The organism is Mucilaginibacter sp. SMC90, assembly GCF_022811725.1.
Classification (GTDB): domain Bacteria; phylum Bacteroidota; class Bacteroidia; order Sphingobacteriales; family Sphingobacteriaceae; genus Mucilaginibacter.
On record NZ_CP094527.1, the window covers coordinates 5,071,115 to 5,186,457 of the forward strand.

Genomic DNA, 115,343 nt, shown 5'->3' on the forward strand with positions numbered 1-115,343 from the left:
CGAAGCACCAGGTAAGCGCAGTACAATAAAAATGCAATGGCCGCACTGTTTTGTTTAGGGTCACCGCTCCAAAACTCGCCCCAGGTATATTTTGCCCATAGCATGCCAGTTAACAGCCCTAAGCTGTAAAACAGCAATCCGGTATTAACACATTCAACAGAGGCAAGGTCGTGCTCCTCTTTACCGGTTTGCAGGTATTTAATACTGAAATAAACCGATACAACAAAAACCGTGAGCATCCCCATCCACATAGGTACGTGGAAATACAAATTACGGATGGTTTCGTGAATAATTGGCAGCCTCGGCGCTTTGAAAACCAGGCCTGTGTAAAAGGTAGATAATACCAGCAAAACAGCTGCTACCTTCCACCATGTTTGATAAATAAACTTCATATGATTTATGGCGGTAAAGGTAATTAATTATTTGCTCATTGATTCGAAAGTAAGTTTAGACAAACATAAAGTATTACACATTTCAGTGAATCTCTCTTACAATGGGGGCCGCCTTAATATTGGTTTGACTGGCATGCTTTATGATTTTTACAGTCCCACCCACATACAATGTTGTCAACAATTTATTATTCGAAACATCTAATCGCGACACAGCCGTTGAAAGCACATTAAGGTAGGATAAGGCAGAATTTGAACTAATATCAATAGTTTTTAATTCTTTATTACCTATCAACTCTAATGCACTAAGATTAGCCAAGTTTTTGAATTTGATATTTTCAAATGCGTTGGCCTGCAGATAAAGCTGTTTGATATTGTCAGTACCACTTAATTCGATTGAATCAAGGTTATTTTGCGCAACAGCTAAAATGTTTAGATTTTTAACGTTCTTTAGTATTAACTTTTTTCCGAGAGCGTTTTTTCCAATATAAATTTCCTCAATAGTATTATTGTCAAAAAACACATCCAGGTTTGCAATCTGGTTAGACATTGCGTAGATCTTTTTTAAGCTTTTAAAATATTTCAAGTCATCTAACCATTTAATATTATTTCCGGCTACGTTTAATTTTGTCACAGTATCAATTTCGGAAACTGCTATTTCATGATCTTTGTTAAAATCATACCCATTTTTTAGCAGGGCCGATTTTAAATTTTGATCTTTAAATACTATTTGCTGTGCGCAAACTCTCTGCGTAATAAAAACAATGATTAATATTAAAAAGCTTGTATACTTCATAAAGGATGTAGCAGGGATTATACCCGCAACAGTTGCGGCAAATATAATTTGAAATTAGCAAAGTCCTCTTGAAATTAATCAATCCCCAGGCTCATAGTCAATCGGCAGCAGGTCACCAAGCTTTGCTTTTGACCATGAGCCCTCATAAAGCGGACTCGGGCTCGATACCACAATACCATTCATATCAAAAGCTATGTAGCCCGAATATTTGGTCATGATGCTGGTTTCATAATTGGGCATATCCAGCGGATGATAAACATCCTTAAACTCTGTAGTCTCCTCGCGTTTGGTATATACAACGTATAAAAAGTGCGGAAAAGTAAGTGCATAGATGCCATCCTGTGGTGTTTTACGCAGGATCTCAAATTCCTGGTAAGGCAGCTTCGCGAGGTTTTCACGATACCACTTAGTCATTTTCGACAGGTTATAATAACGCATTGCCGAATCGCGCGGGCCCTCCCGGTATTTTTTCATCTTCTGCATCAGCACTGCTTCTTCAGGTCGTTCGGGGTTAATTTGCCTTGTAAAATCATGCGCCTCAAACCCTTCTTCTTTCAGTTTTCCTTTATAAAGCGAACGGTAAAAATGCTGGGCCGATCCATAATAAGCCTGCTCACGTTTTTGTTTCCAAAGCTTCTTTTGCGCAGCACTGCCGGGCAGATTTTCAAACAAAGCACTTCCCGAATAGGAGATAGTATGCTCGATAGCATCGTACAAAAAGTTTTTCAGCAAAAATTTGGTACGATAGCCCAGCGCCAGGTTCTCTACCACCAAAAACTCATCACCAGAGGCTTCCAGTTGTTGCTTGCCCCTGTGATAAATAATATTCAAAATATGCGGATTGGTAACCTTACACTCCTTGCCGTTTTCGGTATCGCCAACAAATTCCTTGCGGAACAATTCGTAGTTCTTTTTCCAGTCGGCACTGCTGCTGATCACTACTTCGCGCAGCATCAGCACCTTCTGATTAACCTCGATACTCAATTTTGCCGGTTCGCGGCCAACCAGTACAGTTGTAGAATATTCTTCAATACTAACACCGGTAACCACCAACTGGTATTGGCCAGGCTTTACACCAGCCAAAGTGAAAGTTCCATCCTCGGCTGTAGACGTGCCGTAAGTGGCATTGTTTAAAAATACGCTGGCATTGGCTACAGGACTTTTAGTATCAGCCCGAACTACCTTACCTGTAATAGTACCGGTTTGCGCCGAAACCATGAGCGGGCATATAAACGCGATAAGCAAAAACCAATAAAAACGCATTAAATAAAATTAGGATTTTTTTTCAATCTACTAAAAAACACATTTTTTATGAACGGTTAATGAATTGTTGACGTATAATTTTTGTTGCGGTAGCTTTGCTGACGAGCGCGAGTTGAAACAAACAAAAACTATGTCATTGCGAGCGCAGCGCGGCAATCTCGTAGCCAATGCATATCCGTCCGGTGTAGCATGCGATTGCCACGTCGCGCCCCGGCTCATTCCTTTGCCGCTCCTCCACAATGATATAGATTTTTATAGGGTAACAAATAAAAAGCGGCATAAATTACTTCACGCCGCTTCAAAATATCATCAGGAAAGATACGAACTACAAACTCTGCAAAAAGCTGAGCATTGCATCCCGGTCAACTTTTGATAAGGTACTAAAGAATACTTTTGACGATTCAGCCTCGCCGCCATGCCACATAATAGCTTCAGGAATGCTTCGGGCACGGCCGTCATGCAGGTAATAACCCGGATAATTGACCTTTTCAAACAAGCCCAAACCCCAAAGCGGAGCAGTACGCCACTCCTGTCCACCGGCTAAAAAGTCGGGACGGTTATCAGCAAGGCCTGGCCCCATATCATGTACCAGCATATCTGTATAAGGATGGATCACCTGGTTTGAAACCGATTTGAAAGCTACGTTTATACCTGTTGTAAGGGTTTGGCGGTGACAGCTTTCACATTTTCCTTGTTTAAATAATAATTCGCCCCTTTTGTTGGTAGCATCGGTAACATCACGGCGGGCCGGAACAGCAAGTGTAGCCGCATAAAACCTTACGGCATTTAATGTACTATCGGCCAGTTCCGGATCATCTTTCAAACCATCGTATTGCGATTGGCCAAAAGAGTTTTCAACCGGGAATATCTTATTGGTAATACCGATATCCTGGTTGTAAGCAGCAGCAACCTGGGTAAGCAACGATGCAGTGTTGGCTTTCCAGCCAAAACGACCCAGTTTGCGCGACTGTGTTGCTACATCCCAAACGTAGTTGGCATGTCCCTTTATGCCGTCGCCGTTTGAATCATTAGGGTCGGCCATAGCAACGATAGTACTTTCAGGTATGGCTTCCAACAATCCTAAACCATACATTGGCGGTGCCAGGCGCGGCGACAACATGTATCCTGCCGACAGAGCAGTATACAGATTACTTAGTGTATAAGTAGGCTTGCGCAAGGCATAGCTTTCACCGTCCGGAAAGTTGTAAACTACCTCATTATAAGTAATATTAATCTTGCATTCAGGCGTTTTTCCAAAAACGGCTTTGTCCTGCAATTGCAAACCATAACCGGGTGCAGCAAGCGGGCCGCCATGCTCATCGGTACCTGGAATGCTGATCCTCACCAGGAGCGACGAATTTGATTCGCCGGCTGTTGGCAAGCCTATCCCATCGTTATGATGACACGAAATGCAGGAGTTGTTATTGAAGATAGTTCCCAAACCCGGATTAATAGGCGCAGGCGCAGTAACAAATATCTTGCTGAATGCTGCATCGCCTAAGCCATGAACCTCTGCATCATAGCCCGAAAGTCCGGGAAACATATTGCCAAACGAGTGCGAGGTAATATCAAACACAGTGGCATCACCTCCCGATAAACGCTCGTCATATTTATCTGCAGGGAACTGGGCTGCTTTCTGGCATTTTGCGAGCAGCAGCACCAAAAGCACCAACGCGCCTATTACGCTTAACTTCTTCACTTTTAAACTTAGTCCTTAATATTGGTTTGTATAAATGTCATCAAATCGCCTTCAAGCGTGGCCTGTAGTGTTGCAAGGGCCGTTTGGCTGTTTGATATTTTATCGCGGTTATCATAAATAGCTTTTTCAAAAGTTGGGGTTATCAAAGCCATTGCCGATAAAGCAGTTTGTATCTGTGTTTTGATCTTGGTATCTAATGATGCGTTTTTTGAAGCAACCAAAGCGCTTAAGCTGGTGGTGCCCCTGGCGTTATTGTAAGTAGCTGTGTAAACGTTAAGTACACCCTGTATGTTATTGATGAAATCGGTAGTGGTGTTGTGAGAATATGACGACTCGTCTTTTGTCGAATCCCTTTCTGTGAAAGGTTCGGCCATTTTACCGGTACCTACTTCTTCGCAAATGCCTCCCATTTGTGTAACAATGGTAGTAAACAATTCTTTGCGTGTTTTAAAAGCTGTACTTCCATTGCCAGCGGTAGTGATTTTTAATGCATAATTGCCACCCGAAGCCGCCCAGCTATTCATAAGTGCAGTAGTTGTGTTTAATAAACTTTGTGAAGCATACTTCAGATAATCTTTTTGGCGGGCTGTGATATCAGTAGCTTTCCTTGTACCGCCAGGGCCAAATATAATGTATTCGATACCGTGAAAACCTTTTGAAAAACCGTCAAGAGCATCAACAGAAGCCAGGGTAATAGCATCAGAACTTGAAATCAAAGCGTCAACATCTACCCGGTTCAATGGCCAACTGTCCATAGTTGGGTCATAGTTATCGTCTTCAACCGGGCCAAACAAAAAGCCTTCAGCCTGTTCCCAGGGCTGGCGGGTATTTTTCCATGCTACGCGGGCAGCAGCCAGGTTAGCGTCAGTTGGCGTTGCTAAAAATGTAGTTATTGAAGTGTTTAGTACAGTTGCCTTTGCCTGAATATCAATGTAATTTGGATTGCCTACAACGCTAACAAATTGGGTTATAACTTCCTGCTCATCAACTGCAGTATTTTGAGTTCCGCCTGGGTTGTTATCTTTTCCACAGCTGCTTAATCCGAGGATGGCAGCACATGACAGACCAAGTAAGGTATTTTTCATGGTAAAAATTTAAGTTAAATGAATTATGATTTGATTGGATATTAATTCTGTAGCGTATTTCTTTAGTGGCCGTTCGGCCGGGCCTGCAGTTACCTGGCCTTCGTTGTTAAACGTGCTGCCATGCAAATCGCATTTGTAACCGTTATTACCAACAGGGGTGAGTTGGTTATCGGCATGTGTACATTTTAACAGTAATGCGGTGTACGTGCCGTTAGCCTCTTTTTTTAAACCGATATTGTAATACTGGTTTTTAGGCTGGATCAACTGAAAATTAGTTGATCCGAAAATGGTTTCCGGAACGGTTACTGTATTGTTGGCCACAGCCGCCTTATAGACGGGCAGGGTAGCACAGCCCGCTAACGAGCCAACCAGCATGCCCGCACCCGCTGCAAGGCATAGCGAACAAGACTGCTTTACAAATTCTCTTCTATCCATGTTGTTTAAGTTTAAAATGAATACCCAATACCCAGGTTTATCAAAGTATTACTGGTTTGGTAAGGCAATGCAACCGGGCTTGGGTTAATGATCAGCGCCGGGTTTTGTACACCGGTATGGGCCAGCCTTACATCGCCTTTAACCACCACGTTTCGTAAAGGCAGGTAAGTTAACCCTGCTACCACAAAGTTTTGATTAAGCGTTTGATCAGTAAAACCATTTGATGGGATACTGGCATTAAGATCGAGTTTCTCATCGCGCACAAAAACAATCAGCTGCGGAGCATTTAATTTTCCGTAGTTATTGCGGTAAAGCAGATCATAACCTATTTCGGCATAAGCACCGTAAGCCGTTTTAGGGGTATTGCTACCGTATGCCCTGTTGATTTTGTCAGCGTCTTTAATAGAAAGGATAGTACCCAATACTTTTACCGAAAAACCTTGTCCGTTATACTGGATATCGCCCTCGCCCATAGCAACCGGTGTACCAAATACACCCGAGTTTAAACCAAGGCTATCGGCTTCTGTTTTGCGGATGCCGACCGTACCACCGTAATAACCAGATAGCTGGGCTTTAAAGCCACTTTGATAGTATTGAAGCGCGCCGGTAACAGCAAGGTTGGTACCTGTTGCGTTACGGCCTTCAAATCGCCCGTCAATAATGCCGGTGCCGTGGGTAAAACCACCAGCACTTAAACCGTTCATCAAACCAATCGAATAGTTAATAGGGAAATTATTTAAACGGCCATAAAAGCCAACACCTAATTCGCGCCAGGTGGCCGGAATAATCAGCGTTTCTACATAGTTACGTTCGTTACCATTAAAGGTAGTTGGCAGGTGGTTTTCATTCAGGATGCCTATCCTCGGCAAAAACAAACCTGCTACTATGTATTGGTTAGGGTTAAGGTTAAATTTCAGGTAAGCCTGTTCAATGGTGATCTCGCCCCCCGGTTCGCCGCCGTTTACTTTGGCGTCTTCCAGCTCAGTTTCAGAAAAGAAAGAGATCTTATCGCTGAACTTGTGGCCCACAAATAGCACAAAGCGCTCTAAATCAACCTTGGCCGTACGGTGATTGTTATTATACTGGTAAAAAGCATTACCATAACCGCCTATGGTAGTATTTGTTAATAGCGAGCTTCTGCCAGAATTGTTATTAAGCGAATCTTCGGCAGTTGAGGTATTTGGCTGCTGCGCCAGTACCGTACCCGAAACAAAAAAAGAAAGTACAACTAAAGTAAGGGTTTTAGCATGCATTGTTGTTTGGTTAAGTCGGCAGCAAAAGTAATTACTAATTTAGACTTAATCCAAATTAAAAACAAATTAGAAGAAAATGTGAAAAACAAGGCAAAAATTTGCCGTTTTGAGGCAACGCATAGCAAATCATGCTAAAAAGTATTAGTCTGCACCTGATCAGGAAATTAAAATGAATGATTAAAGGGTGCTATGACCAGATCAGTCACGCCACAGATAAGGGAAAAGCAATAGTGCTGTAGCTATAACAATAGCATTGATAGCACACAAAACACCAATATTGCCATAAAAAAAACTGTGGTCTACCCCATCCATCGCACTTTTACTCAATTTAATAAGCACCAGTATTACCGGTATAATTACCGGAAAACTCAATATGGCCATCAATGTGCCATTATTACCCGCCTTTGAAGCAATAGCCGAAATCATGGTGAATACAGTTGAAAAGCTAATGCTGCCAAGCAGCACCGCCAGGAAATAGTAAAGCAAATCGCCAATGGTGTTGGGGAAAAATACTTTATATATCACTAACGCCAGTATGCTTAACAAAGACATTAGCAAAATATTATAGATTGTTTTTGAAAGGATGATAGCTTGCGGACTGGCGATGGAATAGTAATAAAGCAACCGGCTTTTACTTTCCTGCAAAAAGCTTTTGGCAATGGCATTTACCGATGCAAATAGCATAATGATCCAGAACAATACGTTCCAAACTATAGGATAACCGGTGCTATTTGAAAAACCGGGATTTAAATTAAGCGAAATATAGCACACAAAAACTGTAGAAACCACGTAAAGCAAAACGCCATTAAAAGCATATTTGGACCGCCACTCGAGCAAAATTTCCTTTTTTAGCAGGTACCAGGTTTCGTTAGTAAGTTTCATGACCGCAAATGTAATAATTACCTGCGAGTGAGAACAAGCATTTGACAGGCTAAAAAAATTAGCTTAATTTTGAATATAACATACCATTTGCCCATGCCCATAGCTTATTTCCGCACACCGGTTGGCATAGCCCGCATTACCGAAGAAGAAGGCTTTATAGCATCCGTATCCATACGGGACGAGGAATATGAAATTGAACCTGCTCCCACTCAGTTATTGCAAACGGCTATTGACCAGTTAAACGAATATTTTGCAGGCACAAGGAAAGATTTTACTTTTCCGATAAAGCAACAAGGCAGTGAATTTCAACAACAGGTTTGGGACGAGTTATTGCGCATTCCGTATGGAACAACCATTACCTACGCCCAGCAATCTAACCAAATGAGTAATCCCTTAGCTATACGCGCGATAGCTTCCGCTAATGGCCGAAACCACCTATGGGTTGTAGTACCATGCCACCGGGTAATAGGTTCGGACGGTAGCCTTACCGGCTACGCCGGCGGCGTATGGCGCAAAAAGTGGCTGCTTGAGCACGAAGCTAAAGTATCAGGTGTTGGACAAACCAGGCTGGAGTTTTAAGCATCCACCCTCAACAACCTTGCAATTTTTTCATGCAGCTGATAAGGCAAAAATGGCTTTGAAAGCACATCATTCATCCCTGCAGATAAAGCCTCTTGTTGCTCATGATCATAACTTGCTGCCGATAATGATATGATAGGAATACTCCGCTTAGGTTCCTCAAAATCAACCCGGATGGTTTTGGCCGCCTGGTAGCCGTTCATTTCGGGCATATGGGTATCCATTAAAATAATATCGTACTCTTTATTAGTAAGCTTCTCTATAACCTTACGGCCATTATCAACCATTTCCACGTCTACGTTCCAATCCTTTAAAATTTTGGAAAGCATGAACTGGTTCACCATGTTATCTTCAGCTACCAATACCCGTACATTATTAAACGGCGGCAGGATTTTATCAGTTTTGGGGGTTAATTTGTCCTTTGGTTTTAAACTTATGGTATACCAGTTCACAAAGTTAAAAGTACTGCCCCTGCCTACCTGACTGCTTACTGTAAGTTCGCCGCCTTTTAATTCGGCAAGCTTTTTAACTATGGTAAGCCCTAAGCCGGTGCCACCATATTTGCTTACAGTGTCTTCATCGGCCTGTTCAAATGATTCAAAGATTCGGTTAAGCCTATCGGCCGGGATCCCTATACCGGTATCCTCAACGCTGAACTTTAGTTTTACCTTGTCATTATGCTTTTGAAGTACAGCTATCTTAAGCTTTACATATCCCCTTTCGGTAAACTTAAGGGCATTGCTTAGCAGGTTCATCAGTATCTGGTTCAGCCGTAACGAATCAAGCATAAGATATTGCGGCACTTCCTCTTCTATATCGAGCAAAAATTCTATATTATTTTCGTCGGCCTTGAACTTGAGGAGATTAAAAACCGAATTCACAATGTCGTAAACATTATTGGCCGTACGGACGATACTGAATTTGCCTGCCTCTATTTTTGAAATATCAAGTACATCATTTATTACCCCAAGCAATGATTTTGATGAAGTGTCAAGCAAATCGAGCATTCCTTTTTGCTGATCGGTAAGGTTTGTTTTACGCAAAAGCGTGGTAATACCGATAATGCCATTAACCGGAGTACGTAATTCATGACTCATATTGGCCAAAAACGTCTCCTTCACTTTTTTACTGTACTCGGCATTTTCCTTTGATTTGATCAGTTGCTCCTGGTAACTCTTTTGCGGAGAAATATCACTGATGTTCAAAAAGATGATCTTGTTTCGGTAAGATGCACGGCATTCAACCCAAATTATCCTTTTATCAAAAGTTTCAAACTTAAATTCGAAAATGGCATAGCTCAGGTTGTCCTTAATGATCTCGCCCAGCTTTTTCCGAAACATGGCCCTGTGGTCATCAATGGCGAGGTCAACAATACTTTTACCGATGAGTTCGGCAGGCATAAAGCCCATTATTTTTTCGACCGTTGGGTTTATGTTTACAATGCGCAGACTTTGTGCATCTACGGAAGTAATTATATCGGCCGAGTTTTTAACCACCACGGCATAATCTTGTAATTCGTCGTTTTTTTGTTTTATTTCGGCCTGCGTACGGGCCAGTTGTACAAATGAGTCGACCTTAGCCGATGTTATGTAAGGATCAAGCGGCTTATACAGATAATCTACCGCGCCGGTGCCAAGGCCTTTTACAGCATACTTGGCCTCTTTTGAAATAGCAGTAACAAATATAACCAGGATATCTTTGGTACGCGGATTAGATTTGAGCATTTCTACCAATTCAAAACCATCCATTTCGGGCATTTGCACATCAACAAGCGCAATAGCGATGTTGGTTTCCCAGGCTATCCTGAGGGCTTCATTTGGGGATGTGGTAGAAAATATTTTGATATCATCGCGCTCAAGCAATGCTTCAAGAGCTATGATATTCTCTTCTCTGTCATCAACTATAAGAATATTAACAGGGGTCATTTAATATTAATTAGGGGTTGGTGATTGTTACGATAGTAAAAGCTTAAAAATCTCATCCTGTGTTAAAACATAATCGGCCGCACCCAGGTTAATCGCTGACCGTGGCATTTCGGGCATTTCGGCATCCGCAGGATCCTGCGCTATAGTAAGGGCACCTGTTTCATGCAATTTCAGCATACCTCCTGCTCCATCCTGATTAGCTCCTGAAAGCAAAATGACCGCACATTTATTGCCATAAACCTCGGCTGCGCTTTCAAAGGTAACATCTATTGATGGCTTTGAATACCAAACCGGTTCTGAAACATCCAGACTAAAATATCCCCCGTCTTCTATCAAAGTATGATAATTTGCCGGGGCGATATACACAGTATTCGTTTTAAGAATATCCTTATCTTCAATTTCGCGCATGTACATACGGCTGTTTTCAGCAAATAGTTTTTCTATTTCGCTGAAAAAATTTTTTTTTCGGTGAATGATAAGGATTACGGTTTTCCCCAATTTTTCGGGAAGATCTTTAATGATCCGGAACAAAATTTTAAACGAGCCCGCCGAGCCACCAAATAAAACTATTTGGGCATCGTGCCATCTCTCCAGTAATTTTTTATCAGGTCCCAACTTTTTGATAAATATTTTCTTTCTGGTTGATCACCTTAAATTTGCTCTTAAACGAATCGGACCGGATAGTTTCCTTACTGCCAAGGCATAAATACCCCAGCGGGCAAAGGCTATTATAAAACAGGTCAAGGATCCGCTCCTGCAGAAATGTTTCAAAGTAAATAAAAACATTCCGGCAACTTATCATCTGAAACTCATTAAATACAGTATCAGATATTAAGTTATGTACCGAAAACAACGTATTTTGCTTTAATTCATTGTGTATGGATGCAGCATCGTACAAAATGGTAAAATGATCGGTAATTGAACCTTTTAAGCCAGTGTACTGATAGTTTTCGGCGTAGCTTTTTATATTACGCAAGCTATAAATGCCTTTTCGCGCCTCTCGTAAAACCTCGGTATTGATATCTGTGCCATAAATAAACGATTTTTTACCCAAGCCAGCCTCGTTAAGCAATATAGCCATAGAGTAAACCTCTTCGCCTGTTGAACATCCGGCGCTCCAGATTTTGGCATGTTGATAGGTTGAAAGATATGGAATGACCTGCGTATTAACTGCACGATAAAACGAAGGGTCGCGGAACATCTCAGTTACGTTAACCGTTATTTCTTCCAAAAAACCCTGAAAAAAATCGGTATCATTAATAAGTACATGCTTAAGATCGTAAAACTCAAACTTATTGAGCAGCATGATACGAGTTAGCCTCCGCTTTAATGATGCTTTGGTGTAACCCGAAAAATCAAATCCATGAACTTTTCTTACAATATCAATAAGCTCATGAACCTGTGCATGTGATATAATTCCCTGCGCTGTATCCATAATTAACTCTCAAGCCAAAGCTGCATCAGCGAAATCAGCCTGTCCATATCAACCGGTTTTGTGATATAGTCATTAGCGCCGGCCGCTATACATTTTTCGCGGTCGTCTTTCATTGCTTTTGCAGTTAATGCTATTACAGGCAATTTAGCCCATTTGTTTTGCTTACGAATATGCCTTGTGGCTTCATAGCCATCCATTTTAGGCATCATGATATCCATAAGCACAATATCAATATCTTTAATTTCTTCTAATTTAACAATAGCTTCTTCCCCGTCGTTGGCTATCTCTACATTAAGATCGTAGCTTTGCAGGGCACTGCTCAACGCAAAGATATTACGCATATCATCATCAACAATGAGTACTTTTTTGCCTTTTATGGCATCCTTGCTCTTGGTTATTGTTTTAGGTTTAGCAGGAACTCCCGGCGACACTGGCTGCGGTTGCGCATTTGAGCTTTCGCTGATCTTGTTCAGGAACAGGTTAACCTCGTCAATCAACCTGTCGGATGATTTGTTGGTTTTTACAACCATGGCATTTGCGTAGTGCATCAACCTGTTAACTGATGTTTTATCAAGCTCCATGGCGGTGTTGATGATAACCGGCAACGAAGCAAAGCGATCAACTTCTTTGATCTTATCTAACAGATCAAGGCCTGAAATATCGGGTAGGTTTAGATCCAGGATCACGCATTGGTATTCATTTTCATGAAGCAACCTGAATGCTGATTCGCCGTCAAAAGCCTGATCGACAGTAATGCCCTGGCCCTGCATTAAATCTTTCAGCGCCTGGCTTTGGGCTTTATGATCTTCAACCAGCAGGATCTGCTTAAACCTGGTGCCGTTTTGTACCATTATATCTGCAAAAAGCTTATCCAAAGTTTCGGTATTGATCGGCTTCTTCATAAAGTTGATGGCACCTTCCCTGCGCACGCGATTTGCTGCAGCGTCTCCCGCCGACATCAGGTGAACCGGAATATGCATCGTATCTTCGTCGTTTTTCAACTCCTTCAATATCTGCCAGCCATCTTTTCCCGGCAGCATAATATCCAGTATTACGGCATCCGGTTTGGCTTCCTTAACAATTTCAACCGCGCGGGTACCTTCATAAACCATTACTGATTTATAACCATGATCGCGGGCATAGTCCTGTAATATGTTGGCGAAGTTTTTATCATCTTCAACAATTACCACCAAAGGCTCTCTGCCGGGTTCGCGTGGCGCGGCTTTAGCCGGTGCTAAAAATTCGGCGGTTGCTTTAAAAGTTTCGGCAGTTGGCAGTATCACATCTTCTACCGTTGCCACCAGTTTAGCCTGATAAGGCACCGTAAGTACAAATTCGCTGCCTACGCCCGGCTCGCTGCTCAGGGATATACTGCCACCTAACAGATAAGCAAGCTCACGGCTTATAGACAACCCTAAACCTGTACCGCCATATTTACGGCTTGTTGAGCCATCAGCCTGTTGAAATGCCTCAAATATAACTTTCTGTTTATCGGCTGGAATTCCGATACCTGAATCTTTTATAGCAAAGCTTATAGTTTTGTCATTAACGCCCGGCCTAACGTTTATTGAGATCAAACCGTTTTCTGTCGTAAACTTAAACGCGTTGCTTAACAGGTTCTTGATCACCTGCTCAATGCGTACTTTATCGGTAAAGATGGTTTGCGGCAGATTGTTATTTATACTGGTAGTATAGGTGATTTTTTTATTGCTGGCTACTTCGGCAAACAGCATTTCCATATCGCCAACAATATCGCTTACTTTAATGTCCTCATTCTGCATATCCAGTTTACCCGATTCAATTTTTGAAAGGTCGAGGATATCGTTAATCAATGTTAACAAATCGTTGCCGGCATTGAAGATAACGCTGGCATATTTTATCTGATCTTCAGACAGGTTGGCCGGCTTATTATCTTTAAGGATACGTGCCAATACCAGGATACTGTTAAGCGGTGTACGTAACTCATGGCTCATATTGGCCAAAAATTCCGATTTATATTTACCTGTAGTTTCCAGTTCATCAACTTTGAGGTTGATGGCCTGGCGGGCTTCTTCAATAGCCTGATTTTTTTCTTCCAGCAAACTTGCTTTTTCTTCAAGTTCGGCATTGGTGGTGCGCAATTCTTCCTGCTGTACCCGAAGCTCTTCTTCCGAGGCCTGTAACTCTTCTGTTTTTTGAACAAGCTCCTCGTTGGTAACACGCAATTCTTCCTGCTGTGCTTCCAGCTCTTCGGCCTGTTGCTGCGTTTCCTCGTACAAGTCGTGCATAATGGTACGTGCCTGCGAGGTGTTAACCGCAATACCAATATCATTGGCTATCGCTAACAGGTATTCAGATTTATTTTTTGAAATACATTCATTAAAAGCAACCTCCATTACACCTTTAAGCTTTTTGTCAAAAAAGAAAGGTATAATAAATGATTCGGCCAGTTCTGTTTTTAATACCGACGACGAAAGTTCAAGTTTATCATTCAGTTTGCCTTTTACAACAGCTGCTTTACCGTCTTTGGCTATCTGGCCAACCCAGCCCTCGCCCAATTGTACCGATCTTTTAACAAAATCCGGATTATGGAACGCGTATGACGCATAAAGCTCGAGCTTATCATTTGCTTCGTTGTAAAGGTAAAATGTACCGGCTGCGGCATTGGTATATGCAGATACCTCCGATAAAATATTATTTGATAACTCCTTTTCAACCTGCTGGCCCTGCATTTTTTCATTCAGCTGGCCGGTACCGGTGAGCAGCCAGTTTTTGGCTTCATTATCGGCAAGTACTTTACCAAGCTCAATATTGGCAACCCTGATCTCTTCCTCAATTTTCTTTTGCTGATCAAATGTTTTTTGAATATAGAAGAACAATATCAGAACGATCAATAAAAATACGGCTGAACCAACTACTATTACAAAAACTGCCGTGTAAGAGGCTGTTTCTGAACTTTTTTTCCGGTCTTGCAGAAACTGATTTTCAGATTTAATGATACCTGCAATAATGGATCGGATCGTATCCATATTTTGCTTGCCATTTAAAAACATATTGTTCTGCACCATAAAGTCCAAACCTTTGGCATCATGGGTGTCAATATCTTCTTTAAGAATAATTCGCTGGGAGGCAACAAGTGAAGTCAGTGAATCGATCCGCGCTTGCTGAATAAGATTATCTCTGGTAAGATCACGCAACTCCTGCAGATCAACACCAAGGCGGGGAAGGGCCTCGTTGTAGGGATCAAGAAATATCTTTTTATTGGTTGCCCCGTAGCCGCGCATACCGGTTTCTGCATCAATTAAATGCTGCAACAGGTTATTTGACGAGCGAATAACACTCTGAGTATGATCAACCCAAACATTGTCTTCCTCAAACTGGCGGATACTGGTGTAAGATAAAACACCAACCACTAATACAAGGATGATGGAAACAACAAAACCCGCTAAAACCTGCTGGCGAAAAGAGAACTTTAACATTAGGTATTCGTATTAATCTGAATTACAAATATGTTCAAAAAAAAGCTGTAATGTTAACATTACAGCTAATAAAACATATCAGGAATATTAATTTGCTACTGTAGTATCAGCAGCGGCAGGTATAAATACCTTTGGCTTGCTGCTTAATGCGCTAATTAAAGCCAATATTGGCCCGGCAAACATCACGTACCAACCCCATTGCAACTTAAGCTGACTGGTTAAAAACTTGTTAATGCCTTTAAAAGGAATAAAGCTAAAAGCCGAATTTACTTTCATTATGGCGGCAGCCAACAGCAATACCACAAGCGCTACTGACAACCAGGCTGCAACTCGCATGATCTTAGCCTGGTTTAAAAATGATACAATGATTCCAATAACCGATACCAATAAAAGTACCAGGCCGTAAGGCTGGTTAAGTTTATAAATATTCCAGCTGGTTACGTGAAATACCCGCAACAGCGGACAATAGGTTGCAGCAAACAGCAGGGCGAAGCCTACAAATGCTAAAATTGAGCTAAGGCGCATATTTAGGTTATTATTTTTGAGTGATCTCCATTTTATCGGCAAAGTGGGCACAGTAGTCGCGCAAATCTTCAACGATATTCTTTTCGCCGGTTGCACGTAAAAAGCTGTCGCCCATGGTTTGCAGGGTTTCGTAGAAAAAGCGTTTCATTTCATCAACAGGCATATCCTTTGTCCAAAGGTCAATACGCAAGGTGTTTTTATAGCTTTGATCCCACAGGGCAAGCATCATTGACTTTACAGGCAAAGCTTCTTTGTTGTTTGAATCAGTTGATTCCCAAAGAATATGTTCGGGAACGTTATTATCATCAAGTGTAACGGTAAGCTTTATTTCAGCGGTTTTCATTTTAAATTTTATTTAACAAGTAAGAATATAATTATAACCAGGACGATGAAAAATGTCTCCACCATCCATATTTTTTTGGTTTCGATAAAAAAATTGCGGAACATGATGTCAATCACAAAAACCACAAAGGCAAATAATAAAAAGATCCAGCCGATAGTTCCACCCCAGTGTTCAAGCGGTCGCCCGGCTATACCGGCACCGTAAATAAAAACATAGGCTGCCACCGCTACCAAAAATGCGGTAAAAAGGTTTAAAGGGGTAAATCTGAATTTCATTGATTGGGCTTAGTGTCTTTTTTTGCTTTTGGATGATCGGCCGGTACCCTGCCTTGCTGCCTTTGAGCCGTATTTGGCTTTATCTTTATTGGCATCAAACTTTTTGCGCTGGTTAAGCGATTTCTTTTCGTGGAAAGCGCCTTTAAAGTCAGGATCCTCCTTGCGCTTTTGCAGATCGATCTCTTTGGCCTGCTCCTGGCGTTCTTCGTAAGGTGTTTCCTCTATAAATACATCGTCGGGAATCTTTTCAACCGGGATGGTTTGTTTAATGAGCTTTTCTATTTTGCCAACATAGTATTCTTCAGACGGGGTGCAAAAAGTAATTGCCTCGCCTGATTGCAACGCACGCCCTGTACGACCGATCCTGTGTACATAATCTTCAAAAACTACAGGCACATCAAAATTGATCACATGGCTTACATCGCTTACATCAATACCGCGCGATGCCACATCTGTAGCTACCAATATTTTCACCTCATCGTTTTTAAACGAATTGATTGAGTTGATCCGAGTGTTTTGCCCCTTGTTAGCATGTAATACTTTCACTTCTTGTTCCCCGTACTTGCGGGTCAGGAATTTATAAACATCTTCGGCCACTGCACGGGTTTTACAAAACACGATCAACTTGGTAATGTCGCCTTCAATATCAAGCAGCTTTTTGAGCAGGTTTATTTTGGTTTTGATATTGGGCACGTGGTACAAATGCTGATTAACCGTTTGTGCCGGCGTAGCCTGTGGTGTAACCTCGATAACAGTAGGAAACTCCAGGAAATTGGCCGAAAGCTGGTGAACCTTTTCACTCATTGTTGCCGAAAAAAGCAGATTTTGCCTTTTCACAGGCACTACTTCCAGTATCCGGTTTATCTGGGGCATAAAGCCCATATCCATCATTTTATCGGCCTCATCCAAAACCAATACCTGCAGTGTTTTGGTAACAATATGGCCTGCAAGATAGATATCCATAAAGCGCCCGGGAGAGGCTACAATGATATCAACCCCTTTATTGATCTGCTCAATTTGTGTTTTGGGGCCTAAACCACCATAAAGCACAACTACGCGCAGATCGGTATTGGCGGCGAAAATTTTTACGTTCTCTTCAATTTGCATTGCAAGTTCGCGGGTAGGCGAAATGATAAGTGCGCGGGCATGATCGCCCTGGGCATACTTGAGCTTCATGATAATAGGCAATACATAGGCTGCCGTTTTACCGGTGCCGGTTTGCGCTATACCCATCACATCCTGCCCATTCAATATTGGCGGAATAGCCTTTTGCTGGATAGGCGTAGCTTCGGTATAACCGGCATCGGCTATCGCGTTCAAAATTTGCCGGTTAAATTTAAAATCTTCAAAGGTTACTGCCATGCCGCAAAGATAGGCTTTTTGTTGAAGTAGGCACAATTGCCCATAACATGGCGGTGTCAGGAAATAGATAGAAGCAGGAAGTCAAGAGTCAGGAGACAAGATAATGAAGAAACAGAGGGGTAAAAAATCAGGAGTCAAGAAACAAGAAAAAATAAAAACTATGTCATTGCGAGCGTAGCGCGGCAATCGCATACTATACAGAGCGAATATGCTTCCGTGCGGTTGCTTCGTCGTTCCTCCTCGCAATGACATTTTTAATATTCCCTTGTTGAGTTATTTAAGGCAAAAGCCATTTTACGCATTATACACAACCGCAAACTCCTTAGCAAAATCCTGCAAACTAACTTTGCCGGATGTAGCAGGTTTATGTTTGTCATAATCCTCCCATATTTTTGCGCTCCGTACAGCGGTGCCCATCTCTACAAAATTACGGGTCATTTCGGGCGGAACTCCTGCCTGCTGCAAACCTTCCGCAAGCTGCTCGTCGGTAAATTCAATCCATGGCAAGCCCGGGTTACCAATAGCCTCGCCTAAAATAGCAGCAACCTCACCTGTTGTCGAGTCATCACTTACAATATAGCGAACACTTTTGCCGCTAAAATCCTGCTGCAATTCTTCGGCAACTGCAGCTGCGATATCTGTAGGATGTACCATGATCAGTCTCGCATCTGCCGGATAGTTTGATCCAATAATGCCCTGGTGTTTGATAAGCGGTATGTTGCTATAAAAATTGATGTAAAAGAACGGCGCGCGGATAAATTTGATAGATACCCCATCCAATTCACTCAAAATACCTTCAACATCATGGATCCCTTTTATCGGGCCTACCCCGCTATCCAGATGCGCACCGATGCTGCTTAAGGCAACTACTTTTTTTATTCCCGAACGCCTGATAGCCTCTGCATAACTTTTACCGGTTTCATTTTGGTATACCCGTAAACTTTCGGCACTAAAACTTGGCGGTACCATGGCATAGAGCGCATCGGCACCGGTAAAAGTTTCGGTCAAAAAATCAGCGTCGGCCAATGAACCAATTGCCGCTTTAGCTCCCAGCGCTTCAATATCTGTTACTTTATCTGCACTGCTGCTGATTACTGTTACGCTATTGCCCGCAGCAACCAAAGTTTGTGTTAAGGGTTTGCTTATATTACCTGTTGAGCCTGTTACTATAATTTTCATGATTACTTGTTTTTTGTTGATGACAAAGGTATTTTTACACTTACTTTTTTACAAGTACTTACCCTAAAGTATGTATCATCATGACTGCAATAAAAGAAAGCTCAACCATACAGGAAAACAAGCAAGCCGCTTTTAATGAATGCCCGGTGACTTATGTAATGGAACGCATAGGCGGATACTGGAAGCCCATTATTTTATTTCACCTGCTAACAGGCAGCAAACGTTACAGCGAACTAAGAAAATCCATCCCAGCCATTACCGAAAAAATGCTGATCCAGCACCTGAAACAATTGGAAGCAGATGGCATTATCATCAGGGAATCAAAACCAGTTGTGCCGCCTTATGTAAGCTACCGGCTCAGTGATACAGGCATGGGATTACGGCCGGTGATGTACGCCATGTCTAAATGGGCAGTAGAGGATAGCGAAGCAAATGGCAAAGCCATTTACAGAAGCCTTGGAGAATTCCCTTCTGAAGAAACTTTTGCTGAAATGTAATTCCGCTTCCGGGTCAAAACTTACGATGTTTTAAAAACTTCGTAAGTTTGACATATAATAACTACTATAAATAAATCCGAAATCGAACATCCCAAATCCGAAATCAAACCTATGTCTACAATTTTAATAAAAGCAGCCACTATAGTAAATGAACATAAACAATACGTTGCCGATGTATTGATCAAGGATGGTTTGATAGATCGTATTGACTCAACAATTGATCAGCAAGCTGACGAAATTATCAACGCAGAAGGACTTCATTTACTTCCCGGTTGTATTGACGACCAGGTACATTTTCGTGAACCGGGGTTGACTTATAAGGCCGATATTTATACCGAATCAAGAGCTGCTGTAGCCGGTGGTATCACCTCATTTATGGAGATGCCGAACACTGTTCCAAACACCCTAACCCAGGAACTTTTGGAGGATAAATACCAGATCGCCTCACGTAATTCGCTGGCTAATTATTCGTTTTTTATGGGCGCATCAAATAACAATCTTGATGAGGTTTTGCGCACCGATATCAACAATGTTTGCGGTATAAAAGTATTCATGGGATCGTCTACCGGGAACATGCTGGTTGATGATCCGAACACGCTCGAAAAACTATTTGCGCAAGCCCCCACGCTCATCGCTACTCACTGCGAAGACGAGGCTACGATCAAGAGCAATCTTGCCCACTATAAACAACTGCTTGGTGAAAATATCCCGGTGCGTTTACATCCTAAAATCAGGAGTGCAGAGGCTTGTTATTTGTCGTCATCAATGGCAATTGAACTCGCAAAAAAACACAATACCCGCCTGCATATTTTACATATCTCAACCGAACGCGAAACGCATCTTTTTGACAACACGATACCGTTAAAAGATAAACGTATTACTGCCGAGGCCTGCATCCATCACCTATGGTTTACCGATGCAGATTATGAAACAAAAGGAAACTATATTAAGTGGAACCCTGCTGTAAAAACCGAAGCCGACCGCGATGGAATTTTGAAAGCAGTATTGGATGGCCGCATTGATGTTATTGCTACCGATCATGCACCTCACACCATTGAAGAAAAAGAGCAACCTTATCTGCAAGCGCCTTCAGGTGGCCCTTTAGTTCAACATGCTTTACCAGCTATGCTTGAGCTTTACCACCATGGCAAGATCAGCCTTGAACAAATAGTAGAAAAAACGGCGCATAACGTAGCCGTACTTTTCCAAATAGAAAAACGCGGTTTTATTCGTGAAGGTTACTGGGCCGATTTGGTGTTGGTTAACTTAAACAAACCCTGGAATGTAAACAAAAGCAATATCCTGTATAAATGTAACTGGAGCCCATTTGAAGGCAACACCTTTCGCTCAAAAGTAGCTTATACATTGATATCAGGCAATTTAGCTTATGCTAACGGAAAGCTTATTGAAGGTAAAGCCGGCAAGCGCTTGACTTTTAGCCGGTAATCAAGATCAGAACTCACAGAATTTTAGGGTTTACAGAATTTTCTGGAAGGGAAAAAGCTTTTGCTTCTTCCCTTTTTTTATTTACGACTTCTTCTCGACCTGCTAATCGGGGATTGCTTCGTGCCTCGCAATGACGCGGTTATAATATCATCCATTCACCCCAACAAAAACCTCAACTTCGGCATCTGCAGGATTTTGTGACCTGTCACCATACACATCAAAATCAGCTATGTATCTCCTGTCGATATCACTTGTCCAGATCTGGTGCCAGGTTTCTCCTACCGACTGCGGCAGCGCACCCTTAGCCACATAGCGGTTATAATTTCCGGGAGGTATGGTTATGCAGATCAACCCTTCAGGGATATTATCTTTAGTAGCTACCCTGCACCCAAGTACCGTTGTATAACAGCCATCCTTATCGCTCTCATAATCGGTATAAACACAATAAATATCATCACTAAGGCGATTTACTACCTGCTGCAAAACATGCTCGCTCATAAACCAGTTCCACAGCCCGGAAATGTCTTTCATCGCCTGCCCGTTCTGATTTGTGGTACGTACCGAAATCCCGACTAAAAAGAAGCCTTTTATTGTTACTTTGTCCATAAATGGAGTTATTACTATTTGTTATATCAATTTATAATTAATTTTTAGTCAAATAATTATAGTAATTATATAAACAATCAGTTCACAAATAATTACTCAATCAATTTTCTCAATTCTTCAAAAAGCCCTGTCCAGTTTTGCTCTGAATGTGCTTTGGCTTCCTCGTTTTTAACATTATCCTGGGTAACGGTAAGTTCTGTTTCACCATTATTTTCGGTTAAATTATAGGTGATGTTGGCATAGTTTTCGGGCTTATCTTCGGTGCCGCTCATGCTGCTCCAGTAGCTGTATTTTACAAATGTTCCCGGATCAATATCGAGTATAATTCCGTGGTCTTCGTACTTATGCCCGTTCCATTCTCCACTGAATTTAATGGGCTCCCCTACCCTCCAGCTCGACTCGAGATCGGTACCAAAAAAGTATTCCTTTACCATTGTAGGATCGGTAAGGCCCTGCCAAACTTTTGCAATCGGTGCTTTAAATTTTACCTGCACATTTACTGTTAATTTTTCCATAATGTAGCTTTATTTAGTAGTGGTTTACCTTCTATTATCATCTGCTCTTTTATCTTTTCAAAATCAGTGCCGGGAACTTCAAAAAAACCAAACCTGAAGTTGTAACCCCATGCCTTTTTATTGGTGATAAAATTGAGATCTTCAATCATCGGGGCTATCGGCGCTTCGGCACATTCATAGTAATTTACATTGCGGCGATAAGGCGTAAAATCAATAGCCATTTGTTTTTGATAGATATCTTCATCCCTTACCTGGCCAATGGCAGTAAAGGCCTGCAAAGGCTCATCGCCGTTCATTTTTTGCTTAGGAGAATATACCGCTACCCAATCGCCAACCGCCATACGTTTAAGCGGAGCAAGCTTACCATGGTTGGCCTGAATAAAGCCCCCGGAGATACCCCGGCTAATGTGATCTTTTGATACTACTATTATCCAATGTTTCATAAGTGTATGGTTTAAATTACCCGCAAAAACATGACCAATAAAAGCCCCGTCCTTGCTATGATGAAACAAAGTAACAATGCGCTGGTGACAACCTTATGTCAGCAGGAAAAAAGTGAATGAAAATTAATTTATTTTTTGGCTGATAGTTGCCGTGATCTCTCGCACACGCTGTAACAGGGTATCAGGTTTGATGATCTCGGCACGATCGCCAAAGGTCATATACCAGCGGGCAAAACCTTCTAAAGAAATGGTAAGAAAAGTCATTTCAATTTTGTTGCCGGCGGCTTTCTCAGATACGAAACCGCTATAGTATTTTTGATGATCAAGGTAGTTATGGATCTCCTTATCCACTTTGATCACCACCTGCTCAAGCTGCTTTTCGCAGGCCATTTTATCAATATAATCTTTTAGCGTTGGGTGTTTGCTGTTAACATAACTTTTATCCGTTACCAAAAGCTTTTTGATACGGTCCAACCTGAAATCTCGGTAGTCATTACGGAGGCGGCAGTAAGCGATCAGGTGCCAGAAACTATCCAGGAAAAAAACACCAACCGGCTCTACTTCGCGTTTGGTATTTTCCTGCGAGTGGGCGGCAAAGTAGTCAATACACATGATCTTTTTACATACTATACAATCCAATATGGCCTGGATATGATCGGTACTTCCGGCTCTTTTCTGGCTGTGACTTTTCAGTACTCCAATGCTGCCGTCAAGATTTTCCAAAGCATCCTTTTCGGATGATTTCAAGATAGCCCGCACCTTATACATGGCCGATTGATACTGCGCCATGGTTGAAGTATCTGTAAGCTTTTCAACAAATTTTTCGGCAGTTAAAAAAGCTGTTGCTTCTTCGCGGGTAAACATAACCGGGGGCAGGCGGTAACCGTCCATAATGGAATACCCAACACCGGCCTCACCTATCAATGGGATCCCTGCCTCTTCAAGCGTTTTGATATCACGGTAAACGGTACGCAGACTGATATTGAACCTATCGGCAATATCGCCTGCCTTTACCACTCTGCGTGATTGTAGTTGGATCAAAATAGCTGATATTCGGTCGATGCGGTTCATGGCGTCCAAATTAAATAAAAAACATTTTACCTTTGATCAATATTTATCTACAATATGGCTGCTGAACCCGAAGAAAAGATCATAACATTTGAAACTTATTACGATGTGATGCTTGCGCATATCATTCGTACCAAATTAGAGGGCTATGGTATTCCCTGCTTTATTGCCGATGAAAATACAATTGCATCTAACCCGCTTTATAACCAGGCGGTAGGTGGCATTAAACTTAAAATATTTGAACGCGACCTGGAGCGCTGCCGCGAAATTTTAGCCGCCGAGGGCGACTTGCATGACCAGGACCACATAGAAATTGACGACGAAACACTTAACGCTGTAATTTGTCCATACTGCGGCTCAACCAACGTAAGATATGGTTCGGCGACAGAAAAAAGGGTTCACTGGTTTACAGCCATCGTTTCATTTTTATTGATGATATTCCCTTTTTACAGCCGCAAAGCATGGCACTGTTTTAACTGCCAGCGCGATTTTGAATAGCGTTTTTCGAAGTCGTAAGTCTTAAGTCGCGAGTCAAAAGTCTTCATTTTTATAACCTAATCAAATTTTGACTTCGAACGCAAGACTCAAGACTTAGAACTTACGACTTAATACTGTTTTTTATATATTAGCGCTATGTACAACCGCCGTAAGTTCATCAAATTATCTGCCGCAGGTGCTTCACTTGCAGCGCTTTCTAAATCTGCCATAGCAAAAACCGTCATTTCAAAACCCGGGGGCGGTTATCCTATTGTTATCTCTACCTGGGACTTTGGCATTATTGCCAACAAAGGCGCCTGGAAGGTATTATCAGCCGGGGGGCGTGCGCTTGATGCTATTGAGACCGGAGCCCGTATCCCGGAAGCCGAAGATATTACTAACCATACTGTAGGCCGCACCGGTTTGCCTGATCGTGATGGCCATGTAACCCTCGATTCATGCATTATGGACGAGTTTGGCAATTGCGGTTCGGTAGCTGCCATGGAGGATATAGCCCACCCCATTTCGGTAGCCCGTTTAGTAATGGAAAAAACGCCTCACGTTATGCTGGTTGGCGAAGGCGCAACCCAATTTGCTGTTGAGCAGGGCATGAAAAAAGAAAAACTGTTAACTCCCGAAACTGAAAAGATTTGGAAAGAATGGCTAAAAAAAGCCCAATATAGCCCCGTTATGAATATCGAAAACGGCGGCAAACCAGGTAATAAATACAATCACGACACCATTGGCATGCTTGCTATTGACGCAAAGGGAAATATCTCTGGCGGATGCACTACCAGCGGAATGGCCTTTAAATTACATGGCCGTGTTGGCGACAGCCCAATCATTGGGGCAGGGTTATATGTAGACAATGAAGTGGGCGGTGCTACATCAACCGGTGTTGGTGAAGAGGTGATCCGTAATGTAGGCAGCTTTTTAGTGGTGGAGCTGATGCGCCAGGGCTTATCACCCGAGGATGCCTGCAAGGAAGCGGTAAACCGCATTATCAGGAAAAAACCCGAGATAGCTAAAAACATTCAGGTTGGTTTCCTGGCCATCAACAAAAAGGGTGAATATGGTGCTTATGCTATACAAAGCGGCTTTTCATATGCTGTTTGTAATGCACAGCAGCAGGACTTGTTAATACCAGGAAAGAGTTATTATAAATAGAAATTATTGGGTTTAGTCATGTGATCATGGTTCATTGTTGATAGTTCATAGCCGAAATAATAATATGATTTTTTGCTATGAACCATGATCTATGAACTATTCCATGAACTAAAAAACATAAAAGAAAAATGTATCAACCCGTATCGCTCGAAGTTTGTGCAAATTCGGTAACATCGGCCCTGGCGGCCCAGGAGGGCGGCGCAGTACGTGTTGAACTTTGCGAAAATTTAAAGGAAGGGGGCACCACCCCATCGCACGGCACCATATTAATGGCCCGCAGCCTGCTCCATATTAAACTTTACGTATTGATCCGCCCTCGCGGAGGAGATTTTCTGTACAATAACATGGAATATCAGCTTATGCTGGCCGATATCAGGTATTGTATTGATGCCGGATGTGATGGGGTTGTTATTGGTATTTTAAAAGAAGATGGCACCATAGATATAGAGCGTTGTACCGAAATGGTGCGCCTCGCCAGGCAATGGGGATTGGGTGTAACCTTCCATCGCGCTTTTGATATGTGCGCAGATCAGCACCAGGCCCTTGAAGAAATTATTGAAATGGGTTGCGAACGAATCCTTACCTCTGGAGGCAAAAGTACTGCTATTGAAGGTGCCAGCAACTTAAACCGCCTTGTTGAACAAGCGGCAGACCGCATCAGCATTATGCCCGGAAGTGGTGTAAGTGAAGCCAACGTGGCCGATTTGATCCATTTTACAGGAGTAAAAGAAGTTCACTCATCAGCAAGGATCAAGGTTGCGAGTAAAATGAAGTTCCATAACGAAAGTATCATGATGAGCGCCGAAGCCGGCGACGAATACAGCATTGATGTTACCGGCGTTGACCGGGTTAGGGAACTGATCAGGCTGGCAAATAGTTGAAGCGTATTTAAAACGACGCAATATAAAAAGTCGTCATTGCGAGGAACGAAGCAATCCCCGATTGGCAGATCCACCCTGTATAGTTCGCGATTGCTTCGTTCCTCGCAATGACGGTTCTTTTTAGGCTACTTCTAAAAAAACGTCACCGGCAAAACCAGTTCTATCCTGTTACGTCCTGTTCCTCCAAAAAAATCTTCATCCAGCAACCTGCCGTACCTGATGCCGAATGTGATGCTGTTCTGATTAAAGAATTTAGTATCAAAATACAGGGTACCTCCTGCCGATCTGAAATTTTGTTTAAAACTGCTGCCATCGGTAAAAAAGTTGGAGGCGTTGGCATGGGTATAATCAAAAAACAATGCCCCGCGCAGGCGCAACAGGTAAAACAGGTTACCAAAACCTGCGTCGGGATACGCTATTGGTAAATGATATGTTAAACCTACTTTGTTCATGTTATCCAGGTTTTCGGCGGTATAACCTTTGGAAAAAGGAAAATCGTTAGAGAAACTGATCACATTATCCTTGCCTTTTTGCTGGTGCGCCAGGCTGATAACAAAATTGTGGTTCACGAATAAACCTGGAAAATAAAAACTTCCTGTGGCTAAAAACTGCGTTGCCCCGGAACCCGAAACAGCAGATTTGTAGTTAAGCCCTACGCTCTGTGCAAACCGCGGATAAATATTTTTCTGCGCCTGCTGAGTTTGGTTGCTAAAGCTGATATAGTTATTCAGGTAACTATATGAACGGTCGGCAAAACTGCTTTTGTAAGCCTGCTGAAAATTAATGCTGTTAAAATACAAATCGCTTCCAAACGTAAGAGAGGTTAAACGTTTACCCTCGCTAAAGTTTAGTGGCACACGCAAACCACCATGCACGGCGGTTTCGTTCCAATAAACGTACTGTCCTTTATAAAAACTCCTCCTGTCAAGTGTGTAATCAGCACCTGCCGAAATGTAGGGGAACAAAGCGCCGTATATGGCATCAAAGCCAAATTGCTTATATCCCTCATTGGTGTTGTAATCAAAAGACACTTCAGATTGAAATGTATTCAGCACATTTTCGCCCGTAATAGCAAACGAATAATTAGGATCGCTGATGTTAGGGATGATACTGTGAAAGTTAAATAAGCCGTGCGTTTTTGAATAATTGGTAACCGGCAAAGGTTTGTTAGCAATCCCGGCAACCAAATTTGATGCCGAATCATTTTTGAGCGCTGTAATACCAAAATCGGGCAGATAGCGTGCATAACCGTCACCGGCAGCTATCCATTTCAAGTCTTTTTTATTGGCCTGGTTTATTTGATAACCATCGGCAGTAAAGCCAACCCAGGCTAATTTATTGTCGTTTACTGCCGGTTGATAATAACCTAAACCGGTATAATTACCTGTGGGCAGCATTTCAAAAACGCTTTTATTGCCTGGCATCATTACAAACAGGCGGTCGTTTTTCCCGTCGGTTTGGGTAAAGTATAATGTATCTTTTTTTAGGGCGATAAAACCTATAGGGCGGAAACTCGGCGGCGTTAAATAAGCTGTTTTACCGGTAGCAATTTCTGTAAGGCCGATACCCATTTTCCCTTCCTTATCACGAGTCGCCGAAATCAGCTTATCTTCGCCATAAAATTTCGGATAAGTATAAAACAGGCCTTGCGGGTTGGGGATTTCCCGCTGCACTTTCCCGGCAGTATCTAAAATATGCAGCTGGCTTGTGCCTGACGGGCCAACCTGTACAGCAACAATACGTTTACCATCAGTGCTAAAAGCAGGTGAAAAGTATTTTGTTGTTGAAGTAATGCGGTGTTCCTGCCCTGTTTTTGTGTCAAGCATCATCAATTCGCTGTAGTTACGATACCCCCAGCGTAAGTCGGGGCGATAAGCCGCATAAACTATTTTACCGTTGTTATAATCAAAGTAGCTATCTAATGAGTAAGAACGGGTGCTCAACTTGGTCTCCCTGCTACCCGTTTTGACGATGAAAGCAGGTAAATGATCATAGGTATTTTCGGCGTAAATAAGGGTGCTGTCATTCACAAAGGCGGGGTATTGCCTGTTGGCATCAAAGTGCCTTTTGCGTTCGGCAAGTGGTTGATCATCATCTTCGGCAAATTGCTGTTTAAAATAGCTGAAGCCATTATTTGAGAAGCTTTTAAAACTTTCGCCGGTATATTTCTTAACAGCCCCCTGAAAAGGATAAAAACCACCTCTGTAAGCGGCGGCGTCATGTGTTACGTTTTTCCATAATTCACTGCCATATTTTTCACGGCCATAAGCCACCATCATATAACCCAGCGGATAATGATCAGGCACATAATCGCGGTATGAGCCGTTGCGAAGTTTCATATAGCTGTAGTTTTTATCTGAAGCCCATAATGCCCTGTATCCCATAAAAAAATAAGGCAACCTGCCCCTGCCCTGTTCGCTTACCAGGGTTTCGTTAAATACGGCATCGCCTTCAAAAAACCAGTTAGGTACTGCGAGGTCGTTACCCAGCGCCTGCCCACCCTCGCCAAAAATTATACGGAGCAAACGCGAAAGCCCTACATTAAAATTATTGTACTGCTGCACATGCCTGAACTCATGAATAGCCAGTTGCTGAGGCCAGGGCAAGCTGCCTATTTCGAAACTATTTTGGTCGGGGGTTAAATAAAATTCGCTCCTGAATGGTGCCAACCCCACATAGCCATTAGCAACAGTGGTTTGGTTTTGCAATACAATACTGATCTGTTTTTGCTTAAAACCAATTGTCGGCCGCACAAAACCGTTCATTTGCTGAACAATATTGGCCACTCTCAAACCCGCCGAATCCAAACCGGCCGGAAATATTACCCTGGCCGATGAGGTATTTACCTGCTTCCACTTTATTGATGGCGGGTTACCACCAAAAACCTGTGCTTTTGATAATGTAGCAGAAAATAATAGTGCCGGAAGTATTAATTTTTGAAACGTTTTGTAACCGGTAAGCAGATGATTCATTGAGGCGTGAAAGTAAATACAAATTGCAATTTAAACAACAAAGCCGCCTACAGAACGCTTTTTAATTTGAACTGGTATAAACAAAAAACACCCGCCTAACGGGCGGGTGCTTACAAGGTTAAGGTTTAGGTTTTAAATATGTTTCAATATAGAAAGGCAACGTTAGCAGCCTGTTAAAGATAATGGCATCTTTGTATGAATGCATTTTAACCAACGCCTAAATCTCGGTATTAAAAAACGCTGCCGCAATCCGTTAAAACACGGTATTTTACATAGGTATAAAAACGGTAAAACCCATCACCTGTTTACCGTTCTTATTTTAATCACCTTATTATTTTTTCTTTCGGGCGTTTTAAATGAATCGGGCTTTGGAATATGCTTAACAATATAGATCAGCGTGTGGGCTATAGCGCCGGCTGCTTTAATACCAAAATGTACAAAAGGCCTCATCACTTCCCAGGCATTGCTATCCTGATACTGAACTTGCGGGTTTTTACCTATTTTTTTCATATTGTTAGTTGCCATAATTTTAGTTTTAGATACGCCCAATAGTGCATAAAAACCTTGCCATAAATAACAACCAACTTTTTTGAGGTTATGCAACCTTTTTCTTTAATTCAATAACCGTAACCTCGGGCCAAATACCCAACCTGCCCGAAAATGCCAGGAAGCCGAAACCGCGGTTCACATACAAATACCGATCTTTTTCGTTAGCAAGACCAGCCCAATCAAGGTAACGGTATTTTACCGGGCTCCATCTAAAACCAGGGATCTCGACACCAAACTGAGCACCATGAGTGTGGCCGGACAAAGTTAGATGAATGGTAGTTGGGTTATAACGTACCTGCTCTTCCCAATGAGTAGGATCATGCGAAAGCAGTATTTTAAACGCATCTTTTGGCACCCCCTGAAGCGCTTTTTTCAGATCGCCTATTTGTATAAATCCCCTTCCCCAGTTTTGTATACCTATGAGGGAGATAGTTTGACCGCCTTTTTCAATAGTAACATTTTCGTCAAGCAGGAGGCGATAACCTAAATCTTTATGATGTTGTTTGAGTTTATTAAGGTTAGCCGCCTTTTCGTGGTCGCTATCCCAATGGATATAATCACCGTAATCGTGATTTCCTAAAATAGAAAACTGGCCATATGGAGCTTTGATTTGTCCAAACCTGTCAATGTATGGTTCGATCTCTGATGCTGCGTTATTCACCAGGTCGCCGGTAAAAACAAACAGATCGCTTTTTTGAGCCTTGGCCAGGTCGATACCGCGCTGCATAGCCCCGGTATTGTCAAAACTACCCGAATGGATATCCGAAAGCTGGGTTATTGTAAATCCATCAAAGGCATCCGGCAGGTCCTCAAAATAAAGCGTGGTTTTATGCAGCTTATAATCATACTTACCTTTAAACATGGCATAAAAAAACGATGTAAAAGGTACAGCAGCTACCAGCACTGCTATTTCGCTGATAAACTTACGTCTGCCGGGAAATACAGGTTGCACATTTGTACTACCCGAACGGCTGATGATATTAAATAAACCGACAAAGAACCGTCCCAGGTCGCCAAGGGAGAGTACAATTACAAAAACCAGCTTGGTAACAAAAAATGTCAGGAACAAACTCAGCATCCACTCGTGAAACGGACGCATGCCGCTTGCCGTGCTAAAAGCGCCAAAACCTAATAAAAACAAGACAGTTACACCTATAGATATTATTAAGTATGCCCATAAAATAATGCTTCTCCACAAGTTTGATTGCCAATCGGCGGTTAAGGTTTTGAGGCCGGAGTGTATGTACCAATCAAACAATAAACTAACAAACGCGATGACCGCTAACACTTTCAAAAAACCACTGCTGTGCATATAAATACGTATAAGACTGCAATTTAAAAAAGTAAAGGTAATTGGAGGGTAATATTCTAAAAGGAAACAATAGGCTTAGATTTATAACTTGTTATGTTGAATGTTTAAATCCGGTAGGCTTTGAAGGTGAAATGACATCTCCTGGCCTTCATGAGAAATTACTTCATGCAAAAATACAGACCAATAAGCAATAAAATTTGAATACAAATTGCCGCTGAAAGTCTTTTAAAGCCGTTTATTTTCAATGGGGCATATCTGTATGCCACCCATGACAGCAAAAATATAGCAAGCGCCAGGCCCGCAACTATTAAGACATTTGGGCCTTCAGGGTCATTGAAAAAAAAGAATTGCATTCTGGAGCAAATGATGGCCGTTACCGCCAGCATCATCAGTGAAATTTTTTTCGACCTGAAATATAAACCCGCAACGTTATTACGCATGGCCCCAAAACAAGTATTTGAACAAATATAGTAAGGTCAATTGAGATTCCCTATGCTGTTTATCTGTCACTGTGTGCTTCAATTTTCAACTGAAATAGTGTAAAAATATGATCTCAATTGATAAATACTAAATTCGTATCTTCCAATTTATATACTTTTAAATAATAATATCACATCATCATAAAATGAAACTAAAACATCTGCTGCTACCGGCGGCACTTTTAACTGCATCGCAGGTATTTGCACAAAAGCAGCCTAAAACTGATACCGTTTTCTTTGAAGACTTTAGCAAACCAGGCCTAAACAGAAGCAAATGGAATGTTGAAGTTACGGGCAATACGGTTAATGATGAGCAGCAGGCTTACGTTGATTCGGCAGCAACTATTTATATGATCGACGGAAAAGACGAAGGGGCTACTAACGGTGCCTTAGTGCTAAAGGCTTTATATGCACCGGGCTTCACAAGTAAAGAGCAACATAAATACGATTTTATTTCGGGCCGTATCAATACCCGTGCTAAAATGGAATTCACATATGGCACAGCCTCCTGCCGAATGAAAATGGCCTCGGGTGCCGGTTTGTGGCCTGCGTTTTGGGCGTTAGGTAACGGTAAATGGCCCGATTGCGGCGAAATTGATATCATGGAAACCGTGGGTGACTCAAGCTGGGTAAGCCATGCTTTACACGGGCCCGGTTATTTTGGTGATACACCGCTTGTGAAACGCGTATCATTTCCTGCCGGCATTGATGTAACTCAATGGCATATATATTCGGTTGATTGGTCGCCGAAGAGCCTTGTTTTTAAGGTTGACGGCAAGGTTACTTATACCGTAACTAAAACCATGGTTGAAAAATATGGCCGCTGGGCTTTTGATAACAAAAAATTCATCATCCTTAATTTTGCGTTAGGCGGTGGTTATCCGGGCGGCGTTAATAAGATCACAAAACCGTATCATGGGTTATCAGAAAATACTGTTAACAAAATAAAAGCCGGGGATGCCAAAACAATTGTTGACTGGGTACTTGTAACTAAAACCGACAATTAATATTGTTGACACATTTGTAAAATAAAGGTTATTTAAATTTTACTTTCGTAAAACATAAGGTAAATTTTATTGCCATATTTTTGAATTATCAAAAATCAACATCATCTACCATGGCAATATTAACCGTTCAAATACCCGACTCAGAGATCCTCACACTATCAAGCATAGTTGAACAGATATCAGGAAGTATCATTAAGGTTACTTCTGAAGAAGACATCAATCACAGCGATTGCATTTTGCATAAAGACGACCTTTTTATTAAAAACAAACTGGAAAATAATCTTTACCACAAGCACCTTTGGAACGATTGATCTTTTAATAAAAAAAACGGTTTTAATCGCCATAAACAAAACAGGCCATGCGATATGCATGGCCTGTTTTGTTGTATTTACTTGTGTTTAGTTATGTATAACTACACGTTCGTGTACCCGAACCCTTTCATCGTGGCGATGCCTGCGGCGTTCCCGGTATTCGGCCGAACAGCTTGTAAAACCCATTGCTGCTAATATTAACAATGCAATTGAGCGTGAAACAGTGGTTTTCATAGCAAATGATTTATAGTTTTAAATAGATATAATTTATATCTATTCACTTATCATGCCATTAGGACAAAATTATAACTGTGGTAAAAGGAATGTTACAGTAAGTAATATCAGACTAAGAAACAATCAGGGTCGACGCTTAACTGCGATCCGGTTGAGCCAAACAAATAAAAAGCCTATGAGCAGAAAGGCGATAAGCATCAGCAATGAATTAACGGCAACCTTAGATACTCCCAAATTATCTACATTAAGAAAAGGATAAGGATACAAATGGCTGATACTTCCACGAATAAATACATACACCGAATAAATAAACGGGAACCAAAGCCAGCTTAATGCCTGCATCCATTTTAAATTTGCCTTCGGCGCGTATAACACCCAGTACAACACGAACAAAGCCGGATTTACAGAATGTAACAACTCATCCGCAAGCCTGAATAAACCTTCGGGATGCCATAAGCCACGCAATATCAGGTTATAAACCAATCCTACTATCGTAATATATAAAGCGATGGCACTTAAAACAATGGGTTGAAAAAAGTACTTTCCTAAACGGCTATTAATATTAAATAATGCGGTGAGGCATATGGCGGCAAGCAAGTTAACAAGTATTGTAAAATAACTAAATAACTGTACCAACGTCCCCCCAGGGGTTCGTCCTTTTTGTAAGTAATCTGGTATAGCTATAGCTATCTGCAAAATTAAACCGAACCATAAAACACTAACAGTAGCTATGTGCAACCATTTACCGCTTTTGCCCGTATAATTGTTATATAGTTTATTTTGTTCCATAGCTGCTTTACAGAGTTTAAATTTATCACTACTCCCCTGTAAATTAAGAACAAATAATTATTTACCCCAAAACTTACAATAAAACGGCTTTACTGTAACCTAAAGTCCATTTTATACGTATTATGTTTTTATGGAGGATTTTATTCCAAAAAAGACTAATCATAGCTTTTTTGGATAATATTAGATAAACACCTTCATAAGTTGAACGACCTGATAACTAATCGCAAAAAGATTTAATTAAACGCCAGATGAAGTATGAGGGGTTATATAAATATACCAGGGTCGGTTAATTGTAACTGCTGTAAAATTTGCGGTGCAAGACCAATAATTGTGCTGATTAAAGATATTGGATACGTGGTTAAATGTCCTGTTGATGACAACCATTATAAAACCCATGCGGGGCTTATTGATATCAATGACTGGAATATCCACAACACCGACTGTATTAATCATGAAGAAGAAAAATTGATATTCAGTTTTCATTAATTGTGTTTGTGTAATTTATTTGTGTATTACTTTAACCATAATACTAAACCTATATCTTTAGGCACTTAAATTACCAATCCTAAATATGAACTCTTTATCAATATTCATTAAAACAGCCAAAATCACGGCGCTGTTACTGGCTGCAACTGTATTTTTACCAATAGCATGCAAAGCCCAAAGCGGTACCGATATCTCGCCCGTGGTTGGCCACATTGCTATTACTACTAGTAACTTAAAAAAAAGCACCGAATTTTACACCAAAGTTTTACACCTCAAAAAAGTGAACAATCCGTTTGCCGATACCGTACACCAATGGTATAGCCTTGGCAACAATGTAAAACTCCATGTTATACAAGCCGAACGTAACGAAAAACAAGTTAAAGGTGTACATCTTTGCTTTACAGTTTCTTCGGTAACAGAGTTTGCGAAAACACTTGAACAGATGAATATCCCCTATTCAAACTGGAAAGGCGATAGTAAGGAGCCAACTTTCCGTGGCGATGGTGTATTGCAGCTATACTTCCAGGATCCGGATGGCTACTGGATTGAAATAAACAGCCCGGCAAAAAAATAAGCCGGGCTATCAAACAGTCAATAATTAAAATTCACGTAGCTTATTCAATATTCGAGTTCCTGGCAGTGGATGCCGGCCTTTTGCAACAGCGATTCGATATAGCGTGGCGAAACGTCTTTGGCCTCCACGCGTAAAATATTATCGCAGTCTTCAAGATCGAAGTTCCATTGGGCTACGGCGGGTATTTTGGTTAATAAATTTTGTACCCGGCTTACCTGCCGGCGTTGCCGTACGCTTGTTGCAAATACCAATACATCCATTGTAATTTATTTTTAGGTAGATAAATTTAAAACGATAGTGAAAGGGTGAGCCTATGGCTTATTCAGCTTTCTTCTCTTCGTTAACCGTAGTGTTAAAATCATCCCAGTCACGGCCAAACCTGCCTGGCCCGCGGCCTTTCCATCCACACATGCGGTCTTCCCATTGGGCGCGGAACTTGTCTCTGTCTTCGGGGCTCATATTTTTAAAACGTTCGGCCATGCGCCCACGCATCCACGGTGCGCCACCACCGCCTTTAGGGCCGCCTTTGCCAAAGCCAAATAGTATTTTACACAGTACAAATATGCCCATGGCTTGCCAGTAAGTAATAGCAGTTACGTGTAAAATATCAGGCAATAAGTTGTTCCACAACTGCATCACAACAAAGCTGATCACAGCCAGGCAGGCGATCACCCCAAGGGGGATGAAAAAAAATCGCCTTTTATAAAAAAATGGTTTCATGTTATATAATGTCTTAATTTTTAATATTCAGAAATTTCCTTGTAAAGCTGGGCAAGTCGCTTACGTAAATGTACTACTGCATAACGTTTCCTTGACACCAGTGTGTTGGTATTTAGCCCGGTACGTTTGGCAATTTCCTCAAAGGGGATATCTTCAAGCTCATGCCAAACAAATACCTGTTTTTGTTCTTCGGGCAATTCATCCAGCGCAAAAAATAACTGCTCCCAAAAAAGGTTGCGCAAATACTCGGTTTCGGGAGTGGTAGCTTCTGTAAGGAGTATGGCTTTAAAGTCCGGTGCCTCATCGTCATAATCTTCACCATCGGCCAGCATATCATCAAGCAGGGTTTCCGTCTTTTTTTTATGCTTGTCAGTTATTTTATTCCGGGCCACCCGGTATAGCCAGGCGCTGGTTTGTTCAATCGGTTCAGAATTAATAACAGCGCTAAACTGGTACCAAACGTCCTGCAGTATATCTTCGGCGTCGGCATCGTTTTTTACCCTCCGGCGAATAAATCCCAACAGGCTTTTACCATACGACGCAATTGTTTGTATGATATGGCTGTTTTTGTCCTGGGGCATTATCGCTGTTGTCAATTTCTTTTCCTTTTAAAGATAAAGACGATTGTGATTTAAAAACATTTTAAAAAATTAAAAAAAACTTCTAAAAGCCTCATTTTATTAAGAGCAAGCAATTTCAGCCGCCTTAAAGCAGGGTAGACTAAATGATGTTTAAACATAAAAAACACATAATTGTAGAATTAAATTCATTTTAATTAAAAATATTTGAATTTTATTCTATTTATACTCAATTTTACTGTATGACAATCGAACAAGAGATTTTCTTAGATAAAACCGACTTGCATATCCTCCGATTAATGCAGGAAAATGCCCGCATCTCCAATGCCGACCTTGCCCGTGAGCTTGGTATGGCCCCTTCCGGAGTATTGGAGCGTGTAAAAAAGCTTGAACAAAAAAATGTAATACAACAATATACAGCCCGAATTAACCCTTTGGCTTTGCAACAAAAAATGGTGGCCTTTATTTTTATGAAAGCAGCCGATGGGCCCGGAAGCGAAGCAACATCGCGGGAGCTGGCCAAAATTCCCGAGGTACAGGAGGTACATTGTATAGCCGGCGATGATTGTTACCTTGTTAAGGTACGCACTTATGATTCGGCATCGCTCATGAGCCTGATACGTACCTATTTCAGCAAAATTCCTAAAATTTTAAGCACCCGGACCACCATAGTGCTCGAAACAGTAAAAGAACAACAACAATTGGTTATACCCGAAAAATAAATATGCCATGACACCTGCAACCACAAAACCTGCATCACCTGTATTAGTTGTTATAGCCTTTGCTATAGTTTACATTGTATGGGGCTCTACTTACTTTTTTATAAAAATGGCAGTTGCCGGCTTTCCGCCATTATTGCTGGGAGCATTGCGCTTTTTTACAGCAGGCCTATTGTTAATGGTGTGGTGTGCAATTAAGGGCGAAAAGATTTTTGTAAAACAAAATATATTGCATGCGGCGGTAAGTGGTTTTCTATTGCTTGTGATAGGCAATGGTGCAGTAATATGGGCCGAACAAACTTTGCCAAGTGCTATGGTAGCCATAATGGTAACATCGCCGCCAATTTGGTTTGTATTGCTCGATAAACCAAACTGGGGCACTAATTTCAAGAGTAAAAGTACTATTACCGGGCTTATAATAGGTTTTATTGGGGTGCTACTCCTATTTCGCGACCAGATTGAGGATGTGTTTGAATCAGCAGGCGGGGCATCTAAACTGCCCGGAATGCTATTGCTTTTATTCGGTACACTGGGTTGGGCTTCGGGCTCTTTATATTCAAAACATTACAATACAAAAGGCTCGGTATCTGTAAATACAGCCTGGCAAATGCTTGCCGCCGGCATAGTCTTCATCCCCTCAAGTTTTTTAAACAACGAAGTTGAAAGAGTTCAATGGAATGCTATACCCGCGCAAAGCTGGTATGCTTTAGCCTACCTTATCGTATTTGGATCTATAGCCGCATTTAGTGCCTATGTATGGCTTTTACAGGTGAAGCCAGCAACACAAGTTGGCACGTATGCTTATGTTAACCCAGTAATAGCAGTATTGCTTGGAGTAATTTTTGCCGGCGAGCATGTAACGTTGATACAAGTTACAGGATTGATTGTGATATTAAGCAGTGTATTGCTGATCAATTTATCAAAGTATAGAAAAGTAAAAAACGAAGAATTGGCCGTAGCGAAGTGAGCGGATTAGGTCTCAACTCTCCCACTTTCCAAACTCAAAATACTTACCGATGCTAATACCCACCTTACTGCCAACCGGGTATTTGCGCCTGTCGTAATTGAGCACCCTTAAAGTTATACCCTCTTTTTCAACAATAAGCTCCTCAAAAAAGCCTTTGAACAATACCATTTTCACCAGCCACTTACTGCCAAGGCTGCTTACTTTAATATGTTCGGCGTAAACTACCACAATACTACGCTTACTTTTTATACCGCACACTTTTGCATGAGCTGATGTAAGGCGGGTACAACTGGCCAATATTTGAGCAGTGTACAATAACTTTGGCGAATGGTATAGTTGTTCGGGGCTGCCATTCTCCACTATCTCGCCTTCTTTAAGCACAATCAATTCATCGGCCATAGAGAGGATCTCGGCGGGGTCATGCGATACCAGTACTACAGTAACTCCCCATTCTTTTACTATATATCTTATATCGTGTTGCAGCCCTTCGCGGTATGTGGCGTCAACCTGGTTAAAAGGCTCATCAAGCAACAAAACTTCGGGCCTGCTTATTAGCGCCCGGGCAATTGTAACCCGTTGCTTTTCTCCGCCGCTTAATTTACCGAAAGGCATCTCCCTAAGGGGATAGATATTTAAAAGGTTCAACGCCTCGGTAACACGATGTATAGCATGGCTTTGATCTTCGGCCGGTAGCCCCTCACTTATAGTGTCCCATACCGAAATGCGCGGATCAAGATCATTATCATGCTGTGCTACCATACGCATAGCCTTATGAGCATGCTGAATTCCTCTTTGTCTGCTTAGCACCTGCTCTTCTTTAAAAAACACCTCGCCATGGTCGGGCTCCAGCGTACCATACAACAGGTTGAGCAAAGTAGTTTTTCCGCTGCCGCTTTCACCAACTATAGCCGTTACCTTCCCTTTAGGAATAAAAATGGTAACGTTATTAACCCCCGAAGATTTATCTCCAAAAAAGTTTTTGGTAACCGATATGGTTTCCAGTATAAAATCATCTTGCATCTACGGTAACTAATTTTCAGGCTGTTAGCAAAAGGTTCAACTCGCGGTACAAAGTTCCGGGTTCTGGCTTCTAATCTAAAAAAAAGTTGGACGCAAAAAAACTATATATACATTCCCGGTTAACAGGCGCAAAACAAATAGGCATAAAATGTTATTCCATTAAATAACAAATCATAAAATCATGAATAAAACCATAGGGATTTTGCTCATCATTGCAGGTGCAGCCATGCTCATCTGGACAGGCTTTACTTATACCAAGAAAGAAAAGATCATTGACGCGGGACCTATACAGGTATCGGCCGACCGGGAAAAAACGGTTAACTGGCCGCCCTACCTTGGCGGGTTATTTGTTATTGGCGGCGTTGTTATAATAGCGGTTTCAAAAAAATAAATGATCTATTTGTTATCAACCGCTTTAAGAATGCTGATGTCTTTACCTGCAAGCAACTGATCATAATTAATGAGCTGGAACTTTTTGCCGTTCATTGCTGCAAACTCGGGCGAAAGCAAAGCATTAAGCTCAGTTTGGCGATGTATACTGGTTAACGGCTTACCATCTTTTGAATTCATCATGTTACTGTTCATATCAACCAGTACATCCATTTCGGGGCTTGGTGTAGCCGTATGTAGTACCATCATGTTTGGTTTGCCGGGATTTAGATTGCCCACATAAGCTAAAAATGCTTCCTTTTTTGTGGCAATGGGTTCGCCCCACATTTCTTTATAAGTTTCGCCAAAATAGGTTACACTACTTAAGGTTGATATGGCCAGTTTATATTTATGTGCCAGCTTTTCGGTAAGCGCACGCAATTCGGGCGTTGAAAGCATTATGCCCATATGCGGATCAATGTAAGTTATTTTTAATCCTGATGCTTGCGCCCGTTCAATTTGTGCAGACAATTCTTTTTCAATTTCGCTAAGCTTATGCCCGTTTTTGGCAAATGCCCTTGTTGATTGCGGAAAATACCCATTTGCATCAACCAGGCTCGGGACAGCAGTACGCCCCGACACCGGCCCCCAGCGGTAGTTTTTCCACTCGGATGTAAGTGTTAGGTGCACTCCTACCGTAACATTTGGATATTGCTTTAATATTTCAACCGCCTCCTGGTACCATGGGCACGCAAATTGCACAGAAGCCGATAAAGGCATGCCTGTTTGTGCAGCCTTGAGCATAGCCATATTTACTGAATGGTTCATGCCAATATCATCCAGCCGTATAAGTAAACGAGGAAGCTTATTGCCGGTTTGCTGAGCCGATGCATTTTCAATAAAAGCACTACCAATAAGAATAAAAACCAATATGAGTATCCTTTTCATAATTTTACACGATCAAAAAAACATTAAATGTCAGGCAAACAGATGAGCCACAAACAATTCAACACCATAAATATCTCATTATGAGTATTCATAGCAAGAATTTAATTAAATATACATTACATTGTTACATAACCACCCAAAAGCGCGTACAACCTGTATGTTTATTTAATATCTTAGTAAACTGACATCCCCCTATACCCTATGCCTGATTTTTTCCCCTACACTATCTCTGCATTGTACTTTGCGCACTTTATTCGGCAACAAAATAACAGATCGTTCAACATCAGTGTAATAATAAAAAACTGATGAATATCTGGCAGGTATACAAAACTACCATAATTAAAAACTGCTCGGGTAATTCGGCTCAACTGCACGGCCTTCCCTATTGGAGTAACAGGTTATTTGCCACCATGATGCTTTACTTGTTTCCACTGTTTCTTTTTGCATTGGTGCCGGGTGTTTACATGAGCATAGCGACCAATTTGTACAACCTTGCTTTTTTTGATGTATTTATAGTTATCAGTATTGCTGCGTCTGCATTGCTACCTGGCTTAAGCATAAGGGTGCGTAAAGCATGGTTTATCGGGTTATTATATACACTGGCAATAGGCTTGCTTTACTATCTTGGCTGGTATGGCCCCGGCTTGGTTTACCTTTTGGCCATTACCCTATTCTGTTTGCTGATTTTCCATGGCGAATATCCGTTTTTTACCGTTTATGTTAACACTGCTATTTGCATTTCGGTGGGCATTTGTATCCATTTTCACTTATTAAAAAATGGCATCAGCCTGCAATATACTTTAGGATCATGGGTGGCTGTATCCGTGAACCTCGTGATATTATGTGCCGTAATGGCTATACTGCTCCCGATGTTGTTTAACGGGCTGCAGCAAAGCAATAACAGGTATGAAACAGTTGCGCGTGCCACTACCGATACCATATGGGACTGGGATATAGCTAATGATGCTATTCTGTACAATTACGGCATGCGCGAAATTTTTGGACACCAGTTAAATGAGGTCAAGAACGTTAGCAAATGGTTCAAGGATAAACTTCATCCCACCGACCTTGACTTAATTATCAAACAAATAAACAAAGCGTTAAAAAACGGCGACACGCTCCTGCAATTAAGCTATCGATTTTTATGTGCCAACGGGCAATACAAACATGTGTTTGACAGGGCTTTTATTGTCAGGGCCCCTGCTACTGGTACACCTATAAGAGTTATAGGGGCTATGCAGGATATTACCCGCCAAAAAGAGGAAGAACAATGGCTCAGGATCACAGAATCGGCACTGCGATATGCTACCGATGCAGTAGTAATAGTTGAGGCCGAGCCCAATAGTATGCAGCAGCGAAAAATTGTATACGTAAACGAGGCCTTTACCTATATTACAGGGTACAGTCAACAGGAAGTTACCGAAACCTTTATCGATATTTTGTGGGGCGCTAATAATCCATTGCCGGATACTGGTGAACTAATTGACACCTTTGAACGTAACGGGCCTTTTGAAGTTGAAGTTGTTAATTACAAAAAGAATGGCGAACGATACTGGAGCAGTAAATCAGTGTCGCCGGTTAGAGATAATACTGGTAAAACAACCCATTGGATCTCAATTGAACGGGATGTGACCCAATTAAAGGAACACATAAGCGCTGTTGAAAAGCAAAACATTCAGTTAAAAGAAATTGCGTGGACCCAGGCCCATATTGTGCGTGCTCCCGTTGCCCGCATCATGGGCCTTGCCGACCTGTTGGGAGATCTCCTTAATCACGATCCCGATGCTACCGAACTGGTAAAATTCATCACCGTTTCGGCCCTTGAACTTGACAATATAGTAAGAGAGATCATCAAAAAATCGGAATAGGTGAAAGGTGAAAGGTGAAAGGTGAAAGGTGAAAGGTGAAAGGTGAAAGGTGAAAGGTGAAAGGTGAAAACTTACAAAGTTTTTCAAACTTCGTAAGTTTTCATTGCAGCAGCATTCTTAAGCCGAAACCAGGTCGGGGTTATGGTTTACCTGGCTTATAGTAAGGGCCTGCTGAATATTAAGCCCGGCACCTTGCTGATCCGACATCCATTTTTGGATAAGCGCATTTAACGTGTTTAGTTGGCTGGCATAAGCATCGGGGTTTACTCCTTTCAATTTTGCTAAATAACCCACAGCATCAGCTATCTTTTGCTGATCTGTTTTGCCATCTTCCTGTACAGCCCAATTCAAATCGGTGACTACTTTAGGCAGCCACAATTTAATACCATTCACAATCACTCCCGATGCCGGCACCAGGGTTTCAAGTGTTGATTCCAAAAACTGGCCGGCCTGGCTTTCTTCAAGGTTTTTGATACCATTAGCAACTTTGTCGGCTGCGGTAATAATTTCATGTACAACGTCCGAAGCGCCGTGGAACAGGGATTTCACATGGTCCCAAAGGTTTGATAAAAAAGACATAGGTTGTAATTTAAGGTTTATATAATTTGATGTTGATTCGTTTGCATAGATATTCTGAAAAAAAGCCTGTCTATTGGCATAGGAAAACCACAAATCGATCTCGCTGGTTAGTTGTCTTTAATTAGAGAAGATAAAATTGAGGATAAAAATCCCCCCTTTATATAGTGATTATACGCTTTGGCAATGCGGTTTTTACGCTATTTACTACTGAAAGAGCCTCAATGAATGCATTTTACCAGGTTGATAATCTGTATCTTAAACTTAACCCACCCAAAATATAACATTTACCAATTTGAGGATTTAGTAAAATCCAACACCCCTAAAATATCGTAATTGGATATAATTTATATTAAAAAGAAATATGACAAAAATCACCATACCTCGTGCAGATATCAGGATCAAGCTCAGGTTAATAACAGATAACATCCGAAAACTAAGGGAAAACAGCAATTATTCTCAAGAGTATATGGCTGGTAAGCTTTGTATTTCTCAAAACACTTACAGCAAACTTGAATTGGGATATACCGCTCTTACGCTTGAGCGACTTATTTTAATTGCGGGAATTTTAAATACCGACATTTTGAGCCTGGTAAACATTTTTAGCGATGCTGGCAGGCAAAATGGGGATAATGTTTTTCGGCAGGCCCCGCTTTAATCACAGGGCCCACCCGCTTAAAGTTTTAAACAGTTAGGAACGGTTAACAGGCTTCAGCATCCGCCTTTGTTCAGCCCTTTTGCTTAACCAGCATTTTACAAATGAGTTGATCATAATGCCCATGATACAGCAGGCAACCAATACGTAAATAATTAGGATGTGTTTTGGCATTTCAGTTTATAATTTTCCTAAATGTAACAGGTTTGCTACAAGTACTGCAAGTGTTTTGAAAAATAAAGTTTCGACTAACTTGGTACAAAAGTCAAGAAAATGTCAATTTTGATTTCGTATTTCGGATGTTCGATTTCGGAGTTATCCTGGGTTAAGAGGTTTGCTTTTCGATAAAATCTGCTGGTACAAAGTCAGTAAGCCATACCTTATTCTCCGATAGGTAAAACTTGTGTCCCAACCGGTGCATCTCCCCTGCCGCAACAGCTAACACTACTGGTTTACCATGGCGCTGGCCAACCTTTACTGCTGTATCCAGGTCACTGCTCAGGTGTACATGTTGCCGGCTCCGTTTTTCGAGCCCCGTTTGTAAAATAACTTCAACCGATTGGCTTCCCGTACCGTGATATAACACATCAGGAGGCGTCTGTGCTTCATAACCAAGCTCCACTTCAACAGAATGGCCCTGGCTGGCACGGACCTTTTGCCGGGTATCATCAAACGCAAAACGCTTTTTCGCGTTGGTTTCAACTATATGGTTTAATGCTTCGGGCGTTATGATGTTACCATTTACACCTGCTTTCTGCAGCAATTCATCAACAGCAACCCATCCATGTTCATCAAGCTTAATGCCTATCAATTCGGGTTGGTGGCGTAATACCAGGCTTAAAAACTTACTTAGCCTGGTGGTTTCTTTTTCAGTTAACATAATGGTATTAATATAAATAATTAATCCTTATTAAATTGCCAATAGCAACTTTTTTAAACTCCCATCTTGAGAGGGGGCGCGGATGAAAGGCGCGGTGGCGGGCTGTTTTATACGGATAACTTAACAAAGCAGAAAAGCCCCCGTCCCTCTCAAGAGGGGAATCGCACAAGCCCGTGCTTTTCTTCGGCTTAAGTTGAGCGATTTCTCAAGAGTTCAACAAACTACTTAAATTCCTCCCCTGCGGGATAGGACTATCACCCGAATAGTGCTCCAATGATTTCCGGTACAGGTCTTTCATTTGCTTAACCAATATCCGAGGGCCAAGCACTTTCATTTTAGGCCCAAAGCCAAGCAGCTCGCGTTCAAGTTCAAAATTCATGACCACTTTTATACTGAATATCGTCCCGTCTGCTGTAACCTTTAATATTTTTTGCGTGTGATGCAAAGGTTTTGTAATAACATACGGGGCGTTTTTATCGTCTACCCAAAAAGTTACCTCAACATCGCGCTGCCCTGCCGACTTAGTTACGCCCAACACATCATTGTAATAGGTAGCGAGGTTAACCTGTGTATTTTCAATATACACATCAGCGTCTACTTCAACAGTCTGGATCCTGTCCAGCGCCAGTGTAAGCAATTGTTTATTCCCTAAATTCTTTACTCCAAGCACAAACCATCGGTTCCGGTACTCCTTCAGTAAATAAGCGCTGAAGCAAAACGTACTGGCCTCCCTTGCCTTAAATGACTGGTATTTAATGCAAAGCGTATTCTTAGCTACAATTGCCTTGCGGATGACCTCGATCCATTCCAAACCTTTCAGGTTATCGTTCTTTTCAAAATCAACCACAGGCGTGCTGTGTGTTTTTTGGCTATAGATCTTATCTTCCAGTTTGGTTACCATTTCATTAAGATCGGCAAAATGGCCCAGGCCTTTAAACTGGCCCAGCAAACCAGCCACCTCGCTCAGCACCTGCATATCCTGGTTATTAAGCGGGATATTGCTGATAGTGTAATTTTTATCCGAATAGGTATAGTATTTTTTGTCGACCACCACAATGGGCGCTTCATATCCCAGTTTGTTACTGCGCATCATCTCTATATCGGCTTGCACAGTACGGCGGCTAACCCCACTGTCGATACCCTGGTACTCGTACAAAGCTTCGGAGCAGGCCTCGATCAGGTCGTCAAGTGTCCATTGTTTGCGGCGGTTTTGCAGGCAACTATCAATGGTTCGGTAGCGGATAAGGGCGTTGCGGTTTACGGGCATATTTTGATTTCGGATTTGGGATGTTCGATCTCGGATTTATTTATTTTTTAATTTCCATGCGGCGACTACTCACCATGTCTGCGCTTCGCTGGGCATCCCTCTCTTCGCCTTCGGCGGAAAGAGGGAGTTTTGTTTCCCAATATTTTTCTTTACCCTCTTTGCGGCGAAGCCGGAGAGAGGGTCGACAAGCGCAGCGATGTCGGGGTGAGTCGATACACAGGCATATCCATTTTTTTATAATATTATTAAATTATTTTTCACTACGCAAATACATTGCGCAGTTGCAATTTTACTTTGTATCATTAAATAACAAAAGCAGCTAATCAAGAAACCCCTCCGCCAATTGACGGAGGTTCAGAAGCGCTATGGAAAAGATAAAAATAAGCAACAACGAACTCACCGCATTAGGTATTAACGACGTAAAAATATTAGAGAACTTTAGCCGTGTGGCCAACGGCCTGTTAAAACATGGCGTAATGGATAAAGCCCAGATCCTGGCTAATTTGGAAGCCCTTATTGACGACCCGATGCCTTACGCCCTTAAAAAAGGCGGTAAGTTTAAGAACCTGGCCGAAGCTGTGATCGACCTGAGAAAAGAAGGTAAATTCATGAAACAGCCACGAACTACCTTTGCCCTGAAACAGGAGATTGCTGATTTCCCGGTTTACGGTCTTGAGCATATTGAGGTGGGCGCGCTTGCACAGATGAAAACCGCGATTAAATTACCCATAGCCGTTGCAGGAGCTTTAATGCCCGATGCGCACCAGGGCTACGGATTGCCGATTGGCGGCGTGCTGGCAACAACAGCCAATACCATTATTCCGTTTGCGGTTGGGGTGGATATTGCCTGCCGAATGTGTTTGAGCATTTTTGATTTGCCTGCCGGTGTGGTTGATACCGAAACTGATATGCTTAAAGGTTTTTTGCTTAACCATACCAACTTCGGTATCGGCGGGGTTACCAAAACGCATTTTGATACTTCGTTGTTTGACAAACCGACATGGAGCGAAACCAAGGTAATCCGTAACCTGAAGGATAAAGCTTATGCCCAGTTGGGGACATCAGGAACCGGTAACCACTTTGTGGAATGGGGCGAACTTACGGTTACCGAAGGCGCTCTTGAAGGCATCCCGGCGGGTACTTACCTGGCTTTGTTGTCGCACTCCGGCTCACGAGGATTTGGAGGTAGTATTGCCGACCATTACTCAAAAATTGCCATGAGCAAAACCAAACTTCCGCAGGAAGCCAAGCATTTGGCATGGTTAAATTTAGATAACGACGAGGGACAGGAATATTGGATTGCCATGAACCTGGCCGGCGATTATGCCAGCGCCAATCACCATGAGATCCATAACAAGATAGCACGTGCGCTTAACCTTAAACCGGTAATGATGATCGAGAACCACCACAACTTTGCATGGAAAGAGCAGCTTGCCGATGGTACCGAAGTAATGGTACACCGAAAAGGCACCACTCCAGCCGGCGAAGGCGTATTGGGTATTATTCCGGGGAGTATGAGCACACCGGGTTTTGTAGTCCGTGGAAAAGGCAATGCGACTTCCATCAATTCGGCATCACACGGTGCAGGCCGTTTAATGAGCCGAAGCGCTGCTTTTAAAACTGTCGATCCGGCAGCGGTTGCCGCCAACCTGGTAGCTAAACGGATCACCCTGATGGGAAGCGATCTTGATGAGGCACCGATGGTGTATAAAGATATCCATACCGTAATGGCCGCACAGCATGATTTGGTTGATGTATTGGCAAGCTTTCAGCCGAGGATAGTAAGGATGGCTGATGCTAAGGAAAAGCCGGAGGATTAGATGGAAGTCTTAAGTCGGAAGTTTTAAGTCGAAAATCTCAATGCTGCCGCAAGCGTCCTCGCTTGTGGCCCGCGTTTAGGCTATTCTCCTGAAAAGCAATGTTTGCTCACTTTGCATGTAGACTACAAGCGAGGACGCTTGCGGGAGCCGGGGCCGAAGGACTGAGTCTATTCCTGTAGTCATGAGACTACAGGAATTAATAAATATAAAAATATAAGCTCTTTTATTATCAAGCAGCCTTGTGCGGCATTTCTCTGTAAATCTTACCGTCAAGCTGACACCCACCTTTAGCATGTTGTGGGTGATCAGATAATATTGTCGGGTCGCCAGGATTTATATTAAACTGAGGTTTCCCCCATTGCTTAAAGAAAAATGCGACACCTTCTTTATTACAAATTACTTTTATAGCATCAATCCACTCTTTTTTTATTGGTCGTGCTTTATGACCAGACTCACCACCTACAATTACCCAATCTATTTTTTTCAAGTCCATTGTTCTTACTGGGGCGATTAACGGCTCAATAGATAAAAACTTTGTTCTTGCATCAGTCTTAGATAACTCATCTATTCTGTAAGTGTATTCTTCACTTTCAACAGACACACCCATCCAAATATTCTCTGTCCAGTTTAGTTCATTTGAAAGTTCGAGTAGTCTTTCCGACCGCTTCGTCAGAACTTGATAAATGTGTTGAGGAGTACTGTTCATCACAGAAAATACAGCCTTGATAAAATCTACAGGAACTTCAGGATGGAATAAATCGCTCATTGAATTAACAAATACAATTTTTGATTTTTTCCAAGTAAAAGGAATACTTAGTGCATCTGAATGGGTCCGAATATTAAAACCATCTTTATATTTATCTATCCCCATGGCTTTCAAGCGCCTTGTCATAACCTCTGCATAACAAAATTTACACCCAGGGCTAATTTTATTACAACCTGTAACAGGGTTCCATGTTAACTCTGTCCATTCAATATTTGATTGTGCCATTATAACTTGTACTTTGGTTTAACAATATCGTTTGCTAACTTCAATGCCGTTTTATTATTAGTAGCCATCATAAAATGGTACATAATCGAATTTGTACTATTACGCATTACAAAAGATTCAGAAACAAATCCAAAGATAGTCTTTAATCTTTCGGTATATAAATTTCCTATTTTTTGTATTATTTCGACCTCTTTATTTACTAACGTTTCATCACCAAACAATGTGTTTATTGTTTTTTGCGAATAAAATCTTGATAATATTTCATCTCTCGATAGACCGAGGAAACTTTCTAATTTCAAAAGCCAAGCTTCGGGAATTTTTTTATCATTTTTCAATAATCTATTTACCCCAAGACCTGTAGGAACTAAAATCCACAAGTCTATGCCTAAATCTTTAAGGTTTTCAATTGACTTCCAATTAACGGTCATCCCATAAGGATCAATAAACGCAAGAGCCCGAAATGCCCGATTCCTTTTAAGAAAACTAGCCATATCGTTTAATTTTACATTGCAGTCCTCTTGAACTACATGTGCCTTGTTTTTCTTGTGAGTATAATCAATATTAATTAGGGTTTCAAGTGCTTCCTTATTCTTTTTATCCTTCTCCACAAAATAATACATATCAAAAGGTTTAGGATTATCTATATCAAGTACCCGTAAAGCCGTACCTTTTATAGCTTCGGCATCTTCATTGGCCCCAATTAAACCAGATCCAGCGAAACCATCAAAATATAAAGTTTTGACCCAAGATTGCTTATTCATTATTGTTAAGTATGCTTTTGCATAATTAACAACTATTTCCATTTTTGCTTCCGTCCAGTTACCTCCGAACTGATTGATTGTGTTTGGTTTCAAGGCTAAAATACTAACTTATTTAGTAAAAATAATAATTAATTATATTTTTACATAGGCGTTCGTAAGGTTATATTAAAATATTGAAAAAACAATCAGTGTTTTCACCGTATTTTTTAATCTTACACCCATATGCAGCTATGATTCGAGAATAGAATCCTCGCTCCTTTCACATATACAAACGATTTACATACAACACTCCCTATCTTTACCCTACCATGCAAGCCAAACCTTTTCTCAAAGAGATCCAGCTGAAACGTGAGATGGTACCATCTTTCGATACCTATCCATTTCAGATCCCGGCTATCAGGAGTTTAAACTCATTAAAGTTTCACCCCGATGTTACGTTTATAATCGGCGAAAACGGTTCGGGAAAGTCAACACTGATAGAGGCTATTGCTTTACAGATGGGTTTCAGTACCGAGGGCGGCTCAAAAAATACACAATTTCAAACACACAATAATTCATCGCAGCTTTTCAACTATTTAACCGGCATCAAAAGCTTCAAAAAGCCGACCGATTATTTCTTTCTGCGCGCCGAAAGTTATTACAACCTGGCTACCTATATGGAAAATGCTTATGAAAGCGAAAAAGACCGGGATACGTTTGAAAGGCAATACGGTATAAGATCTCTCCATGAATGCTCGCATGGAGAATCATTCATGGCAACGCTAACCAACAGGCTAACCGGCAACGGGTTGTATATATTTGATGAGCCCGAGGCCGCATTATCGCCAAACCGGCAAATGGCAGCACTCTCGCTCATCAATACATTGGTGAATGAAAATTCGCAATTTATAATTGCTACCCATTCCCCTATTTTATTGGCCTACCCGGGCGCTACCATTTACCAACTGGATGATTCGGGCATTAAACAAGTGCGCTACGAAGAAACGGAGCACTACATGGTTACCAAACACTTCCTGAACAACTATGCGGAAATGACCCGGATCCTTTTTGGCGAATAATTGTTGATTACCGGGAAAAGCAGTTAGAAGCTTTAAGCCCCAATAGTACCGGTCTTCACTTCACCTGCCCGTTTATAATTGGCAAAGATCACCCCATCTGGCGTAACGGCGCTTTCTGTTAATTCAAAAGCTGCGGGAGTTGTTTCATCGCTAAACAGTTTTTTTCCTTTACCAAGCAGTACCGGGTAAGTTTTCAGCCAGAGCTCGTCTACCAAGTCGTATTTCAGCAGCAGTTGAACCAGTTCGCCACTACCCCAAACTTTGATGTCGCCGCCTTCCGAGTTTTTGAGTTTTTCAATATCCGCCACGCTTGTAAGAAATTCTGTATTATTCCAGCCAGACTTTTTAATGGTATTGGAGAGCACGTACTTTCTAACATCATTGATACCCGGCCAATAATCTGCATGTTGGGGCCAGTATGAAGCAAAAATATCGTAGGTTTTTCTGCCCAGCAAAATGTCTGTAGCTTCCATTTGTTTCTGCATGATCTTGCCTGAAACTTCCTCTCCATAAGGCGCAGACCAGCCGCCATATTTAAAACCGTTCGATAAATCTTCTTCCGGGCCGCCTGGTGCCTGCATTACGCCATCTAATGTTATAAATGTTAAAACAATGATCTTTCTCATACAATTTTATCTCCTGTTATAGTTTAGTTTAAAATTTGTTTTTGTATGATACAAATCTCATCAATAAGGCAATAACGCCTGCGGTGCGTATGCGACAAATGATAGGGTGAATGCGACAGATAGCTTAAAACATTAAATCTTCGTACTCGCCATACCTTTCCGCAATGATTTTATAATTTCTTTATCCCGGTTATATAAGCCGTTAGCTATATTGCACACACCGTATGAAAAAGAATTATATCGATCTGCTTGAAAACATCTACGCCCTCGCGCAAACCGGCATCAGGTACACCAAAAGTCCTTTCGACCTGGAACGTTACCAAAAGCTGCTTGATATAGCCACCCAGGAATATAGCGAATTTACCGGTCTGCAGACTGAAGTTTTAAAAGAACGGTTTAATAAAGACCTGGGATACGCGACACCGAAAGTGGGTGTTAACGGCATTTTGTTTGATGAGCAAGGCCGCTTATTGGTTGAGCACCGCAGTGATGACCTTTTATGGGGATTGCCCGGCGGCTGGGTTGATGTTGGCGAAGACCCGGAAACAGCCATGAAACGCGAATTTTGGGAAGAAGCCAGGCTGGTTGTTGAACCTGTTGAGATCATCAAGTTTTTTTCCGTTTCGGCCGGTCAGTTTGAGCAGCCCCATAGCTCGGTAGTAGTGCTGTATTTATGCAAATACATCAGCGGCAATATCGAAACATCGATAGAAAGTCTCGAAATTAAATTTGTTGATCCGGCAGAGATAACCGACTGGCATAAAAACCATGGTATATATGCCGAAGCCGGCGTAACACATTTCCTTAATGGGCATAAACAGGCATAATGCTAATCTCTATCCCAAATGACTAAAACGAACAGCAAATCCACAAGCTAACACACTTATCTTTAGGTAGATGAAATCTACCTTCAAGTATTTTATTATCATATTACTCGTGGCCACTTTTACCGCCTGCAAAAAGGACAAACCGGTTAAAGTGCCAGATCCTCCTGTTACACCCAAAGTATTTAGTTTGACACAGCTTTACCAAACTGGTCTTGAAAGCTGGTACAAGAGCGATACAATATTTTATACCTACGATGCCCAAAAGCGGCTAACCCATATCAGCCATATCGCCTACCAGTTTCCTGCAAAAACAAATGTAGATTTTACCTATGACGGCAATCGAATAATGTCCGAAGTATTTGACGACGGGCAAAATTACCAGTATACCGAAAACTACCATTACAATGCCCAGGGAAGGGTAACGTACATTGATCATATTAACAAATACGCGTTCCTGCCCATAGGTACCAAAGTACCCAACACAGAAATTGAACATACCGATACTTTTACCTACGATGCCCAGGGCAGGATTGTACTGATGGACAGGCATTATCCCAACATTGGCTTGCCACCTCAAAACGTTCATTACAACACCACGTATGAGTATGATGCGCAGGGCTTGCTCGCAAAATCTGTCACTTACACCAATCAGGATAGCTTAAATAACACCTACGTAACCTTCACAAAGTTTACAGATAAACTTGAATTTAACGCCCAGGCGCTTAATTATTTCTTTGATTTTAACATGCACGCCCTGGTACTGGCACAACTGGGCAGGATACCTTTGTCTATGCGGCTATACTACAGCAGCGATAAACTTGATCACGCGGGTTGGGAGTATGAATTGGATATGACCGAAACCAGGATCAGCCATATCCATTTAACAACCAAGCCTACCCCTGCCCACCCTTTTATTTTTGATTATAATCTGAATTATTAATAAACCGGTCCGTAGGCAAAAACATGAAATATATCATGTATGTACCCCTGTTTTGTAATCATTTAATTTAAATAGCAATAACTCCGCTCATTTGCCCGGCTGCAGTGCTGTCCAAAATCACTTCACATCCGCTTTACATAATTCATAAAAATTTGACTATCAACAAAATATAAGTGTATATTTATATACCTTCACTTGTAACAATTAGCTGAACTCAAATCCATTTTAAACATTAAAGCCATGAGCGCATCAACTAAAGCATTCGACAAAAACACATCCATGGGTTTTAGGGACAAAAACACCTCAATGGGTAAATTTGCTGATGATGAAACAGGTCTTGAGCCAGAAAACGAGGGGGCAGACGGTTTTGCAGGCTCGCCTGAGCCGGACGACGCAACCGAAGAACCTTCAATGGATAGTTAAGACCCTATTTACCTGGCCAATACCATTACCCTGTGCATTTGCCCCTGCCTTAAAACGGGGTTTGTTTTATTTTTTAATTTATGCTGAACCAACTACTAAAGGGAATGGTTTGCGTATGCTTTTTAACAGGCATCGCCATGAATACCTACGCTCAAAAAAACATATTAAATCAATTAAGATCACAAGCAGCCAGCCATAAAAATGATACAGCAGGTGTTGAGCCTTTACGTCAGCTAAGTTTACAATTGCAGACCACCCGGCCTGATAGCGCACTTATGTATGCGCAACGAGGGCTTGAGCTGGCCCGCAAGCTTTCGTTCAAAAAAGGTGAGGCCGACTGTATGAACAGGCTCGGCGTAGTTTTGTGGAAAAACGGAAAGTATGACCAGGCCTTGTCTTTTTTATTAAACTCCTTAAAAATACGTGAAGAAATTAACGACCGCCTTGGCATTTTAAAAAGCTTAAGCGATATAGGCATTGTTTACTCCGACCAGATGGACAATGTAAAAGCTCTATCTTACCATTTTAAGGCAAAAGCTGTGGCCGAAGAGCTGCACGAAACAACACGGCTTGGAATAATTCTGGCAAACATCGGCAATTGTTACATTAAACTCAACAAGGTCGATTCGGCATTAAATTATGAGATGCAGGCTTACGCCATAAAGCAAAACCTTAAAGATACGGCTACAATGCCAAATACCTTATCCATTTTAGGCGATATTAATTATAAGATGGGGCACACTGCGCTTGCGCTTGATTACTACCGTGTAAGTGTAAATTTTGCCACCAAAATAAACGATAAAAACAGCCTTGCCGATAGTTACAACAGTATAGCACAACTTTATAAACAAACGGGCGTAGCCGATTCAAGTATCTATTATGCAACACTGGCCCTTAATGCTGCCAGGGCGGCATTATACCCCGAAGGAATTTTTCATGCCAGCAACCTGCTTACGAGTGCATACCATGGCAAAAACGATCACCTTGAACTGCAGTATCTGAAAATCTCCATCGCCGCCAAAGACAGCATGTTCAATGCTGAGAAAATTAAGCAGATCCAAACCCTGAGCTTTAACGAAGCGGCCCGGCAGGAAGAAATTGCCGAAGAAAAGCATCGTGAAGAAGAAGTGCGCATAGTAAACCTGCAACTGGTTGGTATTGCCGTGTTCATACCTACCTTTTTTCTGATAATATTGCTGCTAAGCAAAAGCCGCACCCATCGCAAGGTAATTGAGTTTATGAGCGTGTTGGCGCTTTTGCTGGCCTTTGAATTTCTTACCCTGTTTATCCATCCGTTTGTGCAGCGCATCAGTAACCATTTACCTGTACTTGAATTGGTGATCCTGGTATGCCTGGCCTCGGTACTGGTACCTTTTCATCATAAGCTAACACACTTTATGCATGAGCGACTGGTACACGGACGCAAACCCCACCAATCGCCAATTGCTGCTCCCGAACCCTTACCGGAGAAAAAAGAAAGTAAATCACCTGCCGCTAAACGCAAACCTGCGCAAGGTTAAGTCCGCATGCTTTATCCCAACCTTGAATATACTCCTCGCTTCCCTCATCAGAGAGAAGGGCTCTAAATTCTTAGCTATTCATTTCTTAGATTACTGGCCCCGTTGCGGCCAGGGGGCCCCGGTAATACAAGTTCCCGCTGCAGATCAATCATCCCCGGTTAAAAAGGCGGTTAAAAATTGGGTTAACGATTTTTTGTGCCTTAAACCTTAGTTAGCAGCCATTTTTTAGGCTATAATTGCCACCGCTAAACCATAAGCAGTAATTAAAACCACCTTATTACACTAACAGCCATTGCAAGCCATTTATCAACTACCATTTATAACCATGAAAAGAACAATCTACTTTTTAACGCTGGGCTTATTTATTACTACTGCAAGCTGCAGTAAGGGTAAGGAGGTTACACCTGCTATTTCAAAACCAGATACAGGTACCACACCTACCGATAATAAGGCTGGTTTTAGCAGCGCCGATGCCGATCTTGCTTATACGGCGTTTAATAACGCCTTTTACGATTCAAATAATAAACTATACTTCAGTACAACCAAAAAGGATGGTGTAGCCGCCATCTGGACACAGGCCATTTACTGGGATATGGCCATGAACGTTTACGAACGTACCAAAGCCCCGGCACAACTCACCCGCATTGGCGATATATACCAGGGCAATTTCAATCATTACGATGGTTACAATTGGAACAATACCACTGTTTGGTTTATTTATGACGATATGATGTGGTGGGTAATTGCACTGGCACGCGCCAACCAGCTTACCGGTAACGCTACTTATCTCGACAAAGCAAAAGATGGGTTCGACAGAGTATGGAAAGGATCATATGATGCTACAAATGGCGGCATGTTCTGGGATTTTCAGCACAGCGGTAAAAATTCATGTATCAACTTCCCTACTGTTATAGCTGCTATGAAATTATACAGTATTACAAAGGATGCTTCATATCTTGATAAAGCTAAATCGATCTATTCATGGTCAAAAACTAACCTGGTTGATGCGTCTGGCAAAGTAAATGATAACAAAATTGGCAGCAATCCTGCCGGCGGCCAGGACTATACCTATAATTCAGGAACCGCTATTGGCGCGGCCATGGCACTATATAAACAAACTAATGATATAGCTTACCTTAACGATGCCAAATTGTATGCCGATTATGTAAAAGATAACCTATGTACCAACGGTATTCTTCCTGCAGAAGGCGATTTTAATGAACAGGGTGTATTGAAGGCTATTTTTGCCCAGTATATAGTACAACTCATTAATGACGGCGGTCAAAGCCAATACCTGAATTGGATCCAAACTAACGTTAATACCGGCTGGAAAAATCGTGATGGCCGCAATTTAACTTACCGTAATTATGCTGTTGGCACTCCTGCCGGTGATATTCAATCATACGAAGCAAGTAGTATTGTAACCTTTATGCAGCTGATACCGCCGACAAAGTAAATTATTGATATCCAATTTTATGCAACGGCGCGAAACCGCAAGATATTTCTTAGCAGTTTCGCGCCTTTATTTATCAAATGGCGGTTAAATCATCCACAATTGAGGCGTGTCCCTGAAATGATTGATCTCGTCAATCACATCCAAAACCTCATCCGATGTCAACTCATCCACGCCATCGGCAAAATAACTAAATATCTTCCCTGGCTGTTCAAACGTAATATATCCAAGGTAATCGCGATTATCTTTCTTACTAAGCTGCAAAAGCTTTTCGGGTTGATTAAGCCGGTTCAAAACCGAAGCATTGTGCCGGTAAATGCTATAGGTATAGGTTAGCACCGGATGCCCATCGGCGTGTGCATCACTATCCGGCAAAATAATGAGCGATAAGTGATTAGCTGTGGTTATAAAGAACGGCTTCATAGTGGCAGGTGTATTTATAATTTAAAGCAAGAGCAATGCCACAAACACTTTTTCCATAAAATTAATTTAATATCAGTATAAATAATATTTTTCAATAAAGGTTGATTTATGGCATGATTTTTAAAGTGATATACATAACAAACTAAAACATCAAACCATGAGATCATTATTGTATATCATCGCAGTTATCCTCATTATAGGATGGGCGATCAGTGTGTTTGCTTATTCGGCAACAGGTTTAATACATGCATTGTTGGTAATTGCCGTAATTTCATTTTTACTGGGCATTATCAGAAACCCTTCAACAGTTTAAGAACTATTTTTTTTATAAAACGACAGAACGCGGACCGCAAGTCCGCGTTTATTGTTTTGGGCCTAAGCAAAAAATATCACACAAACTTTAATAACTTTTGTTTAATTAAACACAAACTGTACTACTATGACATTAAGCGACGAAGAATTCAGGGAAGAATATAAACCGCTGCACATCCCTTCACATTTTGACCTTCAGGATACCCAACAAAATAAAGCCATATACGCTTTGGCGCAAATTGGCCAGGGTACGATAAAGGATATTTTAAAGGAGATGGATACGCTGCAGCCAGGCCTTGTCAACGAGCAGGTTACTGCCTTAGTTAAATCCACCTTTGCCAATCTGTTTGATAAAGGGCTACTTAAGGGCGAAGAACATAACGGGCAAATGCATTATAACCTCAGTAAAATTACAGAGGCTAATGATGGCACAACCGGGCATTAATAATCTGCGGCGGATTATTTAATTAAAAAAAATCGTATCAAAAATACAGTGGCACATCACATGCATTTTGTTGAGGTAATTTGATCATGCTTTTTAACAGAAAATTGATGTGATGAGTGTATCTGATCAAAGTTATGAATCACTTTCAATCTTCCTCTCCATTTACATTTGCGGTAAGCACATCGCTCATATAATCAAAAAACGGGCGCATACTTTTAAACGTGTCTGAAGCTTTGCTTATGAAATCTGCGTTCAAAGCTTCAGTATCTGTAAAGCGGCGCCGCACTAAAAATTGTTTGTAACGTAACAGGTCAATTGCTTCATGATCTGCATCGTAACCTTTAGGTGTAGTTTTCAACTGTTCGCCTTCCAAAACACCAAATACCGTTTTAAATTCCTTACTGGCTATAATTTGCTGCAAAGGTGTTGCATCAAAAGCAATATCATCACGGATACGTTTAAGATCGGGCGTGTCAGGAGCCCAAAAGCCCCCTCCTACAAATGTATTACCCGGCTCCAAATGAAAATAATAACCACCCCGGCGATGCTTTCCCGCCCTCTTAAAGTTGCCACTCCAGTTAGTTTTAAAGGGTGTTTTATCTTTCGAAAATCGGATATCACGGTAAATACGGTGCAAAGCTTTTTTTGCTGACGGTGTTTCGATAACATCGTGAGTGTTTACCATATTTAATAATCCGGCTGTAAAGGCCTCCACCTGGTCAAGCTGTTGCTGGTATACTTCTTTATTTTGCGCAAACCATTCGCGGTTATTGTTTTGTTTTAGTTGTTTCAGAAATTCAAAACTTGAAGCGGGAAGTAGTAGCTGGTCCATAGTAAAATGATCTGCAAAACGTATCATGCCAAATTAGATAAATTTGCTGCCCAACCAAAACCAGGTACGGTTGTATTACATTCAGATGATGCATCCGTGTTCGAAAACATCAAACATGGTGCTGCATTTTACCCGAAAAACCTATCTTAGCCAAACAATTAAAACCTGCTATGAAAAGGCGCTCTTTTGTTAAATCAACCCTTTTAACCGGTGTTACCGCAACTGTTTTACCCGCTATGAGCAAAGCAACAGAAATTGCATCCAAAGCCACTGAATATTATGAACTAAGGACATATAACCTTAAAAATCAGGAGCAACAAAAACTGGTAGAAGATTTCTTGAAAGACACTGCAATACCTGCACTCAACCATTTAGGTGTAAAACATGTAGGTGTGTTTATCGAAATGAAGCCCGAAGGTCAAACCAGGCTTTTTGTATTGATACAATATAACAGTCTTGCCCATTTCAGCACCGTGACCGATAGCTTTGAAGCTAACCCCGAGCTGCAGGCAAAAGGCAGCGCTTATCTCAATGCATCCGCCGAATCGCCGGCTTATGAGCGTATTGAAAGTTCACTGCTCAAAGCGTTTGTACACATGCCCCACCTGGAAGCCCCTGAAAACAAGAGCCGGATCTTTGAACTCAGGCAATATCAAAGTGCAACAGAAGCGGCAGGTAAAAAGAAAATTGAAATGTTTAATGACCAGGGCGAAATAGATGTATTTAAGCGCCTTGGCTTTAAGCCTGTTTTTTGGGGCGAAACCGTGATCGGTTCACAAAGGCCTAACCTAACGTACATGATCACTTTCGATGATCTTGAAGCCAAAAGTTCCCATTGGAAAGCTTTCGGCAGCGACCCGGAGTGGAAAAAGATCAGCGCCGTGCCCGAATATGCCGATGCGCTGCTGGTTAACAAAATAACATCAACCATGCTGGTGCCAACAGCATATTCGCAGATTTGATCAAACCTCGCGGCTATTCAAATTTCATCATGCAGCATATTTTTTATAAATTTGATTAGCTACGGTATGGAGAAAAACAAGCAGACACTCAGCGAAGCTGAAATAGAACTTCTGAAAGAAGCATTGAAACGAAGCTATAAGGAACGCTTTGAAATGGCTACCCGCTTGTACAAAATCCAGCAAACCATGAAGAAGGCTTCGATAGTGCATAAACCCTTTATCAGCAAATAATTTGTGGATATATTCGACGAAGAAATATTAAGTTTCTGGAAAGCACTTCAGGACTTTAACGTTCAATATATTATGGTTGGTGGATTTGCGATCAACCTGCACGGATATCAGCGCTTTACAGGCGATCTCGACATCTGGATAAAAGATACGCTGCAAAACAGGCAACAATTAAGAAAAACTTTCATCAGTTGTAACATGGGCGATTACCCGATGATTGAATATATGCAATTTGTTCCTGGCTGGACGGATTTTCAACTTAATAACAGCCTCAAATTAGACATATTAATTGATATGAAAGGCCTTGAAGGTTATACTTTCGATGAATGCCTGGAAATGGCGTCAATTGCGGAAATTGAAAAAGTGAAGGTGCCCTTCTTACATATCAATCAATTGATCGAAAATAAAAAGGTCATAAACCGACCAAAAGATCAAATAGATATCATTGCCCTTGAACAGATTCGCAAATTAAGAGACGAGCAATCCTGATCCCACAAATCCGAAATCGAATTCCCAATTCCGCAATCCCATGTCCCCCATCCCCTACATCACCTCTACTGCCTGTTTGGGCATTTGTTTTATCTAAATATTGACTTATTTTGGAATTGGATTTTTCGAGGATAGCTCAAAATCCAACCAATTTATAACCAGCCATATAACCGTAAACAATGCTCAAAAAAAGATATTCTTTTTTAGCTCTTATTGCTCTTGTGCCTTTAAGTTTCATTTTAACTCAGTGTTATACCTCAACATATGCTGATCCGCGGGGGGAAATCTATGCAGGATCCGAAAGTTGTAAAAAATGCCATAGCGATGTTTATACATCATACCTGCATACCGCGCATTTTCAAACATCGCAAATAGCCAATATCCATAACATCAGGGGCAGCTTTGCAAAAGATTCAAATACATTTGAGTTTGGGATGGGGCAAAAGATAGTAATGGAAAAGCGTAATGACAGTATTTACCAGGTAGGTTATATCAACGGAAAAGAAACAGAAGCTCGGCCATTTGATGTTTCCATAGGCAACGGAAAAGCACAAACTTACATGTATTGGAAAGGCAAAATGCTGTACGAACTACCCATATCTTATTTCGCTGCCATCCATAACTGGGCTAACAGCCCTGGCTACATGCCTGATCATATGAATTTTGGTCGCCCTATTTTGCGCAGGTGTTTAGAGTGCCATAGTTCGTACGTAAAAGAACTTTCGCCGCAGACCGGAGATTTTGGATTTGAAAAAACATCGCTTATTTATGGTATCGACTGTGAGCGCTGCCATGGTCCCGCTGCCAATCACGTTAACTACCATACTGATAACCCTGATGATAAAAAGGCCAAATATATTGCCACCTACGCATCCTTATCCCGTACACAAAAAATGGATGCCTGTGCGGTTTGTCATTCAGGGAATAAAAACATTCCGCAGCGATCATCATTTGAGTTTGAAATGGGTGATATCTTGTTAAAAGACCGTACACAGCCCCGCGTTACGCCTGGCAATAACATGCCCGATGTTCATGGTAACCAGTACGACCTGTTAATAGCCAGCAAATGCTACACCATGAGCAAAATGGATTGCGGCAATTGCCATAATCCACACGTAAGCCAACCCCAAAGCATGGCGCTGTACACCCAAAAATGTTTAAGTTGCCATAGCGAAGCCGAACATAACTTTTGTAAACTCGCGCCGCAAATGGGCAGTGCTATCAAAACGTATTGCATCGACTGCCACATGCCCAACAAGGCATCAAATGTGATCAGGCTCGAATCGGCACAGAGCAAAATGAAAGTGCCTTATATGGTAAGAAGCCACTACATAGGTATTTATCCCGAAGAAACTAAAAAGATTCTTGATTCTGTAAAGGAAAAGAAAGGGGTATAATTTTTCAATACATTTGATTTAACCTAAAACAGAGTAACCATGTCATTCCAGGGATATTTAAAAACAATAAAGGAGAAAACAGGTAAAGGCCCCGCCGACTTCAGACAATTAGCCGAGGAGAAAGGTTTTACAAAAGATGGTAAACTAAAGGCTGAAACCAAGGCAGGAGATGTTACCAATTGGCTTAAAAATGATTTTGAGCTGGGACACGGGCATGCCATGGCTATTTATGCACTGCTTAAAGGGATCAAAAACGAGGATAGCGAGTAAAGGACTTAATGCCAGTCGTGACCGCAAAATCTGCATTGATTAGCAAGAGGTGTACGAGCAAGTTTGCCGCATATTTTACAGCGGTTGAAAAACATTTTGCCGGGATGATTTTTCAATACATTTTCGGCTGTTGTAATAATAAACTGTACATATCCTTCGCTCAGATAGTTTAGTATTTCCGGATCGTCTGTAAGCCAGTTATTGCGCAGATAGAGTTGTCTTCTAATTTCACCATCAGGCATATCCTGAAGCTTCAATGAACTTCGATGATGCTTTAATGCTCGTTTTTCATTCAGGTTAAGCAAGTCACTATAATGTGAAATAATGTAATTTACTTCTTCGGCGGTCATCAGGATAAAAGTACAAATCGGCGCTCAATTGTAGATGACATAATATAATCTTATTGCGATGAGATAGATCGATATTAACTCGCATTTTATACAGGGTTATTCTTCGTTTAGGCGAAAGCGCTTTCTGAGATGCGATAAGCTTGAATAAACTGGCCATTAATAACTTATACACTTATCTTTCTTAACCATTTGGTGATATGTATTGATATAATGCTTTCCTGTTCACCTTTGGCACCTTGGTTACAAGGCCAGCACCTTCCATCCGCTTTAAGTGCCCGTAAATGGATCCAATGCTAAACGAGGCTCCATTAGCTTTTACGTCCAGCCAAATGGTTTCAGCATCTACCGGTTCCCGATGATCTATCAGGTATTTTAAAATAACCTGGGATATAGGGCGTAACTTTATTTCGTTGATAAGATCATGCATAGCAGGTGCAATCAAACATTAATATTCAGTTATAATTGGTAAAAAATGCCGGCCGGGAATTACTCCCTAACCGGCATGTGATAAAGGTTAAAACTTAAATGAAGCCGAAGCAATTAACTGACGTAAAGGCTGCGGATTGGCCGTAAATGATGGCGACCAGTATTTTTTATTACCGATATTATTAGCTGCATGGCTTGAATCGGCCTTGTATGTAAAATCAGGAGTGAACAGCCTGAAATAACACAGACATCTTACTTTGATGAAAAACTGGGGAGGTATTACTTCAAGCAACGAATTCATAGCGGTAATGGGTGAGTAATCAGCTACAAAGAAATACCTTATTTAGAATAAATCCAAATAAAAATAACAATATACTGTATAACAGAATATTACATAAAATCCATATAAACCAAGGCGACTAAAAGCTAAGGCACGCAGAAGGCCTTATTTATTGTATATCTACAATAGCACACAAGAAATAAAATGCAATAAAATACCAATTTATACTTATTAAATAAGTGTAAAAATACTATCAAAGTCCGGATCCAAACCGGAGACCCAGGTAAGTAAAACAAGGCGCAATAATATTGCGCCATAAAAAACAAAAGAGGCCGGTACAAGATTCGAACTTGCGGACATTCCTTTTGCAGAGGACTCCCTTGAACCACTCGGGCAACCGGCCATGTTGTGGAAATAAAAGGACTTGAACCTTTAACCGACACCGTATAAGGGTGCTGCTCTTACCATTGAGCTATATTTCCGCTGTAAATCAGTAGGGTAACCCGGACTCGAACCGGGAGCCTCCACATCCCAAATGTGGTAATCTGACCAATTGATATACTACCCTGTAAAGCAAAAAATCCCCTTAGTTTTTATCTAAGAGGATTTTTCAATGTTGTTATATACTTACTATATATACATAGTTATCTCCTCTGATAAATCAGTATGGGTGATTGGCTCTGTATACATATTGTTGTTTTCATACTGCAATGATACAAACAATATTTAAATTAAAAAATAAATATTAAAAATATTTTCACAATTAGATTTTAGATGTGAGACATTAGAATTGAGATTGAATAAATTTAATGTCAAAACTCATAATATATCAACTTTGCGGCTTAGCGCCTTTGCGTGAAATCAGCTCATCAACAAGCTCTCAAAATCAAAAATTTAAAAAAAAATAAAAAATAATTTCCACTGCGCAAATACACTGCGCAGTAGCCGCTAACCTTTGTATCAACAAAACGAAATAAAGGAGGTTCAAAATGAAATTCAACCTGTTAAGCAAAGTAAAAACCAAAACGACAAATCATGAAGGCGCAAAAGCCCTTACCATGACTGCCGAAATGGAATTATATACCACGGTAGTTACCTGGAGCTTAAACGACACCTTTTATGAAAAAGACCAGGCCCGTATGGAGCGTCTGCGCAACTTAATAGCTAAATGCAACCCGGTATTTGTAGGTAAACTGGCAGTTTATGCACGTACAAAAATGTATTTGCGTTCGGTACCGCTGGTTTTGGTTACCGAATTGGCTAAGCTGCACTCGGGCAACGATCTGGTTGCCCGGGTTACCGACGGGGTTATCGGTCGAGCCGATGAGATCACCGAGTTGCTGGCCTGCTACGAAACACTAAACCAGCGTAAGGGTACTAAAAAGCTCAACCGCTTATCAAAGCAAATGCAAAAAGGTTTATCACAAGCGTTTAACCGCTTTGACGAATACCAGTTTGCCAAATATAACCGCGATGGTGCTATAAAAATGCGCGATGCCTTGTTCCTGGTACACCCACGGGCTAAGGACGATTTGCAACAGCTGATCTTTAACAAGATAGCCGCAAACGGACTGCAAACGCCCTACACCTGGGAAACGGAACTCTCGGCCCTGGGTCAGCTGAACTTTGACGGCGCCGAAGCAAAAGCCATTGCGTTCCGTGCCAAATGGGAAGAACTGGTTGACAGCGGTAAAATAGGTTATATGGCCTTGCTACGTAACCTGCGCAACATACAGGAAGCAAGCGTAAGTTATGCCCACTTTAAAAAAGTGTGTGCTACACTTGCCGATGGCCAACAGGTAGCCAGGGCCAAACAGCTCCCATTCCGCTACCTGGCTGCATACCGTGAGCTGATAACGCCAACTTCTGCCGTACAAAACATCGCACGAGTAGCAAAAGCGGCAATAACAGGTAACAAAGGCTACACCGGCGAGTTGCTGGATGCCTTAGAAAAAGCAGTACAGGCAAGCGCGGCCAATATCAGGGGCTTTGATGAAAATACCCGGGTGCTACTGGCCTGCGACGTATCCGGTTCGATGCAGAAACCCATATCAGCAAAATCAAAAGTATTGCTGTATGATATCGGCCTGATGCTGGCTATGCTGCTGCAATCGCGTTGTAACAATGTGCAGGTGGGTATGTTCGGTAACTTTTGGAAAACCATCACGGTGCCGCGCGGTAACATTTTAAGCAACGTGCAGGAGTTTTACCGCCGCGAAGGCGAAGTAGGTTACGCTACCAATGGCTACCTGGTGATCAAAGACCTGCTTGACCGCCGCGTGCAAATGGATAAGGTAATGCTGTTTACCGATTGCCAGTTATGGAACAGTAACAAGAGCACGGACGAGATCCAAACGCTGTGGGTGCAATATAAAAACACTATTGCACCAAAGGCAAAACTGTACCTGTTTGATTTGGCGGGCTATGGCCAGGCACCATTGCAGCTACTACAAAACGAAGTGTATTTAATAGCGGGCTGGAGTGATAAAGTTTTTGATGTTTTAGCAGCTATAGAAAACGGAAACTCAGCTTTAAGCATAATTAACAACATAGAATTATAACCATGCGGGGAGGATAACATCCCCGCATTTAAAGAAATAAAGATGCCGTTAGGTGAGAGTTACTTCGCAACCAATTTCGGGGGAGGGCATTGTGGCGCAAGCCGTGATGGAGGTTCGAGTCCTCGCCACGCAGGTCCCCTAAGTCTCTCACCGCAAGTTGCTCTTTATAAAAGAAGGTGTCGTTTATAAGTGTTACTTCGATGATCCCAACTGAGACGTCGGTTTGAGTCCGGCCCCGAAAGGGTAGTTTAGACGATTAGAATGCAGTGTAAGCAAGCACTTATAACTTATTACCCTTCTTTTTAAAATATGAAAAAGAAAATAAGGTGCCGTAAATGAGTACTACTTCGTTTTGGGATGTCAGGGTTGCCGGTTCGAGACCGGCCTGCAGGCAACTGCAGTAGCTCAATTGGTTAGAGCATGATGCAGAAGACTTATTGACAGTAGCCCTTATTTTAAATGAACAGCAGGTTAAAGTGCCGTAAACAAGTATTACTTCGCTTTTTAACCCCAAGGTCGCCGGTAAAAATCCGGCCTTTAGCGCTAAGCTAAGGTAGCTCAGTAGATTAAGTTAAGAGCATGGGACGACTGAACCACTTGTTAGCAATTGCCTTTAACCTGTTGTTTATTAAATCTTTTAACCTAAACCTGTTGCAATCGGAAATAAAGATGCCGTTAGCAAGCGTTACTTCGCCAGTCACGCAAAGCGCTGCTGTTTATTGCTCTTTATTACCTGATTTTTTTAATTAAACTTTTTTTCCTTCGGAAAAAGATAATGGAAGATGCCGTAAGCGGGTGTTACTTCGTTGGTTGAAACATGTAGCAATACATGAAGACAGGTTCGAATCCTGAAATCCACTTGCTGCATGTAGCTCTTTCATTTTTTAACATTAAAACACATGAAACAAACTATACAACAAAAGCTTCTTGAACTGGAGCAGACCGAAGACATAAAAATACTTTATGCCTGCGAATCAGGAAGCCGGGCTTGGGGCTTTGCCTCGCCCGATAGCGACTTCGATGTTCGCTTTATATATGCCCGTCCGGTAAACTACTATCTCGGCATAACAGACAGTTCTGATTTTATCGATCTGCCTATAAACGAAGTATTGGATATCCGTGGCTGGGATATCCGCAAAGCGTTGAAGCTATTCCTGAAATCAAACATATCTTTGTTTGAGTGGGTACAATCGCCCATAGTATATAGAGAGGATAGCGATTTTGCTGATGAAATAAGAAGCATAATGCCGGAATATTTTTCGCTGAGGGCCGCAGCCAATCACTATTCGTCATTGGCCTTTAATACATTGCAAGATGACCTGCAGGCAAATGAAGTTAAACTGAAACGTTACTTTTATGCACTGCGATCAACACTGGCCTGCCTTTGGATAGTTGACCGGCAAACAGTGCCCCCAATGGAGTTTTGCAAACTGCGGGACCTGATAAATGACAGGCACTTTCAGGATACGGTAGATGATTTGCTTGTTCAAAAGCAAACTGCTGATGAAAAAACACTGATAAAACCAGTACCGCTGCTACAGACATGGCTGCAGGATACGCTCACGTATTGCAAAGAGCGGATACCATTGCTTCCATCCGAAAAAAAGCAACCGGACGAATTGAACCAATTGTTCAGAAAATATATACTATAATGACCTTTGACCATCTGCAACAAAACCCGCAACTGCTCCTGCTTGATTGTATCAGCGGAAGCACTGCTTATAATCTCAACGTTAAAGGATCGGACACGGATAAGAAAGGCATCTTTATCATGCCCCAAAAACAACTATACGGTTTTACCCAAACCGACCAGGTGGCTAACCCCACCAACGATGAGGTATATTTTGAGATCGCACGTTTTTTGGAATTACTTACCAAAAACAACCCCAATATACTGGAGTTGTTAAGTACGCCCGGACAATTTGTATCATACCGCCATCCGCTGATGAATCTGATAAAACAAGAAGATTTCCTTTCAAAACTTTGCCTGGATACTTTTGCCGGCTACGCACATTCGCAGATAAAGAAGGCCCGTGGCCTGAATAAAAAGATAAATAAACCGATAGATGAGGAACGCAAATCGGTATTGGATTTTTGCTACGTGATCCACAATAACGGTAGCATATCGTTAAAGGATTGGCTTAAGGAAAACAACTTTACTCAGCGACAATGCGGCCTGGTAAGTTTGGATCATTTCAGGAATGTATACCTGCTGTATCATCAAAAGCAATTATCTAACGGAACTTTCAGAGGGATCATATCCTGCACCGGTGCCGATGATGTGCAACTAAGTTCGGTACCAAAGGGGATAGAACAGATGGCTGTAATGAATTTTAATAAGGATGGCTATTCGGTATACTGCAAGGAGTACAAGGAATACCGCGAATGGGAGGATAAGCGAAATGAAGCCCGGTATCAAAGTACATTATCACACGGTAAAAGCTATGATGCTAAAAACATGATGCATACTTTCCGCCTGCTTAATATGGCTGGAGAAATAGCACAACATGGACAAGTAATCGTAAACCGGCCCGACAGAGATTTTCTATTAAAAATCCGCAATGGAGAGTTTGAGTTTGATGAGTTAATGAAAATGGTTGACGAAAAAATGGAGCACATCAATGAACTTTATAGAACCTCTCCCCTGCCCAACAAACCAGACCTCCAAAAAGCCGAAAGCATTCTATTGCAAATAAGGGCCGAATTTTATGATAATTTGCCGGCATAAATCAACACAATAAGGTGAACTATACAATAGGGTCACCTTATTGTATTTCCTGTATTAATTAAGGTAAACCAAACCTGATAACCTTAATTATGATAACCGTTAAAAAAATTGCAAAAGTAATTTTAAGAATACTGCTGGGCTTAGTGGCATTTGTGCTGCTCTATCTTTTCTCGGCTTTCCTGTTTTCCATATGGACTGTCAAAAAGGAGGCAGCGACCTCGAATGATCTTGCCATCTACATATTAACCAATGGAGATCATACCGATATCGTTGTCCCTGTAAAAAACGATATTACCGATTGGAGCAGGGAGATTAGTTATCAAAATACTGTAAGCGGGGATACCACGGGCAAATACTTGGCTATAGGTTGGGGCGACAAAGGCTTCTACCTTAGTACACCTACCTGGGCTGATTTAAAATTCAGCACAGCTTTTAAAGCGGCATTTGCATTAAGCACATCTGCTATCCATGCTACATACTACCAAGCTATGCCCGAAAATAACGACTGCAAAAAAATAATGATCAGCAATGAGCAGTATAAACGGTTGGTTGCCTTTGTGGATAGCAGTTTCAAAAGAGATGCCGGGGGCAAGGTCATCAACATAAAAACAAATTCCAACTATGATAAAAATGATGCCTTTTACGAGGCCAAACGCAAGTACAATATGTTTTATACCTGTAACACCTGGGCCAATAACGCACTAAAATCATGCGGCCAAACTGCCTGCGTATGGACACCGTTTGACAGGGGAATCTTCTATCATTACCGATAAACAAAAATGCCTTTCCGCACAGGAAAGGCATTTTTTGCTTAAGAACTAATCTCTAACCACTAACCTCCAATCTCTACCTGTGCTTCGAGCTCATGTAAAAAGTGATCTCGCCGCCGTTCATGATATCGGCATGGCTAATGAAAAGCTTATCAAGTGGTTTGCCGTTCAGTACCATTTTTTGCACATAAACATTTTTAGCGCCTTGATTTTTCACGTTGATGGTAAATGTTTTGCCATTATCCAAATTGATAACCGCATGGTCAACAGCCGGACTGCCGGTTGAGTATTGGTCAGAACCGGGTGCTACAGGGTAAAAACCAAGCGACGTAAATATGTACCAGGCGCTCATCTGACCGGTATCATCATTACCGCCTAAACCATCAGGGGTTGGCTTGTACATCATCGGCAAGATCATGCGTACGCGTTCCTGTGTTTTCCATGGCTTATCTGTCCAGTTGTACAGGTAGGCTACGTGGTGCGATGGTTCGTTGCCGTGTACATAGTTACCAATGATCCCGTCGCGGGTGATATCTTCCGTTTCAGCAAAATATTTATCGGGCAGGTTCATGGTGAACAAGGAATCCAGGTAGCGTACAAAACGTTTGTCGCCGCCCATTAACTTGATCAAACCTTCAGGATCCTGCGGAGCAAAAAGGGTATAGTTCCAGCTGTTGCCTTCAATAAAACCTTCGTTAATGGTGCTCAATGGGTCAAACTTAGTTCTAAACGAGCCGTTAGCCAGCTTAGGGCGCATAAACCCAACTGCCGGGTCATAAACATTTTTATAGTTTTCAGAGCGTTTAATAAACTCTTCATAAATATCGTTCCTGTTTAATTTTTTGGCAAGCTGCGCAATAGCCCAATCGTCAAAAGCATATTCAAGGGTTGATGATACCGATACACCGCTTTTTTCATCGGGGATGAAACCTTTGTCCATGTACTCACCGATACCTTCGTAATCGCGGTGGCGGGCTGTAGCAACACAGGCATCAAGCGCTTTATTGGCATCAAAATTCACATTGCCCTTTATTACCGCGTCGGCAATTACAGCAACACTGTGGTAACCACTCATACACCAGTTTTCGTTACCAGAGTTTGACCATACCGGCAGCATATGCTCCGGACTTTGATCAAAATGAGCCAGCATCGACTGGATCATATCTGTGTTGCGTTTCGGTTCGATGATATTGAACAGCGGATGCAATGCCCTATATGTATCCCACAGTGAAAACGTAGTATAGTTGGTAAAGCCATCGGCCTTGTGTACATTTTGGTCGAGGCCTTTGTACTGACCATCAGCATCCATGTACAGCGTAGGATTGATCATGGTATGGTACATGGAAGTATAGAAATTCAACTTGGTTTCCTTGCTTCCGGCGATTTCAATTTTATGCAGTTCCTTTTCCCAAAGCTGCTGGCCATCGTTCTTTACTTTATCAAAATCCCAGCCTGGTGCTTCGGTGCGCATATTGTTCAGTGCGCCATCCATACTTACAGGCGATAAAGCAAACTTGATCTTGATCTTCTCCCCTTCTTCGGTTTTAAAGTCGAAGTAAGTACGGATCTGCCTGCCGGCAATTTCAGGGAAGTTTTTGGTTTGGTTGAATTTACCCCAGAAACCACCATACACTTCACGTTTGTCATATTTCTTGTAACCATGCTGATAGAATGGTTTTGAAAAACTCATAGCAAAATACAGTGTACGTGTACGGGCCCAGCCATTGGTTTGACGATAGCCAACAACAGTTGAATCATTTACTACCCTAACGTAAGTCCACACGTTTTTATCGGGATAATTGTAGATCCCCGCCATCAGATCAAGTATAATGTGCGACTGATCCGACTTAGGGAAAGTATACTGATGAAAACCAACCCTCGCGGTGGTGGTTAACTCGGCAGTGATGTTATTATCATCAAGCTTTACCTTGTAGTAATTTGCCCCGCTCACCTCGTTCTGATGTGAAAATGCAGAACGATAACCACTGCCAGGTTTATCAGCAGTGCCGGGGTTAAGTTTCAAAGCACCAACGGTTGGCATGATCAGGAAATCACCCAGATCTGAGTGACCGGTGCCACTGAAATGGGTATGGCTAAAGCCCACTATCGTTTTATCATCGTATTGATATCCCGCGCAGTATTTGTATGCATCGGGATTGTAATGGCCGTCTTTCTCGTAACTGGCAGTATCAGTTTCGGGGCTTAGCTGTACCATGCCAAACGGCACTGTAGCACCCGGATAGGTATGGCCCATGCGTTGGGTGCCTATAATGGGGTTAACATAATCAACCAGCTTTTCTGTTTTGGTTTGAGCCTGGCTATAAACGGCCGAACCTATTAATAATGCTGTAAGTAATCTTTTCATTTGTACTTTTAAGTATATCATTGGCTCCTCATGTTTGAGGGAATTCTCTATCTCCGCAGCGGCTCTCCTGTTTATTTACATTACAGCCTTTGATTTTGTGATAAGGCAACTAATTTATATAAAACAGTCCGCTAAAATAATTTACAAAGTATTTGTTACAGGAATATAAGTAAATCAACCTTAAATAACAGGGTTTGCAGCATAAGCAGCCCACAGTTCATCAATGGTTTTACCGGTTAGGTTTTTCCAGCTGTCGTTAGTGAAAGTATGTTCGCGCAATTGTTTGTCCAATATTTTTACCAGGTCGGGTTTTACATTTTTCTCGGCCCAAACCAAAAAGCGGGCAGTTACGCGGTATGCATTATCATAGTTTTGGGTGGCTTTAAATGCAGGCAGAGCCCATTTGGCACCGGCATTATCAACACCAAATTTAAAGCGCGCATAATCGGCAATGCCTTCCGTTAACCAACCCGGGCCATCACTATTGCCGTAGGCCTGTACAATGTGCATTACTTCATGTGTAACCACATCAATATCGCCGGGGTGTTTAGTCATGTATTTTGCGCTGAATACTACAGTATCATTCCCGGTAGCAGCCACACCATCATAAGCAGTGTCGATAACAAACGTTACTTTTTTTGACGTTGCTTTGTTATACTCCTTTGCCAGTTTAGGGTACACCTCAAAAAAGGTCTTGATCAGCCTGTCTTTCAAATCGGTGCTGAATGCCGCATCTTTATTGATAAAAGTTACCTGGTAGCCCTTTTGTTTAAAAACTTCCTGTGCGTGGGCCAGTGAACCGGAAATTAAGAGTAGTGATAAAATAAATATTTTTTTCATGAATAGTTATGGTTTTGCGATTGATAGTAGTTAAAACCGCTCAAATATAGATAAAACGTTTTATCATTAAAACACAATCCTTTGTAATATTATTACTAATTGAATTTTAGTGTGTTTAAAACTAACGCCTGCTGTTTGAAGATCAGCAGGCGTTGGTTTTAATTATCAATATTATCAAAAAAAGAACCATGAAGCGCCTGAGCCACTAAAAGGGCCCTCCCCCTTTATATTGTCCTGGCTTGACGGCCTGTAAATCCAAAAACTGACCAATAAGTGTTTTATTGATTAGTTCAGAAACCCTTGTTTGCCAAGCACAAACTCAATACTAAGCTGAGGCTTTGGTTAAAGTTGACCCTCTTTCAATCAATTTTGATGGGATCTGGAGATCAATTTTTGAAGCATCAAGCTTGTGGGTATTGATCTGCGCCATTAAAATATCGATTGCCGATTTTGCTATATCATAGGTTGGCTGCTGTATAGTAGTAATTCCCGGCGGATATAAACTAAAAACCTCATTATCATCAAAACTGATCATAGCAAGATCTTCAGGTATCCGGAGTTTAAGATCTTTGATGGCCTGCAAACCCATTGTACCCAGATAGTTGGTAGTGAAAAACACAGCGTCCATCTGTTTTTGTTTCTCAATAAAAGCTTTAACGGCCTCAACTCCTTCATGTTTATCCATATCAAATGGAATCTTTAAGACCATTTTACTGCTTTCTTTCAACTTATTGTCTTTTAAAGCAGCCTTATAACCCAGGCTCCTGTCATTAAGCTGAATGAGCCCCAGGTCGGCTGTTACCATACCTATGTTTTTATACCCCGATCTTACAAAGCACTCAACTGCGCTGTAAGCGCTTGCAAAATTATCAACCAAAACGTGCGGGATGTTTGTTCCGGGAAAGTATCCATCGATAAGCACTACCGGCTTTTCAATATCAACCAGGTTCTGGATATCCTTTTCCAAACCCTTCATTGGCGTAATAATATAGCCGTCAACCAGTTGCTGGCTTAGCATCCTGATCATATCCTTGCCTTTTTGCAGGTTATTATTTGTGCTGCAATATATAATGCGATAGCCTCCCTTTTCGGCCTCCTCCTCTATCACCTTTGCCATTTCACCAAAAAAAGGTCCGCCAATACTTTCTACTATCAGCCCTATAACTTTTGAAACGCCGGTACGCAAACCAACCGCCATACGATTAGGTTCATACCCATTTTTTTGAGCTACATCTAATATCTTTTTGCTGATTTCTTTGCTAATGCGGCCCTTACCATTTAAAACAAACGAAACGGTTGTTATTGACGTATCGGTAAGTTTAGCTATATCCTTAATGGATATCTTTTTTTTCATCATCGTTCTCAAATTCAGGTTTAAGGTTTAGTACATCCAACCTTTTAAATGCCCATTATTTTTTGCTTATTCAGCCATCAGTCAAAATCAGGATATCTTTATAAAAGATGCACTTTTTTATCCTTTTTTATCCAAATACCGCAAATTTATTCCATTAATTACCAATATTTTAACTTTGCGTCATAAACATTTAAAAGTGACTGGGTAAATATAATGTATGGCTTCCATTTTTGGCTTTTTTAACAACAATTTGTTACAAAACATTCAAAACAGCAACATTTATTTGCTAAGGCACCTCAAAATAAAAACCAAAGTTGCAGTTATTAAAAGCTTTTATCGTATCAATTAGTACTGAATTAATGCTAAATTTAGATTTTGTCGTTCCCCTGGTTAATTGATATTTTAAAGCTACATGAGTATAACGCCAAAACTTAACCGTTTTGATCTTTCAATGATTGTTGTAAGCCTTGTAATAGGCATGGGTATTTTCGCGGCTCCGGCCGAGGTGGCAAAAAATTCAAGCACACCCCTTTTATATTTCGGGGCCTGGCTGCTGGGCGGCGCTGTAAGCCTGTGCGGGGCATTAACCTTTGCCGAAATTGGGGCCCGCTACCCTACTACAGGTGGTTTTTACAAGGTTTTTTCATATTGTTTTCATCCTGCTTTTGCTTTTATGATCAATTGGGTGCTGGTGATAAGCAATGCGGCCTCGGTTGCTGCAGTAGCGCTCATTGGGGCAGAATATATTAACCCGGTTATCATGCCTCAAAGCCTGCAAAATGATACAGGGATCAAGATCATGACCATAACTTCCGTACTTATTTTGTATATAATTAACTACCTGGGCATTAAAATGAGTGCGCGAACCCAAAATGTGCTCACACTTTTTAAAATAGGCATGATCCTGATTTTGTGTGCCGCAGTGTTTAAAGGCAACATTCATACAGCCAAAGAAGTTATCGCATACCATACTAATAACAATATAAGTGCGTTCGGAATAAGCTTGGTAGCCGTATTTTTCACCTATGGCGGTTATCAGCAAACTATAAATTTTGGAGGCGATATTATAAACCCGAAAATCAATATTCCTAAAGCTATATTTTTTGGGATAGCTACCGTGATATCATTGTACATGCTTATCAACTTTGCTTATTATTCGGTTTTAGGCATCAGCGGTCTTCAGCAAAAAACAACGCTTGCAGCGACACTTGCCGGGGTTTTATTTGGTGCAGCAGGTTATAAAATAGTATCCCTGCTCATGTTTGTTTCGGTACTGGCTTTTGTTAATGTAAATATTATGGCTAATCCCCGTGTTTACTATGCCATGGCCGAAGATGGTATATTGCCCGCCCGCTTTAAACGTGTAAACAGCCAAACCCAGGTACAGGAATTTGGACTTACCTTTTTTGTTGGAGCAGTGCTCGTTATTTTATTTGTTGCCAATTCGTTTCAAACCATATTAAGCTATGTAATGTTCTTTGATACTATTGGCCTTTCAACCGCCGCTATTACGATCTTCATTTTACGGCGCAAAACAAAACAGCTTAACAATACCGGCATCTATATTATGAAGTGGTACCCGGTTATCCCTGTCATATTTATTACCACTTACTGGTTTGTTACTATCAGTATTTTTATTGAAAACCCGCAGGCTGCTTTAATATGCATCTGTGCATTTATTGCAGGCCTCATTATTTACTATATCACTAAACGAAGCCAAAAACCTATTACGACACTTTAATTATGGATCTTTCATTTATTTTAAATGAACTTGGGGAGGAAAGAGAAAACTATTTCAACGCCGTTTCGCCGCCAATAATGCAATCAAGCAACTTCAGTTTTAAAGATGTTGCAGGGCTTAGGGAAGCCATGGGTGATGAATTTGAAAGCAACCTGTACTCGAGGGGGCAAAACCCAACACTCAATATACTCAGAAAAAAACTTGCCGCTTTAGACGGTGCTGAAGACGCCCTTTTGTTCAGCAGTGGTATCAGCGCCATAAGCGTACCTATTTTATCGCTGTTAAAATCGGGCGATCATATTATAGCTGTAGATAACCTGTACAGCTGGACCATCAAACTATTTAAGGACTTTTTGCCCAAATTTGGTATCAGCACCACGTTTATTGACGGAACAGTTTTTGAAAATTTCGAAAAAGCTGCAACTCCGCAAACCCGCTTAATTTACCTTGAAAGCCCTAATACCTTTTGTTATGAGCTACAGGATATCAGGAAAGTAACCGCGTTTGCCAAATCAAACGGCATCATAACCATGATCGATAACAGCTACTGCAGCCCACTTTACCAGCAACCTATTAGTATGGGGGTCGACCTGGTGGCGCAATCGGCCACAAAATACATAGGCGGTCATTCGGATGTGGTAGCCGGTGTGCTTACAGGCAGCAAGGCCATGCTTAAAAAACTTTTTGAACATGAGTTCATGAACACAGGCCCCGCACTCTCCCCCCATTCGGCATGGCTGCTTTTGCGCGGATTAAGAACGTTACCGCTCCGCCTGCAACGCAGCTTTGAAAGCACCCGGATCGTTACAGAATGGCTTGCCACCCATCCGGCTGTACAGGATGTGATCTGGCCTTTTAGTCCGCAATTTAAACAAGCCGAATTAGTTAGCCAGCAAATGCAGGGCTGCGGAGGTTTATTTAGCCTTACCTTAAAAAATAGCACATTTAGTAAGATTGAAACATTTTGCAATAGTCTGCAACATATCCTCCTGGCAGTTTCGTGGGGAGGACACGAGAGTCTTGCTGTTCCGGCCATTGCTTCATTTAGTGAGGCTGAATACTCTGCCGAAAATAATCATCACCAATTGATCAGGATGTACGTTGGTCTGGAAGATCCGCATTACTTAATAGCAGATATTAAACAGGCTTTAGAAAAGTAAACAGTCCCGGCCTCGCGCCGGGATTTGCTGTTTAGTTAGGAAATCAATAGTTAATTTATTTATAAGGATGCGTGTTGAGTGCCTTTTGCATGCTGATGCTCAAAATACAGGTATTTGATCTGGTACTCCCGGTTAATGCTGTCATAAGCCATCAGGTCGGCATCGCCATGAAAGTAATTACGGATGCTGTACCTGAAATCGTTTTGCTCCGGAAAACTCCTGTACACGTTGGCTATGGTTAAGTTTAAAACAGGCGCGGCAATACCTGTGCTATAAAAATAATTCTCGGCCCGGGCATAACCTTTACCTTGAGGGACTAACTGTACATGACAGTAAAGTATGAACCCTGCTGTATCAATCACTTCGTAAGCTTCATCTTGATAAAGCCTGTAATCTTTACCTCCATCGCGGTAGCCAAAAATTTCACTTTTTGATAACCTTATCTTTTTCCCTGCGGAGGTAAGGCTGATGTGGTTACCGCCTAAAAAATCATTGAGTTTCAGTTTTGTACCCTCTTCAGGCACGTAGCTCAATTTATCGGCTTTGTAATCCTGGGCAGTTAAATAAATTCCTGACTTTACATTTTCATTTTGTGCCATAAGGCGGTTTGCCCGTATACCGATCAGCATCATGATGATGATCATTTTAATTGAATTTTTCATTTTGTTTACTACTTATTTAAAAATTAAGGGCATAAAAAAGCCGGGCGGCAAAACCCGGCCTCCAACCTTTACTAAACCTACCCTTACAATCCAAACGGGATAAGTTATCGCGGTTTTAAAATACGTTTATATAATCTGCTTACTACTTAAAAGCGAACCAGCAGGGCAGCTATAAATCTTGTTTCTGAGTTTACCAGATCTGGGGTAAAGTTGGTACCATCAAGTGGTGTAGTATTGTAACCATCGGGCGATGTAACACCGCCGTGGCCTGCAAAATATGGCACGTTAGCATGACGGTGAACAACTTCCATCCTGAAAGTCAGGTAATCGTTAGGCATCAGATCCACAGTGGTTGAATAATCATAAGCTTTGAATTTATCGCCGGGATTAGCCGAAAACGGATGAGTACCAACAGCACCTGTACCTACTGCCGGGATCGGGTTTGCATCGCCGGTTGGATAAAGCACCAGGTAACGGCCGGGGTTATTCATTACACCGCCGCCAAAAGTCCAGCCTAAATGACCTTTAGCCATTACCATACGGTGGTAAAACATGGCGCTTGCAAAGTATTGTGCAGGGCCTTTAACCGGATCTGATGTGAAGCCGTTAACACCGTCACCTTTTTCATCGCCAAGGTCGCCTGTTATGGATAAGGCTGCGCTGTTTACGAAGCTGTTTTTATTAGTGTTTTTGTAATAACGTACCTCCACACTGTTATCGGTATGAAAGCGTTTACGGCCCGGTTTGTCCTGAGTATCTGCACCGTAATAGTTATTGGTTAATACCTGTAACCACTCTTTAGGACGCCAAAGGATTTGACCACCAATACCCGGCCTGCTGTTAAACATACCGTATGACTGCCAGCCATTGATCAGCCAAGGCTCAATTTTCAGTTTGTCTGATACGAAGATCTGTACACGTACACCATTAAAGAACCATGGCGTATTATCACTGGTGAACGATGGCTGGTAAGCCCAGTTCTCAGCATTGTAATACGAGAATAAACCTACGTACGACATGAAGATACCCGCATCAACGTTAATACCATTCAATACATTAAAGTGGTAACCCGCATTGGCCTCGCTCAGGTAGCGGTAAGCCGTAGTAAGGTCAAACTGACCGCGGGTAACGCTAAAGTCATTACGGGGCACCACGGTCGACCGGGTACCGAACTGGGTCAATAGGCTGGCACGCACGTTATCATAATGAAAATCTCCGCCGAAAGCTACTGTAGATATTTCAAACTCATGATCGCGTGCCAGGGCGGTTGAACCAACCACGGTGTGGTCTATAGGGTTATTGTTTGATGCGGTATAGTTAAAATCAAGCAGGAAACGACCAGTGAAATATTTGGTATCAAGCAAAGCTTTGTGACGGCGGTCGTTGCCGTTAAGCCAAGTGAAATCGCCAAAGGCAAATGGCTCGGGTTTGGTTTTTACGGTGTCTTTAACAATGGTGCTGTCTGGTAAAGATGCAGCGTTTGCCTGGGCGTAGGCTAAAAGTAGTGTAAGGCCTAATGCAATAAATAAAAGAAGTTTTTTCATTTTGAATATGAGATTATTTGTTCGCGACCGGGACGGTTTGCAGTGTTTAGTTTAATTGTTCCGGCCTACGTTAATTATGGCACGCCTGCCAATTGCTGTACCAAAGCGTCTGCAATATTTCTGGTCAATTTGATTATCAGCAGTTTATTAGTTTTTACTTTATTTTTTATTTGTGGATATCTGAACGATCCTTTTCATTTTGAGATGGTGGTTTTCTCATGCTGAGTTTAAAAATCCGAGACCTCTCATCGCTACCACAAGCGTCAATTGCTACCGCAAGCGTCCTCGCTTGTGGGCTTTATGCTAAGCTATGCAAGCGACTCATCGAGTTGTTGACCTAAACGCGGGCCACAAGCGAGGACGCTTGCGGCAGCAGATGGTTAAAATCCGAGGCCTCTGAAGGGGAAAATCACATTTGCCCCTTTGTCGTGCTGAGGTACGAAGCATCTTCTTCGCTTTGTATAGCGGCCATGCTTGTTGAAGAAGATCCTTCGTACCTCAGGATGACAGTTTTTCTAAAATCATGTCATGGATAATTTGTTTCAGCACTCCACGGGATAGGTGGGCGATTTGCTTATCAGCCGGCTTAGCGAGTGAGGTATTGAAGCAAGTTCAACATGACGATAATTTTAATTGTTTATCATGATCAGTTCATGATAATGTGGTACTCTTCAATTTTACGGTAGAGGGTAGCTAAGCCAATTCCAAGTACCCTCGCGGCTTCGGATTTGTTACCTTTAACATACTTCAGGATCCTGCGGATATGGTGGCGTTCTACGCTGTCCAGATCAAGCGCTACAAGGTCATAATACCCGCCGTTGTGAAATTCGTTAGGCAGTAGTTTTGGGGTAAGTATGGGCTCATCCATCAGGATAATAACCCGTTCAATCACATTTTTAAGCTCGCGGATATTACCGTTCCACTTGTGTTGGTTAAGCAGTTTAAAAAAGCTCTCATCCACGTTGGGCAGCTTCTTCTTCACTTTGGCCGAATATAGTTTAATAAAATGCCTGGCCAGCACCTCAATATCCCCTATCCTATCCCGCAAGGGCGGCAGCACAATCGAAAACCCTGACAGGCGGTAAAACAGATCAAGCCTGAAATGCCCTTCTTCTGATTCCTTTTGCAGATCACGGTTAGTGGCTGCAATAAGGCGTACATTTACTTTAATAGTCTTGGTTTCTCCTATTTTAATAAAAGTCCCATTTTCGAGTACCCTTAACAGTTTAGCCTGCAAGTCGTGGCTCATCTCGCCAAGCTCATCTAAAAAAATTGTACCGCCGCTTGCTTCCTCAAATAAACCCTTCTTATCCTTAAGTGCACCGGTAAACGCTCCCGCTTTGTACCCAAATAATTCACTCTCTAAGAGCTCCTTGCTAAAGGCGCTGCAGTTAACGGCCACAAAGGGTTTATCTTTACGCAGGCTTTCATAATGGATGGCTTCGGCAAATACCTCTTTACCTGTGCCGGTTTCGCCTAAAAGCAAAACAGTAGCATCCGTACGGGCTACTTTCTTGGCCAGTTCAACTGCCTCCAGTATGGCGGGTGATTGACCAAGCACTATCGGGAAACCGTGCTGGGTTTCCACTTCATTTTGAAGTTCGTTAATATGGTATTGTAAATTGGCTTTATCAAGTGCCCTGCTCACCAGGGGAATGATCTTGTCATTATCATCACCCTTGGTTAAATAATCAAAGGCCCCGTTTTTAATGGCCAGCACCCCATCGCTGATGGTACCGAAGGCTGTTAGGTTAATGATCTCGATGTAGGGTTTTATTTGTTTGATACGCTGCACCAGTTCAACCCCGTTAGCATCGGGCAGCTTTACATCGCTTAACACTACCCTTACATCCTCGCGCTCAATGAGGCGTAAACCGGCTTTTGCGTTAGGTGCCTGGATCACGTTATATCCTTCCAGTACCAAAATACGGGCCATCAGTTCGCTGAGCTTTACCTCGTCATCAATTATTAATATGCTTGATTTCATTTTTGTATTTGTTTGGATTATTGATGAGCATCAGCGGCAGTGTTTCCAGCAGCCGTACATATAAGTTGATGCCCTTCTTGATCTCTTCGAGGTAAATAAATTCATCGGCCGAATGTGAACGGGCCGAATCGCCGGGGCCTATCTTTACCGAAGGGATAGATAACCAGGCCTGGTCGGACGTGGTAGGCGAAATATAGGTTTTGCAGCCAACTGCAATCCCCGTCTTAACTATCGGATGTTCGGGAGATACCGATGATGCCCCCAGCGATCCGGCGCGCGGGTTTACCTGGCACGATACATTCCTTTTAATAATATCAACAATCTCGTTTTGCGAAAAGGTATCATCATGCCTGATATCCACAGTAAACTCACACCTGCCTGGTACGATATTATGCTGAGAACCTGCTTTAATGGTGGTCACCGTCATCTTTACGGGAGATATTCCCTTCAATTGCTGCGGAAACTGGTACAAACTGAACCACTCCAGGTCCCGCAGGCATTTATGAATAGCATTATCACCTTCCTCACGCGCAGCATGGCCCGGGCGACCATTACTTATACAATCAATAACCAGATTGCCCTTTTCAGCAATAGCCATTTGCAGCAAAGTGGGTTCACCAACTATGGCCAGTTCACACCTGCCCAGCAGCGGCAGGATTGATTTAATACCGTTTTCGCCTGAGTTTTCTTCTTCGGCAGTGATGGCGAGACAAAGGTTAAAACCTAAACCGTGGTAGCTGTAAAAATGCAGAAAGGCGGCAATGAGCGATACAACACAACCGCCTGCATCATTACTACCAAGCCCGTAAAGTCTCCCCTCGCTTATTTCCGGGCAAAACGGATCTTTTGTGTACCCCTCGTTTGGCACAACCGTATCCATATGAGAGTTAAGCAGTATTGTCGGTTTAGTTTCATCATAGTATTTATTAAAGCACCAGATATTGTTCCCCTGCCGTTTTACCTTAACCGAATAACCATGCAGGTATTGCTGTATAATATCAGCAACCGCATTTTCATCGCCGCTAAGCGACGGTATTTTGATCATATGCTGTAGCAGCACAACAGACTCGCTAAAAAAATGCGGGTTTAAAGGCAGCGTATGTCCTACCAAAGAAGTGGCGGGCTGCTCATTCAATGTCTTTATCATAAAGGTTAGTTTAGTTGAGGATCAAATAACATGGCGGTACACAAGCAATTGCAACGATTTTTACTTTGCAGCACATCATAGTTTACACAGCTTTTGCAGGCATCCCAAAAACGAGGTTCACGTGCTACTTCGGCATAGGTTACCGGTTCAAAACCAAGGCGGGTATTCATTTTCATAATGGCCAGGCCGGATGTAATGCTGAATATTTTTGCTGATGGGTATTTGCTGCGCGAAAGGTTAAAAATGCAGTCCTTAATTTCAGAAGCTACACCCTGGTTACGGTGCTGCGGTGATACGATAAGGCCGCTGTTTGATACAAATTTTCCGTTGTCCCAGGTTTCTATATAGGAGAAACCTACCCATTCGCCATTTTCCGTTACGGCAACTATGGCTTTGCCGGCGTCGATCTTTTCTATTACTGAGGCTGCCGATCTTTTGGAAATACCCGAGCCCCTTGCTATGGCCGAACTTTCCATTTCCCTGATAATTTCATCGGCGAACACTACATCGGCCGGAATAGCCGGCCTTACAATAATTCGTTCATCTTCCATTTTATATGTTTATTTCAGTTATCAGCACGGATTTGTTGAATAACTGTACATACCCTAATGCCAAAAGAATGCCCGTTATGGCACACTTATACCATTTATCGGTTTAGGCCGTGTAAATGAAGATTTTAGTTTTTATCGACGGATCAGGCCATAAAAAAAGCCTATCAAAATGAAAGGCTTCTATTTTCAAAACAAGTTATTTTGATAATTATTGAACCGGCTGATGGTATTCAGGGCTGGTTTTAAAATGCTCCAGGTAGCCGTCCGGGTTTACAGCAACCCCACTCATTTCTGTTTTAGGGGGTGCTTTCTTCTTTTTCGGACCAGAGACAGAAAGAATAATAGCTGCTAATAAAGTGGTTATTTTAAGTATGATATAAAATATTGCCATGGCTTTTAACTTTATGGTAAAAGCCCGTAGCAAACTAAACCTGTGCCAAAAACCTCAAGATCATCTTCAATAGCCCGTAAACAACTATTGGCGGCACCTGATCAAAGCAACCTCTATCATTTTGGGAGATGCAAATTATCAAAATGATAGAGCCCACCTCGTCAGTAAGATCGTTTTCAGATCAAACGTAAATTTGAAGAACAAAATGAAAAACTTTCAAGAATGAAATTTGCCAGCCATCTTGAGTTATTTAAAACGCATATATCGGCTATTTACTATAAACACTGTTTAAAGTAAATACCTATTCCCACTTTTTAATACCTAACTTTTGCATTTTTGAGTGCAGGGTAGATGGCGGCAAGCCTAATTTGGATGCGGCCCCATCCTTCCCGCTTATTTTGCCATTGCAGCGCTTTAGCACATCCAAAATATGGTCGCGGGCATGCTCATCAATGGTTTTCAATTTATCGGATGTTACCTCGTTATAAACAGGACTTTCTTTTTTTCCCTGCAACTTTGGCAAGTAGGCATCTTTTATTACCGGGCCATCAGTTAACAGTATACTGCGTTCAATAAAGTGCTCAAGCTCCCGCACATTGCCAGGCCAATGATATTCAAGCAACTGGTTCATCACATTGGGCGAGATACCTGTTATCGCTTTGCCGCTTTTTTGTGCATATCGCTGTAAAAAATAATTGGCTAATACGGGAATGTCATCTTTACGTTCTCTTAAAGCCGGAATTATTATCGGAAATACATATAACCTGTAATATAAGTCGAGCCGAAAACGGCCTTCCTCAACTTCTTTTTCAAGATTACGGTTAGTAGCCGCAACTATGCGTACGTTGATCTTAATAGGACCTTTACCACCAATACGCTCAATCTCCTGCTCCTGTAAAACGCGCAGCAATTTAACCTGCAGTTCGGCAGGCATTTCGCCAATCTCATCTAAAAAAATGGTACCGCCATCGGCCAGTTCAAACTTTCCGGTACGCTTTTCAACAGCTCCGGTAAAGGCACCTTTTTCGTGCCCGAACAATTCCGACTCAATAAGCGTAGCCGGCATAGAAGCACAATTCACTACCACTAAAGGCTTATTTTTACGCAGCGACAGATAATGGATACTCTTAGCTATTTGCTCTTTGCCTGTTCCGCTTTCGCCCAAAACCAGCACCGACGTGTCAAGTGGTGCAACTATGCCAATATGATCAAGCACGGTAAGCATCTGGTGGCTTTTGCAAATGATGTTCTTAAAACCTGTAGCCTTTGTTTTTTCACTTAGTTCAGTTTCAGTTCCTTTGTCAATTCTGCTTGTTGATGGCTCAGGCGCATCAATCGGGATGATCTCCTCTATAGCCATTAATAATGACCGATGCAAACGGTCCAGCAAAATCAAATGGTCATTGGTATAACAATCTGTTTTTCGGCTATAAAACGAAAACTGAATAACGTCTCCGCTTGAGGAAAGTAAAGGCAATCCTAAAAACGATTGCATATTAAAAACCTGGGCAATAAGTTTTTTAACCGGAAACTCCGGCCAGATCTTTACAAAATTACCCGCGTTATAAAAATCGGCTTTGGTAGTCCGCGGGCTGTCCTCCTGCATTTGCTTAAGCTGGTTCCTGTTAGTTTTTGTGATGTTCACAAATTCATCTGTACCTATCAACTGGTACTCATCAAACCCTGTACGCAAAAACGAGATGGCATTACCGGGAAAACCTATACCGTTTTTCATAGTAGTGGTTAAATAATCAAACGGTACATGCGGCTGGATACTCATTGCTATCTTCAACAATTTTTGTTTCCAGCCTATCGGTTCGGCAACTATATTTTTAAATACCTGTTCAAGAGCCTGTTCCTGGCGCAGCTTTGATTCAATACTATTTTGATGCCTGTAAAAAGCAACATCAAGAGTTATCAGGAGCTCCTTTTCACGAAATGGCTTTACCAAAAAACCGTAAGGCTGTGTAGCCTTTGCTTTCTCGAGAATGCTTTCCTGAAAGTTAGCCGACAGGTATACAAATGCTATATTTTTTGATGTAAGTATTTTGGCCAGGTCAATACCTGTTTGGTTTCCTTTTAAAAATATATCAAGCAATACCATCTCAGGCCTTTGCTCTTCAATAATTTCAAGTGCTTCTGGTACAGAATCGGCAATGCCGCAAACTTTGTAACCGGCACGGGTTAATATTAATTTCAAATCGTACGCCACCAACGACTCGTCCTCAACTATTAATATCTTTTTGTTCATATTATCAATTAGCTACAAAAGTTTTTCGTTCAAGATTGTTTAACTGCTTCTCGGCCCTAAACTCCACGGTAATTACAGCACCGTCGCAATTTCCCATTTTAAAATAACCACCTAACTGCTTACTCAGTGCTTTCATCATTTCCATTCCTAATGAACTTGCATTTTGAATATCAAAATCAGTTGGCAGTCCTATTCCATTATCTGCTATGGTGAGTATAATAGTTTCCTCGGCCAGTTGTAGGGCTATCTTAATTTCGCCCCTTTGCATAGGGAAGGCGTATTTAATGGCATTAGTAATGGCCTCATTTAAAATAAGGCCAACGGGTACGGCCTGGGCCACATCAAGCTTTACAGGCTGCACTATTTGCTCAAAACGAATGCCCCGATCGCCAGGGTTATAGCAATCTGCCAGATAGCTGATCAGCTCATTAATATAAACCGACATATCGATATACGACACATCCGAATTGCTGTACAGCTTTTGATGGATAAGTGCTATGGCCTGCACCCGGTTCTGACTTTCACGAATAGCGGCAAGTGCAGCATTATTCTTTAAAAATGCCGATTGTGTGTTAAGCAGGCTCATTACAATCTGCAAATTATTTTTTACCCGGTGATGCACCTCTTTCAACAGCCAGTCTTTTTCGTCAAGCAGGTTATCTTTTTCATTAAGCAATTTTTGCAGCGATAAATTCTGATTATTAATTTCTGTTTGCTTTAACTGCAATTGCTGATTGCTCCGCTGCTTGTGCCTGTAACCGTTAAATGCCAAACCCGCTATAATGATGAGCATAGCCACGCCGCCAAAAGTGATATTGCGCTGCATGTTCACCTTTTGAAGTTCGGCCTGCTGATTTTTGCTTTGTACCTGTAATAACCTTATGGACTGTTTATTCTCCTTGGTTTTATAGCTGATATCAAGCTCTTCTATCTGCTTGTTTTTAATAGCATTAAACAATGAATCGTCAAGACGCTTATGTACCTCGAAATGCTTTATTGCCGATACATAGCTCCCCGAGGCCGAATCAACCCTAAATTGCATATTATGGATTTTGGTAAGGGTGATAGGCCTTATTTTGTTTGATGGCAATGACAGGATTTGCCGGGTATAAATTCCGGCTTTTTTAAACTGTTGTGTAAGCAAGTAAAAACCGGCCATCGTTTCGTTGTAGTGCACAAAATCGGTAACCATTTGCTCATTAGTGGTATAAAAGTCTTTGCTAAAATTAGTGACCTTATATACATCCATCATTTTCAGATAGTACTCCTCTGCTTTGGGATAATCTTTCATGGCAACATAAATATTGCCAAAGGCCTCATACATATCAACCTGTTGGGCCAGTATCTTTGGCGGCACATCAATTACCGCCTGTTTAAGATACGCCAGCGCCTCTTTAGGCCTTTTAGCCGTAATAAAATCATAAATGATAAGACTCAGGTATCCGTAAAAATCTTCATACTGCTTTCTTTTTTTCAGGATATCTGCCGATTTGATAATGTAAACAAGGCTTTGATCATATTTATTCAGATCGGCATACACTAATGCCAGTTTAGCGTAGTAAAAATCGGCTAAAGCAGTATCAGCCGTGGCGTTCATGCTTTTTATAACTTCATGCCTGTATAAAAGCTCATTATGTAAATCCACCTTTTGCTTACTTACCTCGGCAAGAGAGTGATAAGTGTAGTGAAGTTTTTTATAGCCAATAGCTTTGTATTGGGCCAGCACTTTAAGTAATTCGGTTTCGGCCAGATCAAACTTCTTTTCGTTAAGATGAATGTCTGCTATATTTTTGTTCATATCGGCCTCATCCAGTTTATGACCGGTTTGTTGAAATAAAGCACGGGCCTGCTCATAACTATTTATTTTATCAGGAATAGCAGCTGCATTATCTATAGACAGGTCGTCACCCAAACGGGCCAGAGTTTTACCTTCGTTATATTTATCACCAATTTTGCGGTAGTAGTTAACTACCTCCATAAAAATGGATTTACCTTGTTTAAGGTTGCCCTGTTTTAAATAGGACGCACCTTTGAGCATCATTGCCTCGTTAAGCCATTTTGCCGAATGGATGGCTACGCTCATTTGTATAGCGTTATTAAAAACAGTGATGCCGCTGTCAAGCACTTCCTTATGCTCGCCTGGTTTATTGAGATAATAGCTGCCTAATTGTATCTGCAGCTTTATGGTATTGGTATCGGCCTTGTTTTTTTGATTATCAAGATTAAGTTTAATGGTAGTAATGTCCATCTTTTTTTGCCCCAATACAGTTGAAGCAAAAAACACAACAATAAAACATATCGATATATATTTAAACATACACACAGTATTTTATTGCCATTGAGATAATTACAGACAAAACCATAACAAAATCATCTCCTGTGAATGCCACGGAATTGTGATAGGTGATGATTTGCTAAATTTATTCAATTTTAAGCAAATCGCATCAATAAGCAGGAAGCTAAATTTTCTTTATTACTGAAGTGAAACCAGGCTCCAGGCTAACATAAAAATGCTAAGCCTGATCAATCAAATCAATGTACAGATCATGGATTCGGTTGTATAAATTATGGGTACCAGCCTTGTAGCAGCGAAAGGCTGGTATTACCAAACCCGGTTCTCTTTGGTGTATTCCCTTTCTATACCTTCCAGTATCAGCTCTGATGTGATACGGCTTTCCTTACGGGCCAGCATTTGCAAACAGGCAAATTGCACCACATTTAAAATACCCGAGCCGCTAAGCTCATACTTACGGGAGATTTGCTCGAGATTAATATGTCCGTTGAGGTTGGCTTTGGGCGGAAATGATTTTTGCCAGATGGTATGCCGTTCATCAGCATTGGGCAACGGGAAATTAATAACCGACTGAAACCTGCGCATGAAAGCCTCGTCAATATTGTTTTTAAAATTGGTAGCCAAAATAACCAGGCCATTGTGCTGCTCAACGCGCTGAAGCAGGTACGATGCTTCCTGGTTGGCGTATTTATCATGTGCATCTTTAACATTGGTACGCTTACCGAAAAGCGCGTCGGCTTCATCAAAAAACAGGATCCAGTTTTTATTATCCGCTTTTTCAAACAATTTGGATAGATTTTTTTCTGTTTCGCCAATAAACTTAGATACGATCATTGACAGGTCGATCCGAAAAACAGGCTTACCGGTATACTTACCGAGCAGGGATGCCGTGAGCGTTTTGCCGGTTCCCGGAGGGCCGTGAAATAAAGCACGGTAACCAGGCTTCAGTTTTCGCTCCATACCCCAATCGGTCATTAATACCTGCTGATAGTTTACCCAGCTTTCAAGCTCGGCAATCTGTTTGCGGGTGGTGCCGTTCAATACAAGGTCGTCCCAGTTGTAAGTAGTTTCCAGGTGCTGGGCCGGGAAGTTCATACTCAATTTGGGGATAGATTCGGTACCGATAATTAAAAGCTCAACATATTCGGGCTGTAATATCAACCTGCCTGATAAAGCCGGCTCGCCTTCGGGTACATCTTCCAAATGCAAAATATGATGTTTACTTAGCGCGCTATGATGGTGAAATAATTGAGCAACTTCCAGCCGCTTATCTATATCATCACCTGCCAAAACAAAAACCGCTGTTTGTCCGGTAGGCAAAAAGCTTCTCCCGTTACGGCTCCTGACGCCTCCTATCTGCTGAAAATCACCCGATTCGCGCATGTAGGGCTGAATAATTTCATCAAAAAATTCAACCTGTAAATGCGGGGCAAGGGACATCATTAGTATTATAACCTCATTACTGCTCAGGTTGTGGTCATCAATCAGCGTTTCAAGTACGCTGCCGTTTCGCTCCAACTGAGGCAAAAGCGGAGGTAAATAAGTGGCATCATTGCCAAATACGGTTTGCAGCCGGGCTTCAATACAGCCGGCTGTATATTGCATTAGTGCTTTTAACTGTTTAATATTAGTATCCATTTTATTTACGCGGACCATTTTGCTGAACAACATGGGTTAATTCATGCGCCAGCAGGTTCATGCCGGCTGTACTTTCCGGATCAAACTTACCTGCATTAAAATAAACATCATTACCATGTGTAAAAGCCTGCGCCTTTGAAAGGTTACAAAGTTCAACCGCCTGCTGCCCTGTATGTATTTTCACCTGCTCAAAATTGGCATTCATCTGGTGTTCCAATTGCGTGCGTACTTTTGCCGGCAGCGGGCTACCGCCGCCTTTGCTTGCATCAAGTAATCTATCAAACTTAGCCTCATTGGTTTCGGGTTTACCTTCTGTTTTCTCTACACCGCCTGCTTTCTCTTCTTTCTTTTGTGCAGCGGCCATATCGTCCTTTTCCTCACCTTTCTCTTTCTTTTGCGGTTTTCCTTCGTCCTTTTTATCTTCTTCGCCCTTTTTCTGTGGCTTATCGTCTTTCTTTTCTTCCTCTTTTTTCTGAACGCCCTCCTTGTCCTTCTTATCCTCTTCCTTTTTTTGTGGCTCTTTATCTTTTTTATCTTCTTCTTTCTTCTGAGTTGGCTTTTCTTCCTCTTTTTTCTCGTCTTTTTTCTGTGGCTTGCCTTCTTCCTTCTCGTCCTTTTTTTCTTTCTTTTGGCCGGCTTTAGCGTCTTTTTCCTCATCAGCACCTTTTTTCTGAACGCTCATCTGCCCCATTCGCTGCGACGAATTAGCGGTTGCCTGCTGCGCCATAGTTACTTTATGCGCTACGGCGTCAGCTTCCTGCTCAAGGGCAGAGTCCTGGTTCCCATCAATTTTTCTCGCCTGAAAAAAAGCGTCGCTATCTTGCTTACTTTTTTCACGGCTACCGTTAAAAAAAGGCTTTTCAGCTTTATCCGCCTGTTTCTGACTAAGCGGCTGGCGTGTATTTTGGATGTATTTCATAGGTGGTTTAGTTTAAGTTTCTTAACAGATCAAGTTGTTTTTTGGCATGTGCAGCCCATTCGCCGGCATCATTGGCTAAATCTTCGAAAACCTGTTTGGCTTGTTCTTTTTGATTTAAATTGGCTAACGCTATGCCAAGATATAGTTTCCCTTTTTTGTTTCCGGGATATTGTTCAAGCAATAGGTTAAGATGTAGCAGCGCCTCGTCAAAGCGGTTAACCCCCATGCAAAGCACCCCTAAATTCAACCTGATCTCCTCGTTTTTAGGATCATATTCCAAAATCCTTCCATACTCGGCAGCTCCTTCATTCAGCTGTCCGCTTTGCAGATAGGCAACCGCAAGATTGTTACGTACAGCTATATCCGCAGGAAAGAGCATTAAATACCTGATCAGGTAACCGGTTGCAATTGAATAGTTTTTTATCATGAGCTGAGACAAACCTGCTGTTTGCAATGCCCGGCCATTTTGCGGGTTCTCTGATAAAACGTAATCGGCCATTTCAAAAGCTTCATCATACCTGCCGGTTGAAAGATAAACCTGCGCCAATCCCATCAATAAAGTTAAGCTTGCTGGATTAAGCTCAACTGCCTTTAGCCAGCAGGTTTCGGCACTTTCCATATCGGCCGATAACATATACAATTTAGCCAATCCCTCCCAGGCCTCAAACTGATCGGCCTTAAGGCTGATGGTTTGTCTGAATGCTTCTAAAGCTTTATCATATTGGCCCAACAAAACCTCGGTATTTGCCAGGTTTAGCCACGCCGATGTATTTTGCTTATCGATCTCTAAAGCACGCACAAAAAGTGATTGTGCCTCCACAAATTTATTTTGCTGATAAAACAACATTCCCCGGTTGTTGAGCAGGGTAACGTTTGGTTCATTTAAATTGGCAGCCTTTGCGTAATAAGCCTCGGCAGCTTCAAAATTGCCACTTAGCTGCTGCATGGCGCCAAGATTTATCAATTCGGTTAGTTGGCTTCTGTTGCTCATAACATCTCGTCTTTAACTTTATCTGCAATACCACCCGCGATATCAGAAATGCTGATTTCAGGATAAGTAACTTTAATATCATCTGTTTTAACATCAAACGGCTCGCCGTCTTTATAATGGATTGGTAGCGAAACCTTCACCTGCAAATCGGGGCCATAACTAAATGATGCCAGGTTCTTGGTCCATTCTTTTGAAATATCGGTAACCCAAAGATCAAGCTCGGCTTTAATGAAAGCGTTTACATCAAATGTGAACTTAGGATGCACCTCTATCTCGCCCAAAGCATTAAACTCAAATCCGGTTGTTGGCGACCATGCCAGATCCGCAGCGGCACTTGCCTCTCCCTCCAAGCCCAAACCACCTACTATTTGGATGCCACCTGTAACACTGGCAGGCCCAATGCTCAAACCAATACCCAGTGCAGCTTTTAGCTTTAAACCAGCATGTGCCGGGATCACAAATTTTGCCCCGCCGCTGATCCGTGTATTTTCGGGATGTGAAGGGTTAAATTCTATTTGTCCAAAAACATCCTTCAACTGACCGGGGCCTACTGCGGCATCGAAATCAAGACCGCCATCAATAGTGGCCACAATGCCTATGCTTTTTGGCCCAAGCGGGATAGCAAATATTGGGATCTGGATGGTTGGTACTTTAAAAAGCTCTTTATTGATGCTCTTTTTAGGGAAAACATCAACTGCTGAAGGAAGATCCAAACGGCCAACAACTTCAATTTCGCCGGCCGGGGTTACCCTCACACTTGCCGAAGCCTGCAGCCAGTCGGTAACTTTAAGTGTTAATTTACCCGAGCCGTAAGCGGTAAATTTATCACCCGCCGGGCCTGATGGCGTACCATCGGCAGCTATAGCGCGATTGGTTGCACCAACCATTACCTCGCCCGATACCCTGTCAGCAGCGTAAGATGCTTTGCCTTCTATAGTCAGCGCGCCATCGTCATAAGAAATTGACAGCTCAGTATTGATCTTCGGAATTTTAGGGATCGCCTTACCGTTGGCTTTTACATGGTAGATTTCGTCCGGCCCGCGGGTAACTTCCACACTACCGCTACCGCTTTGGATGCCCGGCATATTTTCATCAAGAACAAAGCTGCCCCCGATAACCAATGTTTCATTAGCGTAACTAACGTGGATCTCGGCGCTCTTTACCCCTTTAATATCCGGTTCGGCAGTACCTGTAGCTGTGAACTCCTTGTTTGCATAAGCTATATTGATGTGGGCCGATTTGATCCCCTTTATCTTATTGGGGCCAATTCCTATCTCACCGGTAGCTGATAAACCTCCGCCTTCGCCGCTTTCACCCGGCTTAACATAATCAACTGTGATACGGGCTGGATTAAAGGTTTTAGAGTCGAAGTCAAATGAACCACCCAATGCGAAAGCACCCGACGTACCTGCCTTTGCGTGTACTTCTCCCTTTCCAAGCTTTTGGATCTCAAAGTTCATGTTACCATCAAGCGTCAAACCCGAATCGCTCAAAGTAATACCGAGAGATGTATCTGTAATTTTAAACGGTGGAGGCAAACTGATCTCGCCGCCGTCAAAAACCTTTCTTATGCCTATGCCATTGCCATCAACAACAATGTCGATATCCGCTTTATCGATGAGCGGAATAGTAGTGTGAACCTTGCCTTTTGCTTCAAGTTCACCATCATCGCTAAATTCAGCCGTTAACAGTTGAACCGGACTTAAAGCCTTAACTCTCGGCCGCAGTTTATCTAAAATATCCTGTCTCGAAATAAAGCCGCCGTATACCCCCGGAATAGCATTTATTGCAAACGTATCTGTGATTCTATCAGCAATCTTGCTGGTTTTAAACATAGTTACCGTTATCGTACCAGCGCCCCCCTGCTGCATAATATCGGTTTGGGGGTCATAGCTAATTGAATCGATATTAGCGGTATATTTTTTTGTATTTTGAAGTTGAAACGGCCCCTTTTTTTTCATTTTAACAGCCCGGCCTCTCCGTTCGTTAAAAAAAAGGTGTACATGATTTGTATCCACAAGTTCCTTCAGGTACTTATCATCCTTGCCCGGTACCAGGAAACGCATTCCGTTAAGATGCAGGCCTTTTTGTATATCGGAAAGCGAGTATTTATCAGTATCAGCTACAGTATCTGGCGTTCCCTTTTTTGTTATGTTCGCAGCTGTTATACTATAGTTCTGTTTTACTCCGTCTAAAGTAACTCCTTTTACACTCTCAGGGTCTTTTTCTTTCTCAACTTTTAAAGTCTCCTTTATGGCGTTTTCTATGGCCGCCTCGATTTTAGGCCCTGACGCGCCATTTATCTTTTGGGATAAAAGCCATAAGTTACCGATATCGGTATCTGCACCCCCAAGTTGTAATTCAACTTTATGATCAACCTGAAACTCATGTTTCTGACCGGTGCGCCGCCAATCAGGCCTGACCGACCGAGTACGGATTTGATCGGGATTGCCAAACAGGATACCGCCGCTTGGGTTAGTTATCGAAACCATGAAATAAGTGTTGTTACCTGCCGGAGATGTTCCCCCATTTGGCAATTCGGTCTTTTTCAGATTATTAAACTTTTCATTAAACCCGCCATCTGTTGCGGCCTTCTCCTCCCATTTAGTTAAGTGTTCACCGCTTCTTTTAGTGTATTTAAATGGATAATCGCTTTTTGATGGCATCATATCGTATTTAAAACCGGGAATCTCTATTTTTTCAACTTTTATCGTTTTATTCTTCTTATCGATCTTCGCTTCGCCTGTATGCGGTTTCCCCTTTCCGGCGCTACCGTCCGATACGCCCATTTCCGCCCGCTGAATAATCCCTTTCTTTTTAACCCCATTACCACCCTGTTGCACGGTATGTGTTACCTCATGCGCCAATAAATGCTGCCCCGATTGACTTTGCGGATCATATTTACCTGCACCGAAATAAATATCGTTACCATGCGTAAATGCCTGAGCCTGTAAATCATTACTTAAACCAGCAGCCTCGCTGTTATTGTGGATACGCACACCGGTCAGATCTGCTCCCATGGCACCTTCCATTTCCTCGCGGGTATTTGCTGGCAGCGGTTCGCCGCCCCCTTTGCTGTCTTCAATTTTTTGCTGGGTTTGCGGAGATACATCCGGTACGGCAGATTGGCCGCTTCGCTTTAGTGTATTACCCTCGTTAGGATCGCCGTCGCTTTCAAAAATGGGGCGGCGTTGCAACTCTTTATCTGCTCCGTTCTGTTCTTTTTCCTGTTTATCGTCTTTTTTATCTTCTTTTTTTTGTAAGCTATTAGCACTGGATATGGCCGGGGCAGTCACCGGAGTTGGTTTAGGTTGATTGATATGTTGCACAACCTTATCGGCAACGTGGTCGGCCTGCCGTTCAAAATGATCGCCTGGTTCATTAACCGTCATTTTACGCTGAACCTGGTTACCTTCAAAAAAAGGAGATTCCGGGGCCCTGTCGGTATTGTGCCCGGCTGAGAAAAACGCATCTTTTCCAGCAGACTGCCGGTTGGCAGGCTGGTTTTGTTTGGTATTTGCAGGTGCGGCCTTTTGAGGTGTTTTCATTGCCAATCCACATAAAAAGGTTCATCCATCCAGGGCAGTTTGATCACGCCAATACCCCACGGCAACGATGAAAGCAGGATATCCAGATCCTTGTGCTCCACAATAAGGCGCACAGGCCGTTCAGCCTCTGTAAGTTTCCCGTTGCGCATTAAAAAGCCCTGACGCAAACCGCCCGGCGATGTATTTTTTAATGCCTTCCAATATTTCACAACTGTGCGGAGCATATTTTCACCCTCCTCAAGCATACGCTGCGGTATTTCAATTTCGCGTTCTAATGGTTCTCCGGCAGGCCACTGGCATAAAAACTTTTCGAAATACATATCGTACTCAAAAGCATTTAAGTTACCGGTACCTAAATAGTGAAGCAGATGCACTGCGAGCTGCCTTGCAGACAGGTCAACAAAGCCGTTATCCTGTAGCAAGCCAAAATCTTTAAAAAAATATTCCAGGAAAGGATGCAGAATAACTAAACCGGCCTGATTGATAAAGGTGCCGGCAATTTCCTCTGCTTTAGCTATTTCAGGGGTATTATCAGGTGTTGCAATCGGTTTATCTTTGTTAGGGGCCGGTGTGCTGTATGCTAAACGGATAGCTTTATCGGCAATTTGAATAAGACCACCTGCAGATATTAGTGTAGTGGCATTTATTTCTTGAGCAAACAACACAGAGATATCTTTCAATGCCGTGCCGCGGGGGAGTTCAGGACTGCCGCGGCGTAAGTAAATCATCAGCAATAGCTTCTCAATAACATATCCGGCACCATTTAACTCATTTAAAAAAGTATCCTGATTACCTTTTATCAACCGATCATTTAACAAGCTCCGAATTTCGGCAGCAATGCTATCAAGCTTTACTTGCAACTCAATAACCTCTAACCCAATTATAGCAGCTACAAGCTTTTTAATAAACACCAAAGTGAACTGACTAAATAACCTGTTTAAAACAACCTGCGACCCTTTAAACAGATCGGCAAACTTCAGCTTGTAAGGGCCATTATTTACCAGGAGCCTTGATAGCTTATCAAGCCAAATAGCCTCCTGTTGCAGCCATTCTGCAGAAGAAACAACATACCAAGGGAGCCTGCCGTTATTCAGAAAATAAACAAATACATTAAAGGCCCGCTGTTCTTCAGAAAGTAACGAATGGCTAATATGATCAGGTTCGTCAACACTGGGCAGCATATAAGAGTTGACAACAGGTTCAAGTACTTTTGACAATTTCTCTTGCAGTTGTTCAAAAACATCTTCCAGTTTACCCTTTCCTAAATCAAGATCAATCTTATCTATCAAAACATGGTCAGGTACATCCATGCTATCCAATAGTTGCTCTAACTTTTCAAGCAGCACTTGTTCAAAGTATTGCACTGCATCATCCTGCACCTTTCGGGCAGAGCTACGGTGCGGCACTTCGATGTCAAGTACCAGCTTATGGATAATATGTATATTGCCTGCCATAGCTCATATTACTTTACAGTACCCGGATCAGTTGTACCCGGATCTTTTTTGATAACCTTCGGATCTATCTTTGGTGCTTCCGTAGCAGTTGTACCAAGATCTTTCTTAATAATGGTCGGATCTATTTTAGGCGTTACCGGCGGTGTAGCCGCTGGTATTACCGCAGGATTGGCTTTAATAGTAGTAGCATCTGCCTTCGGCGTTGCAGCTGGAGTGGCTGCCGGTGTAGCAGCTGGTGTTACTGCAGGGTTAGCTTTAATCGTAGTTGTATCCACCTTCGGTGTTACAGGCGTTGCTGCTGGTGTCGGAGTTACAGATGGTGTTACCCCCGGCGTTTCCTTAATAACTACTGGTGGCACCGTAGTAGTTGTTGGCGGCGTAGTAATTACCGGTGGTTTGGTAACTACCGGAGGCACAGTAGTAGAAACCGGTGGTGTAGTAACCACAGGAGGCACGGTAGTTGTTACCGGCGGTGTAGTCACTACCGGCGGAATAGTTGTAACTATTGGCGGATTAGTAATTACAGGCGGTAAGTGGGTAATTATCGGCGTAGTGGTTGTAGGAGGTAAAGCAACAGGCGGAGTAGGTGTATATACAGCCCGGCATTTATCAAACTTACCATTTATAGCTATCAGCGTAATAACCGTGTTGCGGCCACGAGGGAACTGGCGCATATCAAATACTTTTACTGTATTTACGTCGCTGCTGGTGGTACCATCGTCAAATGTCCAGGTAAATTTAAAACTACCCGGATTAGGTGTTTTGTTGGTTAAGGTAACTGTGGCAGCGGCTTTTTCATTATCCATAGTCACTTTATAATCAAACAAAGCCTGTGGATGCTCATGGATAATCAACGAACAATCTGCAACGGGTTTGCCGTTTACCATAAAGTCATTGATGGTAGTATCATATGGACCCTTTGACGGGTCGACAACCCACTGGCTACCCAGTAGTTTCACGGCGTCGCCTGCTATTTTTGAGGTAATAACTCCGTTTGCAGGCTGCACAGTTGTAAAGTTTATATTGCCTCCGTCCGAACAAACTTCGCTGGCGGCCAGCTTCAATCCTACCGGTTCTTCAGGAATTTGTACAGTTATTCCAATAGATTGTGTATCGGTACAATCATGGTTATTGGCAGACAGCGTGAAAGTGAGCTTACCATCAGGGAATTTTTGGCGAAGATCTGCATACAGATAAGAAATGCTGTCATCCGGTGCGGCAAGGTTAGGGTGTACCTGCCCGTCGGGCATTGTCCAGGTGTAGGCAAATGTATCGCCTGTTGCCTGGTTGGTTTTTGCAGATAGCTTAACGGTGACACCTGCTGCCGCCGGATCATTAGTTGCCTGGGCTGCCGGTGTTACCGCAGGATGTTTAAATACAGTAATTGTACAGTCAGTCGGCTGATCATTTACTGTAAATTTGATTTGCTGGCCAAATGTTCCGTCTTTAACCTTTGTTGTATCAAAGTAGTTCACCGCATCTTTAGTTACAACGGTAGCCTCAAAACCAGCTGCGGCTTTAATAACTCCATCGGCCGGGCTTACTTTAAATTGCAGCAGGCCTTCGTCTGAGCAGGCTACTGCTTTAGGTAAGCTGAGCCCTACCTGTGGCTTAGGCATAATGAATGCCACCGGCGGACAATCAGAGCAACACATATACGGCAGGCAGAAATCAGCAAACACAATATCCTCCGGCACATCGGGGTTAGCGGCCACAGCCCTTATTTTACCAAGGTCAACCGCCAAGGCCTGGGTTTTACTGATAACATCGGCCTCAATGGTTGGCGTATATTTACGGGGCGACTGTACCTGGTAAAATTTTACAGCGGCAGCGATATCATCAAAATCAGCATTCTTAGCTATAAAGGTCATCGCGTCGGCGTCATTCGCAAAGCCTTTTACAAACTGGGGGTTAGCCTGAAGCACTTTTAATCGGTCATCAAGCGGAATCTTAGTTGGAGGAACCGGGTTAGGCTTAGTCATGGTAGTGGCATAAACCATTACAAAAGTGCCGCCGGCAGGTACACCAGCAAGATGTTCCAACCCGGTGTGATTTGCAGCATAAGCCGAAAAAGTAAGCTGGGCCAGCAGTTTGGCCTTACGATCCTGAATTTCCTTTAATATTACAGCAAGCGCCTGACCTGCACAGCAATTTTCAGATAAACGCCACAATTGCAGTTCATAATCATCTTCGTACCCCTTGCGTACATAATCTGTTTTGGCAAATATCAAACGGCTTTTTTGCGTTGCTGTTTTTACCTCGTTACACAGGTCATCTATCCTTGCCGAAAAATTATCAATGGTGTCATCGTCAATATCAACCAACCTGTCTGGCAGCCACTGGCTGATATTACGGGTACCTGCAATTACACGTACAGGGATATCAACAGCAATGGCTTGTTCATACGAGCCTGTTGCAGATGTATCGATGGTTTTGCCGGCAGCATCAGCATAATCTGAAATGCTTACAGCCGATCCCTGGCGACGGATCTGATCTAAATACGAACCGATACTATCCTTTGCTATGTTAATGTTGTTATCTACCGCGTTTATACCGCCATTGATCACGATTTTATTGATACTTCTGTTAACAGCAAGTTCATTAGTTACCTGCATCCGGGCCCCTGTTATTGTATCTGCTGTATCTGCTGCTTTGGCCGCCGCCATTTTCATCTTGGGTACTGCTGTTTCTTTTACAATTGCCTCATCGTTAGCTAATGACAATGTTTGCTGAGCAGCCTGGGCCCTGATCTCGTCAGCGAGTACGTAGCCTGTTTTGGTATCAAAGCTGGAAAAGAACTTGCTTACATCGCTGTAAAGGCAGTTTTGTTCGGCCTGAAAAGCCCTCAACGTAGCTTCCAGGTCATTAAACTGGCAGGCATAATCATCTATATTAATATCGCTAAGTGTTACATCGCCCAGCCTGATAGCAACTGCATCAAAAGGTAAATTTGAATCCTGCCTGATCTTATCTACCGCGGCAAGCGCTTCTGTATACTTTTTACCGATATGCCCTTCTATCCTGAAAAAGTTATTGGAGTCAATTGAATAACTCAGCGGATTTACGACGGCATCATTAGCCGGAGAATAAGCCGAAGCATTATACCCCAGGATCAGCTTATCGGTACCCTGCAGCCAGCGGCCATAACTCCATTTCTGAGCTAAACTGACCGGATTGCCGTAATAAAAAGGAATAGCCCTTGCCTCTAAAGGTTTACTGTTATCAGTAGATGGTGTTATTTTCACCACCGGGCTTGCAGGCAGCGAAAACCCGCTACTCATCACATTCAACCTATCCAATAAATTAAGGGCAATATTCAGTTTATCTTTATTGGCACTTATTGCCGGCGAAGCATAAAATTTATGGCGATACGGCGTAGGCTTGGCCGTTGGCGTTGTATTCAATGCCCCCAACATGATATGTTTTGGAAAGGCGTAAATATTAGGACAGCATTGATAAATAATATCCGAAAGAAGTGCACGTAACTCGTTATACCCGGTTAGCAGGTCCTTATAAAAATCGTACAGGTATTGGGCCTGCATGGGCGTTGTAGCTTTGCTTAGCGTAGTATTTATATTGGCAACAATACTGGTAATGGGATAAACGGATTGCGGATCGAGCGCAAATTTGAATGTATTGTAGAGGGATTGCACCGCGGTTGACAAACCATTTGCGCCAGTATTTGCTATACTTGAAAAAGCCGACGTAAGTGCCGAAGATGAAGCCGTAGTTTGTGTGTTAAAAAACACCCTTTTGGCAGCCAATACCGGGGCATCAAAATAGGCATTGTAAGCGTTGAAGTATTTTTTGTAGATATCATCATAAATAACCTCCGAACCGGTTTGTTCAATGATCTGGTTCATATCGGCCTGAGATACCAGCAATACTTTGGGTCTGGCCACCTGCTTGCGCCCCTGGTTATCGCAGTCAATGGCTGTACAGGCGTCGGGATCTTTAGAGTAATACTCAAGGTAAAGCAAACCGTACATCTCAGTCAGATCTTTTGTTGCTTTCGATTTAAAATCAGTTAAAGCAAAGCTATCAACCGGGAAAGCGCCTTTATCATCGGGTGTAACCAGCTCCCACAAAGCCATTTGCGCAGCATCCGTACCCAAAGGATAAAATGGAGGGTATTTGATAAGCGAATTATCATACGCCCTGAAATTTTTATACGTTGTTTCGGGCATATAAAGCAAATCGCCATCGGTAGTTACGCCACAACCTTTGCCTATAGTTATGCCGTTGGCATCACCTTTAAAGCTAAGGCCGCAAACCAAACCAACACCAATTAAACAGGTACGGGTAAGGCGCTGCTGATCTTCAAAAAACTCTACAATATCATTCAGCTGTTTGGCTGTAAGCACCTGGCTGTCAACAAAAGAGTTATACTCTAAAGTTATATCGGTGAGCTTTATATTGGTTACTGGAGGCATGGCTTTATCATTTAGGTTTTAACTGTTATTACTTGTGCCGCCCTGCAAGGTGCCAAGGCTGGTTTTATTCAATATTATCGGGTTGGTTTCCTGGGTGTCATCGTCGCAATCACTTAGCTGGCCCTGCTGATAAACGGTATACAGTTTTTCAAGCACATCAATAAATTTGCTGTTCAGTACAGCATCAATTGGCGTATCGGTACTTACCGCGGTATGCTTTGCCGCAAGCCAGTCTTTATAAACACTTTCAAACTCAACCATCTGATCGTGCCCTATGAAACAAATGCGCGGTAGTATGTGAGCCGGTGTTTCGGTACGGATAAGCCGTTCGGCGTAGGTGCGGAAGGCCGTATTACGTAACCTTACGCTGTAACCCGGCAGTATCACGCAAATGCGGAAAGAATACGGATCAAGTGGTTCACAATACACGCCATTAGGGTCAAGACAAACGGGCATAAACTGGTGATGGGTGCTATCGTCGCCGGTATAATCGAATGGCGGGCGCAACAGGATATTTTCAATCACATACATACCTTCCATCTTGAAATCGTTTTGCATAAATTTGATGATAAATGCAATCTCGGTTTCGATGGCGGCGGCGCTGAACTCCATGTCATTATGGGTAAGCAGCGTACCGGCCGAATTGGCAATATTATACACATACTTACCTGCAGTAGCTCCCGGACTTAAACGGTAGTTTTCCCTGTCGCAGGCCAGTACGGATACCAGGCCAAGATCTTCATAAGCATCAATTTCTTTCAGAAAATTGGCGTTACCCTTAAATTTAACTATACCAAGTTGCGATATTGTCCAGTTGTAATGCAGGGCATCGGCCTTGAACAACAGGTAATCCTCAACACTCAGCTGCTGCATTTTATAATTGGAGAAACCCAACAGCATGGAGATCCGTTTTTCCATACCCGATACATTCACCAATTGCTGATCGGGTGTTTTGGCGTTGTACAGATCCATCCCACTGCCCCGGCAAATGCTCATCTGGTCGTAGTCTTTCAAAAAATTGACTTTATGCCTGATAATGTTTCGCTGATAATCCTCACCATAAATACGGTACATTAAAAAAACATACTCGTTAAACTGCTCGGCAAAGCGGGCCAGTAAATGATCAAGAAATTTATTTTTCCTTTCGGGATAATTATCCTGCCCTGTTTCCTTAATTACGTCATCAACCGTTTGCTCCCATTGTGCAAAACCATCTAAGAGTTTTTCCGCATCGCGGATACTATTTACCGTATTGCCGAAATAAGTTTTACGGATGCTGTCATCGGCTGTAAGCAGGACCCGGGCGTTTGAAAGCTGGGCAAAGTAATTGGCCAGTACCTGGTCGTAAAACAGCAGGTAGCCTTTCAATTGTAAAGCCAGCGAACGTTGTTCGGTTGTGGCTGTATCGGGCAAGCCCAGCGGTGAAATACCATAATTTTCAGGGAACTGGTTTTGCAGGGTTTCATAGTGACCGATGTCGCGGTAATCACCTTCGGGTACGGGCAGGTCGACTATCTTTTTCGCCTCCACGCTATCCTGCCAGTCTTTACGCAGTTGGTTTAGATCGGTCTTTGCTTCAGCCTGTTTCAGCTCAATGGGCACAACATCTTTATAGAATGTAAACGACGAATTGGTTTCGCACAAAACAGGTTTATGGCCATCCTGTATGCAAAGCAGCCATTCATTTGATTTATAGATCTTGTCGGCAACTTCGCTCTGAGGCGCTGTACAACCACAAAAACCGAAGGAAATGCGTTTCACCAGCCTAACGCCCTCAATTTCCATAATAATGCGGTACAGATCAGACAGGCGCACTTCGGTCCGTAACTGTGAAGCTGCAAGCTCGGAAGGAATGATGAAACCTTGTTTGGCAAATTTGGTATCGATGCCCTGTAAGCTTTCAAAATCAAGTACAGGGCCCTCAAAAATCTCATCAGGCTGCATGCCTTTATCAAGCAGTTCCTGAAGCAGGTAAAATGTAATATCGGGTGTAAGGTATTGCTCAATATTGAACATGATCTTAGCCCAGATCATTTCAGGATCGGCCTGGGGTTGCAGTTCAATTTCGGCGCAAATAACTATTTCCTGGTTTTCAACCGCTTTTACCTGGTCAAGGTCCTCGCATAACTCGCGGAAATAATGATATACCGATTTTATTTGCTTGATGATATCATCCTGTTTGGCTTTGATCTTAGTTACATCGCCGTCCAGTTCAGGAAAATCTTCAAAATCTATCAGGATATCGTTTATCCCCTTTAAATCGAATTTAACCTCTTTACCTGTCTGAGCATTTTCGCCGGGTTTTGCATAACGCAGCAGCGGTTTACCATCAGGCTGTTTGTAATTTGCTATAATACTATGTGGCGATTTTTTGATCCATGCATTACGTACACCATCTATCCGCACAAAAAGCTGGCGGTAATCATCGGGTGTTACCGGGTAGCCGGGCAGTATTTTTATGGCAGATAAAAACTGCTCATGCATACTGGTGGTATTGTCATTACTAACTGCCAAAATATTTTCAACCGGCAGGGTGATGCGATAATTAAGATCGGTGAGTGCGTAGCAAAGCATCTCAAGCGTAGTGATACCGGGGTCGTGCACGTTATAATCTGTCCAGATAGCGCTGGCCAGATCGCGGATATGCTGCATGCCTTCGGTGCGCAAAGCATTATACTCAGGCCCAAGACCCGCATCAATTTGTTTCGATATGGTTAACTCCTCAATCATGGGCATGTAGGTATGGTTTTGGTATCAATTAAATGTTGCTTTGCCGATACAAGGATGGCCTTTGAATTGCCTGCCTCCAAAACATCGGGATTTGCGGGTCCCGATGCTGTGAAGTACATCTTAAAATCGGTTATATAATCAACATAGGATAGCTCTTCGATAAACCGGATCACCACGCTTTTATAAAGCGTACCTCCAAAGTCAATATCTGCATTACGATTATAGGCCCAGGGTGACAGGTAATTGATCAGATCGGTATTTAGTTTGGCTGCGTACAAATTTTCATCCAGCCCGAAATAAAACTTCACTTTAAAGTCAAGGATCACCTCTTCATAATCGGGATTGATTGCCAGCAGATCAACATGCATGGAGTTTAAACCAGCAAGGTATTGGGTAATTTCGCTCAGTGTATTTTTGCTAACCCGAGGCTTAAATGGGTCGAAACTTATCTGGTTACGGATATCGGGGATAGCCACCACCCTCACACTGCCTGGTGCAACCTCTATATCATCATTGGTATGATTAAGGCATTTAACCCTGAATACCTGTGGAAACTGTGCCATTACCAGGTGCTCATAATCCCAAATGGTAATTGCACGGTGTTTGTGCCTCAGGCGTTCGCTCACCCGCAGCCGGAAAGCATCGTCATTTTCAGGAAGGAGCCCTCCGAATGAGGCATAAGGCTGAGTAACTGATTTAATCTGCGGCAGCCTGTCAACCAGTTTGCTGATCGTACCTGCGGGCAGCCCGGCTTCAAGATGAGAGAGTTCATTATCATTATCTGCAAATTGGGCTTTAGCCGCCTGGATATGCACGTTAACGAATTTGCAAACCGAATCAATACTTACAGCGGTTGGCAACTCAACCCCAAGCCAGGTAAGGCTTTGGTTTAAGAATGTATTGTTTGTTGTAGCCCCGTCGGGAATTAAAAATTTGATGATCCCTGAACGTAAAAAATCGTTGGTATCATCGCTGATGATGTTGCTTTTATCCAGCGCCAGCCATTCGTTACCTGATAAATAAAACCATTTGGGCTGAACGGTGTCAGAAAATGAAGGAGCAAGTGCATCTTCACTTCCCTCGGATACCTGGAAAAGGATACTGGCTACCGAGCCGGTTTGCACACCTGCAATACCTATATAAAAAGCTGAAAGATCGGGCGCTTGCGGCATTGCTGTTATATTACCGGCAATAAGCCCGTGATATTGTTTTTTTAGAAAAGCATGCTGCTCGGCCTGGCCAAAGGGAGTTTCATGAAAAAACTGAATATTGTGGTTTATATAATCATTCAACAGCTCCTGATTGTTACTCCCACCGGTTAGTTTATCAATCTTGTTTGATGCAGAAGCATTGTAATCAAGTTTGAGCGAAGCTATTTCAGGCGTGTAAGGCTCTTTGGGGATAAGTGAGTTACGGGTTGTATCAGTCATTGCCGCCGCAAACAACCGCGGATACATGCTATGCAGAAAATCGTTTTCTAAACTTATAAGAATATAATTATCCTTTACTGCCGCCGAAAAGTTCTCTGTTTGGGTTTGTACGGGATTACTTGCCTCCTGAAAGCCAATGAAGCCCATCACCGGAAAAAAAACCTGCATCGGCTGTACATATTGCTGGATCAACGCTTTTTCGGCCTGGGGCCCAACGTTATGGCTATAACCACCAGATACATTAAAATAAAGATATTTATTAATGAAAGCGGGAGCCGGATTTACAGGGTTATTTGCGTTATCGTGCGGAGGAACAATATCAAACGTGTTATTGAGTGTGTTTATTTCACTTGTAACAGGCGATGCCCAGTTACCGTCTTTCATGTAAAAAACGTTAGCTTTAAAACTGTCCGTGCCAGTTACAGCTCTTGAACCACCTGTATTATCAGCCGATTCGTTGCTTGAGGTAATATCATAACTTTTAGGACTAAATACTGATTTGAGATAATTTGTACGATATGCCGTGTAGTAACTTTTCAGATCATCCGGCACTCCTTTCCAAATAATATGGGGTGTTATTTTTGTCCACTCTTTCTGAAATATCTCTGCGTTGCCGATATAAAGGTTTGAACCTACTTTTGGTAATGCACCAAAGGGGAAAAATGGTTTTGATGGATCAACTTTACCGTTATCGTTTTCTACAGCCAGATTTTTCATATCTGTTACAGCCACATCAATCGTAACATCGGTCAGTTTTGCTTTGCTTAAAGCCTGGTACACAGGATAGGCGTCATCCTGAACGTTCGTTAACAGGCGAATTATCGGAAAATCGGTTTTGTAATTTTCTTTATGAATGGTTTGATCATAGGGTACCACTGCTTTGTCTTTAGCGGGCACATTCACTGTAATAACCAGTGTCTGTTGGTTAAGCGTTGTAGGTACTGTTGTGGAAAAGGCTGCCTGAAGCCAGTCTTTTTCAGAAGTTAAGAATACTTTAAACTGTTTTGCTATCAAGGCTGGGTCAAAAGCGTCAAGACCACTAAAATTTAGTGTCAACGTGATTGTACGGTCTCCTTCGCTCAACAATAATACCTTTGAGGCAAAAGCAAAACCCATTGAGGCAGTTGGCCAGGTTTTACTGCCGAAAGGGTTCCATTTAGGTACATCGTCCTTAATTGGTGTTCCAAGGCCATCGGCCGAAAAAGTAACATCGGCATAAGCCACCTTTTTATCTGCCGGCGATTGATACCAGCTTTTCATTGCCGATATAGTGGCGCTGTTTACTGCCAGCTCGGCATTGGTTTTAAAAATAATGGGTTTAGGTTTCTGGCTTTTATCCTTTCCTGCATCAAGCGCTGTATCTTGCGGCAACAAGTAGCCTGTAAGGTTACGGGCCAGTTCAAATATCACATGTACCTTATCCGGAACTTCGGGACGGTTACGCAGTTGCAATACCCGCTTAAAATAAAAGTCAAGATGACGTCCGGTAAACTGGTTCAATGCATCTTCTGAATGCTGAAGCAGCATAATAAAACACATAAACAAAGCCAGATGAGGCTCAACATCGCTTTTAATGCTTGAATCGGGAAACCCGAGGCCGGCATTTTGCATTTTAACGTCAACCTGTTTTAAAAAATCCTGCAACGCTTTTTTATCCTGGATGAAAAACGGTTTCCAATCGCCTTGCGGGTAGTTACTGTCTTTAAGGGTATAATAGTTTATCTTATCGGCATAAGCAGCCGCGAACGTTAGCCAGTCTTCCATGCCCAATTCTTCAATTGGGGCGCTGGCTGGGTCAAGCGCTTTCAGAAAGCGCTGTGACTGGCTTGAGCCATCACGTTGAAGCGGATTTTTATCGTTACAGGCCATGGTTAGTTCTTATTGGTTGGTAGTTATGCTGGTAATGTCATTTTTATAATAAGGGAACACGTAGTTATACCTTGAATTAGTGGTACGCACTGTGTAGTTAAGCTTAATAAGCAAGATCCCTTCGTTACCCATACTGGTGTCAACTTCGGTGCTGTTAAGCGTTATCCTCGGTTCAAAATACAGTACGGCAGTTTCAATCAAATCTTTGATATAGGTTTTAAGCGTTAGGTTAACCGCCTCAAAAACCACCTTTTGCAAATCGCACCCAAAGGTTGGCTGCATAATGCGCTCGCCTAAGCGGGTGGTGAACAGTATGCCCAAACTACTTTCAATATCTGCCTCGTCGGTAAGCATTTCAACTTTGCCGGCGGCCTTGTCAAAGCTTGGCGGGAAACTCCATCCCCTGCCTATAAAAGGTATTTTTGGTTCCATTGATCAGCCTCCGATTATTACTGTTGGGCAGCCTAACACTATCGATCCGCCGTGAGCTGTACTATCACCCATGCGGGCGGCGGGTTTCCCCCCTATCAGTACTGTTGCCGAGCCCATGATTATGGAATCGGGCGGGCCCACACAGGTACACATATCGCCTACGCATACGGCAGGCATACCGCCAATAAGCACTGTTGGCACACCCGGCCCTATCACAGGCCCTCCTACATGCGGCACAACACCTGTAACCATCGGACATACGTGCATATCGCCTATACGTGCTGCTGCTCCCATTTTTTGTTATTAATTTATTTGTACAATTGAACCTTTAAGCGCCGCCGTTCCGCTTGATTTTACTTCTACGCTGGCCGATCCTTCGGCCGAAAGAGCGGTATTTGCTTTAAGGCTTAAATTCATTCCCTCGGCGTTAAAATCCTGCTGGGCTTTAAGCACCAGTTTGCCCTGGGTTTCGATAGTTATGCCATCGCTGTTCATTTTTATCGAATTATTATTCTCGTCTTTTAACTCTATCGCTCCTGCGTCTTCATCCATTGTTATCTTTTTTCCGGCAGGAGTTTCGATTGTTACTGATTTTTTATCGTCATCAAAAACAAGTTTCATTTTGCTGCGGGTTACAAAGCCCTTTTGGTTATTGGCATCGGCTGCAGTTAATGGGGCATTTTTGCTGCTGCTGTTGAGCATGCCCAACACCACCGGTTTACGCGGATCACTGTTTAAAAAACCTACCACCACTTCGTCACCAACTTCGGGTAAAAAGAAACTTCCTCTATCTTTACCGGCATCCAAAGTGGCTACACGGGCCCAAATCCCCTGATCATCCGGACTGATCACCGGCATGCGTACCAGTATCCGGCATTCGCCGTCCGGGTCGCTTTCAAGTTGGGTTACCACCCCTATCTGCAACCCCGGAACCGCCTGGATAATTGCCGAAGCAGGTTTTATACTGGTTTCAAACTTTTCGGTAAACCACTGAGGATCTAAGCCAAACTGAACCTCAAGCTGCCAGTCGCCGGCAGAAACATGATGCTGAATATGGCTTACAAATGCATTGCCGTTAAAGCGATCGCTCAGGTTACTCAATTTGATGATCATGCCAGGCTTTACCGTATGAATGCCTTTAAACTTTACCCTGCCCCGTACTTTGGAAAGTACTTGTTTTTGTTTGAGCGCTGTTGCCCAGGCCTGTAACTCTGGCTGCGAAAGTTTACCACCATGGTTAAGGTGATAGTTATTTTCATTAAATACCCCTGCCAGATCATCAGCAGTCAGGTTTCCGTTTAACTCGCCTGATGGCGGGTTAGCATCAACTTTCTCAATTTCCTGCGAAGCAGGGTTCCAGGTACGGCCGGTTATTGACGGAAATTGAATACGTGAATCGATCTCGGCATCCAGCTCCAGCATAGTTGCCCCAAATGATAATTCTACAACTGCGCTTCCGCTTATTTCGGGCTTTTTGATGGATATCGTATTATCATCAGTGTAAACCAGCATCCCATTTATTTCGGCCCGGCCTGTTACAAAATCCCAGTCGGTTGCTTCATATTGTACAAGATCGCTGCTGGTGATGTTCATATCGGCTACATCGGCGGTTAAGCCACTGTAAGCACTTGCAACGGTATTAATAGCATCGCTATCCTTCACGTTTTCGCCAAAATATTTACTGTGACGGGCAAGCGTCATGGCAATGGCTTTATCACGGCATTCTATGATCAGCTGCGAGCCACTACTGCGTAATTTGATACTATGTTTAATAACCACGCCTTTAAACAGCGTATAATTATCTGATTCGTAACCACACAGTATCTCAATGTTTTTACCCGGTATAAATAAGTCGCCGTTGCTGGCGTCAAACTTCTGGGCCGAGGTATCGCCGTCCATGATCACCAGTTTGGCAGCAGCTATGCGGTTTACACCTTTATCAATTACAATAGCCTCCACCTGCATAGTACGCGGTATCTCGGCACCCTCAATTTTCACAATGTGGGTAACAACGGTAGCTGGCCGGGTGGTTTCTATGGTGCGGCTATCTGCCATGACTTACTATTGATTTAATGGAGGGAACTTAACCTTGGTACCTGTTTTGAGATATCGAAAATCATTAAGGCTGTTTGCCTGGGCTACTTCTATATAATACTTTGAGTCGCCATAAATTTGGTAGCAGAGCAGCGGCAGCGTATCACCTTCTTTTATCACCCTTACTTTGGTCAAGTCGGGCGACTGTGCGTTCTCTTTAGCAACCCGTTTCTTATCCTCAACCGAACCAATGAACGAAGCTTTTACAACAGCCCGGAGCGGGCGGCCCTGACTATCAAACAACTTATAGCTGATATCCATGGTTTCCAAAGCCCCGTCAAACTGAAGCGTACCCCAATAAATGCTTACAAACCTTGGCCGGTGCTTATCGCCCTGGTACTCTATGATGAGCTTTTGCAGGTTGTCGATATCTTCATCAACCCCTAAATCACCGGCTGTAGCGCCATTAATTACCCCGGTGCGGTCAAACATCAGCTCGAAATCCATTTTCTGAGGCTCTATCTTGGAGAACTTGGGCAACTTGCCCGATGTTCCCTGTGCCTGTTTATCAGAGTATTTGATCTCGATCTTCTGGCTGTAGCTTTCAGGGTTAACCTGCACAAACATGGAGCCTTCCTCATTTTTGCTCTGAGGGTCGGACCAGGCCACGATCTTCATTTTGGTTACATTGTCAGGCATCAGCGTTCGTTTTTATTTTTCAAAATCTCCAGTATCTGTTCCACACATTCGGCAATGATATCGTCCTTATCACCGCCCCCCCCGCCCTGGCCGTCGCCACCTCCGGAGGGTTTTGAATCCTGTTCGGTAGGGCTTTGGTTTACGCTCACGCGGATATTCAATTCTCTGATCTCGATTGGCATAACATCAGGTTTGAAGGGTGTAATACTGATATTGCAACTCAAAACTTTCAATCGCGATGCTGTTTTGCTCGGCATTCAGATCGCTCAGGCTCCATTTTTTGGGCCAGGCCTGCACAACGTTCCAGGTTAAAAGCGGGTCATGTTCTTCGTTAAGCAGGCTTACGGTAAGGTCTTTAGGTTCAATAATAAAATTCTTGAACACATTATTGCACCAATCCATCAGTAACTTAGATTCAGTGATCAGCCCCCTTTTCAGCACCAGTGCCGGAAACTTGGCCCTTACCGGCAGTGCATGTTCAAAACGATTTTCGCCGCCCTCTTTTTTGGATTCTGTTTCCATCTCCATAGATAAGCCCGATACATTCTGAAAACGGCTGTCGATATCTTCATCGCCGATGCCCGTAAACACCACCTTAAAGTGAAAGCCTAAAGGCGGATAACCCGATTTAGCGTCGAAGGCCATGATTAGCCGTTTTTGATGGTTAAACCTTCGTGTGCAACTTCAAGCGTTTCAATTGCCGCTTCGTTAGCGTCGGCCTTCAAATCGGCAGATTGGATCTTAACCGGAAAAGCATTTTTAACAGACCAGGTAACTACCGGCTGATGCTCTTCATTAAGCAGGTTAATGGTAAGGTCCCGCCTATCTATCTGGTTGAGTTTAACGGTGTTCATCCAGTCATAAAACTCGTTATCATTAGCAAATGTGCCGCGTTTTAAGGTGATGTTACCGTACTTGCGCATGCCAGGCATCTTTACCTTATTATATTCTTTGCTGCTGCCTTCGCGGTATTCAATCACTTCCGTTTCTATCTGTAATCCGGTTACTTCGGTAAAACCGATGCGTGTGCCACCCCAGTCAACCTGGAAATGGAATTTGGGTAGAGGATAATTTGCCATTTTATTTATTTTAAAAGAAATTCAAAAATTTGATTTAATTAACTCTCCTGCATTTTGTGCGAAAAGCGAAGGATAATGAACTCGGCAGGCCTTACTACAGCCATACCTATTTCTACTATCATGCGGCCTTCCAAAATATCAAGCGCGGTCATAGTTTCGTTGAGGCCAACGTTAACAAAAAACGCGTCTTCGGGTTTAGCGCCCTGAAGGGCACCGGCACGCCATTGCAGCGTTAAAAAGTTCTGGATCATTACCCTCACCTTTGTCCAGGTGTTGGCATCATTGTTCTCGAATACAAAAGGATAAGTAGCCTTTTTAACCGATTCTTCAACCATGATAAAGAAACGCCTAACCGGGATGTAACGCCATTCGTTATCATTACCGGTTAAGGTACGTGCGCCCCAAACCAAAGTACCCCGGCCTGCAAACGCCCTGATGGCGTTGATTGATTTGCCGGTAGCAGTAACGTTCATATCGTCCTGGTCACTGTTATCGATCTTTACAGCAGGGCCAATCACGTTATTAAGACTTACATTGGCCGGCGCTTTCCAAACACCGCGGGTGCCGTCAACATTGGCATAAACCCCGGCTATAGCCCCGGATGGTGGGATGGTACTCATTTTTAGCGTTATGGCTGAGTTAGTAGCGCCAAAAAATACGTTCCCCGAAAAAAGGGCCTGTTCGGCCAGGTTTTCGTAAAACAGTGCTCCATTTAGCAAACCGCCAAAAGCCGTAAGGATGGTGGCCACGGCATCACTCAATGCCTGTACAATTGAAAGTGCGCCGGCAGCGTCTTTGGTAAAATTATCTGCATTGGCAGCTATGCCTGCATAGTTGGAATTTGCTATCCATGGCGTATTATCCAGTGCCGAATAAACCGGTGTCGGATTACGGCCTGCGGTAGTGTTGGCCGCTACCTTTGCATTTTTTTCGTAGGCTATCAGCTTGGTGATGGCAGCTTGAAGTTTTGCGTCTGTACTTAACGCATCTACATCTTTGCCATACAATGCGCCAACCGGTGCATCTTTAGCCTTTTTACCTGATGTAACTATCGCAGCCATTAAATCCAGATAGGCGGTTAACTGCACATCGGGGGTTACGTTTTGTGCAATGTTATTGGCAAGTGTGGTTAATTTAGCCTTTACAGCATCGATGCCATTTACCCTCAACGCGGTTGCATCTGCAGCAGCGCTAAAAACAAAACCTATTACTTTATCAGTATCCTTTATAGCATTTTGCAGGTTAGTTACCAGTGCTTTTTCGTCGGTGCTTTTTGAAAAGCTATCGTAGTTAGTGATCTTAACCGAGGGCGAGGCATTATTCCAAAACTCCAACTGCCTGAAATCAACATTTACATCGTAGCTTGTTATAATCCAGGGGTAATAAGCTGCACCGTAGTTAAGGTTATTGATGCCGATAGAACTGCGGAAATTATCGATAGGCTTATTACTAACATCCTGCCTTTTATCGCCCTGCAATACGTCCAATATCGAGAACCTATCCTGCATGGTTGCGCACAAGCCTAAAGCTTTGGTTTGCAAATTACTAAAGGCTACAAGGTCCGGATTGCCGGCCGCAATCAGCTCAACTCCATCGGGAAACAGGATAAGCGTTGGTTCGTCTTCGGCTGTAAGCGTATCGATGCCTCCGGAAATCGGGGCGGCGCTTACTGCAGCCGAAAAATCTCCTACCGAAACGATATAGCACGGACCGCCACCATTATCGAAGTATTGCCTGAGCGATACGTAAAGATGGAAACGCTTATCTGGTGCTACTGTCAGGATCTGATTTGTAGCCGGATTAACAGTAACCTTTACGGTCGCAGGCGCATAACCTGCTCCAAACAAGCTTTCAAACTCCAGTAATGATTTTATACGGGTTGGCACATTCACCAACGATTTACCTTCAGGGGTCAGGGCAAAAGCCGTAAAACCAATAAAGGCGGGTATAGCGGTTTCAACCTGGGCAACTGATGGCGGAAACAGTGCAATTTCCTGCACGTAAACTCCGGGTGTTTTATAAGCCATGACTAATTGATTTAAGATTGAACCATTTTATGACTGAAACGCAGGATAATGAACTCGGCCGGACGAACCACAGCCATGCCCACCTCAACAATGAGCCTGCCTTCCAGGATATCCAGGGAGGTCATGGTTTCACCCAGGCCAACATGAACAAAGAAGGCATCCTCCGGCTTAGCGCCCTGTAGGGCACCCGCACGCCATTGCAGTATTAAGAAATTGGCTATCATACCGCGTACCTTTGCCCAGGTATTACCATCATTAGGCTCAAATACAAACGGCTGGGTTGAGTTTTTAACCGATTCCTCAACCATGTTAAAGAAACGCCTTACAGATATATAACGCCATTCGTTATCATTACCCGCCAGCGTACGGGCTCCCCAAACCAATACACCTTTACCCGAAAATGCCCTTATAGCATTTACAGATTTACCGGTGCTGGTAACGTTCATATCTTCCTGGTCGGCGTCATCAATTTTAACCATTGGGGCTACCACCAGGTTAAGGCTCACATTTGCCGGCGCTTTCCAAACGCCGCGGGTATTATCAACAGATGCATACACACCTGCTATTGCCGCAGCCGGAGGCAAAATAACCGAGAACAAGTTGGTTTGTTGTGTAATATAATTGTACAGATCGCTGTTTATATGATAGATAGAATTAGCGGTATTGGTATCATCCCGCAGTACGGCAGTAGCCGGAAAATCTGTTGTTGTAACGCCGGTTCCTGAAACAATCAATTGTTTGCTTTCGTTGCTAAAATAATTGATGCTGGTTTGTAACCAAGGATAATACGCAGCGCCATAGCTAAGGTTATTAACGCCGATAGCGGTACGGAAAGTAGTTGCGATATCGCCGAATGCTTTTTTTCCTTTATCGGCAACAGCCACATAAGGGTCAATAAGCACTACCCTATCCTGCAAAAATGCAGCCTGCGCCAATGCCGCGGTATATAGGCCGTAGTAATCTGCAGCAACAGTAAGGGTTACAGCATCGGTAAACAGCAAAATGGTAGGCTCGTCTTCTTTTTGAACTGCGGCAAGCGCATTAGTAAGCAGCGCTTTATCCACGTTAACAGCCGCACCGGTTTGACCTGCCGACACGATATAACACGGGCCGCCGCCATTGGCAAAATAAAGCTGCAGGCAGTAATACATCCTGAATTTCAGGGTTGCATAAGGGTCATCAATGGCAGCATCAAATGAAAATACACCGGCTGCTTTTTTGATCTTGATACCTGTTGGCGTTCCTGTGGTAGTAAACAACGTATTTTCAGCAAAACCAAAGATCTGCTCGTACTCTTTAAGCGATTTGATCCTGACAGGGCTGTATTGCAGCGACGCCCCGTTGTAGCTAATGTTTTGTGTGTAGCCGATAAAGGCCGGGATAGCCGTTTCAACCTCGGCTACCGATGGAGGTAGGAGCGGAATTTCTTCCACGTAAACACCCGGAGTTTTGTATGTTGTTGCCATGTTACTGTTTTTTACTTCCTAAAAAAATATATCTGAAAAAATCTGGTTGGTTTCTGGTTTTATAAGCGACGCCGTTGCGTTTGGCAGATCGACAGTAGTTGGATTATTATTTTTGTCCTTTACCTTCACAGTTATAAATCCCTGTTTTGTAAGAGGCAGGGCACTATCGCTTACTGATGCAGCTCCAAAAGTTTTACCTATATATCGCCAGTAAGTTGCCCGGTTTTTAAACCGCAGGCTAAACACCGGCGCTTTCAGTGTTGTATCTGCCTGTAAAAGATTATATACCGCATTACTTGTTTTTACACAGATATCAATAAAAGCCCAGGCTGATGCATCTGTACTGTAATAAAACGGAAAATCATCAGTGTAACCGGTATCGGCCAGGTGGGCAGTGTATAAACCTTCGGGCAAACTACCCATATCTGCCTTTACAATATTTAACGGGCCCGTTTCTAAACTGGTGATCAGGTTTATCACGTTGCCCTGCCTGTCTTTTATCGTAAGTGCCGGGGTTTTACCCGCCACAGTCACCTGGTAGGTAAACACGCGCCCGCATTGGCGGATCAGATCGGCACTGCCGGCATAACTTAGCGGTTTACCGCCTACAAGTGCGTCAGTGATCCAGTTACCGGCGGGTGTTGCAGCAGCAGCCGGATCAAGGTTATTTTTTTGCTGAGCGATGAACAACTTAGTTGGTGCGGCCTGGTTATCAACCAGCATATCTCCCGGGTAATAGTCAGTTGCTGCTTTATACACATTAGGCGTAGCCGTTAAAAAAGGAGCCACTCGCGGTGATAACGATGGATCATTGGTGAAAAAATACACCATTCCATCAGGCGCTTTCAATGGCAACGAACTATAATTGGCAAAAAGCCCATCATTAATGGCTACACTGAAACTAAATACCGTGTTATCTGCCGGTACAATTTGTGGTTGCTCTTTAGTGCCGTTTAACGTGTATGGAATACCGGTAATGATGCCGGTTTCCGTTTGCTTACAAACCACATGCAAGCCTGCAAATTTTGCCCGGGTGGCCCTGGTAGGTACTACACTCATGAAACTGCCTATATCGTAACGCTCCAGCATAGCCAGGCGCGCATCGGCACTAAGCGTGTCAAATATCGTGGCACCGTCATCAAGATGATAATGATGACTGATGGCAATCTCAAATAGCGTTTCGTAGTTCAGGTCAAGTACCATCGGGTTTATAATTTATTGGTTAAATCGCCCGCACTAATCTTTAACTCAGTTTATCTGTCAGTTCTATCTTTTTAATAATGCCACGTGTTTCGGTAACATTATCACGTAATATTTCAACCAGTCTTACGCGGTATAGTACATAAGGAAATTGTTTACCGCCCAGCGTACTCCACAGGTAATTTGCCTGCTCAAATGTTGGCGAGTAGATATCAAGTATGAGGCGAAAATCGCCAAGGCCAACTTTTGTGGTCGGACTATTTTGAGTTGTAAAGGTGTTCTTCCCCTGAAAAAACTCGACAATGTGTGACAGGAAGATCAACGATTTTTCATACGAAGAATAAAGACAGGCCGAAAACAAAACATACAGGTTAAGATACATAGGTGCGTTGCGATAATTGATATCATCACCATTACGCACATAATTGGGCATATTTTTCATTGTGAACTCTTCGGATAAGTTTACCAGTGTTACCAGGATATTTTCCAGCCCTTTGATCTCATCATCGCTCAGATGAGCCACATTTTTAAGTTGGGTAAAAGTTGAACTGAGCCCGCTGTTTCCATCGGTTGTTTTGAGATAGTTGTTCAACTGCTCAGTTAAAAAACTTAAAGTCTGGTAAATCATGATAATTAGATGTTTATAGGTTTGTTGCAGTTTGGCTGCTGATGTTATACCAAAGTTGGGCATCAGGGTTTAGTAACATGCAAGTGCACGCACGGTAATTACAGCGTATTTCTACGTAATTGACACACGTATAAATACGTGGTAATGAATAGGTTAAAAAGACATAAAACCTTTAAATTCTGCAAAAAAAAGCTTTTACCACCTGGCTCCGCGGAGTTAAAAAGATCGTGCCATGCATTTTGCACAGTTTAGGTGCCGTCGGGTTAAAGGCTAAATCAAATAAAACATATCTATTTGATGTTCAAACAAATATCTCAAAATCAAG

General features: G+C 42.5%; 108 protein-coding genes and 3 tRNA genes (1 of these 111 cut by a window edge). 35 read left to right on the forward strand and 76 right to left on the reverse strand.

The annotated features are described in order from the left end of the window. The 8 genes from ccsA to MTO98_RS21235 form a co-directional block, all read right to left on the reverse strand. Nucleotides 1-392, reverse strand: the 5' portion of a protein-coding gene (gene ccsA / locus MTO98_RS21200) for a cytochrome c biogenesis protein CcsA (protein WP_243480982.1). 283 nt of this gene lie to the left of the window's left edge; 392 of the gene's 675 nt are visible here — the first part of the coding sequence; it begins with the start codon at nt 390-392; its stop codon lies beyond the left edge, outside the window. An 82-nt stretch (nt 393-474) separates the two neighbouring features. Next, nucleotides 475-1,185, reverse strand: coding sequence for a hypothetical protein (locus MTO98_RS21205; protein ID WP_243480983.1), 711 nt, complete (start codon nt 1,183-1,185; stop codon nt 475-477). Between the two features lie 78 nt (nt 1,186-1,263). Further along, complete coding sequence (locus tag MTO98_RS21210; protein ID WP_243480984.1) at nt 1,264-2,448, reverse strand: carboxypeptidase-like regulatory domain-containing protein; 1,185 nt, start codon at nt 2,446-2,448, stop codon at nt 1,264-1,266. A gap of 325 nt (nt 2,449-2,773) precedes the next feature. Next, a complete protein-coding gene (locus MTO98_RS21215; RefSeq protein WP_243480985.1) occupies nt 2,774-4,147 on the reverse strand; it encodes a di-heme oxidoredictase family protein in 1,374 nt (457 codons plus the stop codon). A gap of 8 nt (nt 4,148-4,155) precedes the next feature. Further along, nucleotides 4,156-5,232 carry an imelysin family protein gene (locus tag MTO98_RS21220; RefSeq protein ID WP_243480986.1) on the reverse strand — a complete coding sequence of 359 codons (1,077 nt, stop codon included), beginning with the start codon at nt 5,230-5,232 and terminating at the stop codon, nt 4,156-4,158. A 9-nt stretch (nt 5,233-5,241) separates the two neighbouring features. Beyond that, a complete protein-coding gene (locus MTO98_RS21225; protein WP_243480987.1) occupies nt 5,242-5,667 on the reverse strand; it encodes a ubiquinol-cytochrome c reductase iron-sulfur subunit in 426 nt (141 codons plus the stop codon). Between the two features lie 11 nt (nt 5,668-5,678). Then, a complete protein-coding gene (locus MTO98_RS21230; RefSeq protein ID WP_243480988.1) occupies nt 5,679-6,920 on the reverse strand; it encodes a hypothetical protein in 1,242 nt (413 codons plus the stop codon). 198 nt (nt 6,921-7,118) lie between these two features. After that, a complete protein-coding gene (locus MTO98_RS21235; protein ID WP_243480989.1) occupies nt 7,119-7,802 on the reverse strand; it encodes a heme exporter protein CcmB in 684 nt (227 codons plus the stop codon). 69 nt (nt 7,803-7,871) lie between these two features. Here MTO98_RS21235 and MTO98_RS21240 point away from each other — a divergent pair, with 69 nt between their 5' ends. Continuing rightward, nucleotides 7,872-8,381, forward strand: a complete 510-nt coding sequence (locus tag MTO98_RS21240) for a methylated-DNA--[protein]-cysteine S-methyltransferase (RefSeq protein ID WP_243480990.1) — start codon at nt 7,872-7,874, stop codon at nt 8,379-8,381. On the opposite strand, the gene MTO98_RS21245 is transcribed toward MTO98_RS21240, so the two are convergent. The 9 genes from MTO98_RS21245 to MTO98_RS21285 form a co-directional block, all read right to left on the reverse strand. After that, nucleotides 8,378-10,306, reverse strand: a complete 1,929-nt coding sequence (locus MTO98_RS21245) for a response regulator (protein ID WP_243480991.1) — start codon at nt 10,304-10,306, stop codon at nt 8,378-8,380. The two genes, MTO98_RS21240 and MTO98_RS21245, sit on opposite strands and share 4 nt — an antisense overlap. 27 nt (nt 10,307-10,333) lie before the next feature. Continuing rightward, on the reverse strand, nt 10,334-10,921 hold the full coding sequence (locus MTO98_RS21250; protein ID WP_243480992.1) for a chemotaxis protein CheB: 588 nt from the start codon (nt 10,919-10,921) through the stop codon (nt 10,334-10,336). Then, a complete protein-coding gene (locus tag MTO98_RS21255; protein ID WP_243480993.1) occupies nt 10,911-11,741 on the reverse strand; it encodes a protein-glutamate O-methyltransferase CheR in 831 nt (276 codons plus the stop codon). The genes MTO98_RS21250 and MTO98_RS21255 overlap by 11 nt, the downstream gene beginning before the upstream one ends. Before the next feature lie 2 nt (nt 11,742-11,743). Beyond that, complete coding sequence (locus tag MTO98_RS21260; RefSeq protein WP_243480994.1) at nt 11,744-15,199, reverse strand: response regulator; 3,456 nt, start codon at nt 15,197-15,199, stop codon at nt 11,744-11,746. An 87-nt stretch (nt 15,200-15,286) separates the two neighbouring features. Then, on the reverse strand, nt 15,287-15,724 hold the full coding sequence (locus tag MTO98_RS21265; protein WP_243480995.1) for a hypothetical protein: 438 nt from the start codon (nt 15,722-15,724) through the stop codon (nt 15,287-15,289). Between the two features lie 10 nt (nt 15,725-15,734). Beyond that, the gene (gldC, locus tag MTO98_RS21270; protein WP_110585089.1) at nt 15,735-16,067 is read right to left on the reverse strand and encodes a gliding motility protein GldC; all 333 of its coding nucleotides are present in this window, start codon (nt 16,065-16,067) and stop codon (nt 15,735-15,737) included. 8 nt (nt 16,068-16,075) lie between these two features. After that, on the reverse strand, nt 16,076-16,342 hold the full coding sequence (locus MTO98_RS21275; RefSeq protein WP_243480996.1) for a hypothetical protein: 267 nt from the start codon (nt 16,340-16,342) through the stop codon (nt 16,076-16,078). 9 nt (nt 16,343-16,351) lie between these two features. Continuing rightward, nucleotides 16,352-17,704 carry a DEAD/DEAH box helicase gene (locus MTO98_RS21280; protein ID WP_243480997.1) on the reverse strand — a complete coding sequence of 451 codons (1,353 nt, stop codon included), beginning with the start codon at nt 17,702-17,704 and terminating at the stop codon, nt 16,352-16,354. 294 nt (nt 17,705-17,998) lie between these two features. After that, nucleotides 17,999-18,883, reverse strand: coding sequence for an NmrA family NAD(P)-binding protein (locus MTO98_RS21285; protein WP_243480998.1), 885 nt, complete (start codon nt 18,881-18,883; stop codon nt 17,999-18,001). 80 nt (nt 18,884-18,963) lie between these two features. Between MTO98_RS21285 and MTO98_RS21290 the strand changes: the two genes are divergently transcribed. Further along, nucleotides 18,964-19,380, forward strand: a complete 417-nt coding sequence (locus MTO98_RS21290) for a helix-turn-helix domain-containing protein (protein ID WP_256464309.1) — start codon at nt 18,964-18,966, stop codon at nt 19,378-19,380. A gap of 111 nt (nt 19,381-19,491) precedes the next feature. After that, nucleotides 19,492-20,826 carry a dihydroorotase gene (locus tag MTO98_RS21295; protein ID WP_243480999.1) on the forward strand — a complete coding sequence of 445 codons (1,335 nt, stop codon included), beginning with the start codon at nt 19,492-19,494 and terminating at the stop codon, nt 20,824-20,826. A gap of 147 nt (nt 20,827-20,973) precedes the next feature. On the opposite strand, the gene MTO98_RS21300 is transcribed toward MTO98_RS21295, so the two are convergent. The 4 genes from MTO98_RS21300 to MTO98_RS21315 all read right to left on the reverse strand — a co-directional run bounded on the left by MTO98_RS21300 (nt 20,974) and on the right by MTO98_RS21315 (nt 23,461). Further along, entirely contained in the window at nt 20,974-21,432 is a 459-nt protein-coding gene (locus MTO98_RS21300) for a GyrI-like domain-containing protein (protein WP_243481000.1), read from the reverse strand. A 92-nt stretch (nt 21,433-21,524) separates the two neighbouring features. Beyond that, complete coding sequence (locus tag MTO98_RS21305) at nt 21,525-21,947, reverse strand: SRPBCC family protein (protein ID WP_243481001.1); 423 nt, start codon at nt 21,945-21,947, stop codon at nt 21,525-21,527. Beyond that, entirely contained in the window at nt 21,935-22,390 is a 456-nt protein-coding gene (locus tag MTO98_RS21310) for an EVE domain-containing protein (protein WP_243481002.1), read from the reverse strand. The genes MTO98_RS21305 and MTO98_RS21310 overlap by 13 nt, the downstream gene beginning before the upstream one ends. A gap of 123 nt (nt 22,391-22,513) precedes the next feature. Continuing rightward, entirely contained in the window at nt 22,514-23,461 is a 948-nt protein-coding gene (locus MTO98_RS21315) for a YafY family protein (protein ID WP_243481003.1), read from the reverse strand. Nucleotides 23,462-23,515: 54 nt separating this feature from the next. On the opposite strand from MTO98_RS21315, the gene MTO98_RS21320 reads away from it, so the two are divergent. From MTO98_RS21320 to MTO98_RS21330, 3 genes are all read left to right on the forward strand, one after another. Next, nucleotides 23,516-23,956, forward strand: coding sequence for a DUF2007 domain-containing protein (locus tag MTO98_RS21320; protein WP_243481004.1), 441 nt, complete (start codon nt 23,516-23,518; stop codon nt 23,954-23,956). A gap of 135 nt (nt 23,957-24,091) precedes the next feature. Next, on the forward strand, nt 24,092-25,102 hold the full coding sequence (locus tag MTO98_RS21325; RefSeq protein ID WP_243481005.1) for a N(4)-(beta-N-acetylglucosaminyl)-L-asparaginase: 1,011 nt from the start codon (nt 24,092-24,094) through the stop codon (nt 25,100-25,102). A gap of 128 nt (nt 25,103-25,230) precedes the next feature. Further along, the gene (locus MTO98_RS21330; protein ID WP_243481006.1) at nt 25,231-25,983 is read left to right on the forward strand and encodes a copper homeostasis protein CutC; all 753 of its coding nucleotides are present in this window, start codon (nt 25,231-25,233) and stop codon (nt 25,981-25,983) included. Between the two features lie 131 nt (nt 25,984-26,114). Here MTO98_RS21330 and MTO98_RS21335 read toward each other — a convergent pair whose 3' ends face one another. The 4 genes from MTO98_RS21335 to MTO98_RS21350 all read right to left on the reverse strand — a co-directional run bounded on the left by MTO98_RS21335 (nt 26,115) and on the right by MTO98_RS21350 (nt 31,205). Further along, nucleotides 26,115-28,955 (reverse strand): hypothetical protein, encoded by a 2,841-nt coding sequence (locus MTO98_RS21335; protein ID WP_243481007.1) that lies wholly within the window; start codon nt 28,953-28,955, stop codon nt 26,115-26,117. Between the two features lie 297 nt (nt 28,956-29,252). Beyond that, the gene (locus MTO98_RS21340; RefSeq protein WP_243481008.1) at nt 29,253-29,480 is read right to left on the reverse strand and encodes a hypothetical protein; all 228 of its coding nucleotides are present in this window, start codon (nt 29,478-29,480) and stop codon (nt 29,253-29,255) included. Nucleotides 29,481-29,550: 70 nt separating this feature from the next. After that, complete coding sequence (locus tag MTO98_RS21345; protein WP_243481009.1) at nt 29,551-30,816, reverse strand: metallophosphoesterase; 1,266 nt, start codon at nt 30,814-30,816, stop codon at nt 29,551-29,553. A gap of 158 nt (nt 30,817-30,974) precedes the next feature. Then, a complete protein-coding gene (locus MTO98_RS21350; RefSeq protein WP_243481010.1) occupies nt 30,975-31,205 on the reverse strand; it encodes a hypothetical protein in 231 nt (76 codons plus the stop codon). Between the two features lie 236 nt (nt 31,206-31,441). Here MTO98_RS21350 and MTO98_RS21355 point away from each other — a divergent pair, with 236 nt between their 5' ends. Both MTO98_RS21355 and MTO98_RS21360 read left to right on the forward strand, forming a co-directional pair. Beyond that, on the forward strand, nt 31,442-32,302 hold the full coding sequence (locus tag MTO98_RS21355; RefSeq protein ID WP_243481011.1) for a family 16 glycosylhydrolase: 861 nt from the start codon (nt 31,442-31,444) through the stop codon (nt 32,300-32,302). Nucleotides 32,303-32,412: 110 nt separating this feature from the next. Next, on the forward strand, nt 32,413-32,613 hold the full coding sequence (locus MTO98_RS21360; protein WP_243481012.1) for a hypothetical protein: 201 nt from the start codon (nt 32,413-32,415) through the stop codon (nt 32,611-32,613). Between the two features lie 87 nt (nt 32,614-32,700). On the opposite strand, the gene MTO98_RS21365 is transcribed toward MTO98_RS21360, so the two are convergent. Together MTO98_RS21365 and MTO98_RS21370 are read right to left on the reverse strand one after the other, a co-directional pair. Further along, entirely contained in the window at nt 32,701-32,847 is a 147-nt protein-coding gene (locus MTO98_RS21365; RefSeq protein WP_243481013.1) for a hypothetical protein, read from the reverse strand. Nucleotides 32,848-32,970: 123 nt separating this feature from the next. Further along, nucleotides 32,971-33,636 carry a Pr6Pr family membrane protein gene (locus MTO98_RS21370; protein WP_243481014.1) on the reverse strand — a complete coding sequence of 222 codons (666 nt, stop codon included), beginning with the start codon at nt 33,634-33,636 and terminating at the stop codon, nt 32,971-32,973. A 330-nt stretch (nt 33,637-33,966) separates the two neighbouring features. On the opposite strand from MTO98_RS21370, the gene MTO98_RS21375 reads away from it, so the two are divergent. Both MTO98_RS21375 and MTO98_RS21380 read left to right on the forward strand, forming a co-directional pair. After that, the gene (locus MTO98_RS21375) at nt 33,967-34,122 is read left to right on the forward strand and encodes a hypothetical protein (RefSeq protein ID WP_243481015.1); all 156 of its coding nucleotides are present in this window, start codon (nt 33,967-33,969) and stop codon (nt 34,120-34,122) included. An 85-nt stretch (nt 34,123-34,207) separates the two neighbouring features. Continuing rightward, nucleotides 34,208-34,696: a VOC family protein gene (locus tag MTO98_RS21380; RefSeq protein ID WP_243481016.1), complete on the forward strand. Its 489-nt coding sequence runs from the start codon at nt 34,208-34,210 to the stop codon at nt 34,694-34,696. A gap of 44 nt (nt 34,697-34,740) precedes the next feature. Here MTO98_RS21380 and MTO98_RS21385 read toward each other — a convergent pair whose 3' ends face one another. From MTO98_RS21385 to MTO98_RS21395, 3 genes are read right to left on the reverse strand one after another with little or no spacing between them, the layout of a single operon-like run. Beyond that, entirely contained in the window at nt 34,741-34,956 is a 216-nt protein-coding gene (locus MTO98_RS21385; RefSeq protein ID WP_243481017.1) for a hypothetical protein, read from the reverse strand. Nucleotides 34,957-35,014: 58 nt separating this feature from the next. Continuing rightward, nucleotides 35,015-35,416, reverse strand: a complete 402-nt coding sequence (locus tag MTO98_RS21390) for a hypothetical protein (RefSeq protein ID WP_243481018.1) — start codon at nt 35,414-35,416, stop codon at nt 35,015-35,017. Nucleotides 35,417-35,436: 20 nt separating this feature from the next. Further along, nucleotides 35,437-36,012 (reverse strand): RNA polymerase sigma factor, encoded by a 576-nt coding sequence (locus MTO98_RS21395; protein ID WP_243481019.1) that lies wholly within the window; start codon nt 36,010-36,012, stop codon nt 35,437-35,439. Nucleotides 36,013-36,236: 224 nt separating this feature from the next. Between MTO98_RS21395 and MTO98_RS21400 the strand changes: the two genes are divergently transcribed. Together MTO98_RS21400 and MTO98_RS21405 are read left to right on the forward strand one after the other, a co-directional pair. After that, the gene (locus MTO98_RS21400; RefSeq protein WP_243481020.1) at nt 36,237-36,716 is read left to right on the forward strand and encodes an Lrp/AsnC family transcriptional regulator; all 480 of its coding nucleotides are present in this window, start codon (nt 36,237-36,239) and stop codon (nt 36,714-36,716) included. Between the two features lie 7 nt (nt 36,717-36,723). Then, nucleotides 36,724-37,680, forward strand: a complete 957-nt coding sequence (locus tag MTO98_RS21405) for an EamA family transporter (protein ID WP_243481021.1) — start codon at nt 36,724-36,726, stop codon at nt 37,678-37,680. 12 nt (nt 37,681-37,692) lie between these two features. Here the strand turns inward: MTO98_RS21405 and MTO98_RS21410 are convergent, their stop codons facing one another. Beyond that, nucleotides 37,693-38,700, reverse strand: coding sequence for an ABC transporter ATP-binding protein (locus MTO98_RS21410; RefSeq protein WP_243481022.1), 1,008 nt, complete (start codon nt 38,698-38,700; stop codon nt 37,693-37,695). A gap of 181 nt (nt 38,701-38,881) precedes the next feature. Between MTO98_RS21410 and MTO98_RS21415 the strand changes: the two genes are divergently transcribed. Then, nucleotides 38,882-39,091, forward strand: a complete 210-nt coding sequence (locus MTO98_RS21415) for a hypothetical protein (RefSeq protein ID WP_243481023.1) — start codon at nt 38,882-38,884, stop codon at nt 39,089-39,091. Nucleotides 39,092-39,096: 5 nt separating this feature from the next. Here MTO98_RS21415 and MTO98_RS21420 read toward each other — a convergent pair whose 3' ends face one another. Further along, nucleotides 39,097-40,017, reverse strand: a complete 921-nt coding sequence (locus tag MTO98_RS21420; protein ID WP_243481024.1) for a ChbG/HpnK family deacetylase — start codon at nt 40,015-40,017, stop codon at nt 39,097-39,099. 305 nt (nt 40,018-40,322) lie between these two features. On the opposite strand from MTO98_RS21420, the gene MTO98_RS21425 reads away from it, so the two are divergent. Then, nucleotides 40,323-41,885, forward strand: a complete 1,563-nt coding sequence (locus MTO98_RS21425) for a PAS domain-containing protein (RefSeq protein ID WP_243481025.1) — start codon at nt 40,323-40,325, stop codon at nt 41,883-41,885. Nucleotides 41,886-42,002: 117 nt separating this feature from the next. On the opposite strand, the gene MTO98_RS21430 is transcribed toward MTO98_RS21425, so the two are convergent. Then, nucleotides 42,003-42,464: a hypothetical protein gene (locus MTO98_RS21430; RefSeq protein WP_243481026.1), complete on the reverse strand. Its 462-nt coding sequence runs from the start codon at nt 42,462-42,464 to the stop codon at nt 42,003-42,005. Between the two features lie 361 nt (nt 42,465-42,825). On the opposite strand from MTO98_RS21430, the gene MTO98_RS21435 reads away from it, so the two are divergent. Beyond that, nucleotides 42,826-43,119 (forward strand): helix-turn-helix domain-containing protein, encoded by a 294-nt coding sequence (locus MTO98_RS21435; protein WP_243481027.1) that lies wholly within the window; start codon nt 42,826-42,828, stop codon nt 43,117-43,119. Between the two features lie 322 nt (nt 43,120-43,441). On the opposite strand, the gene MTO98_RS21440 is transcribed toward MTO98_RS21435, so the two are convergent. Further along, entirely contained in the window at nt 43,442-43,996 is a 555-nt protein-coding gene (locus MTO98_RS21440; protein ID WP_243481028.1) for an RNA 2'-phosphotransferase, read from the reverse strand. Between the two features lie 205 nt (nt 43,997-44,201). After that, nucleotides 44,202-45,263: a YafY family protein gene (locus MTO98_RS21445; RefSeq protein WP_243481029.1), complete on the reverse strand. Its 1,062-nt coding sequence runs from the start codon at nt 45,261-45,263 to the stop codon at nt 44,202-44,204. Between the two features lie 365 nt (nt 45,264-45,628). Between MTO98_RS21445 and MTO98_RS21450 the strand changes: the two genes are divergently transcribed. Then, nucleotides 45,629-47,083, forward strand: a complete 1,455-nt coding sequence (locus tag MTO98_RS21450; RefSeq protein WP_243481030.1) for an RtcB family protein — start codon at nt 45,629-45,631, stop codon at nt 47,081-47,083. 229 nt (nt 47,084-47,312) lie between these two features. Here MTO98_RS21450 and MTO98_RS21455 read toward each other — a convergent pair whose 3' ends face one another. Together MTO98_RS21455 and tcmP are read right to left on the reverse strand one after the other, a co-directional pair. Continuing rightward, a complete protein-coding gene (locus MTO98_RS21455) occupies nt 47,313-48,074 on the reverse strand; it encodes a DUF5131 family protein (protein WP_243481031.1) in 762 nt (253 codons plus the stop codon). Continuing rightward, nucleotides 48,074-48,928 carry a three-Cys-motif partner protein TcmP gene (gene tcmP, locus MTO98_RS21460; protein ID WP_243481032.1) on the reverse strand — a complete coding sequence of 285 codons (855 nt, stop codon included), beginning with the start codon at nt 48,926-48,928 and terminating at the stop codon, nt 48,074-48,076. The genes MTO98_RS21455 and tcmP overlap by 1 nt, the downstream gene beginning before the upstream one ends. 215 nt (nt 48,929-49,143) lie before the next feature. On the opposite strand from tcmP, the gene MTO98_RS21465 reads away from it, so the two are divergent. Then, nucleotides 49,144-49,893 (forward strand): AAA family ATPase, encoded by a 750-nt coding sequence (locus tag MTO98_RS21465; protein ID WP_243481033.1) that lies wholly within the window; start codon nt 49,144-49,146, stop codon nt 49,891-49,893. A 32-nt stretch (nt 49,894-49,925) separates the two neighbouring features. Here MTO98_RS21465 and MTO98_RS21470 read toward each other — a convergent pair whose 3' ends face one another. After that, nucleotides 49,926-50,519 (reverse strand): dihydrofolate reductase family protein, encoded by a 594-nt coding sequence (locus MTO98_RS21470; RefSeq protein ID WP_243481034.1) that lies wholly within the window; start codon nt 50,517-50,519, stop codon nt 49,926-49,928. 224 nt (nt 50,520-50,743) lie between these two features. Here MTO98_RS21470 and MTO98_RS21475 point away from each other — a divergent pair, with 224 nt between their 5' ends. From MTO98_RS21475 to MTO98_RS21495, 5 genes are all read left to right on the forward strand, one after another. Continuing rightward, nucleotides 50,744-51,346, forward strand: a complete 603-nt coding sequence (locus MTO98_RS21475) for an NUDIX hydrolase N-terminal domain-containing protein (RefSeq protein ID WP_243481035.1) — start codon at nt 50,744-50,746, stop codon at nt 51,344-51,346. A 70-nt stretch (nt 51,347-51,416) separates the two neighbouring features. Continuing rightward, nucleotides 51,417-52,286 carry a hypothetical protein gene (locus MTO98_RS21480; protein WP_243481036.1) on the forward strand — a complete coding sequence of 290 codons (870 nt, stop codon included), beginning with the start codon at nt 51,417-51,419 and terminating at the stop codon, nt 52,284-52,286. A 240-nt stretch (nt 52,287-52,526) separates the two neighbouring features. Continuing rightward, nucleotides 52,527-52,709 (forward strand): hypothetical protein, encoded by a 183-nt coding sequence (locus MTO98_RS21485; RefSeq protein ID WP_243481037.1) that lies wholly within the window; start codon nt 52,527-52,529, stop codon nt 52,707-52,709. An 80-nt stretch (nt 52,710-52,789) separates the two neighbouring features. Next, on the forward strand, nt 52,790-54,229 hold the full coding sequence (locus tag MTO98_RS21490; protein WP_243481038.1) for a tetratricopeptide repeat protein: 1,440 nt from the start codon (nt 52,790-52,792) through the stop codon (nt 54,227-54,229). Between the two features lie 325 nt (nt 54,230-54,554). Then, entirely contained in the window at nt 54,555-55,685 is a 1,131-nt protein-coding gene (locus MTO98_RS21495; protein ID WP_243481039.1) for a glycoside hydrolase family 76 protein, read from the forward strand. Nucleotides 55,686-55,769: 84 nt separating this feature from the next. On the opposite strand, the gene MTO98_RS21500 is transcribed toward MTO98_RS21495, so the two are convergent. Then, entirely contained in the window at nt 55,770-56,105 is a 336-nt protein-coding gene (locus MTO98_RS21500; RefSeq protein ID WP_243481040.1) for a hypothetical protein, read from the reverse strand. Between the two features lie 157 nt (nt 56,106-56,262). On the opposite strand from MTO98_RS21500, the gene MTO98_RS21505 reads away from it, so the two are divergent. Together MTO98_RS21505 and MTO98_RS21510 are read left to right on the forward strand one after the other, a co-directional pair. Then, nucleotides 56,263-56,418 (forward strand): lmo0937 family membrane protein, encoded by a 156-nt coding sequence (locus MTO98_RS21505; protein WP_114937125.1) that lies wholly within the window; start codon nt 56,263-56,265, stop codon nt 56,416-56,418. A gap of 126 nt (nt 56,419-56,544) precedes the next feature. After that, entirely contained in the window at nt 56,545-56,862 is a 318-nt protein-coding gene (locus MTO98_RS21510) for a hypothetical protein (protein WP_243481041.1), read from the forward strand. A 145-nt stretch (nt 56,863-57,007) separates the two neighbouring features. Here the strand turns inward: MTO98_RS21510 and MTO98_RS21515 are convergent, their stop codons facing one another. Beyond that, a complete protein-coding gene (locus tag MTO98_RS21515; RefSeq protein WP_243481042.1) occupies nt 57,008-57,721 on the reverse strand; it encodes a DUF2461 domain-containing protein in 714 nt (237 codons plus the stop codon). A 143-nt stretch (nt 57,722-57,864) separates the two neighbouring features. Here MTO98_RS21515 and MTO98_RS21520 point away from each other — a divergent pair, with 143 nt between their 5' ends. The 5 genes from MTO98_RS21520 to MTO98_RS21540 all read left to right on the forward strand — a co-directional run bounded on the left by MTO98_RS21520 (nt 57,865) and on the right by MTO98_RS21540 (nt 61,040). Further along, nucleotides 57,865-58,656, forward strand: coding sequence for an NIPSNAP family protein (locus tag MTO98_RS21520; RefSeq protein WP_243481043.1), 792 nt, complete (start codon nt 57,865-57,867; stop codon nt 58,654-58,656). Nucleotides 58,657-58,722: 66 nt separating this feature from the next. Further along, on the forward strand, nt 58,723-58,887 hold the full coding sequence (locus MTO98_RS21525; RefSeq protein WP_243481044.1) for a hypothetical protein: 165 nt from the start codon (nt 58,723-58,725) through the stop codon (nt 58,885-58,887). Between the two features lie 3 nt (nt 58,888-58,890). After that, complete coding sequence (locus MTO98_RS21530) at nt 58,891-59,373, forward strand: hypothetical protein (protein WP_243481045.1); 483 nt, start codon at nt 58,891-58,893, stop codon at nt 59,371-59,373. 179 nt (nt 59,374-59,552) lie between these two features. After that, complete coding sequence (locus MTO98_RS21535) at nt 59,553-60,770, forward strand: multiheme c-type cytochrome (RefSeq protein ID WP_243481046.1); 1,218 nt, start codon at nt 59,553-59,555, stop codon at nt 60,768-60,770. Nucleotides 60,771-60,809: 39 nt separating this feature from the next. After that, on the forward strand, nt 60,810-61,040 hold the full coding sequence (locus MTO98_RS21540; RefSeq protein ID WP_243481047.1) for a DUF4287 domain-containing protein: 231 nt from the start codon (nt 60,810-60,812) through the stop codon (nt 61,038-61,040). A gap of 5 nt (nt 61,041-61,045) precedes the next feature. Here MTO98_RS21540 and MTO98_RS21545 read toward each other — a convergent pair whose 3' ends face one another. The 6 genes from MTO98_RS21545 to MTO98_RS21570 form a co-directional block, all read right to left on the reverse strand. Continuing rightward, entirely contained in the window at nt 61,046-61,390 is a 345-nt protein-coding gene (locus tag MTO98_RS21545; RefSeq protein WP_243481048.1) for a hypothetical protein, read from the reverse strand. Between the two features lie 181 nt (nt 61,391-61,571). Continuing rightward, a complete protein-coding gene (locus tag MTO98_RS21550) occupies nt 61,572-61,817 on the reverse strand; it encodes a winged-helix domain-containing protein (RefSeq protein WP_243481049.1) in 246 nt (81 codons plus the stop codon). An 87-nt stretch (nt 61,818-61,904) separates the two neighbouring features. Continuing rightward, complete coding sequence (locus MTO98_RS21555; protein WP_243481050.1) at nt 61,905-62,117, reverse strand: hypothetical protein; 213 nt, start codon at nt 62,115-62,117, stop codon at nt 61,905-61,907. 308 nt (nt 62,118-62,425) lie between these two features. Next, nucleotides 62,426-62,499, reverse strand: a tRNA-Cys gene (locus MTO98_RS21560). 6 nt (nt 62,500-62,505) lie between these two features. Beyond that, nucleotides 62,506-62,578: transfer RNA gene (locus MTO98_RS21565), tRNA-Ile, on the reverse strand. A 12-nt stretch (nt 62,579-62,590) separates the two neighbouring features. Beyond that, nucleotides 62,591-62,664 (reverse strand) — tRNA-Pro (locus tag MTO98_RS21570). Nucleotides 62,665-63,085: 421 nt separating this feature from the next. Here MTO98_RS21570 and MTO98_RS21575 point away from each other — a divergent pair. The 4 genes from MTO98_RS21575 to MTO98_RS21590 all read left to right on the forward strand — a co-directional run bounded on the left by MTO98_RS21575 (nt 63,086) and on the right by MTO98_RS21590 (nt 68,158). Then, nucleotides 63,086-64,657 carry a TROVE domain-containing protein gene (locus MTO98_RS21575; protein ID WP_243481051.1) on the forward strand — a complete coding sequence of 524 codons (1,572 nt, stop codon included), beginning with the start codon at nt 63,086-63,088 and terminating at the stop codon, nt 64,655-64,657. A gap of 899 nt (nt 64,658-65,556) precedes the next feature. Further along, the gene (locus tag MTO98_RS21580; RefSeq protein ID WP_243481052.1) at nt 65,557-66,309 is read left to right on the forward strand and encodes a nucleotidyltransferase domain-containing protein; all 753 of its coding nucleotides are present in this window, start codon (nt 65,557-65,559) and stop codon (nt 66,307-66,309) included. Beyond that, nucleotides 66,309-67,385 carry a DNA polymerase beta superfamily protein gene (locus tag MTO98_RS21585; protein ID WP_243481053.1) on the forward strand — a complete coding sequence of 359 codons (1,077 nt, stop codon included), beginning with the start codon at nt 66,309-66,311 and terminating at the stop codon, nt 67,383-67,385. The genes MTO98_RS21580 and MTO98_RS21585 overlap by 1 nt, the downstream gene beginning before the upstream one ends. Before the next feature lie 89 nt (nt 67,386-67,474). Further along, on the forward strand, nt 67,475-68,158 hold the full coding sequence (locus tag MTO98_RS21590; protein ID WP_243481054.1) for a TIGR02117 family protein: 684 nt from the start codon (nt 67,475-67,477) through the stop codon (nt 68,156-68,158). 73 nt (nt 68,159-68,231) lie between these two features. Here the strand turns inward: MTO98_RS21590 and MTO98_RS21595 are convergent, their stop codons facing one another. From MTO98_RS21595 to MTO98_RS21605, 3 genes are all read right to left on the reverse strand, one after another. After that, nucleotides 68,232-70,520, reverse strand: coding sequence for a GH92 family glycosyl hydrolase (locus tag MTO98_RS21595; RefSeq protein WP_243481055.1), 2,289 nt, complete (start codon nt 70,518-70,520; stop codon nt 68,232-68,234). 180 nt (nt 70,521-70,700) lie between these two features. Further along, nucleotides 70,701-71,360, reverse strand: coding sequence for a basic secretory family protein (locus MTO98_RS21600; protein WP_243481056.1), 660 nt, complete (start codon nt 71,358-71,360; stop codon nt 70,701-70,703). 325 nt (nt 71,361-71,685) lie between these two features. Next, the gene (locus MTO98_RS21605; RefSeq protein WP_243481057.1) at nt 71,686-72,717 is read right to left on the reverse strand and encodes a LacI family DNA-binding transcriptional regulator; all 1,032 of its coding nucleotides are present in this window, start codon (nt 72,715-72,717) and stop codon (nt 71,686-71,688) included. 409 nt (nt 72,718-73,126) lie between these two features. On the opposite strand from MTO98_RS21605, the gene MTO98_RS21610 reads away from it, so the two are divergent. Together MTO98_RS21610 and MTO98_RS21615 are read left to right on the forward strand one after the other, a co-directional pair. After that, nucleotides 73,127-74,455, forward strand: coding sequence for an APC family permease (locus MTO98_RS21610; RefSeq protein ID WP_243481058.1), 1,329 nt, complete (start codon nt 73,127-73,129; stop codon nt 74,453-74,455). Between the two features lie 2 nt (nt 74,456-74,457). Beyond that, nucleotides 74,458-75,615, forward strand: a complete 1,158-nt coding sequence (locus MTO98_RS21615) for a PLP-dependent aspartate aminotransferase family protein (RefSeq protein WP_243481059.1) — start codon at nt 74,458-74,460, stop codon at nt 75,613-75,615. 59 nt (nt 75,616-75,674) lie between these two features. Here the strand turns inward: MTO98_RS21615 and MTO98_RS21620 are convergent, their stop codons facing one another. The 27 genes from MTO98_RS21620 to MTO98_RS21750 all read right to left on the reverse strand — a co-directional run bounded on the left by MTO98_RS21620 (nt 75,675) and on the right by MTO98_RS21750 (nt 115,018). Next, nucleotides 75,675-76,277: a hypothetical protein gene (locus MTO98_RS21620; protein WP_243481060.1), complete on the reverse strand. Its 603-nt coding sequence runs from the start codon at nt 76,275-76,277 to the stop codon at nt 75,675-75,677. A gap of 146 nt (nt 76,278-76,423) precedes the next feature. Next, entirely contained in the window at nt 76,424-77,821 is a 1,398-nt protein-coding gene (locus tag MTO98_RS21625; RefSeq protein ID WP_243481061.1) for an outer membrane beta-barrel protein, read from the reverse strand. A gap of 646 nt (nt 77,822-78,467) precedes the next feature. Continuing rightward, entirely contained in the window at nt 78,468-79,808 is a 1,341-nt protein-coding gene (locus MTO98_RS21630) for a sigma-54 dependent transcriptional regulator (protein ID WP_243481062.1), read from the reverse strand. Then, nucleotides 79,783-80,955, reverse strand: a complete 1,173-nt coding sequence (locus MTO98_RS21635; protein ID WP_371825380.1) for a M20/M25/M40 family metallo-hydrolase — start codon at nt 80,953-80,955, stop codon at nt 79,783-79,785. Before MTO98_RS21635 ends, MTO98_RS21630 begins: the two co-directional genes overlap by 26 nt. 5 nt (nt 80,956-80,960) lie before the next feature. After that, the gene (locus MTO98_RS21640; protein ID WP_243481063.1) at nt 80,961-81,506 is read right to left on the reverse strand and encodes a GNAT family N-acetyltransferase; all 546 of its coding nucleotides are present in this window, start codon (nt 81,504-81,506) and stop codon (nt 80,961-80,963) included. A 208-nt stretch (nt 81,507-81,714) separates the two neighbouring features. After that, nucleotides 81,715-81,897, reverse strand: coding sequence for a hypothetical protein (locus MTO98_RS21645; RefSeq protein ID WP_243481064.1), 183 nt, complete (start codon nt 81,895-81,897; stop codon nt 81,715-81,717). A gap of 301 nt (nt 81,898-82,198) precedes the next feature. Beyond that, nucleotides 82,199-84,148: a sigma 54-interacting transcriptional regulator gene (locus tag MTO98_RS21650; protein WP_243481065.1), complete on the reverse strand. Its 1,950-nt coding sequence runs from the start codon at nt 84,146-84,148 to the stop codon at nt 82,199-82,201. Between the two features lie 4 nt (nt 84,149-84,152). Then, the gene (locus MTO98_RS21655) at nt 84,153-86,465 is read right to left on the reverse strand and encodes a sensor histidine kinase (protein ID WP_243481066.1); all 2,313 of its coding nucleotides are present in this window, start codon (nt 86,463-86,465) and stop codon (nt 84,153-84,155) included. Nucleotides 86,466-86,750: 285 nt separating this feature from the next. After that, entirely contained in the window at nt 86,751-88,079 is a 1,329-nt protein-coding gene (locus tag MTO98_RS21660; RefSeq protein ID WP_243481067.1) for an ATP-binding protein, read from the reverse strand. A 1-nt stretch (nt 88,080) separates the two neighbouring features. Next, on the reverse strand, nt 88,081-88,998 hold the full coding sequence (locus MTO98_RS21665; protein WP_243481068.1) for a DUF4157 domain-containing protein: 918 nt from the start codon (nt 88,996-88,998) through the stop codon (nt 88,081-88,083). Nucleotides 88,999-89,005: 7 nt separating this feature from the next. After that, nucleotides 89,006-89,989 (reverse strand): lipopolysaccharide assembly protein LapB, encoded by a 984-nt coding sequence (locus MTO98_RS21670; RefSeq protein WP_243481069.1) that lies wholly within the window; start codon nt 89,987-89,989, stop codon nt 89,006-89,008. Then, on the reverse strand, nt 89,986-93,537 hold the full coding sequence (locus tag MTO98_RS21675; protein WP_243481070.1) for a DUF4157 domain-containing protein: 3,552 nt from the start codon (nt 93,535-93,537) through the stop codon (nt 89,986-89,988). The genes MTO98_RS21670 and MTO98_RS21675 overlap by 4 nt, the downstream gene beginning before the upstream one ends. Beyond that, the gene (locus tag MTO98_RS21680; RefSeq protein ID WP_243481071.1) at nt 93,534-94,991 is read right to left on the reverse strand and encodes a contractile injection system tape measure protein; all 1,458 of its coding nucleotides are present in this window, start codon (nt 94,989-94,991) and stop codon (nt 93,534-93,536) included. The genes MTO98_RS21675 and MTO98_RS21680 overlap by 4 nt, the downstream gene beginning before the upstream one ends. Before the next feature lie 8 nt (nt 94,992-94,999). Continuing rightward, nucleotides 95,000-99,424, reverse strand: a complete 4,425-nt coding sequence (locus tag MTO98_RS21685; RefSeq protein WP_243481072.1) for a hypothetical protein — start codon at nt 99,422-99,424, stop codon at nt 95,000-95,002. A gap of 18 nt (nt 99,425-99,442) precedes the next feature. Beyond that, nucleotides 99,443-102,160, reverse strand: coding sequence for a hypothetical protein (locus MTO98_RS21690; RefSeq protein ID WP_243481073.1), 2,718 nt, complete (start codon nt 102,158-102,160; stop codon nt 99,443-99,445). Continuing rightward, nucleotides 102,151-105,453 (reverse strand): baseplate J/gp47 family protein, encoded by a 3,303-nt coding sequence (locus MTO98_RS21695; protein ID WP_243481074.1) that lies wholly within the window; start codon nt 105,451-105,453, stop codon nt 102,151-102,153. The genes MTO98_RS21690 and MTO98_RS21695 overlap by 10 nt, the downstream gene beginning before the upstream one ends. A gap of 9 nt (nt 105,454-105,462) precedes the next feature. Beyond that, the gene (locus tag MTO98_RS21700) at nt 105,463-105,885 is read right to left on the reverse strand and encodes a GPW/gp25 family protein (protein WP_243481075.1); all 423 of its coding nucleotides are present in this window, start codon (nt 105,883-105,885) and stop codon (nt 105,463-105,465) included. A gap of 3 nt (nt 105,886-105,888) precedes the next feature. Further along, nucleotides 105,889-106,179 (reverse strand): PAAR domain-containing protein, encoded by a 291-nt coding sequence (locus MTO98_RS21705; protein ID WP_091211205.1) that lies wholly within the window; start codon nt 106,177-106,179, stop codon nt 105,889-105,891. Between the two features lie 9 nt (nt 106,180-106,188). Continuing rightward, entirely contained in the window at nt 106,189-107,940 is a 1,752-nt protein-coding gene (gene vgrG, locus MTO98_RS21710; RefSeq protein ID WP_243481076.1) for a type VI secretion system tip protein VgrG, read from the reverse strand. Nucleotides 107,941-107,946: 6 nt separating this feature from the next. Next, nucleotides 107,947-108,618 carry a LysM peptidoglycan-binding domain-containing protein gene (locus MTO98_RS21715; protein ID WP_243481077.1) on the reverse strand — a complete coding sequence of 224 codons (672 nt, stop codon included), beginning with the start codon at nt 108,616-108,618 and terminating at the stop codon, nt 107,947-107,949. Further along, entirely contained in the window at nt 108,618-108,800 is a 183-nt protein-coding gene (locus MTO98_RS21720; RefSeq protein ID WP_243481078.1) for a DUF5908 family protein, read from the reverse strand. Before MTO98_RS21720 ends, MTO98_RS21715 begins: the two co-directional genes overlap by 1 nt. Before the next feature lie 4 nt (nt 108,801-108,804). Next, a complete protein-coding gene (locus MTO98_RS21725; RefSeq protein WP_121227827.1) occupies nt 108,805-109,263 on the reverse strand; it encodes a phage tail protein in 459 nt (152 codons plus the stop codon). Between the two features lie 2 nt (nt 109,264-109,265). Further along, nucleotides 109,266-109,697: a phage tail protein gene (locus MTO98_RS21730; protein WP_091211201.1), complete on the reverse strand. Its 432-nt coding sequence runs from the start codon at nt 109,695-109,697 to the stop codon at nt 109,266-109,268. Nucleotides 109,698-109,735: 38 nt separating this feature from the next. After that, the gene (locus MTO98_RS21735) at nt 109,736-111,724 is read right to left on the reverse strand and encodes a phage tail sheath C-terminal domain-containing protein (protein ID WP_243481079.1); all 1,989 of its coding nucleotides are present in this window, start codon (nt 111,722-111,724) and stop codon (nt 109,736-109,738) included. Nucleotides 111,725-111,735: 11 nt separating this feature from the next. Further along, a complete protein-coding gene (locus MTO98_RS21740) occupies nt 111,736-113,190 on the reverse strand; it encodes a phage tail sheath C-terminal domain-containing protein (RefSeq protein WP_243481080.1) in 1,455 nt (484 codons plus the stop codon). A gap of 18 nt (nt 113,191-113,208) precedes the next feature. Further along, entirely contained in the window at nt 113,209-114,393 is a 1,185-nt protein-coding gene (locus MTO98_RS21745) for a hypothetical protein (RefSeq protein ID WP_243481081.1), read from the reverse strand. A gap of 40 nt (nt 114,394-114,433) precedes the next feature. After that, nucleotides 114,434-115,018: a DUF4255 domain-containing protein gene (locus tag MTO98_RS21750; protein ID WP_243481082.1), complete on the reverse strand. Its 585-nt coding sequence runs from the start codon at nt 115,016-115,018 to the stop codon at nt 114,434-114,436. Nucleotides 115,019-115,343 lie beyond the last annotated feature (325 nt).

Bases quoted from the DNA above. Each gene is read 5' to 3' on its own strand.
- MTO98_RS21205 (WP_243480983.1), bottom strand. From the start codon at position 1,185: ATGAAGTATACAAGCTTTTTAATATTAATCATTGTTTTTATTACGCAG.
- MTO98_RS21210 (WP_243480984.1), bottom strand. From the start codon at position 2,448: ATGCGTTTTTATTGGTTTTTGCTTATCGCGTTTATATGCCCGCTCATG.
- MTO98_RS21220 (WP_243480986.1), bottom strand. From the start codon at position 5,232: ATGAAAAATACCTTACTTGGTCTGTCATGTGCTGCCATCCTCGGATTA.
- MTO98_RS21225 (WP_243480987.1), bottom strand. From the start codon at position 5,667: ATGGATAGAAGAGAATTTGTAAAGCAGTCTTGTTCGCTATGCCTTGCA.
- MTO98_RS21230 (WP_243480988.1), bottom strand. From the start codon at position 6,920: ATGCATGCTAAAACCCTTACTTTAGTTGTACTTTCTTTTTTTGTTTCG.
- MTO98_RS21235 (WP_243480989.1), bottom strand. From the start codon at position 7,802: ATGAAACTTACTAACGAAACCTGGTACCTGCTAAAAAAGGAAATTTTG.
- MTO98_RS21245 (WP_243480991.1), bottom strand. From the start codon at position 10,306: ATGACCCCTGTTAATATTCTTATAGTTGATGACAGAGAAGAGAATATC.
- MTO98_RS21255 (WP_243480993.1), bottom strand. From the start codon at position 11,741: ATGGATACAGCGCAGGGAATTATATCACATGCACAGGTTCATGAGCTT.
- MTO98_RS21260 (WP_243480994.1), bottom strand. From the start codon at position 15,199: ATGTTAAAGTTCTCTTTTCGCCAGCAGGTTTTAGCGGGTTTTGTTGTT.
- MTO98_RS21265 (WP_243480995.1), bottom strand. From the start codon at position 15,724: ATGCGCCTTAGCTCAATTTTAGCATTTGTAGGCTTCGCCCTGCTGTTT.
- gldC (WP_110585089.1), bottom strand. From the start codon at position 16,067: ATGAAAACCGCTGAAATAAAGCTTACCGTTACACTTGATGATAATAAC.
- MTO98_RS21275 (WP_243480996.1), bottom strand. From the start codon at position 16,342: ATGAAATTCAGATTTACCCCTTTAAACCTTTTTACCGCATTTTTGGTA.
- MTO98_RS21280 (WP_243480997.1), bottom strand. From the start codon at position 17,704: ATGGCAGTAACCTTTGAAGATTTTAAATTTAACCGGCAAATTTTGAAC.
- MTO98_RS21285 (WP_243480998.1), bottom strand. From the start codon at position 18,883: ATGAAAATTATAGTAACAGGCTCAACAGGTAATATAAGCAAACCCTTA.
- MTO98_RS21290 (WP_256464309.1), top strand. From the start codon at position 18,964: ATGACTGCAATAAAAGAAAGCTCAACCATACAGGAAAACAAGCAAGCC.
- MTO98_RS21295 (WP_243480999.1), top strand. From the start codon at position 19,492: ATGTCTACAATTTTAATAAAAGCAGCCACTATAGTAAATGAACATAAA.
- MTO98_RS21300 (WP_243481000.1), bottom strand. From the start codon at position 21,432: ATGGACAAAGTAACAATAAAAGGCTTCTTTTTAGTCGGGATTTCGGTA.
- MTO98_RS21305 (WP_243481001.1), bottom strand. From the start codon at position 21,947: ATGGAAAAATTAACAGTAAATGTGCAGGTAAAATTTAAAGCACCGATT.
- MTO98_RS21310 (WP_243481002.1), bottom strand. From the start codon at position 22,390: ATGAAACATTGGATAATAGTAGTATCAAAAGATCACATTAGCCGGGGT.
- MTO98_RS21315 (WP_243481003.1), bottom strand. From the start codon at position 23,461: ATGAACCGCATCGACCGAATATCAGCTATTTTGATCCAACTACAATCA.
- MTO98_RS21320 (WP_243481004.1), top strand. From the start codon at position 23,516: ATGGCTGCTGAACCCGAAGAAAAGATCATAACATTTGAAACTTATTAC.
- MTO98_RS21325 (WP_243481005.1), top strand. From the start codon at position 24,092: ATGTACAACCGCCGTAAGTTCATCAAATTATCTGCCGCAGGTGCTTCA.
- MTO98_RS21330 (WP_243481006.1), top strand. From the start codon at position 25,231: ATGTATCAACCCGTATCGCTCGAAGTTTGTGCAAATTCGGTAACATCG.
- MTO98_RS21335 (WP_243481007.1), bottom strand. From the start codon at position 28,955: ATGAATCATCTGCTTACCGGTTACAAAACGTTTCAAAAATTAATACTT.
- MTO98_RS21340 (WP_243481008.1), bottom strand. From the start codon at position 29,480: ATGGCAACTAACAATATGAAAAAAATAGGTAAAAACCCGCAAGTTCAG.
- MTO98_RS21345 (WP_243481009.1), bottom strand. From the start codon at position 30,816: ATGCACAGCAGTGGTTTTTTGAAAGTGTTAGCGGTCATCGCGTTTGTT.
- MTO98_RS21350 (WP_243481010.1), bottom strand. From the start codon at position 31,205: ATGATGCTGGCGGTAACGGCCATCATTTGCTCCAGAATGCAATTCTTT.
- MTO98_RS21355 (WP_243481011.1), top strand. From the start codon at position 31,442: ATGAAACTAAAACATCTGCTGCTACCGGCGGCACTTTTAACTGCATCG.
- MTO98_RS21360 (WP_243481012.1), top strand. From the start codon at position 32,413: ATGGCAATATTAACCGTTCAAATACCCGACTCAGAGATCCTCACACTA.
- MTO98_RS21365 (WP_243481013.1), bottom strand. From the start codon at position 32,847: ATGAAAACCACTGTTTCACGCTCAATTGCATTGTTAATATTAGCAGCA.
- MTO98_RS21370 (WP_243481014.1), bottom strand. From the start codon at position 33,636: ATGGAACAAAATAAACTATATAACAATTATACGGGCAAAAGCGGTAAA.
- MTO98_RS21380 (WP_243481016.1), top strand. From the start codon at position 34,208: ATGAACTCTTTATCAATATTCATTAAAACAGCCAAAATCACGGCGCTG.
- MTO98_RS21385 (WP_243481017.1), bottom strand. From the start codon at position 34,956: ATGGATGTATTGGTATTTGCAACAAGCGTACGGCAACGCCGGCAGGTA.
- MTO98_RS21390 (WP_243481018.1), bottom strand. From the start codon at position 35,416: ATGAAACCATTTTTTTATAAAAGGCGATTTTTTTTCATCCCCCTTGGG.
- MTO98_RS21400 (WP_243481020.1), top strand. From the start codon at position 36,237: ATGACAATCGAACAAGAGATTTTCTTAGATAAAACCGACTTGCATATC.
- MTO98_RS21405 (WP_243481021.1), top strand. From the start codon at position 36,724: ATGACACCTGCAACCACAAAACCTGCATCACCTGTATTAGTTGTTATA.
- MTO98_RS21410 (WP_243481022.1), bottom strand. From the start codon at position 38,700: ATGCAAGATGATTTTATACTGGAAACCATATCGGTTACCAAAAACTTT.
- MTO98_RS21415 (WP_243481023.1), top strand. From the start codon at position 38,882: ATGAATAAAACCATAGGGATTTTGCTCATCATTGCAGGTGCAGCCATG.
- MTO98_RS21420 (WP_243481024.1), bottom strand. From the start codon at position 40,017: ATGAAAAGGATACTCATATTGGTTTTTATTCTTATTGGTAGTGCTTTT.
- MTO98_RS21425 (WP_243481025.1), top strand. From the start codon at position 40,323: ATGAATATCTGGCAGGTATACAAAACTACCATAATTAAAAACTGCTCG.
- MTO98_RS21430 (WP_243481026.1), bottom strand. From the start codon at position 42,464: ATGTCTTTTTTATCAAACCTTTGGGACCATGTGAAATCCCTGTTCCAC.
- MTO98_RS21435 (WP_243481027.1), top strand. From the start codon at position 42,826: ATGACAAAAATCACCATACCTCGTGCAGATATCAGGATCAAGCTCAGG.
- MTO98_RS21440 (WP_243481028.1), bottom strand. From the start codon at position 43,996: ATGTTAACTGAAAAAGAAACCACCAGGCTAAGTAAGTTTTTAAGCCTG.
- MTO98_RS21445 (WP_243481029.1), bottom strand. From the start codon at position 45,263: ATGCCCGTAAACCGCAACGCCCTTATCCGCTACCGAACCATTGATAGT.
- MTO98_RS21450 (WP_243481030.1), top strand. From the start codon at position 45,629: ATGGAAAAGATAAAAATAAGCAACAACGAACTCACCGCATTAGGTATT.
- MTO98_RS21455 (WP_243481031.1), bottom strand. From the start codon at position 48,074: ATGGCACAATCAAATATTGAATGGACAGAGTTAACATGGAACCCTGTT.
- MTO98_RS21465 (WP_243481033.1), top strand. From the start codon at position 49,144: ATGCAAGCCAAACCTTTTCTCAAAGAGATCCAGCTGAAACGTGAGATG.
- MTO98_RS21470 (WP_243481034.1), bottom strand. From the start codon at position 50,519: ATGAGAAAGATCATTGTTTTAACATTTATAACATTAGATGGCGTAATG.
- MTO98_RS21475 (WP_243481035.1), top strand. From the start codon at position 50,744: ATGAAAAAGAATTATATCGATCTGCTTGAAAACATCTACGCCCTCGCG.
- MTO98_RS21480 (WP_243481036.1), top strand. From the start codon at position 51,417: ATGAAATCTACCTTCAAGTATTTTATTATCATATTACTCGTGGCCACT.
- MTO98_RS21485 (WP_243481037.1), top strand. From the start codon at position 52,527: ATGAGCGCATCAACTAAAGCATTCGACAAAAACACATCCATGGGTTTT.
- MTO98_RS21490 (WP_243481038.1), top strand. From the start codon at position 52,790: ATGCTGAACCAACTACTAAAGGGAATGGTTTGCGTATGCTTTTTAACA.
- MTO98_RS21495 (WP_243481039.1), top strand. From the start codon at position 54,555: ATGAAAAGAACAATCTACTTTTTAACGCTGGGCTTATTTATTACTACT.
- MTO98_RS21500 (WP_243481040.1), bottom strand. From the start codon at position 56,105: ATGAAGCCGTTCTTTATAACCACAGCTAATCACTTATCGCTCATTATT.
- MTO98_RS21505 (WP_114937125.1), top strand. From the start codon at position 56,263: ATGAGATCATTATTGTATATCATCGCAGTTATCCTCATTATAGGATGG.
- MTO98_RS21510 (WP_243481041.1), top strand. From the start codon at position 56,545: ATGACATTAAGCGACGAAGAATTCAGGGAAGAATATAAACCGCTGCAC.
- MTO98_RS21515 (WP_243481042.1), bottom strand. From the start codon at position 57,721: ATGATACGTTTTGCAGATCATTTTACTATGGACCAGCTACTACTTCCC.
- MTO98_RS21520 (WP_243481043.1), top strand. From the start codon at position 57,865: ATGAAAAGGCGCTCTTTTGTTAAATCAACCCTTTTAACCGGTGTTACC.
- MTO98_RS21525 (WP_243481044.1), top strand. From the start codon at position 58,723: ATGGAGAAAAACAAGCAGACACTCAGCGAAGCTGAAATAGAACTTCTG.
- MTO98_RS21535 (WP_243481046.1), top strand. From the start codon at position 59,553: ATGCTCAAAAAAAGATATTCTTTTTTAGCTCTTATTGCTCTTGTGCCT.
- MTO98_RS21540 (WP_243481047.1), top strand. From the start codon at position 60,810: ATGTCATTCCAGGGATATTTAAAAACAATAAAGGAGAAAACAGGTAAA.
- MTO98_RS21545 (WP_243481048.1), bottom strand. From the start codon at position 61,390: ATGACCGCCGAAGAAGTAAATTACATTATTTCACATTATAGTGACTTG.
- MTO98_RS21550 (WP_243481049.1), bottom strand. From the start codon at position 61,817: ATGCATGATCTTATCAACGAAATAAAGTTACGCCCTATATCCCAGGTT.
- MTO98_RS21555 (WP_243481050.1), bottom strand. From the start codon at position 62,117: ATGAATTCGTTGCTTGAAGTAATACCTCCCCAGTTTTTCATCAAAGTA.
- MTO98_RS21575 (WP_243481051.1), top strand. From the start codon at position 63,086: ATGAAATTCAACCTGTTAAGCAAAGTAAAAACCAAAACGACAAATCAT.
- MTO98_RS21580 (WP_243481052.1), top strand. From the start codon at position 65,557: ATGAAACAAACTATACAACAAAAGCTTCTTGAACTGGAGCAGACCGAA.
- MTO98_RS21585 (WP_243481053.1), top strand. From the start codon at position 66,309: ATGACCTTTGACCATCTGCAACAAAACCCGCAACTGCTCCTGCTTGAT.
- MTO98_RS21590 (WP_243481054.1), top strand. From the start codon at position 67,475: ATGATAACCGTTAAAAAAATTGCAAAAGTAATTTTAAGAATACTGCTG.
- MTO98_RS21595 (WP_243481055.1), bottom strand. From the start codon at position 70,520: ATGAAAAGATTACTTACAGCATTATTAATAGGTTCGGCCGTTTATAGC.
- MTO98_RS21600 (WP_243481056.1), bottom strand. From the start codon at position 71,360: ATGAAAAAAATATTTATTTTATCACTACTCTTAATTTCCGGTTCACTG.
- MTO98_RS21605 (WP_243481057.1), bottom strand. From the start codon at position 72,717: ATGATGAAAAAAAAGATATCCATTAAGGATATAGCTAAACTTACCGAT.
- MTO98_RS21610 (WP_243481058.1), top strand. From the start codon at position 73,127: ATGAGTATAACGCCAAAACTTAACCGTTTTGATCTTTCAATGATTGTT.
- MTO98_RS21615 (WP_243481059.1), top strand. From the start codon at position 74,458: ATGGATCTTTCATTTATTTTAAATGAACTTGGGGAGGAAAGAGAAAAC.
- MTO98_RS21620 (WP_243481060.1), bottom strand. From the start codon at position 76,277: ATGAAAAATTCAATTAAAATGATCATCATCATGATGCTGATCGGTATA.
- MTO98_RS21625 (WP_243481061.1), bottom strand. From the start codon at position 77,821: ATGAAAAAACTTCTTTTATTTATTGCATTAGGCCTTACACTACTTTTA.
- MTO98_RS21630 (WP_243481062.1), bottom strand. From the start codon at position 79,808: ATGAAATCAAGCATATTAATAATTGATGACGAGGTAAAGCTCAGCGAA.
- MTO98_RS21635 (WP_371825380.1), bottom strand. From the start codon at position 80,955: ATGATAAAGACATTGAATGAGCAGCCCGCCACTTCTTTGGTAGGACAT.
- MTO98_RS21640 (WP_243481063.1), bottom strand. From the start codon at position 81,506: ATGGAAGATGAACGAATTATTGTAAGGCCGGCTATTCCGGCCGATGTA.
- MTO98_RS21645 (WP_243481064.1), bottom strand. From the start codon at position 81,897: ATGGCAATATTTTATATCATACTTAAAATAACCACTTTATTAGCAGCT.
- MTO98_RS21650 (WP_243481065.1), bottom strand. From the start codon at position 84,148: ATGAACAAAAAGATATTAATAGTTGAGGACGAGTCGTTGGTGGCGTAC.
- MTO98_RS21655 (WP_243481066.1), bottom strand. From the start codon at position 86,465: ATGTTTAAATATATATCGATATGTTTTATTGTTGTGTTTTTTGCTTCA.
- MTO98_RS21660 (WP_243481067.1), bottom strand. From the start codon at position 88,079: ATGGATACTAATATTAAACAGTTAAAAGCACTAATGCAATATACAGCC.
- MTO98_RS21665 (WP_243481068.1), bottom strand. From the start codon at position 88,998: ATGAAATACATCCAAAATACACGCCAGCCGCTTAGTCAGAAACAGGCG.
- MTO98_RS21670 (WP_243481069.1), bottom strand. From the start codon at position 89,989: ATGAGCAACAGAAGCCAACTAACCGAATTGATAAATCTTGGCGCCATG.
- MTO98_RS21675 (WP_243481070.1), bottom strand. From the start codon at position 93,537: ATGAAAACACCTCAAAAGGCCGCACCTGCAAATACCAAACAAAACCAG.
- MTO98_RS21680 (WP_243481071.1), bottom strand. From the start codon at position 94,991: ATGGCAGGCAATATACATATTATCCATAAGCTGGTACTTGACATCGAA.
- MTO98_RS21685 (WP_243481072.1), bottom strand. From the start codon at position 99,424: ATGCCTCCAGTAACCAATATAAAGCTCACCGATATAACTTTAGAGTAT.
- MTO98_RS21690 (WP_243481073.1), bottom strand. From the start codon at position 102,160: ATGCCCATGATTGAGGAGTTAACCATATCGAAACAAATTGATGCGGGT.
- MTO98_RS21695 (WP_243481074.1), bottom strand. From the start codon at position 105,453: ATGGCCTGTAACGATAAAAATCCGCTTCAACGTGATGGCTCAAGCCAG.
- MTO98_RS21700 (WP_243481075.1), bottom strand. From the start codon at position 105,885: ATGGAACCAAAAATACCTTTTATAGGCAGGGGATGGAGTTTCCCGCCA.
- MTO98_RS21705 (WP_091211205.1), bottom strand. From the start codon at position 106,179: ATGGGAGCAGCAGCACGTATAGGCGATATGCACGTATGTCCGATGGTT.
- vgrG (WP_243481076.1), bottom strand. From the start codon at position 107,940: ATGGCAGATAGCCGCACCATAGAAACCACCCGGCCAGCTACCGTTGTT.
- MTO98_RS21715 (WP_243481077.1), bottom strand. From the start codon at position 108,618: ATGCCTGACAATGTAACCAAAATGAAGATCGTGGCCTGGTCCGACCCT.
- MTO98_RS21720 (WP_243481078.1), bottom strand. From the start codon at position 108,800: ATGCCAATCGAGATCAGAGAATTGAATATCCGCGTGAGCGTAAACCAA.
- MTO98_RS21725 (WP_121227827.1), bottom strand. From the start codon at position 109,263: ATGGCCTTCGACGCTAAATCGGGTTATCCGCCTTTAGGCTTTCACTTT.
- MTO98_RS21730 (WP_091211201.1), bottom strand. From the start codon at position 109,697: ATGGCAAATTATCCTCTACCCAAATTCCATTTCCAGGTTGACTGGGGT.
- MTO98_RS21735 (WP_243481079.1), bottom strand. From the start codon at position 111,724: ATGGCTTATAAAACACCCGGAGTTTACGTGCAGGAAATTGCACTGTTT.
- MTO98_RS21740 (WP_243481080.1), bottom strand. From the start codon at position 113,190: ATGGCAACAACATACAAAACTCCGGGTGTTTACGTGGAAGAAATTCCG.
- MTO98_RS21745 (WP_243481081.1), bottom strand. From the start codon at position 114,393: ATGGTACTTGACCTGAACTACGAAACGCTATTTGAGATTGCCATCAGT.
- MTO98_RS21750 (WP_243481082.1), bottom strand. From the start codon at position 115,018: ATGATTTACCAGACTTTAAGTTTTTTAACTGAGCAGTTGAACAACTAT.